Origin of the sequence: Heliomicrobium gestii (assembly GCF_009877435.1) — a bacterium.
GTDB lineage: Bacteria > Bacillota > Desulfitobacteriia > Heliobacteriales > Heliobacteriaceae > Heliomicrobium > Heliomicrobium gestii.
Window position 1 is genome coordinate 286,872 of the sequence record NZ_WXEX01000002.1, and the last position, 99,137, is coordinate 386,008.

At 59.3% G+C, this 99,137-nt stretch carries 109 protein-coding genes, 1 pseudogene and 1 other annotated feature (1 of these 111 only partly in view); of the genes and pseudogenes, 7 read left to right on the forward strand and 103 right to left on the reverse strand.

The genetic code is table 11. The annotated features are described in order from the left end of the window. The 9 genes from GTO89_RS03300 to GTO89_RS03340 all read right to left on the reverse strand — a co-directional run. Positions 1 to 570, reverse strand: partial view of a DMT family transporter gene (locus GTO89_RS03300; protein WP_161260642.1) — the 5' portion only. It extends 366 nt beyond the left edge of the window; the window shows 570 of its 936 coding nt (coding positions 1-570); it begins with the start codon at positions 568 to 570; the stop codon falls past the left edge of the window. 104 nt (positions 571 to 674) lie between these two features. Beyond that, the gene (amrS, locus tag GTO89_RS03305) at positions 675 to 1,532 is read right to left on the reverse strand and encodes an AmmeMemoRadiSam system radical SAM enzyme (protein ID WP_161260643.1); all 858 of its coding nucleotides are present in this window, start codon (positions 1,530 to 1,532) and stop codon (positions 675 to 677) included. A 156-nt stretch (positions 1,533 to 1,688) separates the two neighbouring features. Continuing rightward, the gene (gene amrA / locus GTO89_RS03310) at positions 1,689 to 3,101 is read right to left on the reverse strand and encodes an AmmeMemoRadiSam system protein A (RefSeq protein ID WP_161260644.1); all 1,413 of its coding nucleotides are present in this window, start codon (positions 3,099 to 3,101) and stop codon (positions 1,689 to 1,691) included. Positions 3,102 to 3,308: 207 nt separating this feature from the next. Further along, a complete protein-coding gene (locus tag GTO89_RS03315; protein ID WP_161260645.1) occupies positions 3,309 to 3,767 on the reverse strand; it encodes a nitrogen regulation protein NR(II) in 459 nt (152 codons plus the stop codon). A gap of 211 nt (positions 3,768 to 3,978) precedes the next feature. After that, positions 3,979 to 4,791: an N-acetylmuramoyl-L-alanine amidase family protein gene (locus tag GTO89_RS03320; RefSeq protein WP_161260646.1), complete on the reverse strand. Its 813-nt coding sequence runs from the start codon at positions 4,789 to 4,791 to the stop codon at positions 3,979 to 3,981. Positions 4,792 to 4,925: 134 nt separating this feature from the next. Next, positions 4,926 to 5,777 carry a hypothetical protein gene (locus GTO89_RS03325; RefSeq protein ID WP_161260647.1) on the reverse strand — a complete coding sequence of 284 codons (852 nt, stop codon included), beginning with the start codon at positions 5,775 to 5,777 and terminating at the stop codon, positions 4,926 to 4,928. 296 nt (positions 5,778 to 6,073) lie between these two features. Next, positions 6,074 to 7,711, reverse strand: coding sequence for a chaperonin GroEL (gene groL, locus GTO89_RS03330; RefSeq protein WP_161260648.1), 1,638 nt, complete (start codon positions 7,709 to 7,711; stop codon positions 6,074 to 6,076). Positions 7,712 to 7,874: 163 nt separating this feature from the next. After that, positions 7,875 to 8,159, reverse strand: a complete 285-nt coding sequence (gene groES / locus GTO89_RS03335; RefSeq protein ID WP_161260649.1) for a co-chaperone GroES — start codon at positions 8,157 to 8,159, stop codon at positions 7,875 to 7,877. A gap of 187 nt (positions 8,160 to 8,346) precedes the next feature. After that, positions 8,347 to 9,123 (reverse strand): class I SAM-dependent methyltransferase, encoded by a 777-nt coding sequence (locus tag GTO89_RS03340; RefSeq protein ID WP_161260650.1) that lies wholly within the window; start codon positions 9,121 to 9,123, stop codon positions 8,347 to 8,349. A gap of 172 nt (positions 9,124 to 9,295) precedes the next feature. On the opposite strand from GTO89_RS03340, the gene GTO89_RS03345 reads away from it, so the two are divergent. Next, positions 9,296 to 11,143 carry an SMODS domain-containing nucleotidyltransferase gene (locus GTO89_RS03345; protein WP_161260651.1) on the forward strand — a complete coding sequence of 616 codons (1,848 nt, stop codon included), beginning with the start codon at positions 9,296 to 9,298 and terminating at the stop codon, positions 11,141 to 11,143. A 24-nt stretch (positions 11,144 to 11,167) separates the two neighbouring features. On the opposite strand, the gene GTO89_RS03350 is transcribed toward GTO89_RS03345, so the two are convergent. The 87 genes and pseudogenes from GTO89_RS03350 to GTO89_RS03780 all read right to left on the reverse strand — a co-directional run bounded on the left by GTO89_RS03350 (position 11,168) and on the right by GTO89_RS03780 (position 84,262). Further along, on the reverse strand, positions 11,168 to 11,542 hold the full coding sequence (locus GTO89_RS03350) for a DUF192 domain-containing protein (protein ID WP_161260652.1): 375 nt from the start codon (positions 11,540 to 11,542) through the stop codon (positions 11,168 to 11,170). Between the two features lie 191 nt (positions 11,543 to 11,733). After that, positions 11,734 to 13,332 carry a methyl-accepting chemotaxis protein gene (locus GTO89_RS03355; protein WP_161260653.1) on the reverse strand — a complete coding sequence of 533 codons (1,599 nt, stop codon included), beginning with the start codon at positions 13,330 to 13,332 and terminating at the stop codon, positions 11,734 to 11,736. Positions 13,333 to 13,382: 50 nt separating this feature from the next. Continuing rightward, positions 13,383 to 13,751: an STAS domain-containing protein gene (locus GTO89_RS03360; RefSeq protein ID WP_161260654.1), complete on the reverse strand. Its 369-nt coding sequence runs from the start codon at positions 13,749 to 13,751 to the stop codon at positions 13,383 to 13,385. A 25-nt stretch (positions 13,752 to 13,776) separates the two neighbouring features. Beyond that, a complete protein-coding gene (locus tag GTO89_RS03365; RefSeq protein ID WP_161260655.1) occupies positions 13,777 to 15,840 on the reverse strand; it encodes a chemotaxis protein CheA in 2,064 nt (687 codons plus the stop codon). A 29-nt stretch (positions 15,841 to 15,869) separates the two neighbouring features. Further along, the gene (locus GTO89_RS03370) at positions 15,870 to 16,289 is read right to left on the reverse strand and encodes a chemotaxis protein CheW (RefSeq protein ID WP_161260656.1); all 420 of its coding nucleotides are present in this window, start codon (positions 16,287 to 16,289) and stop codon (positions 15,870 to 15,872) included. Positions 16,290 to 16,423: 134 nt separating this feature from the next. After that, entirely contained in the window at positions 16,424 to 16,882 is a 459-nt protein-coding gene (locus tag GTO89_RS03375) for a chemotaxis protein CheX (RefSeq protein ID WP_161260657.1), read from the reverse strand. Between the two features lies 1 nt (position 16,883). Further along, positions 16,884 to 17,360, reverse strand: coding sequence for a chemotaxis protein CheX (locus GTO89_RS03380; RefSeq protein WP_161260658.1), 477 nt, complete (start codon positions 17,358 to 17,360; stop codon positions 16,884 to 16,886). Positions 17,361 to 17,419: 59 nt separating this feature from the next. Beyond that, positions 17,420 to 17,800 (reverse strand): response regulator, encoded by a 381-nt coding sequence (locus GTO89_RS03385; RefSeq protein WP_161260659.1) that lies wholly within the window; start codon positions 17,798 to 17,800, stop codon positions 17,420 to 17,422. A gap of 69 nt (positions 17,801 to 17,869) precedes the next feature. Beyond that, positions 17,870 to 20,584 (reverse strand): chemotaxis protein CheA, encoded by a 2,715-nt coding sequence (locus GTO89_RS03390; protein WP_161260660.1) that lies wholly within the window; start codon positions 20,582 to 20,584, stop codon positions 17,870 to 17,872. A 5-nt stretch (positions 20,585 to 20,589) separates the two neighbouring features. Beyond that, the gene (locus GTO89_RS03395; protein ID WP_161260661.1) at positions 20,590 to 20,973 is read right to left on the reverse strand and encodes a response regulator; all 384 of its coding nucleotides are present in this window, start codon (positions 20,971 to 20,973) and stop codon (positions 20,590 to 20,592) included. An 11-nt stretch (positions 20,974 to 20,984) separates the two neighbouring features. After that, on the reverse strand, positions 20,985 to 21,812 hold the full coding sequence (locus GTO89_RS03400) for a CheR family methyltransferase (RefSeq protein ID WP_161260662.1): 828 nt from the start codon (positions 21,810 to 21,812) through the stop codon (positions 20,985 to 20,987). Then, positions 21,796 to 23,736 (reverse strand): HEAT repeat domain-containing protein, encoded by a 1,941-nt coding sequence (locus GTO89_RS03405; protein WP_161260663.1) that lies wholly within the window; start codon positions 23,734 to 23,736, stop codon positions 21,796 to 21,798. Before GTO89_RS03405 ends, GTO89_RS03400 begins: the two co-directional genes overlap by 17 nt. A 13-nt stretch (positions 23,737 to 23,749) precedes the next feature. Next, positions 23,750 to 24,160, reverse strand: a complete 411-nt coding sequence (locus GTO89_RS03410) for a response regulator (protein ID WP_161260664.1) — start codon at positions 24,158 to 24,160, stop codon at positions 23,750 to 23,752. After that, entirely contained in the window at positions 24,129 to 25,274 is a 1,146-nt protein-coding gene (locus tag GTO89_RS03415; protein WP_161260665.1) for an Hpt domain-containing protein, read from the reverse strand. Before GTO89_RS03415 ends, GTO89_RS03410 begins: the two co-directional genes overlap by 32 nt. A gap of 2 nt (positions 25,275 to 25,276) precedes the next feature. Further along, complete coding sequence (locus GTO89_RS03420) at positions 25,277 to 26,704, reverse strand: ATP-binding protein (protein WP_161260666.1); 1,428 nt, start codon at positions 26,702 to 26,704, stop codon at positions 25,277 to 25,279. Further along, complete coding sequence (locus GTO89_RS03425) at positions 26,701 to 26,919, reverse strand: hypothetical protein (RefSeq protein WP_161260667.1); 219 nt, start codon at positions 26,917 to 26,919, stop codon at positions 26,701 to 26,703. The genes GTO89_RS03420 and GTO89_RS03425 overlap by 4 nt, the downstream gene beginning before the upstream one ends. Positions 26,920 to 26,951: 32 nt before the next feature. Further along, positions 26,952 to 27,359: an anti-sigma regulatory factor gene (locus tag GTO89_RS03430; protein ID WP_161260668.1), complete on the reverse strand. Its 408-nt coding sequence runs from the start codon at positions 27,357 to 27,359 to the stop codon at positions 26,952 to 26,954. Then, the gene (locus GTO89_RS03435; RefSeq protein WP_161260669.1) at positions 27,356 to 27,736 is read right to left on the reverse strand and encodes an STAS domain-containing protein; all 381 of its coding nucleotides are present in this window, start codon (positions 27,734 to 27,736) and stop codon (positions 27,356 to 27,358) included. Before GTO89_RS03435 ends, GTO89_RS03430 begins: the two co-directional genes overlap by 4 nt. A 4-nt stretch (positions 27,737 to 27,740) precedes the next feature. Next, positions 27,741 to 28,541, reverse strand: coding sequence for an STAS domain-containing protein (locus tag GTO89_RS03440; RefSeq protein ID WP_161260670.1), 801 nt, complete (start codon positions 28,539 to 28,541; stop codon positions 27,741 to 27,743). Positions 28,542 to 28,575: 34 nt separating this feature from the next. After that, on the reverse strand, positions 28,576 to 29,667 hold the full coding sequence (locus tag GTO89_RS03445) for a protein-glutamate methylesterase/protein-glutamine glutaminase (RefSeq protein ID WP_161260671.1): 1,092 nt from the start codon (positions 29,665 to 29,667) through the stop codon (positions 28,576 to 28,578). Between the two features lie 3 nt (positions 29,668 to 29,670). Continuing rightward, complete coding sequence (locus GTO89_RS03450) at positions 29,671 to 31,143, reverse strand: chemotaxis protein CheW (RefSeq protein ID WP_161260672.1); 1,473 nt, start codon at positions 31,141 to 31,143, stop codon at positions 29,671 to 29,673. Positions 31,144 to 31,166: 23 nt separating this feature from the next. Continuing rightward, positions 31,167 to 33,140, reverse strand: coding sequence for a methyl-accepting chemotaxis protein (locus GTO89_RS03455; protein WP_328793849.1), 1,974 nt, complete (start codon positions 33,138 to 33,140; stop codon positions 31,167 to 31,169). 321 nt (positions 33,141 to 33,461) lie between these two features. Then, positions 33,462 to 34,943 (reverse strand): sigma-54-dependent transcriptional regulator, encoded by a 1,482-nt coding sequence (locus tag GTO89_RS03460; RefSeq protein WP_161260674.1) that lies wholly within the window; start codon positions 34,941 to 34,943, stop codon positions 33,462 to 33,464. Continuing rightward, entirely contained in the window at positions 34,921 to 35,835 is a 915-nt protein-coding gene (locus tag GTO89_RS03465; RefSeq protein ID WP_161260675.1) for a sensor histidine kinase, read from the reverse strand. The genes GTO89_RS03460 and GTO89_RS03465 overlap by 23 nt, the downstream gene beginning before the upstream one ends. Before the next feature lie 322 nt (positions 35,836 to 36,157). Continuing rightward, positions 36,158 to 36,550 (reverse strand): 30S ribosomal protein S9, encoded by a 393-nt coding sequence (gene rpsI, locus GTO89_RS03470; protein WP_161258810.1) that lies wholly within the window; start codon positions 36,548 to 36,550, stop codon positions 36,158 to 36,160. An 18-nt stretch (positions 36,551 to 36,568) separates the two neighbouring features. Beyond that, positions 36,569 to 37,003 carry a 50S ribosomal protein L13 gene (gene rplM, locus GTO89_RS03475; protein ID WP_161260676.1) on the reverse strand — a complete coding sequence of 145 codons (435 nt, stop codon included), beginning with the start codon at positions 37,001 to 37,003 and terminating at the stop codon, positions 36,569 to 36,571. 220 nt (positions 37,004 to 37,223) lie between these two features. Then, a complete protein-coding gene (gene truA / locus GTO89_RS03480; protein ID WP_161260677.1) occupies positions 37,224 to 38,003 on the reverse strand; it encodes a tRNA pseudouridine(38-40) synthase TruA in 780 nt (259 codons plus the stop codon). Beyond that, positions 38,000 to 38,800, reverse strand: coding sequence for an energy-coupling factor transporter transmembrane component T family protein (locus GTO89_RS03485; protein WP_161260678.1), 801 nt, complete (start codon positions 38,798 to 38,800; stop codon positions 38,000 to 38,002). The genes truA and GTO89_RS03485 overlap by 4 nt, the downstream gene beginning before the upstream one ends. Then, a complete protein-coding gene (locus tag GTO89_RS03490; protein WP_161260679.1) occupies positions 38,794 to 39,693 on the reverse strand; it encodes an energy-coupling factor transporter ATPase in 900 nt (299 codons plus the stop codon). Before GTO89_RS03490 ends, GTO89_RS03485 begins: the two co-directional genes overlap by 7 nt. Further along, complete coding sequence (locus tag GTO89_RS03495; RefSeq protein WP_161260680.1) at positions 39,684 to 40,508, reverse strand: energy-coupling factor transporter ATPase; 825 nt, start codon at positions 40,506 to 40,508, stop codon at positions 39,684 to 39,686. The genes GTO89_RS03490 and GTO89_RS03495 overlap by 10 nt, the downstream gene beginning before the upstream one ends. A 111-nt stretch (positions 40,509 to 40,619) precedes the next feature. Then, positions 40,620 to 40,958, reverse strand: a complete 339-nt coding sequence (gene rplQ, locus GTO89_RS03500; protein ID WP_161260681.1) for a 50S ribosomal protein L17 — start codon at positions 40,956 to 40,958, stop codon at positions 40,620 to 40,622. Positions 40,959 to 40,988: 30 nt separating this feature from the next. Further along, positions 40,989 to 41,936, reverse strand: a complete 948-nt coding sequence (locus GTO89_RS03505; protein ID WP_161260682.1) for a DNA-directed RNA polymerase subunit alpha — start codon at positions 41,934 to 41,936, stop codon at positions 40,989 to 40,991. A 45-nt stretch (positions 41,937 to 41,981) separates the two neighbouring features. Next, a complete protein-coding gene (gene rpsD / locus GTO89_RS03510; RefSeq protein WP_161260683.1) occupies positions 41,982 to 42,608 on the reverse strand; it encodes a 30S ribosomal protein S4 in 627 nt (208 codons plus the stop codon). A gap of 29 nt (positions 42,609 to 42,637) precedes the next feature. Next, entirely contained in the window at positions 42,638 to 43,033 is a 396-nt protein-coding gene (gene rpsK, locus GTO89_RS03515) for a 30S ribosomal protein S11 (protein ID WP_161260684.1), read from the reverse strand. Positions 43,034 to 43,051: 18 nt separating this feature from the next. Then, positions 43,052 to 43,423, reverse strand: a complete 372-nt coding sequence (gene rpsM, locus GTO89_RS03520; RefSeq protein ID WP_161260685.1) for a 30S ribosomal protein S13 — start codon at positions 43,421 to 43,423, stop codon at positions 43,052 to 43,054. 24 nt (positions 43,424 to 43,447) lie between these two features. Next, on the reverse strand, positions 43,448 to 43,561 hold the full coding sequence (rpmJ, locus tag GTO89_RS03525) for a 50S ribosomal protein L36 (RefSeq protein ID WP_012282496.1): 114 nt from the start codon (positions 43,559 to 43,561) through the stop codon (positions 43,448 to 43,450). Positions 43,562 to 43,621: 60 nt separating this feature from the next. Continuing rightward, positions 43,622 to 43,840 carry a translation initiation factor IF-1 gene (gene infA, locus GTO89_RS03530; RefSeq protein ID WP_012282495.1) on the reverse strand — a complete coding sequence of 73 codons (219 nt, stop codon included), beginning with the start codon at positions 43,838 to 43,840 and terminating at the stop codon, positions 43,622 to 43,624. 23 nt (positions 43,841 to 43,863) lie between these two features. After that, on the reverse strand, positions 43,864 to 44,079 hold the full coding sequence (locus GTO89_RS03535) for an RNA-binding protein (protein WP_328793850.1): 216 nt from the start codon (positions 44,077 to 44,079) through the stop codon (positions 43,864 to 43,866). 77 nt (positions 44,080 to 44,156) lie between these two features. After that, positions 44,157 to 44,912 (reverse strand): type I methionyl aminopeptidase, encoded by a 756-nt coding sequence (gene map / locus GTO89_RS03540; protein WP_161260686.1) that lies wholly within the window; start codon positions 44,910 to 44,912, stop codon positions 44,157 to 44,159. After that, positions 44,912 to 45,562, reverse strand: a complete 651-nt coding sequence (locus tag GTO89_RS03545; RefSeq protein ID WP_161260687.1) for an adenylate kinase — start codon at positions 45,560 to 45,562, stop codon at positions 44,912 to 44,914. The genes map and GTO89_RS03545 overlap by 1 nt, the downstream gene beginning before the upstream one ends. A gap of 130 nt (positions 45,563 to 45,692) precedes the next feature. Further along, entirely contained in the window at positions 45,693 to 46,952 is a 1,260-nt protein-coding gene (gene secY / locus GTO89_RS03550; RefSeq protein ID WP_161260752.1) for a preprotein translocase subunit SecY, read from the reverse strand. A 12-nt stretch (positions 46,953 to 46,964) separates the two neighbouring features. Then, positions 46,965 to 47,408 (reverse strand): 50S ribosomal protein L15, encoded by a 444-nt coding sequence (gene rplO / locus GTO89_RS03555; protein ID WP_161260688.1) that lies wholly within the window; start codon positions 47,406 to 47,408, stop codon positions 46,965 to 46,967. Between the two features lie 18 nt (positions 47,409 to 47,426). Further along, complete coding sequence (gene rpmD, locus GTO89_RS03560) at positions 47,427 to 47,615, reverse strand: 50S ribosomal protein L30 (RefSeq protein ID WP_161258795.1); 189 nt, start codon at positions 47,613 to 47,615, stop codon at positions 47,427 to 47,429. A gap of 11 nt (positions 47,616 to 47,626) precedes the next feature. Further along, the gene (rpsE, locus tag GTO89_RS03565; RefSeq protein WP_161260689.1) at positions 47,627 to 48,127 is read right to left on the reverse strand and encodes a 30S ribosomal protein S5; all 501 of its coding nucleotides are present in this window, start codon (positions 48,125 to 48,127) and stop codon (positions 47,627 to 47,629) included. Between the two features lie 26 nt (positions 48,128 to 48,153). Beyond that, positions 48,154 to 48,522, reverse strand: coding sequence for a 50S ribosomal protein L18 (gene rplR, locus GTO89_RS03570; protein WP_161260690.1), 369 nt, complete (start codon positions 48,520 to 48,522; stop codon positions 48,154 to 48,156). Between the two features lie 33 nt (positions 48,523 to 48,555). Further along, positions 48,556 to 49,107, reverse strand: a complete 552-nt coding sequence (gene rplF, locus GTO89_RS03575; protein WP_161260691.1) for a 50S ribosomal protein L6 — start codon at positions 49,105 to 49,107, stop codon at positions 48,556 to 48,558. Positions 49,108 to 49,153: 46 nt separating this feature from the next. Then, positions 49,154 to 49,552 (reverse strand): 30S ribosomal protein S8, encoded by a 399-nt coding sequence (rpsH, locus tag GTO89_RS03580; RefSeq protein WP_161260692.1) that lies wholly within the window; start codon positions 49,550 to 49,552, stop codon positions 49,154 to 49,156. A 27-nt stretch (positions 49,553 to 49,579) separates the two neighbouring features. Continuing rightward, entirely contained in the window at positions 49,580 to 49,765 is a 186-nt protein-coding gene (locus GTO89_RS03585; RefSeq protein ID WP_161258791.1) for a type Z 30S ribosomal protein S14, read from the reverse strand. Between the two features lie 21 nt (positions 49,766 to 49,786). Further along, on the reverse strand, positions 49,787 to 50,329 hold the full coding sequence (gene rplE / locus GTO89_RS03590; RefSeq protein ID WP_161260693.1) for a 50S ribosomal protein L5: 543 nt from the start codon (positions 50,327 to 50,329) through the stop codon (positions 49,787 to 49,789). A gap of 27 nt (positions 50,330 to 50,356) precedes the next feature. Next, on the reverse strand, positions 50,357 to 50,692 hold the full coding sequence (rplX, locus tag GTO89_RS03595) for a 50S ribosomal protein L24 (protein WP_161260694.1): 336 nt from the start codon (positions 50,690 to 50,692) through the stop codon (positions 50,357 to 50,359). 18 nt (positions 50,693 to 50,710) lie between these two features. Next, positions 50,711 to 51,079 (reverse strand): 50S ribosomal protein L14, encoded by a 369-nt coding sequence (gene rplN / locus GTO89_RS03600; protein WP_161260695.1) that lies wholly within the window; start codon positions 51,077 to 51,079, stop codon positions 50,711 to 50,713. 24 nt (positions 51,080 to 51,103) lie between these two features. Further along, entirely contained in the window at positions 51,104 to 51,367 is a 264-nt protein-coding gene (rpsQ, locus tag GTO89_RS03605; RefSeq protein ID WP_161260696.1) for a 30S ribosomal protein S17, read from the reverse strand. A 26-nt stretch (positions 51,368 to 51,393) separates the two neighbouring features. Next, on the reverse strand, positions 51,394 to 51,597 hold the full coding sequence (rpmC, locus tag GTO89_RS03610) for a 50S ribosomal protein L29 (RefSeq protein WP_161258786.1): 204 nt from the start codon (positions 51,595 to 51,597) through the stop codon (positions 51,394 to 51,396). Further along, positions 51,587 to 52,021: a 50S ribosomal protein L16 gene (gene rplP, locus GTO89_RS03615; protein WP_161258785.1), complete on the reverse strand. Its 435-nt coding sequence runs from the start codon at positions 52,019 to 52,021 to the stop codon at positions 51,587 to 51,589. The genes rpmC and rplP overlap by 11 nt, the downstream gene beginning before the upstream one ends. A 3-nt stretch (positions 52,022 to 52,024) precedes the next feature. After that, positions 52,025 to 52,780 carry a 30S ribosomal protein S3 gene (gene rpsC, locus GTO89_RS03620; RefSeq protein ID WP_161260697.1) on the reverse strand — a complete coding sequence of 252 codons (756 nt, stop codon included), beginning with the start codon at positions 52,778 to 52,780 and terminating at the stop codon, positions 52,025 to 52,027. A gap of 78 nt (positions 52,781 to 52,858) precedes the next feature. After that, positions 52,859 to 53,197: pseudogene (rplV, locus tag GTO89_RS03625) on the reverse strand (50S ribosomal protein L22); the annotation flags it as partial. 25 nt (positions 53,198 to 53,222) lie between these two features. Then, a complete protein-coding gene (gene rpsS, locus GTO89_RS03630; RefSeq protein WP_161260699.1) occupies positions 53,223 to 53,504 on the reverse strand; it encodes a 30S ribosomal protein S19 in 282 nt (93 codons plus the stop codon). Positions 53,505 to 53,570: 66 nt separating this feature from the next. Then, entirely contained in the window at positions 53,571 to 54,398 is an 828-nt protein-coding gene (gene rplB / locus GTO89_RS03635) for a 50S ribosomal protein L2 (protein ID WP_161260700.1), read from the reverse strand. Between the two features lie 29 nt (positions 54,399 to 54,427). After that, complete coding sequence (gene rplW, locus GTO89_RS03640) at positions 54,428 to 54,715, reverse strand: 50S ribosomal protein L23 (protein WP_161260701.1); 288 nt, start codon at positions 54,713 to 54,715, stop codon at positions 54,428 to 54,430. Continuing rightward, positions 54,715 to 55,338, reverse strand: coding sequence for a 50S ribosomal protein L4 (rplD, locus tag GTO89_RS03645; protein ID WP_161260702.1), 624 nt, complete (start codon positions 55,336 to 55,338; stop codon positions 54,715 to 54,717). The genes rplW and rplD overlap by 1 nt, the downstream gene beginning before the upstream one ends. A 28-nt stretch (positions 55,339 to 55,366) precedes the next feature. Next, entirely contained in the window at positions 55,367 to 55,999 is a 633-nt protein-coding gene (rplC, locus tag GTO89_RS03650; protein ID WP_161260703.1) for a 50S ribosomal protein L3, read from the reverse strand. A 30-nt stretch (positions 56,000 to 56,029) separates the two neighbouring features. Next, positions 56,030 to 56,338, reverse strand: coding sequence for a 30S ribosomal protein S10 (rpsJ, locus tag GTO89_RS03655; RefSeq protein ID WP_012282470.1), 309 nt, complete (start codon positions 56,336 to 56,338; stop codon positions 56,030 to 56,032). A 711-nt stretch (positions 56,339 to 57,049) separates the two neighbouring features. Then, positions 57,050 to 57,460 carry a GNAT family N-acetyltransferase gene (locus GTO89_RS03660; RefSeq protein WP_161260704.1) on the reverse strand — a complete coding sequence of 137 codons (411 nt, stop codon included), beginning with the start codon at positions 57,458 to 57,460 and terminating at the stop codon, positions 57,050 to 57,052. 215 nt (positions 57,461 to 57,675) lie between these two features. Continuing rightward, the gene (gene tuf / locus GTO89_RS03665; RefSeq protein WP_161260705.1) at positions 57,676 to 58,878 is read right to left on the reverse strand and encodes an elongation factor Tu; all 1,203 of its coding nucleotides are present in this window, start codon (positions 58,876 to 58,878) and stop codon (positions 57,676 to 57,678) included. A gap of 89 nt (positions 58,879 to 58,967) precedes the next feature. Then, the gene (gene fusA, locus GTO89_RS03670; protein ID WP_161260706.1) at positions 58,968 to 61,043 is read right to left on the reverse strand and encodes an elongation factor G; all 2,076 of its coding nucleotides are present in this window, start codon (positions 61,041 to 61,043) and stop codon (positions 58,968 to 58,970) included. A gap of 51 nt (positions 61,044 to 61,094) precedes the next feature. Further along, positions 61,095 to 61,565 (reverse strand): 30S ribosomal protein S7, encoded by a 471-nt coding sequence (rpsG, locus tag GTO89_RS03675; RefSeq protein WP_161260707.1) that lies wholly within the window; start codon positions 61,563 to 61,565, stop codon positions 61,095 to 61,097. An 18-nt stretch (positions 61,566 to 61,583) separates the two neighbouring features. Further along, the gene (rpsL, locus tag GTO89_RS03680; protein WP_161260708.1) at positions 61,584 to 61,988 is read right to left on the reverse strand and encodes a 30S ribosomal protein S12; all 405 of its coding nucleotides are present in this window, start codon (positions 61,986 to 61,988) and stop codon (positions 61,584 to 61,586) included. Between the two features lie 68 nt (positions 61,989 to 62,056). Then, positions 62,057 to 62,308, reverse strand: a complete 252-nt coding sequence (locus GTO89_RS03685; RefSeq protein WP_161258773.1) for a L7Ae/L30e/S12e/Gadd45 family ribosomal protein — start codon at positions 62,306 to 62,308, stop codon at positions 62,057 to 62,059. Between the two features lie 167 nt (positions 62,309 to 62,475). Next, a complete protein-coding gene (gene rpoC / locus GTO89_RS03690; RefSeq protein WP_161260709.1) occupies positions 62,476 to 66,021 on the reverse strand; it encodes a DNA-directed RNA polymerase subunit beta' in 3,546 nt (1,181 codons plus the stop codon). 38 nt (positions 66,022 to 66,059) lie between these two features. Further along, on the reverse strand, positions 66,060 to 69,524 hold the full coding sequence (gene rpoB, locus GTO89_RS03695; RefSeq protein ID WP_161260710.1) for a DNA-directed RNA polymerase subunit beta: 3,465 nt from the start codon (positions 69,522 to 69,524) through the stop codon (positions 66,060 to 66,062). Positions 69,525 to 69,891: 367 nt separating this feature from the next. Then, on the reverse strand, positions 69,892 to 70,269 hold the full coding sequence (rplL, locus tag GTO89_RS03700) for a 50S ribosomal protein L7/L12 (RefSeq protein WP_161260711.1): 378 nt from the start codon (positions 70,267 to 70,269) through the stop codon (positions 69,892 to 69,894). A gap of 32 nt (positions 70,270 to 70,301) precedes the next feature. Further along, positions 70,302 to 70,832 (reverse strand): 50S ribosomal protein L10, encoded by a 531-nt coding sequence (gene rplJ, locus GTO89_RS03705; RefSeq protein WP_161260712.1) that lies wholly within the window; start codon positions 70,830 to 70,832, stop codon positions 70,302 to 70,304. A gap of 25 nt (positions 70,833 to 70,857) precedes the next feature. After that, positions 70,858 to 71,036 (reverse strand) — a sequence feature (ribosomal protein L10 leader region). Between the two features lie 57 nt (positions 71,037 to 71,093). After that, entirely contained in the window at positions 71,094 to 71,804 is a 711-nt protein-coding gene (rplA, locus tag GTO89_RS03710; protein WP_161260713.1) for a 50S ribosomal protein L1, read from the reverse strand. A 55-nt stretch (positions 71,805 to 71,859) separates the two neighbouring features. Further along, positions 71,860 to 72,288: a 50S ribosomal protein L11 gene (gene rplK, locus GTO89_RS03715; RefSeq protein ID WP_161260714.1), complete on the reverse strand. Its 429-nt coding sequence runs from the start codon at positions 72,286 to 72,288 to the stop codon at positions 71,860 to 71,862. Between the two features lie 42 nt (positions 72,289 to 72,330). Next, complete coding sequence (nusG, locus tag GTO89_RS03720; RefSeq protein WP_161260753.1) at positions 72,331 to 72,855, reverse strand: transcription termination/antitermination protein NusG; 525 nt, start codon at positions 72,853 to 72,855, stop codon at positions 72,331 to 72,333. Positions 72,856 to 72,857: 2 nt separating this feature from the next. Continuing rightward, a complete protein-coding gene (gene secE / locus GTO89_RS17765; protein ID WP_328793851.1) occupies positions 72,858 to 73,175 on the reverse strand; it encodes a preprotein translocase subunit SecE in 318 nt (105 codons plus the stop codon). A gap of 99 nt (positions 73,176 to 73,274) precedes the next feature. Then, entirely contained in the window at positions 73,275 to 73,424 is a 150-nt protein-coding gene (rpmG, locus tag GTO89_RS03730) for a 50S ribosomal protein L33 (RefSeq protein ID WP_161260715.1), read from the reverse strand. 218 nt (positions 73,425 to 73,642) lie between these two features. Continuing rightward, positions 73,643 to 74,371: an RNA polymerase sporulation sigma factor SigH gene (sigH, locus tag GTO89_RS03735; protein WP_328793852.1), complete on the reverse strand. Its 729-nt coding sequence runs from the start codon at positions 74,369 to 74,371 to the stop codon at positions 73,643 to 73,645. Between the two features lie 152 nt (positions 74,372 to 74,523). Further along, the gene (locus GTO89_RS03740; protein ID WP_161260717.1) at positions 74,524 to 75,033 is read right to left on the reverse strand and encodes an NYN domain-containing protein; all 510 of its coding nucleotides are present in this window, start codon (positions 75,031 to 75,033) and stop codon (positions 74,524 to 74,526) included. A 9-nt stretch (positions 75,034 to 75,042) separates the two neighbouring features. Next, positions 75,043 to 76,227, reverse strand: a complete 1,185-nt coding sequence (gene rlmB / locus GTO89_RS03745; RefSeq protein ID WP_235920201.1) for a 23S rRNA (guanosine(2251)-2'-O)-methyltransferase RlmB — start codon at positions 76,225 to 76,227, stop codon at positions 75,043 to 75,045. Position 76,228: 1 nt separating this feature from the next. Next, on the reverse strand, positions 76,229 to 76,720 hold the full coding sequence (locus tag GTO89_RS03750) for a Mini-ribonuclease 3 (protein ID WP_328793853.1): 492 nt from the start codon (positions 76,718 to 76,720) through the stop codon (positions 76,229 to 76,231). Between the two features lie 2 nt (positions 76,721 to 76,722). Beyond that, on the reverse strand, positions 76,723 to 78,162 hold the full coding sequence (gene cysS, locus GTO89_RS03755) for a cysteine--tRNA ligase (RefSeq protein ID WP_170294367.1): 1,440 nt from the start codon (positions 78,160 to 78,162) through the stop codon (positions 76,723 to 76,725). Next, positions 78,110 to 78,820 carry a serine O-acetyltransferase gene (cysE, locus tag GTO89_RS03760; protein WP_161260719.1) on the reverse strand — a complete coding sequence of 237 codons (711 nt, stop codon included), beginning with the start codon at positions 78,818 to 78,820 and terminating at the stop codon, positions 78,110 to 78,112. The genes cysS and cysE overlap by 53 nt, the downstream gene beginning before the upstream one ends. 395 nt (positions 78,821 to 79,215) lie before the next feature. Further along, the gene (gene gltX / locus GTO89_RS03765) at positions 79,216 to 80,685 is read right to left on the reverse strand and encodes a glutamate--tRNA ligase (RefSeq protein WP_161260720.1); all 1,470 of its coding nucleotides are present in this window, start codon (positions 80,683 to 80,685) and stop codon (positions 79,216 to 79,218) included. A 515-nt stretch (positions 80,686 to 81,200) separates the two neighbouring features. Then, entirely contained in the window at positions 81,201 to 82,505 is a 1,305-nt protein-coding gene (gene ispD / locus GTO89_RS17770) for a 2-C-methyl-D-erythritol 4-phosphate cytidylyltransferase (protein WP_204758162.1), read from the reverse strand. Continuing rightward, positions 82,498 to 83,646 carry a PIN/TRAM domain-containing protein gene (locus GTO89_RS03775; RefSeq protein WP_161260721.1) on the reverse strand — a complete coding sequence of 383 codons (1,149 nt, stop codon included), beginning with the start codon at positions 83,644 to 83,646 and terminating at the stop codon, positions 82,498 to 82,500. Before GTO89_RS03775 ends, ispD begins: the two co-directional genes overlap by 8 nt. A gap of 139 nt (positions 83,647 to 83,785) precedes the next feature. Continuing rightward, positions 83,786 to 84,262, reverse strand: a complete 477-nt coding sequence (locus tag GTO89_RS03780; protein ID WP_161260722.1) for a CarD family transcriptional regulator — start codon at positions 84,260 to 84,262, stop codon at positions 83,786 to 83,788. 120 nt (positions 84,263 to 84,382) lie between these two features. Between GTO89_RS03780 and GTO89_RS03785 the strand changes: the two genes are divergently transcribed. The 3 genes from GTO89_RS03785 (at position 84,383) to GTO89_RS03790 (ending at position 86,306) form a co-directional block, all read left to right on the forward strand. Then, positions 84,383 to 84,778 (forward strand): nucleoside triphosphate pyrophosphohydrolase family protein, encoded by a 396-nt coding sequence (locus tag GTO89_RS03785; RefSeq protein ID WP_161260723.1) that lies wholly within the window; start codon positions 84,383 to 84,385, stop codon positions 84,776 to 84,778. 153 nt (positions 84,779 to 84,931) lie between these two features. Continuing rightward, complete coding sequence (locus tag GTO89_RS17060) at positions 84,932 to 85,723, forward strand: hypothetical protein (protein ID WP_170294336.1); 792 nt, start codon at positions 84,932 to 84,934, stop codon at positions 85,721 to 85,723. A 13-nt stretch (positions 85,724 to 85,736) separates the two neighbouring features. After that, positions 85,737 to 86,306 (forward strand): spore coat protein, encoded by a 570-nt coding sequence (locus GTO89_RS03790; protein WP_204758163.1) that lies wholly within the window; start codon positions 85,737 to 85,739, stop codon positions 86,304 to 86,306. Position 86,307: 1 nt separating this feature from the next. Here the strand turns inward: GTO89_RS03790 and disA are convergent, their stop codons facing one another. The 7 genes from disA to clpB all read right to left on the reverse strand — a co-directional run bounded on the left by disA (position 86,308) and on the right by clpB (position 96,307). Then, on the reverse strand, positions 86,308 to 87,369 hold the full coding sequence (gene disA / locus GTO89_RS03795) for a DNA integrity scanning diadenylate cyclase DisA (RefSeq protein WP_170294346.1): 1,062 nt from the start codon (positions 87,367 to 87,369) through the stop codon (positions 86,308 to 86,310). Positions 87,370 to 87,373: 4 nt separating this feature from the next. Continuing rightward, positions 87,374 to 88,750 carry a DNA repair protein RadA gene (gene radA / locus GTO89_RS03800; protein ID WP_161260724.1) on the reverse strand — a complete coding sequence of 459 codons (1,377 nt, stop codon included), beginning with the start codon at positions 88,748 to 88,750 and terminating at the stop codon, positions 87,374 to 87,376. A gap of 252 nt (positions 88,751 to 89,002) precedes the next feature. Next, the gene (locus GTO89_RS03805) at positions 89,003 to 91,453 is read right to left on the reverse strand and encodes an ATP-dependent Clp protease ATP-binding subunit (protein WP_161260725.1); all 2,451 of its coding nucleotides are present in this window, start codon (positions 91,451 to 91,453) and stop codon (positions 89,003 to 89,005) included. Between the two features lie 24 nt (positions 91,454 to 91,477). Continuing rightward, positions 91,478 to 92,542: a protein arginine kinase gene (locus GTO89_RS03810; RefSeq protein WP_161260726.1), complete on the reverse strand. Its 1,065-nt coding sequence runs from the start codon at positions 92,540 to 92,542 to the stop codon at positions 91,478 to 91,480. A 12-nt stretch (positions 92,543 to 92,554) separates the two neighbouring features. Next, complete coding sequence (locus GTO89_RS03815; protein ID WP_161260727.1) at positions 92,555 to 93,079, reverse strand: UvrB/UvrC motif-containing protein; 525 nt, start codon at positions 93,077 to 93,079, stop codon at positions 92,555 to 92,557. A gap of 28 nt (positions 93,080 to 93,107) precedes the next feature. Next, positions 93,108 to 93,599, reverse strand: coding sequence for a CtsR family transcriptional regulator (locus tag GTO89_RS03820; RefSeq protein WP_161260728.1), 492 nt, complete (start codon positions 93,597 to 93,599; stop codon positions 93,108 to 93,110). A gap of 71 nt (positions 93,600 to 93,670) precedes the next feature. Further along, positions 93,671 to 96,307, reverse strand: coding sequence for an ATP-dependent chaperone ClpB (gene clpB / locus GTO89_RS03825; protein ID WP_161260729.1), 2,637 nt, complete (start codon positions 96,305 to 96,307; stop codon positions 93,671 to 93,673). A 354-nt stretch (positions 96,308 to 96,661) separates the two neighbouring features. Here clpB and GTO89_RS03830 point away from each other — a divergent pair, with 354 nt between their 5' ends. The 3 genes from GTO89_RS03830 to GTO89_RS03840 are packed head-to-tail and all read left to right on the forward strand — an operon-like array spanning position 96,662 to position 99,029. Then, positions 96,662 to 97,165, forward strand: coding sequence for a helix-turn-helix transcriptional regulator (locus tag GTO89_RS03830; RefSeq protein WP_161260730.1), 504 nt, complete (start codon positions 96,662 to 96,664; stop codon positions 97,163 to 97,165). Beyond that, complete coding sequence (locus GTO89_RS03835) at positions 97,137 to 98,441, forward strand: DUF2157 domain-containing protein (RefSeq protein ID WP_161260731.1); 1,305 nt, start codon at positions 97,137 to 97,139, stop codon at positions 98,439 to 98,441. Before GTO89_RS03830 ends, GTO89_RS03835 begins: the two co-directional genes overlap by 29 nt. A gap of 3 nt (positions 98,442 to 98,444) precedes the next feature. Beyond that, on the forward strand, positions 98,445 to 99,029 hold the full coding sequence (locus GTO89_RS03840; RefSeq protein WP_161260732.1) for a GDYXXLXY domain-containing protein: 585 nt from the start codon (positions 98,445 to 98,447) through the stop codon (positions 99,027 to 99,029). Positions 99,030 to 99,137: the final 108 nt, after the last annotated feature.

Below are 99,137 nucleotides of genomic sequence, written 5' to 3' on the forward strand. Positions count from 1 at the left end.
GGCGAAGATCTGCATGATCGAGAGCAGCATCGGGTCGTGGCGGGATGTGAACTGGCCGGCGAAAAAGATATGTAGGCCAAAACAGAAGGCGCAGCCCAGGACGAGCAGGTCGCCGGGGTTCATCGTCAGGTCATCGGTGAGGGTGAGCAGACCCAGGCCGACGACGGCCAGGACGATGCCAGCGAGGACGCCGCTGCGGGGGGCCTGTTTGAGGATGAACCAACTGACGAGGGGCACCAGGACGACGGACAAGCCGGTGATAAAGCCGGCATGGGATGAGGTGGTGTACTGGAGGCCGATGGTCTGCAAGGCATAGCCGCCGAAGAGACAACTGCCGAGCAAGGCGCCGTGGCGGATGGTGGCGCCGGTCAGGCTGCGCCAGCGACGGCCGGCGACGACGGCCAGGAAGAGCCCGGCGATGAGGAAGCGGATGGCCAAAAAGGTATAGGGGGGCATGATGGCGATGGCGTTTTTGACAGCCACAAAGGTGCCCCCCCAGATGGCCGCCACGGAGAGCAGGATCAGGTCGGCCGTCAGGGGGGAGACGCGGGATGAACCTTGGTGATGCATTCTCTTGTGTCCTTTCTTGGCAACGTGCGGTATCTTTGTTGTTTGGTCTGCCGCCTGTGCGCCGCTTTCGGGGCATGGGCGTCGTTCATTGGTTGCTGTTGGCCTCAGAGGTTCCCGAGGAAGACCGAATCGAGGCGCTGACGGGCCAGTTCGGCCGCCCGCTCCATCGTCTCCCGCGGGGTGGGCTGCTCGGTGAAGCGGTACATGGGGTAGTAGCGGCTCAGGTGCAAGGGCGTATCCCGGCCCAACTCACCGGCGACCCAGTCAAAGAGCGCCCCCAGTTCCTCGTCGCTGTCGTTTTTTCCGGGCACGACGAGGGTGGTGATCTCCAGGTGGCAGGCGGCTTTGTACAGTTTGGCCGAACGGAGAACCGGTTCGAGGCGGCCTTTGCAGACACCGCTGTAGTAGTCTTCCGTGAAGCCCTTGATGTCCAGGTTGACGGCGTCGATATGGGGCAGCAGCGCCTTCAGGGGCGCTTCCTCGATATAGCCGTTGGTGACGAGGACGTTTTTCAGCCCTGCCGCCCGGACCAGGGGGGCCGTGTCGTAGATGTACTCGAACCAGACGCTCGGTTCCGAGTAGGTGTAGGCGATGCCGATGTTGCCGTCGGCTGCTGTCTCCCGGGCCAGGGCGACAGCCTCGTCAGGGGTGATCTCCCGGGAATCGGCGTCCCGCTGGGCGATGTGGTAGTTTTGGCAGAAGCCACAGTCGAAGTTGCAGCCCAGTGTGCCCAGGGAGAGGATCCGGCTGCCGGGATGAAAGCGACGGAGGGGCTTTTTCTCGATCGGATCGAGGCTGGCGCCGGTGACTTTGCCGTAGTTGAGGCTGTATAAAGTCCCTTTTTCGTTCATCCGTACCCGGCAGACGCCCACCTTCCCCTCGGGGATGTGGCAATGCCAGGGACAGAGGACACAGTGGACCTGAGGCGGGTCGGCTTCGTAGAACAGGGCTTCCCGCAGCACCGTGGTTCCCTCCTTTGTATGGCCGGCGAAGGGACGCTCTCCCCTTATACATACCCTTTTCAAAGCCAAGATGCAACGTTTCTCGACAAAAAAATGACCGGCCAGAGGTTGTCGAGCCGGTCCTGCTCTCTTTTTCCGCTGGTGAGCGATCCGCCGTCAGTGGTGGCGCACAACCTCAAAGCGCGACAAGTCGACCGCCTTCCCTTCCGGGATGCCGGCTTTCTGCCGAGCGATGCGCACCTGCTCCTCCACCGTATCGACGCCGTCCAGCATGGGCAGCAAGAGCCCCTGCTGGCGACCGGCGCGGACGATGACGCCGTAGCGCTGGGGATCGAGTTCGTCCGTCGACTGGATCGGTTCCTCAGGCATGAGGACGTCGACGGAGTAGACCAGTTCATCCAGTTCGTCTTCTTCGACAGGGAAAAAGCGCGGGTCGTTGGCGCCGGCGCTGATGGCGTTCTGGCGGATCTCCTCGCCCAGGCTCTCTCGCGTCGGCTCGATCGTGCCGATGCAGCCGCGCAGTTGGCCCTGCATTTTGATCGAAACGAAGACGCCGGCCGGCTCCGCCGTGGCCAGTTCCGCCGGGATCGGCGGCAGCGGTTCCTTGGCCACATGGGCCTCCAGGGTCTGGCGGGCAAAGCGGACGTAGATCGATTCGCCGGCGCGGGACCGTTCAATTTTATCGCGCCGCCCCTGAATGTAGCGGGCGAGGCGGCCTTCACCCATGGCAGATGCCTCTCCCGCCTCTCCCCCGTCGGTGACCGATCCGACGAGGTAGCCGACGCCAAAGGGGCCTTCATAGCTGTAGACACGGCTCTTCGCTCCCGGCCGGTCAAAGGCGCCAGCCAGCATGAGCAGCGGCCGGTAGCCGCATTCGCCGGCCTTCTCGCAAAGACTCTCTTCCATGGTCAACAGGTCGTCCAACTCCCAAACGCCAAAGGCCCGCTCAATCGCCTTGTCAAAGTCGTGCGCCTCCGGGTGATAGCCCGCCGGCGCGTCTTTCGTCAGGCGATGGGAGAGGTCGCTGGAGGCGATCAGGGCGACCCGGCGGGGAGTCGCATCGATGGCCTCGCGCAGGGCGATGCCAAAGCGGAAGAGCTCTTCCCGGGGCAGCAGGGCCATGGCGACAGGGACCACCTTGCCGCGAAAGCCCGCTTCCAGGAGAAAATAGAGCGGCACCATGGTGCCGTGATCGAGTTCGTTTTCAATGGAAAACCGCTCTGCCAGGCTGTCGTCGATCGCGGCGATGCTGACGCCGTGGCGCTTGGCCTGGTCGATGACGGCCGACAGGAGGGGCAGGTCGTTTTCCACTTCGGCCTTCACCTCGGGGGCGTTGAACCGGGCCAGATCGCCACGAAGGCGAGGAAAGGCGGTGACGGCGATGGCATCCTGAAAGACAGGGCCATGGGGGCTGATGATGATCACCGTGTCGGGATCCTGTTCCAGGCATTCCTTCGCCCAAGCCCGCATGGCGTCAAGGGTCTTCTGGACGCGGGGCAGTTCGCGGCCGCCCACGGCCGGCACGATGATCGGCGGATGGGGCGACACACCGCCAAAGACGACTGTCATGGGAACACCTCCCTAGGGGTTGCCCAGAAAGGGCATTGCTTTCCATTTCTATTGTACCGCAAGTCCAACCCAATGGTAGTGTTTTCTCCTGTCGCGCCTTTATACGATCGGATCAGCCGGCAATGGCCAGGCTGCGCCGCCTTTTCAGCAGAAGGGCATGAAAAAACCTGCCCTTCCCGAGGCGGGACCGGCAGGCGCTTGTCGCCGTTATTTACCCACATGCGTGATGATCACGCCGCCCTTTTCATCGTTCACCGGCGTAACGGTGATCTGGAATCGTTCATTCCCCCGCGGCGTGGCGCAGTCATAGTCGTAAGCAAAGGCCTTCACCTTTCCCTCTAAAACGGAAAGGATTCCCTCATAGATGGGGCGCACTTCGTCACAACCCTGATCGATGGCGGAACGGCAGATTTTCAAGTAGTTGATGCCGACGCCCGCCAGCGATGGATCGGCGATGTCGTTTTCGATGGCGTTGCGCTCCCACTCGTGATTGACAAAGGTGATGTAACCCTTCCCATCCAAAACCACCAGTTGCATGGGAAGGGAATTGAGGATCGTCATGTACCGGTTCTCATTTTCTTGGAGCACCTGGATAAAGCGTTTCAGTTGGGCTTCCCGTTCTTCGCACCTGCTGACAGCGGCACGGTGATCCTGTGCGTGTTCCATAAGAAGCCCCCCTTTCTCACTGCTAATATTAATAATTATTCTTTCTTCTCTTCTAAATCCCTGCATCCACCGTACGATCATTTTCGTAAACCTAGATTCTAATTTCCATATATTTTAATTTTTGGCCTTGCCAAAAACAAGGAGGCCCCCCTACCGAAAAGTTCGGTGACAGGGCCTCTCTCTTTCCCCGGTCTTGTTTTCCCCGGCGTCCTTACGAATCCAGTAACCCCGGCGACACCGCCCGGTCCACCTCGGGGATGAAGCCGCCCGGCGCCTGGTCGGTCGCGGCGCCCTTCGGCTCTTCCGCCGGTTCTCCGCCCAGGTAGCGGGCGATGCCGGTGGCGATGCCTTGAGCCAGCTTCTCCTGGTAATCGTCCCGGAGCAGCAGCGCCTCTTCGGCCGCGTTGGACAAAAAGCCCGTCTCCACCATCACGGCCGGACATTTGGTCATGCGCAGGACAAAGTAGTCTTCAGCCTTGGCCTGCCGCCCGTCTTTATTGCCGACGCGCTTGGTCATCTCCTTCTGGATATGCAAGGCCAATCGTTTCCCTTCCGCCGACCCCGGTTGATAGAAGGTCTGAGGTCCCTGACAGGCCGGCGCCATGGGGAAGCTATTGGCATGGATGGACACATAGACCAGCGCGTTGGCCCCTTGGGCCTTTTCCACACGTTTTGTCAGTTCGCTGCGCTGGCTCCAGGGACCGACGGAAACGTTGTCTTCATTCTCGCGGGTGAGAATCGCTTTGCCGCCGGCTTGATTCAACTGGTCGACCACCTTCTTTGCGATCAGCAGGTTGACGACTTTCTCCTGGGTTCCCCGGGTTCCCTTGGCGCCGCCGTCTTCACCGCCATGGCCGGGGTCGATGGCGACGACCTTGTCCTGGATCACCCCGGAGAAGGTCAGCACAGTCCGATCCTCCAACAACTGATTGACGCCCCCATAGAGGAGGATGGCCGATAGGGCCATGACGGCGGTCACCCACATCCGGGGATGTTTGCCCACGATCATGTACACCGAACGCACGGTACAACCCCCTTCCTGCAAAAAACATATGCCGTAAAAAATGCGGGAAGACCCCCCAATGCAAAAGAGGCGCCATCTTTATCAGACAGCGCCCCGGTTTTTGGTTGAACCCTAGGATATCGTTGAGCACCCTTTCAACGTTGCTTCGATTGGCCGGTGAGACGATCATACACCTTTTGCATTTTTTCTTCGCTAAAGGGCAAGCCGTACAAGGTTCCCAAGGTTACGCATTCTGTATATCTCTGGCCGGCCAAATTATATTGCAACAACGGTCGAGCGAAGAAAACATCGCTTTCTTCCTTACGCGCAACTTCAAGGGAAACAGACACCGTTTCTGCCGGCGCTAAGATGATCCCATTTATATGATCGTATTTGGTGTCACCTTTCGTGACCACGATTTTATCGGGGGAAATCTCGTTGGAAATAAAGGAGATGCCTTCCAACGTAACCTTGTCATTGGAATTATTCTTTAAATCAAAAGAGGTTCGAGACAGTGGAGAGACAGCCGTCTCCTGCGATCCGACGACGACATTTGAACTTGCCTTTTGAAGGACCTTGACAAACATTTTGTCCATTGGATATACCTGCTCTGTATCGTCTTTATACTTGATTTTTAAACCTTCTATCGGGCTTTCACCAATCCGATCTAAACGCAAGGTCAGCGTAATATTGTCAAGTTTATAGCCTTTGTACTCACTTCCCGGAAACACTTGCCAACTTTCCAGAGATACGTTTTCCGAATGCAGGAGTTGGACATCAGCAATCAGATCTTGGGCGCTCGTTCGCGTATCCACTAAGAAGACACAAGGAAACATGACTTTATCCCCCGGATATCCCGCTATGTAGCCACTCGACTTGACAAAGTGTATGGATCTGTCAACTTCGCGCGGAGAACCGACACCTACCGGCTTATAAAACATAAAGATCGCCGCTGCTACGATGACGGCCAACGCGGTAAGGAGGACCCCTCTTTTGTTTCCGTTCATTTTTCTTACCACCTTTTAAAAAGCCCCTACTTTCGTAGGGGCTTTTATTCCCATTAATAGTATACCACTTTTAGTGTGTCTGTTCCACTAATTGGATCGTAAACATGGTTATACGATGTTTGGGTTGCAGTCTTGTACGGCGGGGGAAGATACTCCGATTTCGTGTATAAATGCATTGATATTGTATATGCCGGGCGCACAAAAAAAGAGGGATGCCGACTTGCATCAGCATCCCTCTTGTCTTTCCTCTATCCTTGGGTATGGTCAGGAGAGGCGACCCAGCCTTGCGGCAGGTCTTACATCCCCATGTCCATACCGCCCATGCCGCCCATTCCGGGGGGCATCGCAGGGCCTTCTTTTTTCTCGGGCTTGTCGGCGACGATGGCTTCCGTCGTCAGCAGCATGGCGGCGATGGAAGCGGCGTTTTGCAGGGCCGAACGGGTGACTTTAGCGGGGTCGACGATGCCGGCGCCGATCATGTCTTCATACACCTCGGTGGCGGCGTTGAAGCCTTGGCCGATGGGCAGGGACTTGACCTTCTCGACAACGACGGAGCCTTCGTACCCGGCATTGTTGGCGATTTGACGGAGGGGTTCTTCCAGGGAGCGGCGGATGATAGCCACACCGGTCGCTTGGTCGCCGGCGGGAACTTCCACGCTGTCGAGGGCTTTCTGAATGCTGACCAGAGCGGTGCCGCCGCCAGGGACGATGCCCTCTTCAACGGCCGCGCGGGTGGCGTTCAGGGCGTCTTCGATGCGCAGCTTCTTGTCTTTCAGTTCCGTCTCGGTCGCGGCGCCGACTTGGATGACGGCAACGCCGCCAGCCAGTTTGGCCAGGCGCTCTTGCAGTTTTTCCTTGTCGAACTCGGAAGTGGACTCTTCATGTTGACGGCGGATCTGGGCGATGCGGGCTTTGATGTCGTCGGCGCTGCCGGCGCCGTCAACAAGGATGGTTTCTTCCTTGTTGATGCGGACCTGACGGGCGCGGCCCAGCATGTCGATGGTGGCGCTGTCCAGCTTGATGCCGACTTCTTCAGAAACAACGCGGCCGCCGGTGAGGATGGCGATGTCTTCCAGCATGGCTTTGCGGCGGTCGCCGAAGCCGGGGGCTTTGACGGCGACACAGGTGAAGGTGCCGCGCAGTTTGTTGACGACCAGGGTGGCCAGGGCTTCGCCTTCCACGTCTTCGGCGATGATCATCAGCTGCTTGCCGCTTTGAACGACACGTTCGAGGACGGGCAGGATCTCTTTGATGGAGGAGATCTTTTTATCGGTGATCAGGATGTAGGGCTCGTTGAGGACGGCCTCCATCTTGTCGGGGTCGGTGATCATGTAGGGGGAGATGTAGCCGCGGTCGAAGTTCATGCCTTCGACGACTTCCAGGTCGGTGGTGAAGCCTTTGGATTCTTCGACGGTGATGACGCCGTCTTTGCCGACTTTCTCCATGGCTTCGGCGATCAGGCTGCCGATGGTGGCGTCGCCGGCGGAGATGGCCGCAACCTGAGCGATGGCTTCTTTGCTTTCGACAGGCTTGGAGATGGCTTTGATTTCAGCGACAGCCTTCTCGACAGCCGTTTCGATGCCGCGCTTCAGCACCATGGGGTTGGCGCCGGCAGCGACGTTTTTCATGCCTTCGCGGATGATGGCTTGGGCCAGGATGGTGGCGGTGGTGGTGCCGTCACCGGCCACGTCGTTGGTCTTGGTGGCGACTTCTTTGACGAGCTGGGCGCCCATGTTTTCAATGGGGTTTTCCAGTTCGATTTCTTTGGCGATGGTGACACCGTCATTGGTGATCAGGGGAGAGCCGAATTTCTTCTCCAGAACGACGTTGCGGCCTTTGGGGCCAAGGGTGACACGAACGGCTTCCGCCAGGGTGTTAACCCCTTTTTCCAGAGAACGGCGGGCCTCTTCGTTAAAAACGATCATTTTCGCCATGGGGTTGTCTACCTCCTTAACAGTTCCAGCAGTCATGGTGGGACACGAGCCGTCCGCCGGCGTGAGATTCTGACATGCTCGGCTGTGTAACGCCGGCTGCGGCGACAGGGTCCCATCGGGTTTGCGCTTATAAGTAAAGGGAACGCCTTGAAGTGTGCGTGGATTACAGCTTGGCCAGGATGTCGCGTTCGTTAAGAATCAGGTACTCGGCGCCGTCCAGTTTGACTTCGGTGCCCGAGTATTTGCTGTAGATGACCCGGTCGCCGACAGCCACTTCCAGAGCGGCCCGCTCGCCGTTGTCGAGCAGACGGCCAATGCCCACAGCCACGACTTCGCCTTGCTGGGGTTTTTCTTTGGCGGTGTCCGGCACGATGATGCCGCTGGCGGTTTTTTCTTCCGCTTCGATGGGCTTCAATACAACCCGATCAGCCAAAGGTTTGATGTTCATACGAAACGGTACCCTCCTTCAGATGCTTAGCCTTGTTCTCGTTGTTAGCACTCACCTTGGTCGAGTGCTAACACCCAAGTACTATAATAGGGAGCCGCCCAAAGTGATGCAAACACCATGATCGGTCGTTTGGCTGATTTAGCTCCCGAAATTAAATATTTCCCACACCTTTTGCCAATATACACCTTCATCCTTCTTTTTTGGAGAAACTTCCTTTGCGCAGGCGGGCATAGAGGGACAGGCCGGCGGGAAAGGCGAAGCGCCGCAGCCAGCGGGCTTCGATGCGGTAGAACCGGTCGAGCCATGCCGATACCAGTGGGCTGCCGCCGCCTCGCCGGTCGCTCCCCCAACCCTTCGCGGCGGTCCGGAGCAGGACTGCCGCCGGGAAAATAAAAAAATTCGTGTAGGAGAACCGCTCCACATGCCCGTCCAACGAGGTCAGCAGTCGCCGGAGATCGGCGGCGCTGTAGCGCCGCCGATGGCCCAAGGCGCTGTCATGGCGGCTGAACAGCCAGGGATGAGCGGGCACGGTCAGCAGGAGCAGCCCCCCCGGGCGAAGCACCCGAAAGGCCTCCGCCAAGGCGGCGCCATCGTCGTCAAGATGTTCCAGGACGTCAAGCAGCAAGAGGGCGTCAAAGGTCTCATCGACAAAGGGGAGCCGCTCGGCGCTCCCCTGGTGAACGAAAAATCCGCGGCGGCGCCCTTGTTCGACAGCAGGCCGGCAGGGCTCCACCCCCTCGATGTGACCGAGATCGCCCAGTTCCGCCATCGTTCGCCCGCTGCCGCATCCGATGTCGAGGATGCGCGGCAGGCGGCGTTCCGCTTGAGCGCCCGTTCGGCAAAGCCGCTGGTCCTCTGTGGACAGGGCATCGATCAACTGGTCGCGGATCAGCATCCGTTTGCCGCGGTACCACCAGTGGTCTTCCTCCTCCGCCCACATGCGCCGCTGTTCCTGTTCGTCCATCTTCTGCGCGCCTCCTCACCGTTCTTATGAACCGGAATGGATTTTTCCGGCTGCTCGCCTTCCCGGCAGCAGGGATGGGACAATCAAAGGGAGAAGATCAACCAGATAAATCAACGGACAAAATTAGGATAGAAAAAGATAAATGCCGCATCTAAAATCGGGGGGCTTTCCGATGAACGATCGCCTGTTTCCACAATATAAACAACTGCAAGACTCTGTGGCCCTCTGCAACGTCTTTTTCGATCTTGTCGATTCCACACGGCTCAAGCAGCAGTTGGGGCCCGTTGAAGGCGTAGCCCTCTCCCTCCGCCATAACCAACTCTGCGCCGAGACGGCCGAAGCCTATCAGGGCCAGGTGGTGAAGCACATCGGCGACGCCATTTACGCCGTCTTCCCGAATCCGCTGCCGGCGCTGCTGGCGGCCCTCGATGTGAAATACACCATCCTCAAGGAAAATCTGCCCTTCCAGACGAAAATCGGCCTCTCCTTCGGCCTGGTGACGCCGGTGCGCACCCCTGACGCCGATTACCTGGGGGCCGCCGTCGACATGGCCGCCCGTCTGGCCTCCCAAAGCGCGCCCAATCAGGTGCTGCTCGACGAGTCCACCTTCCAGATCGTCAAATCCCTCTTAAAAAGCCTCGATACGATCATTTTCCGTTTTCTCGGAATCCAGGACCTAAAAGGTCTGTCTTTTACGCCTCTTTATGAACTGTCCCACAGCGACCTGGGCTTTGTCCAGGAACAGAGCGCCTCCTCGGCCCAGCCGTCCCGCTTCTTTACCCAGCCGGCGGCGGCGCAACCGGCGAGCGCTCAGGCCGCCCCCCCTTCCTCCGCCACACCCTCGCCGGGCAACATCGCCGGAAAACTGCTTGCAAAGTTGGCCGGGAATATCAACGCAACCCCGGCGGGCCCTTCCCCCACCGCTTCGACGGGAACCACCGGAGGCGGCTCCCCCACCGGAGCGGCGCGTCGCAGCGCCACGATCCATTCGGTCCCGACCGCCGGCAGTGCCGGTCCCGGCGCTACGGCCGCCTACGGCGCAAATCCTCTGGGGAACGGCGTCACCCCCGTCTCGGCAGCGACGGCCGCCGCTGTTTCTACCGCCACCGCCGGCCTTTCCCCGCTGGTGCAGACCTATCTCGAACCGGTTCCTGTGGCCGATGAGGCCTTCCGGCAGTTTCTGCGCCGAATCAGCTTGAATCGCGAGGATGTCGATCAGGTCTATACGATGCTGCAGAACATGCACTATGCCCTGAAGGATCAGCCTGCTTTGCCGGTGCGGCGGATCCGGCCGGGCGGATCCTTTATGCGCGGAACGATGATCCGCCCGAAAAAGAGCCTGGATCTGATCGTTGAAATCGCGCCGGTCGACGGCGCGACGCCCAATGTGACAGAGGTTCTCGGCCAGATTCGGGCGACCCTGTCGAAGATGGGGTGGAACCGCGATGTGGAAGAACAGGAAACCTGCCTTGTCCTGGGCCATGAGGACAGCTTCCGCATCTCGCCGGTGCTGGCTCTGGTGGAGGAGGAAAAAGAGGCCTATTACCTGCCCAACGGACCCGATACGTGGATTCCCCGCGATCCCCAGGCGCCGGAGCGGTGGATGGCCGAGGCCTTCCGACGGCACGGGCCGAGCTTCCTCGCCCTGATCCGCATCCTGCGGGCCTGGCAGCGCACCAACTGCCGCATCCTGCGGACGTTGCACCTGGAGATGCTCACCGATCTGCTCCTGCGCAAGGTCCGCCTCGAGCCGGGACCGGAAGGGCTATACAACTGGTTTCATTACATCCACCAGATCTTCAGCCAACAGAGAAAACCCTTCCTGGCCGATCCCTCCGACCCCGCCTACTTTGTCGACGGATACCTGATGACCAACGCGGCCGCCTTCAACCAGTTCGGGCGGCTGCTCTCCCACTCGCTCCAGTTGGCCACAGAGGCGGTCAACCTGGCGCAACAAAAGCAATACCTGCTGGTTCAGAACAAGTGGCGGGCGCTCTTGGGGCCCGGATTCGGGGTCTAGATCGGCCGGCAATCATTCGCGCCGCTACGCCGGAGTGAATCGGAGCCTGTGGCCCTTCTGGAGCGCCAACCGGCTCGCTGTGCCCGCCGCCAGTTCCAACGTCGACCATGCGCCTGAGCGACGTCGCCCCAACCGGCCAGGCGGCAACGCTTCGTCCATGTCGACGATCACGCCTTGCCCGTCCAGGTAGAGCGCGTCGATGGAAAATCCCATGCCGACGGTGTGAATCTGGTTGCAGGGGGTCAGCAGCAACCCCCGGTCCGGCGGCAAGACGGTCTCGTCGAGCAGCCCGCGCAGGCGGCGCCAGAAGCTGTCGGCCAGGTCGACCCAGACCGGCAGGAGAAGGCGCGCCGCCGCCCCATGCGGTTCGATCGCCAACTGGTACAGGGGTGTCAGCAAAAACGCTCCCGCCTTTCTTTCGGCCTTGCAAAATGCTCTCTTATCAGGTTATTTCCGGAACAGGCCCTGCGCGACGAGGAAGCGGCACTCCTCGGGCGCACATACAAAGGACCGCGATCGCGCCTCAGCCCTTCGGCTGCGCGCAATCGCGGTCCTTTCCGCTTGCCTATGTGCGGATCATTCCTGGCTTCTTACACCTTGTACTTCGCCGATCCCGTCTGCAGTTCTGTCGCCAGCGCGGACATGGCCTCGATGGCGCTGGCCGTTTCCTGGGCGCCGGCGGAAGACTCTTCGGCGATGGCCGCCACATTCTGGACCGCCCGCGACGCCTGCTCCGTCGTCGCCGCCTGCTCTTCGGCGGCGGCGGCGATTTCGCCCACCTCGGTGGCCGTCTGTTTGACCTGTTCCTTGATGTTCTGGAAGGACGCCCCCGCTTGTTGCGTCAACTCGCGGCCGCTCTCAGTCGCTTCGACGGCGCGCGCCGTCACCTGCTGGATCTGTTTGATCAGGCTGCCGATCTCTTTGGTGGCTGATCCAGACCGCTCAGCCAGCTTGCGCACCTCGTCGGCGACGACAGCGAATCCTTTGCCGGCGTCTCCGGCCCGGGCCGCCTCAATAGCGGCGTTGAGGGCCAAGAGGTTGGTCTGGGCGGCGATGTCGTCGATCATCTCGACGATCTCGCCGATCTTCTCAGAGTTCTGGCCGAGCACCATCACGTTTTCTGCGATCGCGTCCATGCCCCGGACGGTGTCGTCGATGATCTTGCCGCCCTCCATGGTGGCGCTCGTCGTCGCCTCCGAGGAAAGGGCCGCTTTTTGAGCCGATGTGGCGACCTGAGTGGCCGCCCCAGCCATGTCGTTCATCATCGACGAGAGGCTCTGGGCTTCCTGGGCCTGAGACTGGGCGCCGCTGGCCAACTGCTGGGACGAGGCGGAAATCTGCTCGCTCGACGCGGCCACCGACTGGGCGCCCGACTGCACATGCTTGACAAAATCGCGCAGGTTGTCAACCATCTGATGAATAGACCGGGACAGGGAAGAGATCTCGTCGCTGCCATCGGTGCTGTCCACGTTTTTCGTCAAATCGCCTCTGGCGATCGCGCCAGCCAGCTGCTCCAATTCACCGAGTGGTTTCGACAGGCTGCGAGCCAGCACAAACCCCAGGGTCAAAGAGAGAAGAAAAGCGGCGATGATAGCGACGACGGTGACCATCCGGGTCGTCCCATAGGCCTCATCGGATTTCTTTTTCGTTTGCTCCGACATATCGGCTTGATACTGGAGCAGTCTCTCCAGCTTGTCATCCAAATCGCCGGCGATCTTCCGTCCCTCCGTATGGGCGATCATGATGGCTTTGGCGTTTCCTTCCGCTGTCGCGAGCGAACTCGCCTGGACGACCCGTTGCGCCACTTCCCGATAGCTGTTCCAGGCGCTCTGGACGTCCGCCAACATGCGTTTTTCGTCGGCTGACTTTTCCGTGCCATCGTATTTTCGCAACTCCTGCTCAAAAACACTGGCATACTCTTTCGTCTTCGCTTCCCAATCGTTCAGGTCTTGCCGATCCGTAGAGATGATATGGTTGTACACAGCCACCCGGTATTGCTGCAGTTTCGCCTTGGCTTCGCCGAGGTAACGGATCGGCAGCAATGCGTTGCTGTACATGCTGTCCATTTCCGCTTTTTCGTTGCTCAAGCTGGATAACCCGTAAACACCTACGGAAGCCGCGATCAAACAGGAGATCAGGATCACCAGAAGAATCCGGGTGCCCACCTTCATGTGCGAAAGCATTCTCATTCACTAGCCCTCCTTTTAACTTCGGATCTCGTTTCTTTTGCGGTCCTCGCTTACATGTCTGACGGGGACTCCGATTCTTCACCGGGCCGTGAGAGTTTGGTCACCGCTTCCTCTTCGGACTCGACGATGGGAAGCAATTTATCCAGGCGGGTGATTTCGAGCACCTGGCGCACAGACTGGGAGATGTTGCAAATCGTCAAAAGGCCGCCTTTTTCCCGGTAGTGCTTGTATATAAATATCAGATTGCCGATCGCTTCACTGGTAAGGAAGCTGACGCCAAGGTTGACGACCAGGCGCTTGTTCTCCGGTGGAAGCTGGGAAAGGGATTCTTTGATCCGGTGAGCGTCTCCGACGCCGATGCTGCCATAAAAGCGAATGATGACCACGTCGCCCCGTTCTTTGATCTCATACTCCAACACTGCGGCTCACCCCTTTTTCTCAATTTTACCCCCGATCACCCACCCCCCGGCGGAAGATAGCGCCGATATTGAGGATGAGACTGACGCGCCCATCGCCCAGGATGGTGGCGCCGGCGAAATGCTCCAGATCAAGCCAGGGCGCTTTGATGGATTTGATGACGATCTCTTTCTTGCCGATCAGCGAGTCCACTTCCAATCCCATACGGCGCTCGGCCAGGCCGACCACCACCACGGAGCGGTACTTGCGGCGACTTTTTTCCAGATCCGGCGGGATTTGCAGCAATTCCTGCAGCCGGTACAGCGGAACGATCCTCCCGCGAACGGAGAATACCTCCCGACCGCCGACAGACTGCACATCCCCCTCCTGCAGTTGGAAGCTTTCCAATACGTTGTCGAGGGGGATGATCAGGCTTTCCTGTTCGACGCGGACTGTCAGTCCTTGTATGATGGCCAGGGTGATCGGCAGCTGCAGCTGGAAGGTGGTTCCTTGCCCCGGTTCGGATCGAGTCTCGATGATGCCGTGGAGGCTGCTGATGGCGCCCTTGACGACATCCATGCCCACGCCCCGTCCGGAGATGTCGGTGACCTTGTCAGCGGTGCTGAAACCCGGCGCAAAGATCAGGTCCAGGATCTCTTGCCGCGATGGGGTGTAGCCCTCGGCGACCAACCCCAATGCCCGCGCCTTGGCGAGCACCTTCTTTTCGTCGATGCCCCGACCGTCATCGCGGATCTCGATGATGATGCGGCTGCCTTCATGAATGGCTTTCAGCCGGATGGTTCCTTCCTCCGGCTTTCCGGCGCGGCGCCGTTCCTCGGGCCCTTCGATGCCATGGTCGATGCTGTTGCGGATCAGGTGCATGAGCGGATCGCCGATCTGGTCGACGACCGACTTGTCCAACTCCGTGTCCTGTCCTTCCATCAGCAGGTTGACTTTTTTCTCCTGCTTGCGGGCCAGGTCGCGGACGATGCGCGGGAATCGGCTGAAGACGCCGCCGATGGGGATCAGGCGGGCCTTCATCAACCCGTCTTGCAACTGCGTCGTGATCCGCGCCAATTGGTGCGTCTCTTCGGCCATTTCGACGGCCAAAGGGCTCTGCCCGTGCCGTTCCAGGTAATTTTCTTGGAGCCGGACAAAGCGGGCTTGGGTGATCAACATCTCGCCGATCAGGTTCATGAGCAGATCGAGACGCTTCGCTTCGATTTTGATGTACTCGGTCCCTCGGGTCGCGCCGCCGCCATCCATAATCACAACACGATCGCCAGCAGCCATTTCTACCGCTGTTCCCGCCGGCGTAGGGGGCGCCTCGGCGCAATCCGGCTTGGCGCTCCCCTGGAGCCCGCTCGGTTGCGCACCGGGCATGGGACACTGATCGATCAAGAGACGCTGCACATCGGCGATGTTGAGCGCCCGTTCCAGATCGGCGCAGTTTCCCTGCTGCCAATCGAGAAAAATCGTCGCCTCATCGTAAGCGCCCTCATCGGCCTCCATCTCTTCCCAGGTGGGCACAGCGCCGATCACTTCGCCGAATTCTTTCAGGTTGTTCAATATCAAGAAAAATCGGACCGAACGCATGGCGCTATCGGCGCTGAAGGTGACCAGAATCTCCGTCGTCCGGCTCATCTGACCGGCTTGTTTTCGCAGTTGAGCCAATCGTTCCGCCTGGTCTCTGGAGGCTTTTTTATCGGTCTTTGCCGTCGATGTCGACGGATTCTGTATGTCTTCCAGTTTGTGCGCCAACTCGGCTGTTTTTTCCGGATCGACCGCATCGGGATGAAAGAGACAGTTCTGTATATAATCGAGCGCCAAAAATACAACATCGACATCCTTGGCGCCAAAGGAATGCTTCCCTTCTCTCACCTTACCCAGCAGATCTTCAACTTTGTGGGTCATCTCCGCCACCGCCGGAAAACCGGCCATGGCGCTCGACCCCTTGAGGGTGTGGGCGGCGCGAAACATCTCATGGATCATGTCCTGACTCGAACCGCCTGATTCGATGGCCAGCAGATCGCGGGTCAGGATGTCCAACTGCTCCTTCGCCTCAGAATAAAAAAGATCCATGTACTGGTCCATAAAATTTCCGTCGTTCAATCTTGTCACCCCCTCCACTCGATCGATGCTCAATTGCGGAGCAATGCAGGGATGTTCAATAAGGCGATCAGCCGCTCTTCCGTCTTGACCACCTTGTCGATGAACTGCTCATCAAGGCTGAGCCCTTCCGGGTTGTCGGCCAGCATGTCCTCTCCGATGGCGGCTACGGCGGAGACGGCATCGACCCAGAGCCCGACGACAATGTCTTGTATGTGCACGACGATGATGCGGTTGTACTTTGCCTCTCCTTGCGGTTGCAAGAACAAGCGCTTTCGGAGGTCGATCACGGGGATCACATTGCCGCGCAGGTTGATCAATCCGAGCACATGGGGAGGCGCGTAGGGAATATAGGTGACGGCTGACGGTCGGATGATCTCCTGAACCTGTTCGATCGGTATGCCGTACGATTCAGGTCCCAGCGAAAATGTGACGATTTGAAAATTCTCCATGGATGTCCCCCCTTTCGTGCAGCCGATCTTCGGTCACAGCGAGGGATCGCGAGCGCTTGTTCTTTGTTCACACTATTAAGATACGTCAAAATCTTCAACCATTCAAGTAAAGCCTGCAGAATTCGATTGTTTATTTATGCTGTTTCTAGGCCAAGATGGATCTCCATCTTGCCGAGGGATGTCTCCATTTCCGTGAGCAAGATGGTCTCCTGGCCGGCCATGATGGCCAATTTTTGGCCGGTGATCAGTGTGGGCGGCGTGATATCGGCTGTCAGCGCAGGGGCCAGGGCTGTCACGGCCGTGCCGGCGGCCATGTTGGCAAACTCGCAGAGGGCGCTTTTGACCATATCGTCCAGTTCCGGCAGGACCATGCCCCCCATCATCTGGCCGGCCAAGGCCAAGGCGGTTCCGGTGGCCATGGTGATGACGACGGCGCCGCGCAGGTCCCGAGTCAGGCCGATGATGATGGCCAGTTCGTAGCGGCTGAAAAAGGAATCGGGTACGGCGCTGTCGTTCGGAAGGGTTGCCGATACGCCCATCATGGTCAGAACATCGGCCGTTCCCCGGGCAAAGGTCTGCAGCTGTGCCTTCATATCATCCGGCCCCCCTTTCCATGCTGAGGTGAATGAAGATCTCCCCATCGCTCCAGGTGACGCGGGCAGTCTCCAACTCGGCGTGGGCGTCGAAGACCTGCATCCCCTCGCCGACGAGGATGTTGGGCGGCGTGAGGCGGAGTCCGGGGCGATCCGGTCCGTTGTTGATTTTCGTCACCGCAGCGCCGCAAAAGATATTGCTCAGTTCGGAAAGGGCGTAAAAGATCATCTTGTCGAAGGGTGTCAGTTCCTCCTGGTTGAGTGCCTGTCCCAGGTGCTGGGCCGTGTCGATGCTCATTTCCATGACCACCCGGCCCTTACGGGCGCCGTTGAAACCCAAAAGGGAAACGACGGTGACGCCGGCGGTGACGGAGGGCAGCACCGGCGCCGCCTCCAGCGAAACGCTGTCGATGTCGATCATCTTTTTCAGCACCGAAGTCATGCTTTCAGTCAAACAGGTCAGGTATTCCCTGGCCATGGGGATCCCTCCTTACGTTGTTTGGAATATGGGGGCGGCAAGAGGAACAGCGCAGTCCGTCAGGAGGCGCTCAGTTGTTTCTCCACTGCTTCCAGCAGTTCGGGATTGGAAAAGGGCTTGGTCATAAACCCGCTCGCGCCGGCGGCGCGGGCTTCTTCCAGGATCTCTTCGTCCCCCATGGCGCTCAGCATCATGATCTTGGCGCCGGGGTGGCGGGCGCTGATCTCCCGCGCCGCTTCCACACCGTCCATGACCGGCATGGTGATGTCCATGATCAGCAGATCCGGCAGCAGGATGCTGTAATTCTCCACCGCGAGTTGGCCGTTGCGAAAGACGCCGCAGATCTCATACCCGGCCGGTTCGAGGGCTTTGCTCAGGGCCTTGTGGATGAAGGGGGAGTCGTCGACGAGCATGATCCGGTGTTTTTTCGGCTCTGTCATGGGGTTACCTCCTTATGAATGTGAGTGAACACACAATGATTTCCGCAGAGCGGCGTCGCGAAGGCGGGGTCAGCCCGATTGCCGCCCGCCGCCGGTCGCCATCTGAATGACTTCGACGGCGTTCATCACCAGGGCCACCCGTCCGTCGCCCATGATGGTGGCGCCGCCCATGCCTGGCAGCGATGCCAGGTAGTCGGGCAAGGCCTTGACGAGCACATCCTGCTCGTCGATCAAGCGGTCGACGACGACGCCGACCTTGAGATTGCCGTCGCTGAGGACAACGACGGGGGTTTGTCCGTCCGGCGGCAGTTCCGGCATCCCGAGGATGCCGGCCAGGGAGAGGACGCCGAGCACGCCGCCACGGTGCTGGAGCATCCGGCGGCCCCGGCGGAAGACAAAGCGATCGGCCGGGACCTTAATGGTTTCGATCACATTTTCCAGGGGCAGGATCAGCAGTTGGCCCGCCGCCTCGACAAGCAGGCCCCGGGAGACGACGAGCGTCAGGGGCAGTTGCATCGTCATTTTGGTGCCTTGCCCCAGGCGGCTGTGGACAGCGACGGTTCCGCGCAGGGCCGCGATGTTGTTGCGCACCACGTCCATCCCCACGCCCCGGCCGGAGATCTCCGATACGGCCCGAGCGGTGCTGAAGCCGGGGAGGAAGATCAGTTGGAACGCTTGGGCGTCGCTCATTTCCTCCGCCTGGGCCGCCGTGATGAAGCCTTTCTCGACGGCTTTCGCCTTCAGCTTCTGCGGGTCCATGCCGCGGCCATCGTCTTCGATCTCAATAAACACGTCTTTGCCGCGGCTGTAGGCGCGCAGCCAGACTCGTCCCTGGGGCGGCTTGCCGGCGGCGTTGCGGTCGGCTTCCGGCTCGATGCCGTGATCGGCGGCGTTGCGGACGAGGTGCATGAGGGGATCGCCAATCTGTTCGATGATCGTGCGGTCCAGTTCCGTCTCTTCCCCCTCCATGATCAGTTGGATCCGCTTCCCCGTTTGCAGGGCGATATCGCGGATGACGCGGGGGAACTTCTGAAAGACCATGCGGACTTCGGTCATGCGCATCGCCATGATGGCGTCTTCCAGTTCCGCCGAGATGCGCTCGACCCATTGGCCGGCTTCTTTCACTTCTCGGGAAATGACCGGCAGGTTGTACTCCATCATCAGTTTGCGGGCGATCTGGCTGAAGGCGTTTTTCGTGACGGCCAGTTCGCCGATGGCGTTCATCAAACGGGTCAGCTTCTCTTCGCTGACTCGGACCGAGTGGCCGTTGCCGTTTTCCTGGCCACTTCGTTTAGCGCCGTTTCCACCGCTTGCCCCATTGCCACGATTGGCGCCGTTTCCACTGTTTGCTCCGTTGTCTCCTGGTGCTCCCTTGCTGCCGTCTCCACCGTTCGAGCCGCTTGACCCTTTTGCGTCCTTTCCGTCGCTCCCCTGATGGTCCACTGGGCAACCGTCTGCCTGGCCGCCGCCCTCCTTCGGATCGCTCACCACTGGCGCCTCGTCCCGTTCCGCAGGAAGGGACGGTGTATCGGCCGAAGCGACCATTCCCGGTTGTCCCGCCCATTCCGCCGGCTCTGTCCCTTGCCCTTCGACGGCAGGAGACGGCTCGGCAGCGGCGTTGCTTGCATCGCCTTGTTCCAACCGGAGACGCCCGTCGTCCAGTTGCAGCAGCAGCGGCGGGTTGGCCGGGTCGGAATGGCCTTCACCGGAGCGGACCATCTGGACGAGGCGGCGCAACGCATCCATACAGGCAAAACAGAGGTCGATCGCCCAAGCGGGCATGGGCAGCCGAAGGGCGCGCACTCTTTCCAGCATCTCTTCCATCCTTTGGAACACTTCCATCGTTTCTTTTATCGGCAGCCAGAGCGAACCTTCCGGCGTGTTGAAACTGAGCAAGAGACCGAGGTTTCCCTTGAGGGTGTGAACACGCCGGAAGAGTTCCGCCATGGCCGATGTGTCGCCGGGATCGCCGTCAAGGGCGATCAGGAGCTGGTCACAGACAATCTCGCTGTGTTCTTCCGCTTCGATCAGGAAATTCTCCACAGCCGCCTTGCCGGCTTTGCCTTTGATCACAACGAGGAGTTCATCCTCTTGGGAAGTCGAAGCAGCAGCAGACGCCCCTTCGGGGCATACCGTTCCTGCCGTTCCCTTTGCGTCGCCTGGCGCTGGCGGCGCTTCTCCCGTTCCGGCGCCGACGGCGTCAGCGGCGCCGGCGCTTCCCGCCTTCGAATCGACCACAGGGTCGAACTGTCCACCGGAAACGACGCTTTCGTCCCCCTTGTCACTGTCGTCGCCCTCGCCTGCCGCAGCGGTTTCGCCCTGACCCGAGGCTGCCGCAGCCGCTTGCTTCGGCGGCAACGCTGCCTCCAATTGGCCGATCAACCCCTCCAGGTCGCGGTCGGTCAAAAAGGCCACCTGCACGCCGGCGCCAGGCGAGGACGCCTCACAAGCCGCGCGCAGTTGGCCCAGCAACTCCCCGAGGGCGTCGACGGCATCGAGCAGCAGGCCGATGCGCGCACCGTCCAGGTGGGCGCGACCGCTGCGCGCGCTGTCGAGGAGAAACTCCGCCTCATGGCTGAGGCGGGTGATCTCGGAAAAACCGAAAAAAGAGGCGAGCCCTTTGATGGTGTGAATATGGCGGAAGATGTCGTTGATCGAGCCGGGCTTTGCCTCTGACGCTTCCAGTTGCAAGAGTTCTTCCTCGACCCGCTGGAGGTACTCGCCCGCCTCATCGGTGAAGGCTTGCAGCATCTCCAGGTCATCGGGACCAAAACGATAGTGCAAGGGCTTCAGGCCTCCTCTCCGCCGGTCCCCGGAAGCAACCGCCGGACCCAGTGAACCAGCTTTTCCGGCTCCGTCGGCTTGACCACGTATACATTGGCCCCCAGTTCCAGTCCTCGCGCCGCGTCGACGGCGTGGTCCTGGGTGGTGACGATGATGATCGGAGTATGGCGGTGGGCCGGCATGTCGCGCACCTCTGCGATGAACCGGAAGCCGTCCATGCGCGGCATGTTGATATCGGTGATGATCAGGACATGATCGCCTTGCAGCAGCGTTTCCAGGGCCAGGACGCCGTCTTCCGACTCCTCCACGTCATAACCGAGGGAAGTCAGGATATAGGCATGGTATCGTCTCACCATGGCAGAATCGTCAACAACTAAGATGTGTGCCATATCGTCACCCCCTACGGCTTGTAGTACACGATGTTTCCGCCGACCCGCTTCATCTTGAAGGCTTCCGTGATCCGGCTGACCGACTCGGAATGGCCGAGGTAGATGAAACCGCCGCTTCGGATGGAACGATAAAAGTTCTCCAGGACTTTCAGGCGCGACTCCGGATTAAAGTAGATGAGCACATTGCGGCAAAATATAAAATCAAACCCCGACTGTTCCTGCATCCCCGTTTGGTCCATCAGGTTCAAGTGCCTGAACTGAACCATTTTTTTCACGTTCAGGTTGATCAGGTGCATGTCCAGCCGGCTGGTGAAATATCGCTCCAGGTATTCAAGCGGAACATCCTTGACCGAACGGGCGCTGTAGTACCCCTTGCGGGCCGCTTCCAGGACCTGTGTGTTGATGTCGGTGGCCACGATCTCGATCTCCCAGGACTTCGGATCCGGCAGCATCTCCAAGAGGATGATGGCGAGGGTGTACGGTTCCTCGCCGGTGGCGCATCCGGCGCTCCAGATCTTCAGCTTCCGTTCGCCGCTGCCATGCTTGGCCTGGACAACCTCCGGCAGCACCGCCTCGGCAAAACCAGCCAGTTGGGGAAAATCTCGAAAAAAATAGGTCTCATTGACGGTGAGCCGGTTGATCAATAACTCGAGTTCCGTCGTGTCGTTGGAAAATTTGATCAAGTGGTAGTATTCGCGGTAGTCGATGAGGTCCAGTTCTTCCATCCGTTCGCTGATGCGCTTTTCCACATAGTAGAGTTTGTGCGGCTCAAACCAGATGCCCGTCCGTTTGTAGATCAACTCGGTAAAGCGCTGGTAGAGGTCAGTCGCCAAGGCCATCCCGCCGACCTCCTATCCGTTTCAGTTCCTGACCCACCGCCTGAGCGATTTCCTCATCGGCCTCCGGCGCTGACGCCGACAGGGACTCCAGCAACGCTTCCAGGTATTCTTTCCCCTTGGCGCCCATGCGGGCCATCCCGCGCACGGCGGCCAGACGCAAGAGCGGATCGGTCTGCTCGATGTTGTCAGTGAGCCACTCGAAGGTTTCCGGGTGCCGGAAAATCTCGGGACAGGCGAGGATGTGGTACCGATGGTTTTGGCAGGGGTCGTTTTCGTAGAGATAGCGGAGCAATCGGTAGACGCCGTCGCCGCTGCGCGAAGCCAGGCTGGCAATGGCCACCCGCCGGACCTCCTGATCAGGGTCGTTGGCCAAAGATTCCATGACCGACAAGAAGACCTCGTCCGAGCGGATCAGCCGGCTGGCGCGAGCGACACGGGAACGGACATCGCGATCCGACGCCGCAGCGGCGCGCAGGAAGGCGCTGTGCAGATTGGCGCCGCCGAGCGCTGTCATCACCTCAAGCGCCTCCGGTCGCGCCGACTCAGGGCAGCGGTCAAAGAGCCGCTCCAGTTCCGGCTGCAACCCCGGCGGCGCTAGGATGGACAGGGTGTCCGCCGCCTGGCGGCGCACACGGCCGCTGGGGTGTTCCAGCGCTTTAAGGAGCGCCGGCACAGCTCCCTCGCCACAGATCAGCCCGAGGCCGGAAAGGGCGACAGCCGCCACATCCGGTTCCGGGTGAACAGTCATGGCCGTCAAAAAAGATTCGGCGCCGATTCCGCAGCGCCAGGCGAGCGACACCGCATGCCGCACGAGGGCGCTGTCGGCGCGTCCCGCCAGTTCCCGCAGGATCGTCAACGGAAGAATCACCATGGCCTGTTCCGCCGCGCCGAGAAGCAGGCGGGCCAGGCGGTCGTCGGCGTTTTCCAGAAGCCGGATGAACCGGTCCGGAGACGGGCCGGCCTGCAACAGCGCCGGGAGCAACTCCTCCAGCACGCTCTCGTCCTGGCCAAAGCGTCCGACAAGATAAGGGAGGTGTATGTACAGCAGCGTCGGGCAGCAGCGAGCGGCGAGATGGGCGGCGGCAACAGCCTCCCGGGAACCGCCGTCTTCAAGATGCCGGGCGATCAGGTCATCCAATTCAGGGAACGACGGTCCGGGATCGATTCCCCGGGCTTGCAGGCTGTGCAGCAAGCGCAACAGTTCCTTCGCCGTCAGGAGGTTCTCCCTGCGCAATTCCCAGGCTACGGAAACACATGCTGCATCGCCGAGCCGCCCGGCCGCGAAGGCCCAGATGGCCGCTACGGCCGTCCGCTCCCGTCTTCCCCCCTGGAAGGATGTCAAAAAGGCGTCAATGCCTGCCATGGACGCCGGATCACCGAGGCGCGCCAGGGCTTCGATGAGGCTAAAGGCCACCCAGACGTTTTCGGTCTTGGCCAGTTTCGCTTGCATCGGCGCCACGGCGCCTGGTTCCGCCCGGCCGCCCAAGGCCTCCGCGCTGGCGGCCGCCACATTCGGATCGGGATCATCCAAGCCCCTCAGCAGCATCCCGCCGGCCCGCTCGCCGGGAATGGCGGCCAGGGCATCGACAGCCAGTTTGCGCAGGTCCCGGGAGGGATCCAGCAACCGCTCTTCCAGCGCCGTCAACGCGACAGGTCCGAGGGCGCGCATCACCTCCAGGGCGGCGTTGCGAACAGACGCTTCGGCGGAGGCGAGCAGATGGGCGGCGACAGCGGCGGTGTGGTGGCTCCGCATCTCCCCCAAGGCCCGGATGATCTGGCGACGCACATAGGCGGATGGTTCCCGTTCCAACTGCCGGGCCAGCAGTTCTACGCCGCTCGGCGAGGCGGATCGGGAGAGGAGAGCCACCGCCTCGCTGCGGTCGCTTTCATGCTCGCTCTCCAGGAGCCCTTTTGCCTTATTCATTCGACAGACCCCCTCAGGCAAAATTTCCCCGCATGCTCTCCCACCAGCGGCGCAGTTTGGCCTCTGACAGCCGGACGGCTTCGATCACCTTGTCCAGGTCGGAAAAGGGTTTGAGCAGGTAGTCGTTGGCGCCCTTTTCGAGACAGCGCACCGTCTTGTCCATCGTGGAATAACCGGTCATCATAATCACTTGCGCCAGGGGGTCATAGGCCTTGATCGCCGCCAAGAGTTCAATGCCGTCCATCTCCGGCATGACGATGTCGGCCAGGATGATGTGATACTTGCGCGCCTTGACCATCTCCATCGCCTTGAGGGGCGACGTGGTGTATGCGGCCGCAAAACCCTCCAGTTGCAAGATCCGCTGCAAGCTGATGCAGAGTTCCTCTTCGTCGTCAATCAGCAGCACTTTCGTTTCCGGATACATCCCTTGTCCTCCTTTCCGGCCGGTCCTTGTCTTCCCAACGGCCGCAACCGGCATCGACATGGTCCGTGTAGACCGGCAGTTCTCCTGTCAAGAGGGCGGCCGCCTCCAGGATGTTCAGATGACGTCGCATAAAGGGGCCCTTCGAAATTAGCCCCAGTCTTGTTCCCTTGCGTGCCAGGGCGGAACGGGCCTCGCTCAGTCGCCGGAGATCGGCCGCCTCCAGGATTTCCCTATGGCTGATATCGATCAACGCCACCCGCACCGGGCCAACGCCTGCCGCCGCCACCAGTTGGTCAACACCGCTGAAGAGGCCCTCGTTCACCGGTCTCAGGGCCACCTCGGCCACATCGCCGACATCACAAAGCCGACGGATCGCTTCGTCCGATTGTTCGGTTGAAACAACCAAAAAGAGCGGATGATCGGATCCTTCGCCACATCGGCAATCGAGAATCCGGCACGCCGGCTTCAGGCGCTCCTGAATCAGTACGTGGCGTACCTCCGGCATGGGCGCATCGGCGACCAGGCCGATCCGCAGGCAGAGCACCCGGTCGCCCGGCAGGCTTACCGGCGCGACTGCCGCCGCAGGGGGTTCCCGGTCCTCGGCATTCGTCTTCGCGATCACCGCGGTGACACTCTCTTCCATGCTCGGATTCGCGATCTCTCCTCGGCTGGTCGGTCCTCCTTTGTCACCCCCCGGTTGCGCCGAAGCCTTTTCAACAACCCTGTCGCCGGTTGCTTCCAGGGTTTTCAGATACCGCCGCTGTTCCTCGGCCCACCCGGTGTCCAGATCACCGGCGCGCAAACCGGTCAATCCCATTTCCATCCGGTCCATCGTCTCCAGCAGGATATTCACCATGGCCGTCCCCGCCGCTTTTCCCCGGCGGAAGGGATCGAGCCAGTCTTCCATCCGGTGGGCGAAGCGAGCGAGATCGTCAAAATCCAGGCTCTGGGCGCCGCCTTTGATGCTGTGAAAGGCGCGGAACACCTCCGGAACGGCCTGGGACGGTTCTCCCGACTCTTCCGCCGCCAGCAGCGCCGCGCTGGCGGCGGCCAGCATCTCCAGGGACTCATCAAAGAAAAGGGCATGAAAGTCGTATGGGCTGTTCGGTTGCATGGTCATTCCTCCTCCGGCGGCATGGCCGGCAGCCGGATGGTGAAAACGGCGCCCGCCCCGGGTTCGCTGGTCACGGTGACAGTGCCGCCGTGTTCGGTCACGATGCCCTGGACAATCGACAATCCGAGGCCGGTTCCCTTGCCGTCGTTGGTATAAAAAGGCTCAAACACCTTGGGCAGTTCCTCCGGGTCGATGCCACATCCGTTGTCGCGGATGTGGATGATCGCCTGTCGTGCCGAATCGACGGTGTCAGACTCCACCGACAGCAGTCCTGGTTTGCGACCGGAACGCTGAATCGCCTTCAGGGCGTTATGCATCAGATTGATCAACACCTGCTCCAACTGCTGGGCGTTCCCCCGCACGACCAGATCGGCAGGGACCTGCCAGGCAACCTGGACGTGCCGCGAGAGGTCACTCTCGCTCGATACGAGCATCCAGGCGTCTTCCAGGCACTGGCGCAATCGGACGGCGCCCTTCTCTCCCCGCTCCTGCCGTGAAAAGTATTTGAGACCGCTGACAATGGCGGCGATGCGTTCCACGCCTCGGAAGATGGCCTGATTGGCCCGCTTCGCCTCCGTCTCGATCGCCTTTTTTTCGGTGGCCCCATCGAGGGCAGCGCCAGCCATGGGATTCGCGGCATCGCCGGCGGCAGCATTGGCGGCGCGCCCGTGACAGAACAGCGTTCCCCGCTCAAGGTACCGTGACAGCAGTTCCGCATTCACCTTGATGAAGGTGAGGGGGTTGTTGATCTCATGGGCCACACCGGCGACGAGGCGGCCGATCGTGGCCAGGCGGTCTGCCTGTTGGAGCGCTTTTTCTTTTTCCTGAAGCCGCTGAACCAGAGCCCGGTTGGCTCGCACCCGCTCCTCCAATAAACCGGAAGGCGCGGCGTCGCCGCCTTTTTCCGCCCAGATCTGCATCTCTTCGACAAGCGCCACCACGCCCTGGCTGGTCAGCATCAGTTCTTCCGTCAGGCTGCGCACCTCGCTCCGGAGTTGGTTGAACTGGTTCAGCAAGGCGCCCAGGAACTCGGCCACCGGGCGCCACGCCCCTCCGGCGGATTGTTCCTTGCTTTGAACGCAGGCCCTATGGGGGTGGCTGTCGCGGATCTGCAGTTCCCACCACTGCCCGCCCGAGGAGGCGGTAATCGCGTTGGGAAAGCAGGCGTCAAAGACAGGCGCCGATTGGGGCAGAATCATCCCCGCCGGAATGGCCAGGCGGCTGGTGATGAGGACACCCTCCTTATCCTGCGACAGGCGACCTTGCCACTCGCCGGCCCCCTCGCCGGCAGTGGTCAACTGCCAGAAAATCAACACAATCCCGCGCAAAAAGGTCTCCGGCCTGGCGCCTGTTTCTGCCAAGAGGTAGGCGAAGGCCGGCAAGACGTCTTCGGCCTGCCCACGGCACTGGACCTCCATCGTGTCTTTCATGATCGAATCCGGGCCAACAGCACCGTCGCGTCGTCGTCGCGTTTTCCCCATGCCTGCACCCACTGACGACACATATCCCCCAGATTCCCCCCCTTCAGATCGGCGGCAGCCATCGATTGCCAGCCAAGGGCAACGCCCTTGGTGGCCGCCGCCAGCACCGCCCCTGTCGTCATGGCCAAGCGGCGCAAGGTCAACGCCGGCAGGAAAGCCCCCACCTTCCCCGGCTGGCTCCTGATCACTTGCCACTCTATTCGGTCAACCACTTGGTGATCCGAACGACCGTCCCTTGGCCGACACGAGAATCGATCGAAAATTCATCCATCAGACGGCGAGCGCCGCTCAGGCCGAGCCCCAGACCGCTGCCGCTGGTAAAACCGACGGTCATGGCCAGTTCCACATCGGCGATGCCCGGTCCCTGATCGTGAAAGATAAATTGCAAGCCCTTGCGTTTGCCTTTTCCCTCACCTGCCACCTCCCAGCACTCCATCGTCCCCCGTCCGGCGTAGAGGAAGGTGTTGCGGGCCAGTTCGCTGACGGCGGTGGTGATGCGGGTCTGGTCGATCAGGGAAAAACCAAGTCCGATTGCCGCCTTGCGGGCAAGTTGGCGGGCGAGGACGATATCCGGCTCGGTGGTGATCTCCACCCGGCCGATCATTGGCCGTTCCCCCTTCGGATATTTCCGACATTCCCGTTGAATCGGGCCAGGGCGTCTTCCAGGTTGCGGGCGGTTCGGGTCTCTTCAATGACGAGACCCATCTCCACCATGGTGATCGCCACCGTCGGTTGCAATCCCACCAACACCGTAACCGCGCCCATGAGGCGGATCATCCGAGCGGTGTCGGAGAGCAGGCGGGCCATGTAGGAATCGATCAGATCCAGTTGCGACACCTCGATGATCACGCCGCGCAGGCCGGGCTGAGCCACTGCTTCGAGCACCTTGTGCTGCATGCTCATGGCCGCCTGGTCGTTCATGTCGCTTTGGAGGGTGACCAACAGGAGATCCTGTAGTTTGACGATTGTCGCCTTTTCCATGGCCTTAACCGGCTTCCCTTTCGGAACCGAATCGCTTCTGCAGCATCTCCAGGGACAGGGCGATCCCGTCGGCCATCACGGACCGGGTGATGACCGGGCCAAGATCGACGCCCATGTGGACCATCGTCTGGGCAATGACGGGGCTGATCCCGGTGATGATCAGGGTTGCGCCGAGGAGACGGACGGCAGCGGCCGTCTTGAGGATATGGTTGGCCACGAGCGTATCGACGGTGGGAACGCCGGTGATGTCGAGGATCGTCACCCGGGCGTTGGTCTCAACGATACTGTTCAGCAGCTTTTCCATCACCTGCTGGGCCCGTTTGCTGTCCATCGTTCCAATCAGAGGCACGGCGAGAATGCCCTCCCAGATGCGGATGACCGGTGTGGACAGTTCAAGCAGATCCTGTCGCTGGTTCAGGATCTCCTCTTCTCGGGCTTTCAGGTAGACCTCAAAGATAAAGAGCCCCACCTGATCGAGGACGGTCATCAATGTATTTCCGTCGATATGGGGCAACAGTTCTTCCAGGTAGGGGCGCAGGGAGAAGACGAAAAGCGCCGTATCGGAGGGATTTAAACCGTTCGCCACCGCCATTTCCGTGATCTCCCGCAGCGTCTTCCGCAAAAACTCGGGCAACTCTCCCGTTGTCGCGGTGAAGGAAATCCCGTCGATCAACTGTTGCCCCAGTCGTTCCGTCTCCTGGTGGTGGATAGCCCCCAGGGCGATCCAGGCACTCTTTTGGACTGCGGAAAGCCAATTGGCATGGGCTTTTGGGTTCTCCTTTTCCGTCAGATGCTTCTCCATCATGGCCTTTCCTTTCTCCCTTCAAGATAAGCGGCCGTTACCAGCGGTTGACGGCCTTCACGATCTCTCGGGCGATCTGGTGCGAGGGCGCCACGATCTCGGCGCCGCCCCGCTCGATCGCTTCCCGGGGCATGCCGAAGACGACAGCCGTCGAGGCGTCCTCGGCGATGGTCACTCCGCCGGCCTGGCGGATGGCCACCATGCCGTCCGCCCCGTCTGCGCCCATCCCGGTGAGCAGCACGCCGACCGTCTTCTTGCCAAAGAACTCCACGACAGAATGCATGGTCACATCGACTGAGGGAATAAACAGGGCGTTGGCCGGCTGTGAGGTCAGGCGGATGAGCACATCGTCGCGCATGGCGTTTTTTTTCACCACCAAGTGGTGCCCGCCGGGGGCGACAACGCCTTGGCCTCGCGCCAACCGGTCACCCGCTTTGGCTTCGGAAAAACGCAGTTGGCAGTAGTCGTCGAGGCGTTTGGCGAAGCTGGTCGTAAAGGTCGGCGGCATGTGCTGTACGACGATGACGGCGGCGTCGAGATCAGCCGGCAGGTGGGGCAGGATCTCCATGAGTGTGCTCGGTCCACCTGTGGATACACCGATGACGACGACCTTGCGGTACCCATGGTCGGGGACGATGAGGGACCGTTCCCTTCGCGCCGGCCGTTCCATGGCGGCAGCGGAACGCCCCGCGCTGTGTTGGGTGGAGCTGGGAACGGAGCGGCGGCGCCGGCGTTTCGCTGCGGCTTTTACTTTGGCGATCAACTCCCGTCCAACGATGTGCATGTTGGCGGAGACGGTGCCGGACGGTTTGGCCACATAGTCAAAAGCGCCCAGTTCCATGGCCTCAAAAGTGGTGATGGCGCCTTCCTGGGTTAAGGAACTGACCATCACCACCTGCACCTTCGGGTTTTGGTCGAAGAGGAGGGACAGGCAGGTGAGCCCGTCCATCACAGGCATGTTGATGTCCAGGGTGATCACATCGGGCGAAAGCTCTTGATCCTTCTTCAAGGCGTCTTCGCCGTCGCGGGCCGTGGCCACCACTTCAATGTCCAGGTCGGTTTCGAGGATTTGACGGATCGCTTTGCGCATCATGGCCGAGTCGTCGACCACCAATACTCGAATGCTCATCGGTTATCCCTCGATTTTTAAGATCCGCTCGGAGTCCAGAATCATGACCATGCGTTTGCCCTCGCCCAGCTTGGCCACGCCACTGATGTATTCCCGTTCGATCGTCTCGGAGAGCAGCCGCGGCGTCTCTTCCACGAGGCTGCGTTCGAAGCGGAGCACCTCGGTGACAGCGTCGACGATGATGCCCGTTTTGCGTTGGCCCACATCGACGATGATGATCCGGGTGGCGTCATCGTGGTCACGCTCGGCCATGCCGAAGCGACGGCGGAGGTTGAGTGCTGGGATGATGTTGCCCCGCAGGTTGACGAGCCCCTCGACGTAGCTCGGCGCGCCCGGCATCTGTGTCACCTGAGTCATGCGGTTGATCTCCTGCACATCGGTGATCTGGATGGCAAACTCCTCTTTCCCCAGCCGGAAGGCGACCAGTTGCTCCTCTTCAATGGCGCCGGCGTTGCTCCGCACTTCCCCGCCGCCGCTGTTCTCGCCCCCCTCCAGCAGTTCGCTGACCAGGTCGGCGTCGAGCAGGTTGGCGGCATTCAGACACATGAAGAGCCGTTTGCCTTCATTCAGTTTGGCGACGCCACGGATCTGCTCCAACTCCCCGTTGGTGAAGATGGGCGGCGGCGGCTCGATGACGCTCTTGGGAACGCGGATGACCTCCATCACGCGGTCAACGCGAAACCCCGCCGTCATATGGCCCAAGTCGACGATGATGATCCGCGACTGATCGGTCACCGGCACGTTGGCCATGCCGAAGTACAGGCGCATGTTGACGATGGGAAGCAAGTGGTTGCGGATCGAGACGACCCCTTCCAGGTAGTGAAGCACATTGGGCACCGCCGTGATCTCGGGGACCCGGATGATCTCCTTCACATGCATGATGTCAAAAGCGTACTCTTCCTGACCGAGCAGGAAAGTGACCAATTGGTCTTCTTCCAGTTCGGCCCGCTGGCCGGCGCCTTCATGGACGGTCGCCGCAGCGGCGCTTTGCAGGTCAAAATCGCGCCCCTCCGATTCAACGGTGAGGGCCTGTTCGAGGTTCAAGGCCATGATCAGGCGCTTGCCCCCATTGAGTTTGACGACGCCATCGAGGTAGCGGACCGATTCGCTGCGGATCACCACCGGCGGCGGTTCAATATCGGCGCTGGCGACGCGCAGGACCTCTGATACGCGGTCGACGACGATCCCGGTCACCTGGCCGCTCACGTCGACGACGAGGACGCGCGTGTTCTCATCATGGAGTCCTTTGGCCATGCCAAAGCGCGTTCTGCCATCGATGATCGGGAGTATGCTCCCGCGCAGGTTGCAGACACCTTCCACATAATCTGGCGCTTGGGGGATCTTCGTCACTTCGGCGAAGCGGATGATCTCCCGCACATTCATGATGTCGGCGCCAAACTCTTCGTTGCCGAGGTGGAAGGTGACCAGTTGCCGTTCCGTCAGGCCGATGGACCTTGCAGTTTCGGCTGCTGTCATTCCGGTTGCTCCTTCCCCTCCGCTTACATTGTTTGCAGTTCGTCAGCCAATCCGGAGATCTCTTCGATCGCTTCGGCCAGTTCCTGCATGCCTTTGGATTGTTCCTGCGCCGCCATGCTCGCTTCCCCGGCCGCCTTTTCAGCTTCCTGGGCGGCAGCGGCGATCTGGTCGACGCCTTTGCGGGCCTGCTCCAGGGCGATGAGCGACTCTTCGGCCCCCTTGAGCACCTCTTTGACGCCGTTCAGGATGACCAGCATGGCGTCTTCAATCTCATTCAGGTTGTGGGTCGACTTCTTCGCCTTTTCCACTTCCTGAACGGCCTTCTTGGCCGACAGTTCGATGTCTTCGGTGACCTTCTTGATCTGGCTTTGAATGTTGCGGACCAAATCCTTGATCTTGTCGGCGTTCTCGGCCGATTCGTTGGCCAGGGTGCGGATGTCGCCGGCGACGACAGAGAAACCGCGACCATACTCGCCGGCCCGGGCCGCTTCGATGGAACCGTTGACAGCCAACATGTTTGTCTGGATGGTCACATTCACAATCGCATCGACGATCTTGTCGATCTTGCGGGTCGTCTCTTCGAGGATCTTGATGTTGCGCGCCGACACGATGCTGGCTTCGGAGGCGGTTGAGATGCCGACAATCAGCCCGTCGACGCCTTTTTTGTTGACATCCAGCAGGGTGCGCAGTTCAGCCACTTTCTCTTCCGACATGGAGGAGAGGTTGCGCATCTGGTTGGCTGCGGTGACGAGCCGCTCTGACAGGGCCGCGCCTTTTTGGGTCAGTTCGCCCTGCAGCTTCGCCCCTTGGGACAACTGCCCCATGGCCGTCATGATCTGGCGGGAGGCGCTGTTGGCTTCTTCGACGTTGGCCGACAATTCTTCGGCGGCAGAGGCCAGTTCCTCTGACGACTTTTGGGCGTCCGTGGACACCTTCAGCGTTTCGGCCAGTTGGGCCAGTTCGTTGGCGGCCGATCCCATTTCGGAAAAGGCCTTGTTCTGCTCTGAGACAGCCTGGTTCACCTCTTCAGCGGCGTTGCTCTGCTCCTCAGCCGCTGCAGCGACCTGCTCCGCCACAGAGAGAAACTCAATCGCTCCTTTGTTGGCGTCGACGGCGCTCTGAGATACTTCTATCACAGCGCTCTGGACCGCCCCCATCTCTTTGCCTATCTTGCTCAGGTCGTCGGTGATCCGCTTGGCCTTTTCCACTTCGGCGCTGGCGGCGACGCCGGCCTCTTCCACATCCTTGACGACGATTTTGACGTTCTCCTGGATGTTGGAAACCAGGTTGCGGATATCGCGGGCCGATTTTTCGGAGATCTCGGCCAGGTTGCGCACCTCATCGGCGACGACAGCGAATCCGCGGCCATGTTCCCCGGCGCGAGCCGCCTCAATAGCGGCGTTCAGCGCCAGCAGGTTGGTCTGGTCGGCGATGCGGACGACAGCCTCGACGATGTTGCCGATCTCAGCCGATTGCTTTTCCAGATCATTGACCAGTTTGGTCGATTCTATGTTCGTATCGGCCGATTCTTTGATACCGTCAATCAGTTGTTCGATGTCAGCAGAAGTGGACAGGACGAGCGGTTGGGCGATGTTGACCTTCTCCAGGGACTCTTTGGCGCGACTGTTGGCAACGACAGAGGCTTTGTCGATCTGGTTGATGGCCGCCCGGGATTGCTCAGCGGCGGAGGCCGCTTCGTCGGCGCCGGTGGCGATCTGGGCCATCGTGGAACCCAGTTCAATCGCCGCGTTGCTCGCCTGTTCGATGCCGGAGGCCAGCTGCTCTGTCGCGGTGGCGATGCGCTCGGCCAACTGCTGCTGCTTGGCCAACGTGCGGGCGCGCACCTTTTCCATCGCTTTTCGTTTCGCAAGGTCCCGTTTCTGGGCGATCTCCTCCGCCGTCCCTGCCTGATCATGGCGCGCGAGTTTGTTATTTGCCGCGGTTGAACTCGGACCGCTCACCGATCCGGCAGCCGGTCTGGCTAATTTTTTCTCCACGCTGACATCCTCCTTCTGCATTTCGATGACCCCTATGACTCGGGTCCTATCATTCATTAATGCAAAAAGCATGCCAACGGAACTCGCCCTGGAACCTTTTGAGGGAGAAAGCCCTGTCTATTCTATTAATTTTTTTTATTTTATTGTCTCGCCAGGACAGGGGGGACGCTCTTGCTCTTCCCGTGAACAACCCCTGTACGGATCGGTACACCGATCGGTGCGTTTGAACGGATTTGCACATTCTCGAAATGAATGAAAAAAGAACCGCTGCTCCGGTTTGCTCAACCTGCGGCGATTCTTTATCTGCGGCGGTTCCCCTGGTCAGTCCCAACAATCGGCCGAGGAAATGCCCTTAAACCGGCTCTGCATTCGTTCCAGACGGCAGTAGAGAGACCGGCGGGAAATCCCCAGATAGCGGGCCGTTTCCGTCTTGTTGCCCCGGTGCATCTGCAAGGCCTCGCTCACGATCCGATCGACAAAATCCTCCAACTCAAACCCTTTTTCAGGCAAGCTGAACTGATAGGGATCGAGACTGGGGCATGCCGGGTCGCCCGATTGCAGGGATTGGGGCCGAGAGGCCTGCAACAGGGTCAGATGAACGGGCAACAGTTCCTCCTCGTCAAACATGAAGACGACCCATTCCATGGTATTGCGCAACTCGCGCACATTCCCCGGCCAGGGGTAGTCGAGCAGGATCATGGCGGCTTCCGTGCTGATCCGCTTGAATCGTTTTTGTTTCTGTTTGGCCGCTGCGCGCAGGAACATGCCGGCCAACGGGACGATGTCATCGGGACGCCGCCGCAACGGCGGCAGTTGCACGTGCCCGACGCGGAGGCGATAAAAGAGATCCTTGCGAAAGCGGCCTTCGGCAACGCTTTTTTCCAGATCCTGATTGGTGGCGCAGATGATGCGCACGTTGGTCGATACTTTTTTTAACCCGCCGACGCGGTAGTACTCCTTTTCCTGGATCACCCGCAAGAGCTTTCCTTGCAATTCAAGGGCCAGTTCCCCCACCTCGTCGAGGAAGAGCGTACCTCCCTGGGCGAGGTCCAGTTTGCCGCGCTGTCCTTTGGTCAAACCGCCGGTGAAGGCGCCGGCTTCATATCCGAAGAGTTCGCTCTCAAACAACGTGGGTGTGAGGGCGGCGCAGTTGATATCGATGAAGGGCGCTGTTTCCTCAATGCTGCCAAAATGGATCAGCTTGGCGATGACCTCTTTGCCGGTCCCCGTTTCTCCTTCGATCAGCACAGGGATCGTCCGGTCGGTGTGAAACTTCAGGGCCGACTGGACGATGGACCGCATACTATCGGAGAAGATGCCGATCCCGCTCAAGCTGGTTGAGTGGACGACGACGCGGGTTCGGCCAGGTTCGGTCACGATGGCCTCTTTCACCTCCACCGGCGGGATCGCGCTGATCCGCCGGGGCTGGGACGTCCACAGTTGACGGGCGGCGATCCGCTCAGTGATCGTCGCCAGTTGGTCCACGTTGATCGGTTTGAGCAGGTAGTCGCTGGCGCCTGCCCGCAGCGCCGAAACCGCCGAATCGACGTCGCCGTGGCCCGTAAAAAGAACAACGGCCGTATCCTGCCCGTATGGTTGAGCCATGATGGTCTGCAACAGTTCGAGGCCCGACAGAAGAGGCATGCGGATATCGGAGAGAACCATGGCATAGTTCCCCTGATAATAGCGGTTCAACGCTTCTCGACCATCATCGCATTCATCGACAGCATGCCCCAGTTCACGCAGAAAATCGCCGATACAGGCGCGACTGTCCAAGTCATCATCGACTAAGAGGATGTTCATCGCTGGCCTCCTCCTCTGCATGTCTTTCATAAACGGGCAAGGTGACGCGAAAGGTGGCGCCACAATCAGGATTGGCAGTGGTGTCGACGCGCCCCTGAAAGGCGGTAACCACCGAATGAACGATGGAAAGGCCCAGCCCCATTCCCTCGATGGGTTTCGTCGTAAAGAAGGGCTCAAAAATCCGACCGCGCAACTCTTCCTCTATGCCGCAGCCGTTGTCTTCCACTTCCAGGATGACACGGGCGCCCGCCTGGCGGGTCGATAGGCGAATCTGCTTCTCCACGCGCTCCACACTGTCCAATGCATGCATGGCGTTGACGAGCAGATTGATGACCACCTCTTCGAGCCGGTTGCTCACGGCCAATACCGGAGGCAGCGACGGTTCCAGGCAGGTTCTAACAATGATTCCGTGAGAGGAAAGCTGGCTGCCCATGAGCGCCAGGGCGCCTTCGACAGCCCGGTTGAACTGACAGGGTTGGGGAACCGTAGGGGTCTGGTTGCGAACAAAGGTGCGGATATGTTGAATGATGTCATTGATCCGATCGGCCTGGGTGGAGATACGTCGCACGTTGTCCATGATCTTGTCGATGTCGGCGGGCTTTCCTTTTTTATGCCAGTAGAGCATGCTGTCGGCGATGACCTTCAGCGAGTTCAAGGGTTGGTTGATCTCATGGGCGATCCCGGCGGCGATCCTCCCCAGCGACGCCATCCGTTCCGCCTGGAAGTCCCATTCGGGAACCTCCCTCTCTCGCCCCAGGGGACAGTGTTCCTGTTCAGGAGGTGCGGCTATGGGCCCGGCCGTGTGTGCGGACGGGTTATCGAAGGGGTTATCGAAGGGGTTATCGAATGATTTATCAGATATTTTACCGGAACTGTCGCGCCTGCTGTCCATGTCGCTGTCCCTCTCCTCACGCTCGTTCCTATCTATCGTGTTCATTACCATCACTAGCAGTCTTTTGTGAACGAAGGGATAAGCACTTTTTAATGCATTGCTTTCCATCATGAAAGGATACATCGATACCCCATATGTGTTGCCATCGCACTTATTTCTACGTTATCATCGTCAAACCCTCTTCATTGGAATCATAAAGAGCATGGCAAAAGGCGGAATAAAAAAGCGAACCTGCACACATTCGCACAGGTTCGCTTTTTTGAGATTGTCCAGGGCCATTTCGAGGCATATTCGCCTCGGCGCCCCGCTTGGAGAAAGAAAATTAGCGTTTCGAGAACTGGGGAGCGCGACGAGCCGCTTTGAGGCCGTACTTTTTCCGTTCCTTCGCGCGAGGGTCGCGGGTGAGGAATCCGGCGCGCTTGAGCACGGGACGCAGTCCGATGTCCGCTTTCAACAGCGCCCGGGCGATGCCGAGGCGGATGGCGCCGGCTTGTCCGGTGGTGCCGCCGCCGTGGACGTTGCAAAGGACGTCGAAACGGCCTTCGCTCTTCGTCAGATCCAGGGGCTGACGGACGATCATCTCCAGGGTTTTCTTCCCGAAGTACTCCATCAACGAACGGTTATTGACCAGGAACTTGCCTTCGCCGGGAACGAGACGCACACGGGCGACCGATTTCTTCCGGCGGCCGGTTCCTAAAAATTGCACTTGAGCCACAGGTCACTACCTCCTTCCCTAATCCCGAATGGTCCAGGCTTCCGGTTTTTGGGCCTGATGGGGATGCTCCCCGCCTTGGTAGACATTCAGCTTGCGATACATTTGCGCGCCCAGGCGGTTCTTGGGCAGCATGCCCTTGATCGCCTTTTCCACGGCGCGCTCCGGCTTGGTCTTCAGCAGGGTGCCGTAGTTGATCAGGGTCATCCCACCCGGATAGCGGGAATGATGGTAGTACATCTTTTGGGTCAGTTTCTTGCCGGTCAGCGCCACTTTCTCGGCGTTGATGATGATGACATGGTCACCGGTGTCCACGTGGGGGGTGAAAATGGGTTTATGCTTTCCGCGCAGCAAACGGGCAGCCTCGGAAGCAACCCGACCCAGGGGCTTGCCTGCGGCGTCGATGACGTACCACTTGCGTTCGACGTCTTCGGCTTTGGCCATGAAGGTGCTCATCGCGTTCCCTCCTCAAAGGTATCGTCCTGTTTTATCCTATCGGGGCGGCCCTGCGATTTGTTTGGCCGGTCGTCGCCGCCCGCAACGCCGGGACCTGCCCACCCACTCCGCCTGGCGTGTCACTACTTGAGGGAACGCCTCCGGTGGTTTTTCAGCAGAGGGCCTCTCTCCTGACCTCTGGGGCTAGTAGAAGTTTCGGAGAAAAACTCACTATAACATTTTATTTTACGTTGAAAGGAAAGTCAAGGGGATCATGCCAGACCTTCATCAGGCAAAGTCCCTGAGGCGGCGCCGTCGTCCCGGCTCGCGTGCGGTCTCTGGCGGCAATGATCGCCGGGATCTCTTCGGGATCAATTTTCCCTTTGCCCACATCGATCAGGGTGCCGGCAATGATGCGGATCATGTTGTACAAAAAACCGTTCCCCATCACATCCAGGATCAGCCGGTGCTCCTCCTGCCGGGTCAGCTCACACCGCCAGACGGTGCGGACAAAATCTTTGACCGGGCTGCCGGTGGCGCAGAAGCCGCGAAAGTCGTGGGCGCCTGTGAAGTGCTGCGCCGCCGCCGCCATGGCGTCAAAACGCAGAGGCGGGAAGACCTGGTGGGAGTAGCGCCGGTGAAAGGGCGACGGGATGCGGTGATTGTAGATGGTGTAGCGGTAGTGCTTGCCGAGGGCGCCAAACCGGGAATGAAAGGCGGCAGGAACCGTCTGGGCCGCCACGACGGCGATGTCCGGCGGCAGGAGCGAGTTCATGGCCAGGGGAAAGCGATCGTCGGGAATCCGCGAGGCGGTGGCGAAGTCGACGACCTGCCCTCGCGCATGGACACCGGCGTCGGTGCGCCCGGCGCAGTTTAGCTTGGCCGTCTCCCCGGTCAGACCGTGGATCGCCCGGACCAACTCGTCCTGAATGGTGGGCAGAGCCGGGTCTTCCTGGGTTTGAAAGCCGTGATATCCCGTTCCGTCATAGGCGACAGTCAGTTTTAGGCGGCGTTCGTTCATGGGGCATATCTCCAGAGACAAAGCATAACGAAGGCGCCAGCGACAGCGCCGGTGATGGCGTAGTCGCTTCCGTTCATGGCGAGGGGCCGCATGCGGGTCCGCCCTTCGCCCCCCCGGTAGCAGCGGGCTTCCATGGCCATGGCCAGCTCGTCGGCGCGCCGGAAGGCCGAGAGCAGCAGCGGCACCATCAAGGGGACAAGGCTCTTCACTCGCGCAACCAGGCTGCCGCTGTCAAAGTCGGCGCCCCGCGAGGACTGAGCCTTCATGATCTTTTCCGTCTCCTCGATCAGCGTCGGGATGAACCGCAAGGCGATTGAGGTCATCATGGCAAACTCGTGGGCTGGCAACCCGATCTTCTTCCCCGGGGAAAGGAGGAGTTCCAACCCGTCGGTGAGGGCGATGGGCGATGTGGTCAAGGTCAGCAGCGATGTGGCGGCGTACAGCCAAATCAGACGAAGGCTCACCATCAGCCCCTGCTCCATCCCTTCCCTGGTGATTTCGAAGGGTCCCCACTGGGCTACGGTCTCCCCCGGCGTGCCCAACAGATGCACGCCCAAGGTGAAGACGATGAAGATCCAGAGCGGTTTGATCCCTCGCAGGATGTAGTGGATCGGCAACCGGGAGGCAATGACGGCGAGCGCGATGGGCAGACCGGCCAGTGCAACCGATGGCAGGGTCGGCAATAGGAAGAGGTCGATGCTGAAAAGCAGTGTCGTCATCAGCTTGGTCCGTGGATCGAGACGATGAACGGGAGATGGGAGGGGCACATATTGACCGAGGGTGATGTCGTTTAACATGGCCCATCTCCCTTCAGCACGCGCAAAATCTCCCCGGCAGCGCCTTCCATGTCGATCACGCCTGTCGACAGGGCCAATCCCTCTCGGCGCAACCGGTGGAGCAAGCGGGCAGCAAAAGGAAGCTCCAGCCCGAGGTCGGCGATTCTGTCTGCTGCCGCGAAGACCTCTTTGGGCGTCCCTTGCAACACAACCTGACCCTGGTCCATGATCAGCAGCCGATCAGCCAATTGGGCCACTTCTTCCATGTGATGGCTGACCATGATGACGGTCATGCCCCGGTGATGATGAAGGTCGTCGATCAACGCCAGCAGCTTTCGCCGCCCCTGCGGATCGAGACCGGCTGTCGGTTCATCGAGGATCAGCTTCTGAGGACCCATGGCCAACACACCCGCCAAGGCCACCCGGCGCTTTTGCCCGCCGCTCAGTTGCAAGGGGGAACGCTTCGCCACCGCCTCGGCGTCCAAGCCGACCAAGGCCATGGCCTCCTGCACGCGGCGCTCCACTTCCGCCCCATCGAGGCCGAGGTTGCGCGGACCAAAGGCAATATCGTCATAGACGGTCTCGTCAAAGAGTTGGTGCTCCGGGTATTGAAAGACGATGCCGACCCGTTGACGCAACTGGCGCAGGGCGCTTTTGCCAGCAAAACCTTTGCCGCTTGCCCCCTTGCCCTCGTTTCCGCCAACGGTGATCTCGTCGACGACGACGGTGCCGGAGGTGGGCAGCAAGAGCCCGTTGAAATGCTGGATCAGTGTCGATTTTCCCGATCCCGTGCGGCCGACAATCCCCACGAGTTCACCGTCGCGGACGGACAGATCGACATCACAAAGCGCCCTAACCGCCAGCGGCGTCCCCGCTTTGTAGACGTGACTTATATGTCGAATTTCTATCGGCACAGGGCGTTCACCAGCTTTTCCATCGTGACTGCGTCTAAGGGGACGTTCAGACCCCGTTCCCGCAAGCGACGGGCAATTTCGACGGACGGCGGCGGTTCCAATCCCGCCGCTTCGAGCAGCCCTTCTTCGCAAAAGAGCGCTTCCGGAATCCCGTCAAAAACGACCGTTCCCTTTGCCATGACAACGACCCGTTCCGCCTCGGCTGCCTCTTCCATGTCATGGGTGATCGTGATCACCGTCATGGCCAGTTCCTTATGTAAGCGGCGAACCGTCTGCAGCACCTCGCGGCGGCTCTGCGGATCAAGCATCGATGTGGCTTCGTCAAAGACGAGATACTCCGGCCGGAGCGCCAACGCGCCGGCGATGGCGACCCGCTGCTTCTGTCCCCCTGACAGGTCGTGGGGCGGCCGCTCCCGGAGGGACTGCAAGCCCACTACGTCCAAGGCCTCATCGACACGCCGCCGGATCTCCTCGGAGGGCAGACCCAGATTCTCGGGCCCGAAGGCCACATCCTCTTCCACCGTCGTCGCCACCAACTGGTTGTCGGGGTTCTGGAAGACCATCCCCACCTGCCGCCGGATGTCATAACACTGCCGGAGGTCCTGCGTGTCCAGCCCGTTTACCCGCACCCGGCCTCCGGCAGGCGTCAAAAGCGCATTCAAATGCTTCGCCAACGTCGACTTCCCTGACCCATTCGCACCCAGCACCGCCACCCACTCGCCGGGTCGGATCGTGAGGGACACATTCGAAAGAGCCTGGATGGCGTCTCCGTCAGGATTCCGGTACTGAAAGCTGACGTTTTCAATGCTGATCAAGACATGTCCCCCTAAAAGGAAAGCCAGGAACCCCTGATCCAGCGGATCAACGGCCCTGACCTCGTAAACAGAACAACACACGCCAATAGCCCGCAAAAGCGGGCTAGCGGATTAGACGAGCTCGACGACGCACATGGGGGCGGCGTCGCCACGGCGGAACCCGGACTTCATGACGCGGGTGTAACCGCCTTGCCGCGTGGCGTATTTGGGGGCGATTTCCGTAAACAGTTGGGTGACGACCGATTCTTCCTGGATGAACGCCAGGGCTTGCCGGCGAGCGTGCAGGTCGCCTTGTTTACCCAGGGTGATCATCTTGTCGGCGATCCGGCGCAGTTCTTTGGCCTTCGGCTCGGTGGTCACGATCTTCCCGTGCTTGAGCAGGGAGGTGGTGATATTGCGCAGCAACGCCCGGCGATGGTTGGTCGGACGGCTGAATTTACGGTAGGGCACTCGATTCCCTCCTTTGCGACGGGGCTAGATTTAGTCTTCTGATTTACGCAACGACAGACCAAGGGCAGCCAGCTTGGCGTCCACTTCTTCGAGGGACTTGCGGCCAAGGTTGCGCACCTTGATCATATCTTCTTCCGTCTTATTGGTCAGGTCCTTCACGGTGTTGATCCCGGCCCGTTTGAGGCAGTTGTAGGAGCGAACGGACAGATCGAGTTCCTCAATGGTCATCTCGAGGATCTTGTCCTGGGGCCGTTCTTCCTTCTCAACCATGATCTCCACGTTCTCTGTGTTCTCCGTCAAGCCGACGAAGAGCTTGAGATAGTCGTTCATGATCTTGGCCGACCAACTGATCGCCTCTTCCGGCGTCAGGCTGCCATTCGTCCAAACCTCCAGGATCAGGCGATCATAGTTGGTGATCTGACCGACGCGGGTATCCTCGACACGGTAGTTGACCTTGCGGACCGGCGAGAAGTTGGCGTCGATGGGGATCACGCCGATGACGTGCTCTGATTTGCGATGTTTGGTCGCCGTGATGTAGCCGCGGCTTTTCTCCACGGTGATCTCCATGAAGAGCCGGCCGCCTTTATCGACGGTGGCGATGACCTGATCGGGGTTGAGGATCTCCACATCGGCATCGGCGATGATGTCCTCTGCGGTGACGATCCCTTCCCCCTCGAACTCAATCCGGACAACCCGCGGTTCCTCGGTATGCATCTTGATGGCAAGCTGCTTGAGGTTCAGAATGATATCCGTCGTGTCTTCGACAACGCCGGGTATCGTAGAGAACTCGTGAAGAACACCTTCGATCTTCACCGAAGTAACGGCGGCCCCGAACAGGGAGGTAAGGAGAATGCGACGAAGGGAGTTGCCCAGGGTCACCCCGTAACCTCGCTCCAGAGGCTCGACCACAAACTTGCCGTAGGTGGCGTCGTCACTCCGGGCGACACACTCGATCTTCGGTTTTTCGATTTCCAGCATGTACTGCTGAACCCTCCCTTGGCTTGAATCGGAAAACCCCTAATACTAGCGGGAGTACAATTCGACGATCAGGTGTTCTTGCAGGTTCGTGTCGATGTCTTCCCGTTTGGGCAGCGCAACGACGCGACCTGTCAGATTGTTGACATCGAGTTCCAACCATGCCGGAGGCGTCTTTTGACCAAGGCCTTCGACAATTTCTTTGAAGAGAGGGGTATCCTTGCTCTTCTCTTTCAGTTGGATCACATCGCCCACCCGGATTTGAATGGAGGGGATGTTTACTTTCTTCCCGTTGAGGGTAAAGTGGTTGTGCAGCACAAATTGACGGGCCTCGTTCCGGGAACGAGCAAAGCCGAGCCGGAAGACGATGTTGTCCATACGGGTTTCCAGAAGGCGGAGCAGGTTTTCGCCGGTGACGCCTTGCTGGCGATCAGCCTCTGCGAAATAGGTGCGGAATTGGCCTTCCAGAATGCCGTACACCCGGCGGGCTTTTTGTTTTTCCCGCAATTGCAGGCCGTATTCGGAGACTTTCTTGCGGCCTTGGCCGTGCTGGCCGGGCGCGTAGGTGCGACGATCAACGGCGCACTTGCCCGTGTAGCAGCGATCCCCTTTGAGGTATAATTTGGCCCCCTCCCGCCGGCAAAGGCGGCAGACCGGACCGGTATAACGTGCCATTCTGCGGATGCACCTCCTAGGTCTTCAGATTAGACGCGGCGACGCTTCGGCGGCCGGCATCCGTTGTGGGGGATGGGGGTTACGTCTTTGATCATGTTGACTTCCAGGCCAGCGGCTTGCAGGGAGCGGATGGCCGCTTCCCGACCGGCGCCAGGGCCTTTGACCAGGCATTCGACTTCCCGAAGGCCATGCTCCATGGCTTCCTTGGCAGCCGATTCGGCGGCCATCTGAGCGGCGAAGGGAGTCGATTTTCTCGAACCCTTGAAGCCGAGGACGCCGGCGGAAGCCCAGGAGAGGGTGTTGCCGTTGGGGTCGGTGATGGTGACGATGGTGTTGTTGAAGGTGGATTTGATGTGGGCCACACCACGGTCCACATGCTTGCGTTCTTTCCGCTTGGTGCGGGTTACGCGACGTGCTGCTGCCATATCCGGTGCTGACCCCCTTTACTTCTTCTTCTTGCCAGCGACGGTCCGGGCGGGACCTTTGCGCGTGCGGGCGTTCGTCTTGGTGCGCTGGCCGCGGACAGGGAGGCCGCGACGATGGCGAAGGCCGCGGTAGCAGCCGATCTCCATGAGGCGCTTGATGTTCAGGGAAACTTCCCGGCGAAGATCCCCTTCGACTTCCACGTTCTTATCGATGTACTCCCGCAGGCGGGCCACTTCTTCATCGGTCAGATCGCGGGTCCGCGTGTCGGGGTTGATGCCGGTTTCAGCCAGGATCTTGACGGCGGTGGGACGACCGATCCCAAAAATGTAGGTCAGCGCGATTTCAATCCGCTTGTCCCTGGGCAGGTCGATGCCGGCAATACGTGCCATAGTGGTGAATGCACCTCCCGTTAATTAACCTTGTTTTTGCTTGTGCTTCGGGTTTTCGCAAATGACCATGACTTTGCCTTTGCGTTTGATGATCTTGCATTTGTCACAGATCGTCTTTACTGAAGGCCGCACTTTCATCTTCGTTCCTCCTCGGGGGATCGACGGCTTGTATGATGACCGTTCAAGTATACTACGACCTTACTTGAAACGGTAGGTGATCCGTCCGCGGGTGAGATCATAGGGCGACAATTCGACCGTCACCCGGTCGCCGGGCAGAATCCGAATAAAATTCATCCGGATTTTTCCCGACACATGGGCGAGGACCTTGTGGCCGTTCTCCAACTCCACGGTGAACATCGCGTTCGGCAAGGGCTCGACAACGCGACCCTCGACTTCAATAACGTCCGTTTTGGACATAAGGAATTCCAGCCTCCTTGATTTTACGAACCGGTCTCCAAGGTCTCCAGCAATCGGCGGAGCGCACCGGAGACCTGGGCGTTTGCAGGAGTTTTGCCCTGTTGAAGCATGTCGCCGATTTCCGTTGCCACCAAGCCGGCGCACCGGAGATGCTTGATCTTCTTCTTCTTGGGGTTTTCCACTTTGCGATAGTGTCCGTCCGCAATCAGAAGGTAATCGGGATCGAGAATTTTCAGCACCAGAAAATGCTTATCCTCGTCCCTTCCGGCTAGAGAACGCACCAGCTCGCCTGGCCTGATACACCGTACCGTCACTGTCACTTGCTGTGTACACGAGTGAGGACCTCCGGTCCATCATCGGTAATGGCGATGGTATGCTCAAAATGGGCGGACGGCTTATGGTCTTTCGTGACCACCGTCCACTGGTCTTCCTTGGTTTCGACTTCCCAGGTTCCCGCGTTGACCATCGGTTCAATGGCCAGCGTCATGCCCGATTGAAGCCGCGGTCCCCGTCCAGCCGGCCCGAAATTGGGCACCTGCGGTTCTTCATGCATCTTTTTGCCGATGCCGTGACCCACAAATTGGCGGACAACGGAAAACCCGTTTCCTTCAACATAGTTCTGAATGGAGTGGGATATATCAAAGAGACGGTTGCCTACTTTCGCTTCTTCGATGCCGATCTCCAGGGAACGGCGCGTCACGTCCAGCAGGCGTTGAAGCGATTCGTCAATTTCCCCGACAGGCAGCGTCACCGCAGCGTCGCCATGGTAATCATTGACATATGCTCCGACGTCAATACTGATAATATCCCCCGTTTGCAACTGCCGTAAACCTGGAATGCCATGAACGACTTGTTCGTTGATGGAGGCGCAGATGGAAGCGGGGAAGCCCTGGTAGCCTTTGAAGGAGGGCTTGGCGCCCTTCGAGCAGATGAAATCCTCCGCCTTCTGGTCCAGTTCTGCCGTGGTCACTCCCGGCGCCACCGCTTTTTCCATCTCTCGCAGGGTCTCGGCCACAATCCGACCGGCATCCCGCATGTAATCGAGTTCCCGGGCGGCTTTCAAGACGATCATCAGGCGTCTCTCCCCAGGGCGGCGCAGATGTCCGCAAACACCGCCGCCATATCCTGTTCCCCGTTGATTCGCTTGTAGCGTCCTTTGGCCTCATAGTATTCAATGAGCGGTTGAGTCTGCCGGGTATATACATCCAAACGGTTCTCCGCCGTTTCGCGGGAGTCGTCGCTGCGCTGGTACAGTTCGCCGCCACACTTGCCGCATACCCTCTCCGAGGGAGGCGGGTTGAAGACGACATGGTAGGTAGCGCCGCACTGGCGGCAGATACGACGACCAGTCAACCGTTCGATCAGGTTTTCCCGGGGGACATGGATGTCGACGACGGCATCCAGTTCCAAGGCCAGTTCCTTCAAGGTTGCTTCCAACGCATCCGCTTGGGGCACGGTGCGGGGGAACCCGTCCAGGAGGAAGCCTTTTCGGCAGTCGTCCTGGGCCAAACGTTCCCGCACGATCCCGATGGTTACTTCATCAGGAACGAGTTGACCGGCATCCATGAAGGATTTGGCCTTCCGACCCAGTTCCGTACCGTTTTTAATGGCGGCGCGAAACATGTCGCCAGTGGAAATGTGGGGAATGGCAAACTGGCTCACCAGCTTTTCGGCTTGAGTCCCTTTGCCGGCGCCCGGCGGACCCATCAGCAATACGTTCACGGTATATCCCTCCGTAAATCCCCCGTCCATACTGACAGGGATGGTTGCTGTGGGCAGGTCCGGGATGTTTCCTTGCCGCTCCGTAGACAGATTTCCTCCGTCCAGGGACATGCCCACTCTTTATATACTTCTATTTCATGAATCCTTGGTAATGCCGCATCAACATGTTGGATTCCAGTTGCTTCATCGTATCCAAGGCCACACCGACGCAAATCAGAAGCGCCGTGCCGCCGAAGTAGATGTTGGTGATCCCGGTCAACATGATGACGAAGGTCGGCAACAGGGAGATGACCGCCAGGAACAACGCGCCAACCAGCGTGATGCGAGACATCACCCTGGTGATGTAGTCGGCTGTCGGTTTTCCGGGCCGGAGCCCGGGGATGAAGCCGCCATGCTTCTTCATGTTGTCGGCCACATCGACAGGGTTGAAGGTGATGGCGGTGTAGAAGTAGGTGAAGAAGAGGATCAGCAGGGCATAGAAGGCGCTATGCAGGAAGGAGCCGAAGTTGAAGTACTGCTGAAACCACTGTCCCACCGGAGAACCGGGGAAGAAGGCGGCAATCGTCGTCGGCAGGGCCAGGATGGAGGAGGCGAAGATAACGGGGATGACGCCAGCCTGGTTGACCCGCAGGGGAATGTGGGTGCTGTGCCCGCCGTAGACGCGCCGTCCGACGACCCGTTTGGCGTAGTTGACCGGGATGCGCCGCTGCCCTTCATTGATGTAGATGATCCCCGCGATGGTGGCGGCGGCGATCAGCACGAAGAGCAGGACGTTCAGCACGTTCGTCGTGCCGACTCGGACGTACTCATAGAGCTGTCCGATGCCGGAAGGGAGTCGGGAGACGATACCGGCGAAGATGATCAGCGAAATGCCGTTGCCGATCCCTTTCTCGGTGATTCGCTCGCCGATCCACATCAGAAAGACCGTGCCGGCCGTCAGGGTTACAGCGACAAGCAGGTAACTCCCGACGGTAGGGTTAGCGACGGCGCCTTTCAGACCATAGGAGAGTCCGATGGCCTGAATAAAAGCCAGGATGATGGTGAAGTAGCGGGTGTACTCGGTGATTTTTCTCCGACCCTCTTCGCCCTCTTTGGCCAGTTGTTCCAACGAGGGGATAACGACGGTGAGGAGTTGCATGATGATCGATGCGTTGATGTAGGGGGTAATGCTCATGGCGAAGACGGAGAATTTCCGGAAAGAGCCACCTGAAATCACGTCAAAGAAGCCGAAGAGGGCCCCCGAGTTCAACAGTTGATCGATCACTTCGCGGTTAATGCCTGGCACAGGAATGTGAGCGCCGATGCGGAAGACAAGGAACATCATCAGCGTGAAGACGATCTTGCTCCGCAGATCGGGCAGTTTCCAGGCATTTTGCAGAGTGCCCACCAGAGTGGACATGTCTTACATCACCTCTACTTGGCCGCCAGCAGCTTTGATCTTCTCCGCCGCAGCCTCACTCACCCCATGGAGTTTTACCGTCAACGCTTTTTCGATGTTGCCTTCAGCCAGGAGCTTGACGCCGTCTTTCAGCTTCTTGATCATTTTCCGTTCCAGAAGCAGTTCCGGCGTCACCACCGTGCCAGCCTCGAAGACATCGAGGTCGCCCACGTTGATGATGGCGAATTCCTTTTTAAAGGGGGCATTGGAAAAGCCCCGCTTGGGAATCCGGCGCTGGAGCGGTTGTTGACCGCCTTCAAAGCCGGGACGGACACCGCCGCCGGAGCGAGCTTTTTGACCTTTATGACCACGGCCGGCCGTTTTGCCCAGGCCGGAACCGGTGCCTTGCCCTTTCCGGGTCGGTTTTTGCCGCGACCCCGGAGCCGGTTTCAGATCATGGAGTTGCAATGGGTACACCTCCTCGCGTTAGGCTTCCACTTCTTCCACGGTCACCAGGTGGTTGACCGTGCGAATCATGCCCCGGATGGCGGGGGTATCATCGTGGAGGACCGATTGATGGAGCTTTTTGAGACCCAGGGTGGCCACGGTGAGCTTTTGGTTCTTGGAGTAACCGATGGCGCTTTTCACCCAGGTGATCTTAAGTTTGTTAGCCACGGTTGACCCTCCTAACCAATAATCTCTTCGACCGTTTTGCCGCGCAGTTTGGCGACCTCTTCGGCGCGCTTCAGGCTGCGCAGGCCTTCCATGGTGGCGCGCACCATGTTGTTGGCGTTGTTGGATCCCAGGGACTTGGTGAGGATATCGTGAATCCCAGCCAGTTCGAGGACGGCGCAGACAGGGCCGCCAGCGATGACGCCGGTACCTTTGGAGGCCGGCTTCAGCAACACACGGCCAGCGCCGAACACGCCGAGGGCGGGATGGGGGATGGTTGTGCCAACCATGGGGACGACGATCAGGTTCTTTTTCGCGTCTTCAACGCCTTTGCGGATCGCTTCAGGCACTTCGCCGGCCTTGCCGAGGCCGAAGCCTACGTGGCCTTTGCCGTCACCGACAACAACCAGGGCGCTGAAGGAGAAACGGCGACCGCCTTTGACGACTTTCGCCACGCGGTTGATGTAGACGACTTTTTCCTGAAGATCCAGACCGCTCGCGTCTATTCTTGCCATTCTTTTCCCTCCTTTATGCGGGACGCTTAGAATTGAAGCCCCGCTTCCCGGGCTGCTTCGGCCAGAGCTGCGATCCGGCCATGGTAGATATAACCGCCGCGGTCAAAGACCACTTTTTCGATGCCTTGTTCCAGGGCTTTCTTGGCGACGAGTTCGCCGACCTTTTTGGCCCCTTCGATGTTCCCGCCGGATACGTTGGCTGCCTTGAAATCGCCGTCGAGGCTGGAGGCGGCCACCAGGGTCCGGCCGGTGACATCATTGACCACTTGGGCGTAGATATGATTGAGACTGCGGAAGACGCACAGGCGGGGACGCTCTTCAGTGCCCTGCACCCGTTTGCGAATCCGCATGTGTTTCTTCAGACGTGCGGCATCGCGGTCAAGTTTTTTGATCACTCGGGCTCACTCCCTTCGACCTCGGGTTAGGGCTTATTTTTTGCCTTTTTTACCGCCGGTCTTACCGACTTTGCGGCGGATGACTTCGGTATCATACTTGATGCCCTTGCCCTTATAGGGTTCAGGCTCCCGTACGGCGCGGATGTTGGCCGCCAGCGCGCCCACTTTTTCCTTGTCGATCCCTTTGACGATGACCTTCGTCGGAACAGGGACTTCCACTTCCAGCCCTTCACCGGGGTCGATCTCGACCGGGTGGCTGTAGCCGACGGTGAGGACAAGCTTTTTGCCTTGCTTGGCCGCCCGGTAGCCGACGCCGACCAGTTCCAGGTTTTTGCTGAAGCCCGTGGACACACCGTCAACCATGTTGGCGACGAGGGTGCGGCTCAGGCCGTGAAGGGAGCGATGGAATTTATCGTCGCTGGGGCGCGTAACCTGGACGGTGTTGCCTTCCACCGTGACGATGATGTCTTTATGGAGTTCCCGGCTGAGTTCGCCTTTCGGCCCTTTCACCGTAACGACATTGCCTTCAATCGTTACGTTGACGCCGGCCGGGATCGCCACGGGTTTCTTGCCGATCCGTGACATGGTCACACCTCCTGCTGTGTGCGATTCGGTTCAAAGAATAGGTCTGTTACCAGATGTAGCAGAGAACTTCTCCGCCGAGGCCGGCTTTCCGAGCAGCTTTGTCGCTCATGATGCCCTGCGAGGTCGAAAGAACGGCGACACCCAGTCCGCCGAGGACCTTGGGAATCTCTTCTTTGCGGGCGTAGACGCGCAGGCCCGGCTTGGAGATCCGTTTGACGCCGGTGATGACTTTCTCACGGTTGGGGCCGAACTTCAGGTAGATGCGGAGCAGGCCTTGCTTGTTGTCTTCGACGTACTCGACGTCTTTGACATAACCTTCGCTCTTGAAGATCTCTGCGATGGCCCGCTTGACTTTGGAAGCCGGAACTTCCACTTTGTCATGGTAAACCATATTGGCATTGCGGATCCGTGTCAGGAAATCCGCGATTGGATCGGTCATGACCATTGGGCTGGTACCCCCCTCCGTGTATCTTTACCAACTGGCCTTGGTCACGCCGGGGATTTCCCCTTTGTAGGCCAGGTTGCGGAAGCAAATCCGGCACATCCCAAATTTCCGCATGTAAGCGTGGGGGCGTCCGCAGATCTTGCAGCGATTGTGCGCGCGGACGCGAAATTTGGGGGAACGGCTTTGTTTCACGATCATGGATGTTTTTGCCACGAGATTCCCTCCTGTAATGCCTTATTCGGCGCGGAACGGCATTCCGATCAGCCGAAGGAGTTCACGGGCTTCTTCGTCGGTCTTGGCCGTCGTCACAAACGTGACGTCCATCCCGCGCATACGGTCGATCTTATCGTACTCAATTTCCGGGAAAATCAGTTGTTCCTTCAGGCCGAGGGTGTAGTTGCCGCGACCGTCGAAGGATTTGGGGCTCACGCCGCGGAAGTCGCGGACGCGGGGCAAGGACAGGGTGACAAGTTTGTCGACGAAGTCGTACATCTTGTCGCCGCGCAGGGTCACCTTGCAGCCGATCTTCATGCCTTCCCGCAGTTTAAAGCCGGCGATGGATTTCTTCGCCGTCGTGATGACCGGTTTCTGGCCGGTGATGCGGGTCAGGTCGCCTACCGCCGCGTCAAGACCTTTGGGGTTCGAAATCGCTTCCCCGAGGCCCATGTTGACGACGACTTTTTCCAGGCGGGGGATTTGCATGACGTTCTTATATCCGAACCGCTGCATCATGGCAGCGTTGACATCGGTTTGAATCTTTTCTTTCAGACGGGCCAATCTGCTGACCTCCTCTCGGACGAGGCTTTACTTGTCTTTGTCAAGCACGTCGCCGCATTTGCGGCAGATGCGAGCCTTGTCGCCGTTTTCCAAGAACATATGACCGCTGCGCACCGGCCGGTCGCATTTGGGGCAGAAAATCATCACGTTGGAGGCATCGATGGGCGCCTCTTTCTCGATGATGCCGCCTTGGGGATTGGCTTTGCTGGGCTTCGAGTGCCGTTTGACGACGTTAACCTTCTCAACGACAACCCGGTTTTTGGCGGGAATCACTTCAATGATTTTGCCTTTTTTCCCAGCGTCCTTGCCGGTGATGACCTGTACCAGATCGCCTTTTCTTACATGGACTTTCGGGTTGGCCATGGTGCTTTCACCTCCACCCTACAGTACTTCGGGGGCCAACGAAATGATCTTCATGAAATCGCGGTCGCGGAGTTCGCGGGCCACGGGCCCGAAGATACGGGTCCCCTTCGGGTTTTTTTGATCATTGATGATAACAGCGGCGTTTTCGCTGAAGCGGATGTAGGAACCGTCTTGCCGTTTGATCGGTTTCCGAGTCCGGACAACCACGGCTTTGACGACGTCTCCCTTTTTAACCACGCCGCCGGGCGTTGCCTCTTTAACAGATGCGACGATGATATCGCCGACCGAGGCATACCTCCGGTAGGAGCCGCCCAACACACGGATGCACAACAACTCTTTGGCTCCGGTGTTGTCACCGACCCGGAGTCGAGTTTCTTGCTGGATCACGACGGTAACCTCCTATGCCGTGGTTTATACGATGACGGCCTTTTCAACGATGCGGACTACCCGCCAGCGCTTTTCCTTGGAAAGGGGACGGGTTTCCATGATTTCAACGATATCGCCGATTTGGCAGGCGTTTTCTTCATCATGGGCCTTGAACTTCTTCGTCTGTTTGACGGTACGGCCGTACAGGGGGTGCTGGATGCGGCTTTCAACGGCGACAACGACGGTCTTTTCCATTTTGTCGCTCGTGACTTTACCGATGCGAGTCTTGCGTTCGGCACGTTCGGACACTGCTTCTTACCTCCTTACCCGCTGCACTAAGCCTTTTGGGCTTCCAGTTCTCGTTGACGGAGGACTGTTTGCGTCCGGGCGATGTTTTTGCGCACGTCCCGGATCCGCATGGGGTTCTCCAACTGTTGGGTAGCAAGTTGAAAGCGGAGGCGGAAGAGCTCGTCTTTGAAGTTGGTGAGCTGTTTCTGCAGTTCTTCCGTGCTCAGGTCATGCAGTTCTTTAGCTTTCATTCGCTTCACCACCCACTTCTTCCCGTTTTACAAACTTGCACTTGATGGGCAGCTTGTGCATGGCCAAGCGCATGGCTTCCTTGGCGATATCCTCAGGAACGCCGGCCAGCTCAAACATGATCCGGCCCGGTTTGACAACGGCAACCCAGTATTCGGGGGAGCCTTTACCGGAACCCATCCGGGTTTCAGCCGGTTTGGCTGTGACAGGCTTATCGGGGAAAATCTTGATCCAGACTTTACCGCCCCGCTTGATGTAACGGGTCATGGCGATACGAGCGGCTTCGATCTGGCGGCTGGTGATCCAGGCGGCTTCAAGGGCTTGCAGGCCGTATTCACCAAATGCGACACTGTTGCCGCCTTTGGACTTGCCTTTCAGACGGCCCCGTTGCACCCGACGCCATTTAACGCGTTTCGGCAGCAACATGGGTTATTTCCCTCCTTCCGCGGCGGCAGGCGCCCGGCGGTCACCACGGGGGCGACGATCGCGACGGTCAGAACGTTCGGGACGCTCAGCGCGCTCGGCAGGTTCACGGGTTTCACCGGTGCGGTTTTTGGCGCCCGGCAGAATTTCACCCTTGTAGATCCAAACCTTGACGCCGATGATGCCGTAGGTGGTGTGCGCTTCGGCAAAACCGTAGTCGATATCGGCGCGCAGGGTGTGAAGGGGAACCTTGCCTTCGTTGTACCATTCGGTCCGGGCGATTTCAGCGCCGCCAAGACGACCGGAGACCATGATCTTGATGCCTTCGGCGCCAAGGCGCATGGTGCGACCGACAGACTGCTTCATCGCACGACGGAAGGAGGTCCGCTTCTCGAGCTGGGCCGCCACGTTCTCGGCAACGAGTTGGGCGTCCAGTTCGGGTTTTTTCACTTCGGCGATATTGATGTTGACGGCGCGACCCGTCAGTTTTTCCAGCTCTTTGCGCAGGTTTTCCACTTCAGCGCCGCCGCGGCCGATGACGATGCCCGGCTTGGCGGTGTGGATGGTCACCTTAACGCGGTTGGCGGCCCGTTCAATCTCAATACGGGGGATGCCGGCGGCGTAGAGTTTCTTTTTGACAAACTTACGGATTTTCAGGTCTTCATGCAGCAGTTCGGCGTAGTTTTTGCCAGCGAACCACCGAGCCTCCCAATCCTTGATGACACCAATCCGGAACCCTTTCGGATTGACTTTTTGACCCACGACTTATCCCTCCTTCGTCCCGGCGTTGGCGTCGGCCTTCGCAGCAGCGGTTTTCTTGACGGCTGCGGGCTTGGCGGGCTTTTCGGCGACAATAACGGTGATGTGGCTCATGCGCTTCTTGATGACGTCGGCGCGGCCTTGCGCGCGGGGGCTGATCCGTTTCATGCTGGGACCTTGGTCGACGAAGCAGGTCTTCACATAAAGATCAGCCGTGTTCATCTCATAGTTGTGCTCGGCGTTGGCGACAGCCGATTTGAGGACTTTCGCCACGTCGGCAGCGCTTTTCACGGGGGTAAATTTCAAAATGGCAAAGGCGTCGGCTACCGATTTGCCCCGAATGAGGTCAATGACTTGACGTACCTTCCGGGGAGAGGTGCGGACGTACTTGGCCACCGCTTGGGCGGTTTTGGCTTCCATTGGCCTTCCTCCTCTTCTCCCTGGCCTAGCGCAGACGGCTGGATTTCTCCGAACCGGCATGGCCTTTGAAGGTCCGGGTCGGGGCGAATTCGCCCAGCTTGTGTCCGACCATGTCTTCGGTCACGTAGACGGGGATGTGTTTCCGCCCGTCATGGACAGCAAAGGTGTGACCGACAAATTGCGGAAAAATGGTCGAGCGCCGGGACCAGGTCTTGATGACCCGTTTCTCGTTCTTTTGATTCAGATCCTCAACCTTTTTCAACAGGCTGGTTTCAACATAAGGTCCTTTTTTCAGAGAACGGCCCATGCACGATCCTCCCTTCTGGTGTCGGGGTGGCGAGTGGTCTTACCCGCTCCGTATGGCCGGACCATCTTACTTGGTGCGGCGCTTGATGATCAGCTTATCCGAAGACTTCTTCCGACGGGTCTTGCCGCCGATGGCCACTTTACCCCAGGGCGTAACAGGCGCTTTGCGTCCGATGGGGGAACGGCCTTCACCACCGCCATGGGGGTGATCGACGGGGTTCATGACAACACCGCGGACGGTGGGTCGGATGCCCATCCAACGTTTCCGACCGGCTTTGCCGATGGTCACGTTTTCATGTTCCAGGTTGCCCATCTGACCGATGGTGGCGCGGCACTCGGCCAGCACCTTGCGCATCTCGCCGGAGGGCAGGCGCAGGGTGGCGTGGTCGCCTTCCTTGGCCATGAGCTGGGCGGCGACGCCAGCGGAGCGGACGAGTTGGCCGCCTTTGCCGGGGCGCATTTCAATGCAGTGGATCAGGGTGCCGACGGGGATGTTCTTCAGGGGCAGGCAGTTGCCGGTCTTGATGTCGGCGTCAGGACCAGAGACGACGGTGTCGCCCACGTTCAGACCGTTAGGGGCGATGATGTAGCGCTTATCGCCGTCAGCGTAGCTGATCAGGGCGATGCGCGAGGTCCGGTTCGGATCGTACTCGATGGAAGCGACCTTGGCGGGAATGCCGTCCTTGGTGCGCTTGAAGTCGATGACCCGGTACATGCGCTTATGGCCGCCGCCTTGGTGCCGAACAGTCAGTTTGCCCTGGTTGTTGCGCCCGGCGTTCTTTTTCAGGGGCTCAAGCAGGGACTTTTCCGGTTCGGTCTTGGTGATCTCTTGAAAGCTGGCCACCGTCATCTGGCGGATACCAGGCGAGGTGGGCTTAAATTTTTTCACAGCCACGCGGTTTCCCTCCTTTGGTCCGGCCAGACTTAGACGCCTTCGAAGATTTCGATCTTGTCGCCATCTTTCAGGGTGACGATGGCTTTCTTCTTGTCGGCGGTCCGTCCGGCATACTTGCCCATCCGCTTGGGCTTGCCTTTGACGTTCATGGTGTGAACATCAAGGACCTTGACGTTGAAGAGTTGTTCAACAGCATGTTTGATCTCGATTTTGTTGGCTTTCGGCTCCACCACGAAGGTGTATTTGTTCTCCTGAGCCAAGTCCATCGACCGTTCAGTGATGACGGGTTTTTTCAGAACGTCATAGGGGCTGCGCATCAGGCGAACACCTCCTCAACCTTGGCCACGGCATTTTTGGTGATGACCAGTTTGTCGTGGTTCAGGATGTCATAGACGTTGATGCCAACAGCTTCAACAGGGGATACGCCGGGGATGTTGCGGGCCGATTTAAAGACGGTTTCGTCGATGTCGGCGGTCACCAACAGGGCCTTGCGTTCCACGTTGAGCTTGTTCATGATTCCGGCGATGGCTTTCGTCTTCGGGGCGTCCATTTCCAGGGCGTCGACGACGATCAGGTTGCCGGAGCGGACTTTGTCCGACAGGGCCGATTTCAGGGCCAGACGACGGGCCTTCTTCGGCATAGCGACTTTATAGCTGCGGGGCTGGGGCCCGAAGATGATTGCGCCGCCGCGCCAGAGGGGCGAACGGCTGGTGCCGGCGCGAGCGCGACCGGTGCCTTTTTGTCTCCAGGGCTTTTTGCCGCCCCCGGAGACTTCGCCACGGGACTTGACCTTGTGGGTACCGCTCCGCCAGGCGGCCAGCTGGGTAACCACGGCCTGGTGCATGACGGCCTCGTTGGGCTCAATGCCAAAGATCTCATCGCTCAGTTCGATTTCACCAACCTGAGCGCCTTCGATGTTGTAAACGGCTACTTTCGGCATGTCGTGTCCTCCTTTCTCCGGGGGTTGATTACTTAACCTTTACGGAGTTTTTGATCAGCAGCAGACCGCGTTTGGGACCGGGCACCGCGCCTTTGATCAGGAGCAGGTTGCGCTCGGCGTCGACACGGAAGACTTGCAGCTTTTGTACGGTAACGCGTTCGTTGCCCAGGCGACCAGGCATCTTGCGACCCTTGAAGATGCGGGCCGGGCCTTTGGCGCCGGCAGAACCGGGGCGACGATGGTACTTGGAGCCGTGTTTCATCGGTCCGCGTTTGAAGTTGTGGCGTTTGATGCCGCCGGCAAAACCTTTGCCTTTGGATGTGCCGACCACATCGACATACTCACCGGCAGTGAAGACATCGGCTTTCAGTTCTTGGCCAACCTTATACTCGTCCATGCTGTCCACCTTGATCTCGCGCAGAACGCGCACCAGGCGAACGCCGGCGTTTTTCAGGTGACCTTTTTTCGGCTTGTTCAGCAGTTTTTCACGGACATCGCCGAAACCGATTTGCACGGCTTCGTACCCGTCCTTCTCCATGGTTTTCTTTTGAACGACAACACAGGGGCCGGCCTGGACAACCGTCACGGGCACAGCAACACCGTTGTCGGCAAATACCTGCGTCATACCGATTTTTCGTCCGAGAAGACCTTTCTTAGCCACCAATGACACCTCCCATCTCTAGCAAAAGGATTACAGCTTGATTTCGATATCCACGCCCGCCGGCAGGTCCAGACGCATGAGCGCATCGACAGTCTTCGGATTGGGTTCGAGGATGTCGATGAGGCGCTTGTGGGTGCGCATCTCGAACTGCTCACGGGAGTCTTTGTTGACGTGGGGAGAGCGCAAGATGGTGTAGATGCTCTTCTCCGTCGGCAGCGGAATCGGACCGGATACCGCCGCGCCGGTCCGCTTGGCCGTCTCAACGATCTTTTCGGAAGACTGATCGAGAATCCGATGATCGAAAGCCTTCAGGCGGATCCGAATTTTTTGTTTACCCATGTAGGTAAGTCCCTCCTTTTGTTCGCCCGATTGATTACGGACCTTCTCCGCGAAAATTACCCCAACAACGCTCTCGGGCGTGTCGTAAGTAAAAAGACACAAAGAGAGCTGCGCCCACCAATCCCGAGCCATTGTTGGGCAACCTTTCGCTTCATCGCAAAGCCAACCCACAATATGAAATTTTAGCACCAAGTGTTCGGAAATGCAAGCGGTTTTTGCTCTGTATTAGAATATTTCTCGGAAAATCTGCGGGAATCGGGCGGTTGGCGTGCCGATACTGATCAAGTGCCTATGGTTACCGCGCGGGTCGTCTTGTGATGCCGGTGAAGATGCGCGATTTAATTCGCACTTTAATCGCGGGGGCTGGCGGCGGCCTTCGCTAAGAGCTCCGCGGCGGCTCGCTTGTCGGCTACGCTGGGGCGCCAAAACTTTAGGGTTGTATGCATGTCGATGGCGCCCTTTAACGCTTCGCCTCTGCGCTCGCTCTTCGCCGCTCCGCTCAAATCGCTCAGGCCACCGCCAGCCCTCTGCTATTTCAATGATCTCCCCTAGGTAAGTGAAGATACTAAGTTAGGAAACTCCACACAGTATTTCATGGCTTTTCTGTTAGAAATACAACCTATATCAAATCAAAGATAAACTAGATGTATTCAAATTTTTCCATTTTTGCCTCAGTACGGATACTATAGTCGGCGATCAAAAATGCCATTGCTAGCTCGGTCTTTTTACCATAAATCTATTTACGTTTTTTTCGAATCCATATTGTTCATATAGTCCGTGCGCGTCGAGTGTTCCTAATATACCGTTCAGACCTTTCAATTCTTCGCTAGCAACTATTGTCTCTACAAGTTTTTTCCCAATACCTCTGCCTCGATACTCTTCATCGATGATGACATCTGCTAACCAGTACATTGTTGCAAAATCTGTGACGACCCGAGCAAATCCGATTTGTCTGTTTCCGAGATATACGCCATAACAAAGCGACGTCTCAATGGATTTGTTTATGGCTTCAGTAGGTCTTTTATTTGCCCAATAGGACGAAGCCAAGAACCTATAAATCGTCTCATGGTCTAAAAGCGACTTGTCCGTGCTGATTAAATAATCTTTGCAATTGAGCTCCATAAAATCCCCTCTACTTATGAGTCGACTACAATATGGCGCGATGAAGTCCTGTGGCACCGGGTGCGCCCGTTGGCGCACCCGCGCCACCTTCGCATCTCAATGGACTCGGAAATCCGAATTTTGCAAGGACACTAAAAGACGGCTATATAAGGAAGCGACCGGGTCGCCTGAAATAATTCAGGGACCCGGTCGCTTATAAGCCGCTTGGCGATCGATTACTCGATGATACCGGTGACAACACCGGCGCCGACGGTCCGGCCGCCTTCGCGGATAGCGAAGCGGAGGCCTTCTTCGATGGCGATGGTTTTGCCGAGTTCGATGGTCATCTTGATGTTGTCGCCAGGCATGCACATTTCAACGCCTTCGGGCAGTTCGATGAAGCCAGTGACGTCAGTCGTGCGGAAGTAGAACTGGGGCCGGTAGCCGTTGAAGAACGGGGTGTGGCGGCCGCCTTCTTCCTTGGACAGGACGTAGACTTCGGAGGTGAACTTGGTGTGGGGTTTGATGGAACCGGGCTTAGCCAGAACTTGGCCGCGCTCGATGTCTTTCCGTTCAACACCGCGCAGCAGAGCGCCGATGTTGTCGCCGGCTTGGGCGAAGTCGAGGAGTTTGCGGAACATTTCAACGCCGGTGACGACGGTCTTGCGGGTGGCTTCAGCCAGACCGACCAGTTCGATTTCTTCGCCGACTTTGATCTGACCACGCTCGACACGGCCGGTGGCGACGGTGCCGCGACCGGTGATGGTGAAGACGTCTTCAACGGGCATCAGGAAGGGCTTGTCGGTGGCGCGCTCGGGGGTGGGGATGTACTTGTCGACTTCGTCCATGAGCGCCCAGACTTTGCCGCACCATTCGCATTCGCGCTTGCCGCAGCCGCACTCGAGGGCTTTCAGGCCGGAACCGGCAACGATGGGAATGTCGTCGCCAGGGAACTCGTAGGAGGAGAGGAGTTCGCGAACTTCCATCTCAACCAGTTCCATCAGTTCGGCGTCATCAACCATGTCGGCTTTGTTCAGCCAGACAACGATGTAGGGAACGCCAACCTGACGGGCGAGGAGGATGTGCTCACGGGTCTGGGGCATGGGGCCGTCAGCAGCAGACACAACCAGGATGGCGCCGTCCATCTGGGCAGCACCGGTGATCATGTTCTTGATGTAGTCGGCGTGACCGGGGCAGTCCACGTGGGCGTAGTGACGGTTGTCGGTTTCGTACTCGACGTGAGCGGTGTTGATGGTGATACCGCGTTCACGCTCTTCGGGAGCGGCGTCGATTTCGTCGTACTTTTTGAAGGAAGCTCCACCAACTTTGGAGAGAACCAGGGTGATGGCAGCGGTGGTGGTGGTTTTACCGTGGTCAACGTGACCGATGGTGCCGATGTTCACGTGCGGCTTGGTGCGCTCGAATTTGGCTTTTGCCATTTCGTACTCATCCTTCCTTTTCAGGCTTAAGGAATTTTAATGAGGGCGGCTTGGCCACCCTCTATCCGGCGAAAATCGCCTGTGGCGATTTAGCCTTTCCGTTTCGCGATGATGCCTTCAGCGATGTTGCGGGGCACTTCTTCGTTGTGGCTGTACATCATGACGTACTGGCCGCGACCTTGGGTGCGCGAACGCAGGTCGGTGGCGTAGCCAAACATCTCGGACAGGGGAACAAAGCCGCGCACCACTTGGGTGTTGCCGCGAGCTTCCATGCCTTCGATGCGGCCCCGGCGAGAGTTGATGTCGCCGATGACGTCGCCCATGTATTCCTCAGGAACGGTGACTTCGACTTTCATGACCGGCTCAAGGATGACCGGCTGCGCCTTCGCAGCGCCTTCCTTGAAGGCCATGGAGCCGGCAATCTTAAAGGCCATTTCCGAGGAGTCCACATCGTGGTAGGAACCGAAGACCAGGGTCACGCGGAAGTCAACAGTGGGATAACCGGCGAGGACGCCTGTTTCGGCGGCTTCACGGATCCCGTTATCGATGGGTTGGATGTATTCGCGGGGAACCACACCACCAACGATCTTGTTGACAAATTCGTACCCTTCACCAGGTTGACGCGGTTCGATTTCGATGACGGCATGGCCGTACTGACCGCGACCACCAGACTGGCGGACGAACTTGCCTTCCGCCTTGGCCTTGGTGCGAATGGTTTCCTTGTACGCGACCTGGGGACGTCCGACGTTGGCTTCGACCTTAAATTCCCGCATCATCCGGTCCACGATGATCTCCAAGTGAAGCTCACCCATGCCGGAGATGATCGTCTGACCTGTTTCATGGTCAGTGGACATGCGGAAGGTCGGGTCTTCTTCGGACAAACGCTGAAGGGCGATGCCCATCTTGTCTTGGTCAGCCTTCGTCTTCGGTTCAATGGCAACGTGGATAACCGGATCAGGGAACTGCATCGACTCAAGGATGATGGGCTGTTTCTCATCACAGAGGGTGTCGCCCGTCGTGGTATCCTTCAGACCGACAGCAGCAGCGATATCGCCGGTGTAGACCTCGGCGATCTCTTCCCGGTGGTTGGCGTGCATCTGGAGGATGCGGCCGATCCGTTCCTTTTTGCCTTTGGTCGAGTTGTAGACGTAGGAACCAGAGCTCAGTTTACCGGAATAAACACGGAAGAAGGCCAACTTGCCCACATAGGGGTCAGCCATGATCTTAAAGGCCAACGCAGAGAAGGGCTCTTCGTCGGAAACCTCACGAACATCTTCCTCACCGGAATCGGGGTTGACACCCTTGACGGCAGGGATGTCGACCGGGGCGGGCAGGAACTCGACGACAGCGTCGAGCAACGGCTGCACGCCCTTGTTCTTGAAGGAGGAGCCGCAGAGAACAGGAATCATCTTGACGGCCAAGGTGCACTTGCGAACGCCGTCACGGACTTCTTGCTCAGTCAGTTCTTCCCCTTCGAGGTACTTCATCATCAGTTCCTCATCGGACTCAGCAACCGCTTCAAGGAGCTTTTCCCGGTATTCGGCGGCGACTTCGGCGAGGTCCTCGGGGATCTCGGAGACGTCGCTCGTCTTGCCCAGGTCGTCGACATAGATGATGGCTTTCATGGTGATCAGGTCGACGATACCCTTGAATTGGTCTTCGGAGCCGATGGGGATCTGGATGGGCACAGGGTTGGCGCCCAAGCGTTCCCGGATCATGTCGACGCCACGGAAAAAGTCAGCGCCGATGCGGTCCATCTTATTGATGTAAGCGATCCGGGGAACACCGTACTTGTCGGCTTGGCGCCATACGGTTTCCGATTGCGGTTCGACACCGCCAACGGAACAGAAGACGGCGACGGCCCCGTCCAATACCCGCAGGGAACGTTCGACTTCAACGGTAAAGTCCACGTGGCCGGGCGTATCGATGATGTTAATCCGATGCCCGCGCCATTGGCACGTTGTTGCGGCAGAGGTGATGGTGATACCGCGTTCTTGTTCCTGAACCATCCAGTCCATGGTGGCAGCGCCATCATGAACCTCACCGATTTTGTGCACCCGTCCGGTGTAGAACAGGATGCGTTCGGTGGTGGTCGTCTTGCCGGCATCAATGTGGGCCATAATGCCGATGTTCCGTGTCTTATCTAACGGAAACTGTCTAGGCACGCTCGTTCCCCCTTTCTGTCGGATCTCAGGTCCTAGCGGGACTCTGTTGGCTTACCAGCGATAATGGGCGAAGGCCTTGTTGGCTTCGGCCATCTTATGAGTGTCTTCTTTTTTCTTGACGGCGCCGCCGGTGCTGTTGGCGGCATCCATGATTTCACCAGCCAGCTTGTCAATCATGGTCTTGCCGGAGCGCTCGCGGGAGTACTTGATGAGCCAACGCAGGCCCAGGGTCTGGCGGCGTTCAGGACGAACTTCAATCGGAACCTGGTAGTTGGCGCCACCGACGCGGCGAGCCTTGACTTCCAGGAGGGGCATGACGTTCTTGAGGGCAGCCTCCAGAACTTCCATGGGGTTCTTGTTGGTCTTTTCCTTGATTTGGTCAAGGGCGCCGTATAGAATGGCCTCGGCAGTGCTCTTTTTCCCATCCAACATGATTTGGTTTGCCAGTTTCGTGACAACCTTGGAGTTGTAAATCGGATCGGGGAGCACTTCACGCCGGGCGACTGATCCTCTTCTCGGCATCGGATTCTCCTCCCCTCGTTACTTCTTCCCTTTGGCAGCCGTGGCGGCGCCTTTTTTGGGGCGTTTCGTTCCATATTTCGAACGGCCCTGGTTACGGTTCTGGGTACCGGCGGTATCCAGAGCGCCACGAACGATGTGGTAGCGCACACCGGGGAGGTCTTTCACCCGGCCTCCGCGAACCAGAACGACGGAGTGCTCTTGAAGGTTGTGCCCGATGCCGGGAATGTAGGCGGTCACTTCCACCCCATTGGTCAAACGCACCCGGGCCACTTTGCGCAGAGCCGAGTTCGGCTTATTGGGAGTGGTCGTGTAAACACGGGTGCAAACCCCACGTTTTTGCGGACACTCTTTCAATGCCGGAGCGGTCGATTTCTCCGTGAGAACTTCGCGGCCTTTGCGGATCAACTGGCTAATCGTTGGCATGAACATCCACCTCCTTCCCGGAATTCTTCTTACAACTCACCCATGCGTATCGTCAGTGAAGAAATTATCTACTCAGCCACAATGGCCGCCGACGCCGAGCCAACCTTGATATTGCAAGCCAGGCCAAGCGCCTCCATCGAATCCACGTTGACAACGGGAATCGCTTTTTCTTCACACAGCTTCATTAAAGGATTCACCAGATGAGGGTCGGCGTCTCCGGCAATGTACACCAGCTTGACCTGCCCCTTCTCCACCGCCTTCAGGGTCTGCTTGGTGCCAACCGTCTTCTGGCGGGCTTGTTTCAAGCGCTCCAAAGGCATAGTAATCCTCCTTTAACGAATCACACACTTGATTATAGTATCACTTCCAAAGATGCGTGTCAACAAAAATGCTGTTAATACCGTCATCTCTGTCGGTAGAAGGAAAAGGGCCGGTCAGGCGGCGCCTGTATCCGGCCCGTCCCTCTTCCCTTTGTCGTTGTATCGGCTCAGGCCATTCCGTCTTCCATAAACTCGTCGGGCAGTTCTTCGTCGCCGGCGAGAAGCTGGATGTTGCGGTAACGGGACATGCCGGTGCCCGCCGGAATCAGCTTGCCGATGATGACGTTCTCTTTGAGGCCCAGCAGCGGATCCACCTTGCCTTTGATGGCGGCCTCGGTGAGCACCCGGGTGGTCTCCTGGAAGGAAGCCGCCGAGAGGAAGGAATCCGTGGCCAGCGAGGCCTTGGTGATGCCCAGCAGGATCGGACGGGCCGTAGCCGGTTCCAGACCTGCTTCAATGGCCTTCATGTTCTCCGCCTCAAAGTCAGCGATGTCGATGAGACCGCCGGGGAGCAGATCCGTATCGCCCGGTTCCTCGACCTTCACTTTGCGCATCATCTGCCGCACCATGACCTCGATGTGCTTGTCGTTGATGTCGACGCCCTGCAGGCGGTACACCCGCTGCACCTCGCGAAGCAGATAGGTCTGAACGCCCTGAATGCCCTTGACACGCAGCATGTCATGGGGGTTAACAGAGCCCTCTGTCAGTTCAGCGCCGGCTTCCACCCGCAATCCGTCTTCTACCTTCAAGCGAGAGTTATAGGGAATGGCGTAGTGGTGCTGTTCGCCGTCATCGGTGACAATCTCGATGTCCTTGCGGCCTTTGTTTTCGACAATCCGGATGATGCCGTCTTGTTCGGCGATGATCGCCAGACCTTTCGGTTTGCGGGCTTCGAAAAGTTCCTCAACCCGCGGCAGACCTTGGGTGATGTCGTCGCCGGCGACGCCGCCGGTGTGGAAGGTCCGCATCGTCAACTGGGTGCCCGGTTCGCCGATGGACTGGGCGGCGATGATGCCGACGGCCTCGCCGATCTCGACGGAGCGGCCGGTGGCCAGGTTGCGCCCATAGCAGCGGCGACAGACGCCGTAACGGGTGCGGCAGGTCAAGACGTTGCGGATGTAGACGGAATTCTGATCCAGCTTGCCCTGTTTGATCAACTGTTCGATCCGTTCCGCCGCGTCGGCCTGGATCTCCTCGTTGTACTCGGCCAGCTTCTCGCCGGTCTCGGGGTCGATGATCTCTTCCAGTGCGTAGCGACCGGTCAGACGGTCGGTGAGTTTTTCAATGACCTGCTTGCCGTCGACAATGGCTTCGACAGAGATGCCTTCGTGGGTGCCGCAGTCGATCTCCCGGACGATGACGTCCTGAGAGACGTCGACGAGACGGCGGGTCAGGTATCCGGAGTCGGCGGTCCGCAGCGCTGTGTCGGCGAGGCCTTTCCGAGCGCCATGGGTGGAGATGAAGTATTCCAAAACAGTGAGGCCTTCACGGAAGTTGGCTTTGATCGGCAGGTCGATGATGCGTCCTGACGGGTCGGCCATCAAACCGCGCATCCCGGCGAGCTGGCGGATCTGTTGGATGTTACCGCGGGCGCCGGAGTTGGCCATCATGTACACGGGGTTGAATTTGTCCAACGTCTGCATCAAGGCTTGGGTGACGCCGTCGGTGGTCTTATTCCAGATGTCGATGACCTTCTGATAGCGTTCTTCTTCGGTAATCAGGCCGCGACGGTACTGCTGTTCGACCTTTTCGACGCCGCCATCGGCCTCGCCGATGAGCCGTTTCTTCTCTTCCGGGACTTCCACGTCGGTGATCCCAACGGTGATGCCGGCGCGGGTCGAGAAGGTGTACCCCAGTTTCTTGATGCCGTCGAGCATGGCGGCGGTTTCGCTGATCCCCAACTTGTCGTAACAACGGGCGACGATGTTCCCCAGCTGTTTCTTGCCGACCACTTCGTTGACGTAGCCGACCTTGGGGGGAATCACGCTGTTAAAGATCAGTCGACCCACTGTCGTTTCGAAACGTCCCTGCTGATAGAGGGCGCGTGTTTCCGGTTTGGCGTACTCGATCGCTTCCACCACTCGCGCCGTCGGCCGGACGCGAATCCGGGCCTGCAGGTGGACGCTCCTCGCGTCGTAGGCAGCGATGGCCTCATCGGGGCTGGAAAAGATCATGCCTTCGCCCTTGGCGCCTTCCCGCTCGATGGTCAGGTAGTAAGAACCGATAACCATGTCCTGGGTCGGCGTGGCGACAGGCCGTCCATCCTTCGGGTTGAGGATGTTGTGGGCGGACAGCATCAAGTTGCGCGCCTCAGCTTGGGCTTCGGCGGAAAGAGGCACGTGCACGGCCATCTGGTCGCCGTCAAAGTCGGCGTTGTAGGCGGTGCAGACCAGCGGGTGGATCTGCAGCGCGCGGCCCTCGACAAGCACTGGCTCAAAGGCCTGGATGCCCAGACGGTGCAGGGTTGGCGCACGGTTCAGCAGGACGGGGTGCTCGGCGATGACATCCTCCAAGACATCCCATACCTCGTTTTTGACGCGCTCCACCATCCGTTTGGCGCTCTTGATGTTGTGGGCATGGCCGTCTTCGACCAGCTTCTTCATGACGAAGGGTTTGAACAGTTCCAGCGCCATCTCTTTGGGCAGGCCGCACTGGTGCAGTTTCAATTCCGGACCGACGACGATGACGGAACGGCCCGAATAGTCGACCCGTTTGCCGAGCAGGTTCTGGCGGAAACGGCCCTGCTTGCCCTTGAGCATGTCGGAAAGGGACTTAAGGGGGCGGTTGCCCGGTCCGGTGACGGGCCGGCCGCGGCGGCCGTTGTCGATGAGGGCGTCCACGGCTTCCTGGAGCATCCGTTTTTCGTTGCGCACGATGATGTCAGGGGCGCCCAGGTCAAGGAGCCGCTTCAGCCGGTTGTTCCGGTTGATCACGCGCCGGTAGAGGTCGTTCAGGTCTGACGTGGCAAAACGACCGCCATCGAGTTGCACCATGGGACGCAGTTCCGGCGGGATGACAGGGACGACGTCCATGATCATCCAGTCTGGACAGTTGCCGGAGTTTTTGAAGGCTTCGACGACCTCCAAACGGCGGATAGCCCGCACCTTCCGTTGGCCTGTCACTTCTTTCAGTTCCTGGCGCAGTTCGAGGCAGAGCTGATCCAGGTCCATCTCGACGAGCAACTCTTTGATCGCCTCGGCGCCCATGCCGGCGCGGAAGCGGCTGCCGTATTTCTCGCGGTGTTCGCGGTACTCCGTCTCGGTGAGGAGTTGCTTTTTCATCAGCGGCGTGTCGCCCTGCTCAATCACGATATAGGCGACGAAATAGAGGACCTTCTCCAGGGAACGGGGCGACATGTCGAGCAAAAGCCCCATCCGGCTGGGGATGCCTTTGAAGTACCAAATATGGGAGACAGGCGCTGCCAGTTCGATATGGCCGAGGCGTTCCCGGCGCACCTTGGAACGGGTGACCTCAACGCCGCAGCGGTCACAGACGATGCCCTTGTAGCGGACCCGTTTGTACTTGCCGCAGTGACACTCCCAGTCGCGGGTGGGGCCGAAGATCCGTTCACAGAACAAGCCATCCCGTTCCGGCTTGAGGGTCCGGTAGTTGATGGTTTCGGGCTTCTTCACTTCCCCGCTCGACCATTGCCGGATCAGATCCGGTGAAGCCAGGCCGATGCGCATGCGGTCGAAATTATTGACATCGAGCAACGGATTCTCTCCCTTCCGGGTTGTCACCTTTGGGCGGATCAGTCTTCTTCCAGTTCTTCCAAGGCGTCCTGCAAGAAGCCGGCGGCAAAATCGATCTCCTCTTCATCATCCGTCTCATCGGGTGATGGGGCTTCACCGCCCACTTCCGGCTTTTCTTCGCCCTGGATGTCGATGCCGAGTTCCTTGGCCGTTTCGGCCACGTCTTCCTCGACTTCCTTGATCTCAATCTCTCGCTCGTCTTCCGAGAGGATTTTGACATCCAGGCCCAGGCTTTGCAGTTCTTTGATCAAAACCTTGAAGGATTCGGGAACACCCGGTTCGGGGATGTTCTCGCCCTTGACGATGGCTTCGTATGTTTTCACACGACCAACCACGTCGTCCGATTTGACGGTGAGGATCTCCTGCAGGGTGTAGGCGGCCCCGTAGGCCTCCAGCGCCCAGACCTCCATCTCGCCGAAACGCTGGCCGCCGAACTGGGCCTTGCCGCCCAGGGGCTGCTGCGTCACCAGCGAATAGGGACCGGTCGAACGAGCGTGGATCTTGTCGTCAACGAGGTGAGCCAGCTTCAGCATATACATGTAGCCGACGGTGATCGGGTTGTCAAAGGGCTCGCCGGTTCGTCCGTCATAGAGGATCGATTTGCCGAGGGGGACAGCATCCATGCTCTCACGCAAGCCATCGGTCCGGGTGTCGGTCAAGGCCGTTTCGTTCGCCTTCGGCAAACCCGCCTTGGTGAGGAATTCGAAGATGTCGTCTTCGGTGGCGCCGTCAAAGACCGGTGTCGCCACGCGAATTCCTCTCTCTCCGCTCGGTGTGCCGTCAGCGAGGAACCCGCGGTCCATGTGTTTGGATGCCCAACCGAGGTGGGTCTCCAAGATCTGGCCGATGTTCATCCGTGAGGGAACGCCCAGAGGGTTGAGCACGATCTCCACCGGCGTGCCATCCGCCAGGTAGGGCATGTCGGCCTCCGGCATGATACGGGAGATAACCCCCTTGTTGCCGTGGCGGCCGGCCATCTTGTCGCCCTCGGAGATCTTCCGTTTCTGGGCGATGTAGACGCGCACCAGTTGGTTGACGCCCGGCGCCAGTTCGTCGCCGTTCTCCCGCGAGAAGACTTTTACGTCGACGATCTTGCCGGCTTCCCCGTGGGGGACACGCAGGGAGGTATCGCGCACTTCCCGCGCTTTTTCGCCGAAGATGGCGCGCAACAGGCGCTCCTCTGCCGTCAGTTCCGTCTCCCCTTTGGGGGTGACCTTGCCGACGAGGATATCGCCGGGTCGCACCTCGGCGCCGACGCGGATGATGCCGCGATCATCGAGGTCTTTCAAGACCTCGTCGCCCACGTTGGGGATGTCCCGGGTGATCTCTTCCGGCCCCAGCTTGGTGTCGCTGGAATCGCACTCATATTCTTCAATATGAATAGAGGTGAAGTAATCCTCTTTGACCAGCTTTTCATTGACCAGGATGGCGTCTTCGTAATTGTAGCCTTCCCAGGTCATGAAGGCGACGAGCACGTTGCGACCGAGGGCCAGTTCGCCTTGATCGGTCGAAGGGCCGTCGGCGATGGTTTGACCGGCCTCAACACGCTGTCCTTTGTAACAAATCGGTTTCTGGTTGATGCAGGTTCCCTGGTTGGAGCGGAGGAATTTGAGCAGTTTATGATGCTCCAGCGTGCCGTCGTCACAACGGATGAAGATCTCGTCGCCGGTGACCCGCTCCACATAGCCGGCTTTGCGGGAGATGGCGCAGACACCTGAGTCGTAAGCGGCCTTGAACTCCATCCCTGTGCCCACATAGGGCGCGTCGGTGCGCAACAGGGGCACCGCCTGACGCTGCATGTTGGCGCCCATCAGGGCGCGGTTGGCGTCGTCATGCTCCAAGAAGGGGATCAGAGCGGTGGCGATAGAGACGACCTGTTTGGGCGAAACGTCCATATAGTCGACCTTCTCGACGGGGACGACGAGGATGTCGTGGCCATGGCGGGCGTTGACCCGCTTTTCTTTGAAGCGACCTTCCTCATCCAGAGGAGCGTTGGCCTGGGCCACGATATACTTGTCTTCCTCATCGGCGGTCAGGTAATCGATCTGGTCGGTGACAACGCCGCGTTCTTTGTCAACCTTGCGGTAAGGCGTCTCAATGAAGCCAAATTCATTGATCCGCGCAAAGGTGGACAACGAACCGATCAGGCCGATGTTGGGACCTTCCGGCGTCTCGATGGGGCACATGCGTCCATAGTGGGAGTGGTGAACGTCGCGGACCTCAAAACCGGCCCGCTCCCGTGAAAGACCGCCAGGGCCGAGGGCGGAGAGACGACGCTTGTGCGTCAGTTCGGCGAGAGGGTTCGTCTGGTCCATGAACTGGGAGAGCTGTGAAGAACCGAAGAACTCCTTGATGGCCGCCACTACGGGCCGGATGTTGATCAGGACCTGCGGGGTGATGACCTCCACGTCCTGGATCGTCATCCGCTCGCGGACAACCCGTTCCATCCGCGAAAGACCGATGCGGAACTGGTTCTGCAAGAGCTCGCCGACAGAACGAAGGCGGCGATTGCCCAGGTGGTCGATATCGTCGGCCCGGCCTTCGCCCTGCATCAACTTGAGCAGTTCTCGCACAGCGGCGATGATATCGTCCCGGGTCAGATGGCGGATCTCACGCTCCACGCTGACGCCGAGGCGTTTGTTGATCTTATAGCGGCCCACCTTGGCCAGGTCGTAACGCTTCGGATCGAAAAAGAGGGTCTCCAGCAGACTCCGCGCACTGTCCACAGTGGGCGGCTCGCCGGGACGGAGGCGTTTATAGATCTCGACGAGCGCTTCTTCCGTATTCTCCGTGTTGTCCCGTTCCAGGGTGATCCGGATCCGCTCGTCACCGTCAAAGAGCTCATGGACCTGGGCATTGTTGGAGTAACCCAACGCCCGGATGAGCACTGTCGCCGGGAGTTTGCGGGTGCGGTCGATGCGCACGAAAACGTTGTCGTTGATATCGGTTTCAAATTCCAGCCAGGCGCCGCGATTGGGGATCATGGTGGCGCCGAAGAGTTTCTTGCCGCTTGGCGGGTCGATGGCTTCATTGTAATAGACGCCTGGCGAACGAACGAGTTGGCTGACGATGACCCGTTCAGCGCCGTTGATGATGAAGGTGCCTTTGTCCGTCATCAGCGGGAAGTCGCCCATAAAGACTTCCTGCTCCTTGACCTCGCCCGTTTCTTTGTTGATCAGGCGAACTTTGACGCGCAAAGGGGCCGCAAAGGTGACATCGCGTTCCTTGCATTCTTCCACGCTATACTTGGGGTCGCCAAGGGCATAGTCGATGAACTCCAGGATCAGGTTTCCGGTGAAGTCCTGAATGGGCGAGATATCGCGGAACATCTCGCGCAAGCCCTCTTCGAGAAACCAGCGATAGGAGTTCTGCTGGATTTCTATCAGATTGGGCATGTCCATGACTTCCTGGATGCGGGCAAAAGTCCATCGCTCGCGAGGCCCACATTGCACAGGATATACCATCCGATTCACCTCTTGTATCGTGATAGCAAAACAAAAGAAACACCAGTTCGAGGGTCTGTATTCACCTACCCTCTACCACCGGGTTTCTTTTCTACGGTTGCGGCAATAGACTCCCTCCTCGGCGAGTCCACCCTGGTTCCCCCTCATATCCGGGTATTCTACCCTGTCGACACCGAATTTATTCCCGGTAAAATGCACCCGCACAGGAGCAAAGGCACCAAAAACGAGCACGATCGCAAGATATAATATTAGCATAAGAGGTGCGAACTGTCAATCATTGCGGTTCCTTGCCAGAAAAAATTATGGATTGAAAAAAGCAGGACGGTAGGACCGCCCTGCTTTTTTTCTAGCTGTTCGCGAAGCAAAATTACTTAACTTCGACGGAAGCGCCGGCTTCTTCAAGTTTCTTCTTGACGGCTTCGGCTTCTTCTTTGGCGATTTTCTCTTTAACGGCTTTGGGAGCGCCGTCAACGAGGTCTTTCGCTTCTTTCAGGCCCAGGCCGGTGATTTCGCGGACGACTTTGATGACGTTGACTTTCTTGTCGCCAGCGGCTTTCAGGATGACGTCGAATTCAGTTTGCTCTTCAGCGGGAGCAGCAGCAGCGGCGGCCACGGGCATGGCGGCCATGGCGACGGGAGCGGCAGCGCTGACGCCGAATTCTTCTTCGAAGGCTTTGACCAGTTCGGCCAGTTCGAGAACGGTCAGGCCTTTGACCGCTTCGATGATTTCATTGATCTTGCTCATGGTATTGAATTCCTCCATTTAATAATTTAAGCTTAGGCGCTTTCCTTTTGCTTGCGCAGATCTTCCAGGACGTAGCCCAGTTTGCGGATGGGACCTTGCAGGACGTTGACCAGACCGACGAGGGGACCTTGAATGCCGGCCAGAACCTGAGCCAGCAGGACTTCGCGCGACGGCAGGTCGGCCAAGGCCTTGACGCCGTCGGCAGTGATGACCTTGCCTTCGACAACGCCGGCTTTGATGGCGAAGTTCTTGTTCTTGGTCGTCTTGGCGAATTCCGTCAACACCTTAGCGGGAGCGACGGGATCCTCAATGCCAAAGGCGATCGCAGTCGGACCTTCGAGGTAGGGGTCCAGGCCTTGGATGCCGAGTTCGTTGGCGACGATGCGGGTCAGGGTGTTTTTGCAGACCTTGAACTCCACGCCGGCCTTCCGGAACTGGTTCCGCAGGTCGGTGGCTTCCTTGACGGTCATGCCCCGGAAGTCAGCCAGCACGCAGGACTTGGCTTTGCCCATGGTTTCTCTGATTTCCGAGAGTTGTACAGCTTTTTGTTCTTTAGTGGCCATGCGGGTTGTTTCACCCCCTTTGCGGTGAGAAAGCGGAAAAGCCTCCGCTGCAGACAGCGGAGGCTTGGCAACAAAATTCTTCCCGATGAAAGACCCTCAAGGGGCGTTTCACTGGTTATCTTGACCAATCACCTCGGCAGGTGTTTTCACATTATGCCGCATCACTGCGGCGCCTGCTGTCTACAGCGAGTCTTTTCAATTTTCAATGTCAGTTGACTGTATCTATCCTAATCATCAGCTTTCCGGTTGTCAAGCCGAAAATTACTGTTGGACCTGAACGGCATGAGGCTTCAGCGGGTTGATGCGAACGCCAGGGCTCATCGTAGACGACAAGGTGATGCTCTTGATGTACTGGCCTTTGGCCGCCGCCGGCTTCGCCTTCAGCAGGGTGTCCAGCAGGGTCTGATAGTTCTCCAGCAGTTTCTGGGCATCGAAAGAAGCCTTGCCGATCGGGGCATGGATGATCCCCGTTTTGTCAACGCGGTATTCGATCTTACCAGCTTTGATCTCTTGGATCGCCCGGGCCACGTCAAAGGTGACGGTGCCAGTCTTCGGGTTGGGCATCAAGCCCTTGGGACCGAGCAAACGGCCCAGTTTACCGACGAGACCCATCACGTCGGGCGTGGCGACAGCCACGTCAAAGTCCAGCCAGCCGCCCTGGATCTTTTCGACGAGATCCTCAGCGCCAACGGCATCAGCGCCAGCAGCTTCCGCTTCTTTGGCCTTGTCGCCTTTGGCGAAAACGGCCACTTTCCGCGATTTGCCGGTGCCATGGGGCAGTACAACAGCGCCCCGAATCATCTGGTCAGCATGGCGGGGGTCGACGCCGAGCCGGAAGGCGGCTTCTACCGTCTCATCGAACTTGGCGGTTGCCATTTTTTTAACCATATCCATGGCCTCTTGGGCTTCCAGGACTTGATCCCGGTCGACCAGTTTGGCATGATCTTGATACTTTTTCCCGTGTTTCGGCATGTTTTATCCTCCTCGTGGTGTTGGCGGGCTCTTGCCCTCCCACTGGGTCAACGCGTTAGGCTTCGACGATCTCGATGCCCATGCTGCGGGCGGTGCCCTCGATCATGCGCATGGCCGACTCGACGCTTGCCGCGTTGAGATCTTTCATCTTCAGTTCGGCGATTTCCTGCACTTTCGCGCGAGGAACCTTGCCGACTTTTTTCTTGTTGGGCGTGCCGGAGGCCGTCTCGATACCGGCTGCTTTTTTCAGCAGTACGGCAGCAGGGGGCGTCTTGGTCACAAAGGTGAAGGAACGGTCTTCATATACCGTAATTTCCACCGGAATGATCAGGCCGGCTTGGGCCGCTGTAGCTTCGTTGTACTGCTTGCAAAAGGCCATGATGTTCACACCATGCTGACCCAGCGCAGGACCGACCGGGGGGGCGGGGTTCGCTTTACCGGCAGGGCATTGCAGTTTGACGACTGCGACTACTTTCTTTGCCATTGGTTGGTGCCACCTCCTTCTATTGGTCTGTCGGGTATCGGGTTATACTTTTTCTACTTGCGAAAAATCAAGCTCGACGGGCGTCTCTCTGCCAAACATAGAAACGAGCACCTTCAGCTTGCCTTTTTCCGGCTGAATGTCTTCGATGATGCCGATAAAGTCCTGGAACGGCCCTGATGTGACCCGAACATTCTGTTTGAGTTCATAGTCGTGACGCGTCCGCGCTTCGTCGAGGCCCATCGATTTCAGGATATGAGCCGCTTCGCCAGGCTGCAAGGGAATCGGTTTCGTCCCCGGACCGACAAAGCCGGTCACACCGGGCGTATTGCGAACCACATACCAGGAGTCGTCGGTCATGATCATCTCGACAAGGACATAGCCAGGGAAGACCTTGCGCTTGGTCACCTTGCGCTTGCCGTTTTTGATCTCGACTTCATCTTCCATGGGGACGAGGATCCGGAAGATCTTGTCCTCCATATTCATCGATTCGACACGGCGCTCCAGATTGGCTTTTACCTTGTTCTCATAGCCGGAGTAAGTATGAATCACGTACCACTGCTTATCCATGGTCACCTGATCAACTGCTTCAGCGCGAGGCTGAGCGCTTCATCGACGACGAAAATCAATGCCGACACGAAGACAACGGCAGTGAGGACGACACCGGTGTAGGTGATGACTTCTTGCCGGGTCGGCCAATGAACCTTCTTCATCTCACTAGCTACGCCGCGGGCGAAGTTCTGGGAGCGCTCCATTGTCGAAGAACGTGTAACAGCGGGTTTTTTCGCCGGCTCCCCTTTTTTGGCAGCATCCTTGACCGGGGTTGCTTTGGTCGTGTTTTCTGTTTTCTCGACCTTTTCAGGCTTATCCGTTGGTTTTATCTCGCCCACTGGAACTTCCCTTCCTCAAACACCGATTCGCCGCAAGCCATGGCGCACCCACGTCCGGCGGATTAGGGACAGCGACAGCACTTTTCCGTGAACGCAGACTTACTTGGTCTCTTTATGGACCGTTTGCGTCTTGCACCACTTGCAGTACTTCTTCAATTCGACACGATCGGGATCGTTCTTCTTGTTCTTGTTCGTCATGTAATTCCGGCGCTTGCACTCCGTGCAGGCCAGGGTAACACCGACACGCATTGCGACACCTCCCCCGTTGCATTGACAAAACCACCCGTACCGGGTGGTCCGAATTTGCCCATTACTCACATTACTTTAGCACAAGCAAAAACGGAAGTCAACAACATTCCCGGGCGGTTCCCGCAGTCTCCAGGCGTAGAAAAAGAGGGCATTCTCTAGGAGTATGCCCTCAAATAAATGGCTTTATCCGGTGAAAAATCCACCCTTTATCAGGTGGATCATTTCGTATCGTCGACGATCTCTTTGGTCAGAAAGCGAACTTCGCGACCTGGACAGCGGTCCCGCAAGGCGCCGGCCAACCGCTCTTCATCGCGGTTTTCCAGATACTTTTCCAGCTTGCGCTTGACCCGCTGCAAGGCGTTGTCGATGGACTTGACATGCCGCTTGAGGTCCACGGCGATCTCCTGATAGGACTTGCCCTCCAGGTAGGACATGAGAACCTTCCACTCCAGGGAACTCAGGATCTCGCCCATCTTCTCCTCGATATCGTCAAATTCCTCGCGGCTGATGATCAACTCTTCGGGATCGGTGATCTTGGTGCCTGAGATCACGTCCAGGAGCGTCCGGTCCGAGTCTTCGTCATAGATCGGCTTGTTCAAGGAGACATAGGAGTTCAACGGGATATGCTTCTGACGGGTGGCCGTCTTGATGGCCGTAATGATCTGGCGGGTGATGCAGAGTTCGGCAAAGGCGCGAAAGGAGGAAAGCTTATCGCAACGGAAGTCGCGGATGGCTTTGTAGAGACCGATCATCCCTTCCTGGATGATGTCCTCCCGATCCGCCCCGATCAAAAAGTAGGACCGCGCTTTGGCTCGAACGAAGTTCTTGTATTTATTGATCAGATACTCAAGGGCTTCTTCATCGCCCTCTTTGGCCATTTCTACGACTTCTTCGTCCACCAGTTGCTCAAAGTCGTCCAACAGTTCTCTCTGGGCATTCACACTCACGCCTATCGCCCCCACTATTGAGTTTCCCTTCGAATCGCCCGATTCGTGTGAAGCCCTGTTCCGCATGAAGGCGGGTTGTCCTTTGGGAACAACCTCATTATACCCGAAGGTCTTTTTGACCGTCAAGGACTCGCCCCCAATCATCGGCAGTTTTACGTGGTCAGGCCGCGGCGCATCTGTTCCAGTCTTCGGCGGATCCCTTCGTCGAGGCGGCTGTCCAGGCGGTCTTCGTCGACTCTCGCCTGCAAGCGCTGTTTTTTTTCGCGAGTCGACGCGACGACCTGGGCGTGAAGTTCTCGCACCGGGAGCCGGCAGGCGCCTCGCCCCAGTGCGATGGCCTGCTCGACAGCGTCTCCTGTGGCCACCCAAACGTTGCCGCGAATCTGCCGCCCCAGCAGGCGCTCGATATAGCGATCCGCCGTCTCCTCTTCACGGGTGTAGACGATGCGGGCGCCGGCCCGCTCCTCTACCCGTTCCTTCCCGCCCTTGACGTGGTAGGCGTCGAAAACAACGATCAGCCGGAGCCCCTGCAGGGCGGCATATTCGACGAGGATGTCGATCAGTTTATCTCGGGCGTGATCGAAGCTGCGAGCGCGCAGTGCATGCAGTTCGGGCCAGGCGTTCAAGGCGTTGTACCCGTCGACGATCAGGGTGTCTTTCATTCCGCAAGACTATTGCGGCGTCGATGGGCCGGCCTGGACCTGGCGAACCCGCTCATACATGAGCAACGCGCCGGCGACAGAGGCGTTGAGGGATTCCACCTTGCCTCCCATGGGGATCGAGACCAGATGATCACAGTGTTCCCGGAGCAATGGACTGATCCCTTTGCCCTCGCTGCCGACGATGAGTCCCACCGGTCCCGTGAAATCTTGGCGGTAATAGGGCTGGGGCGCGTCCATGGCGCTGCCGATGATCCACAGGCCCGCCTTTTTCAACATTCCCACCGTCTGGACCAGGTTGGTCACCCGGGCGATGGGCACATATTCGACTGCGCCGGCCGAGGCTTTGGCGACGGTGCTGGTGATGGCGCCGCCGCGCCGTTTGGGGATGACGACGCCATGGGCGCCGGCGCCGTCGGCGGTGCGCAGCAAAGCGCCGATGTTATGAGGATCCTCCAAACCGTCCAGGAGCAGGACGAAGGGGGGCTCGCCTTTGGCCTTCGCTTTTTCGAGGATCGCCTCGACCTCCACGTAGGCGACCGGCGCCACATGGGCGATGATGCCCTGGTGGTGGCGCGCCTCCTGGTCGAGGACGACCCGTTCCAGTTCGATGATAGGGATGCCTTTGTCGCGGGCCATACCGAGGATCTCCCGGATAGAACCCTCCCGCGCCCCTTTGGCGACGATGATCTTGTTGATGGCGCGACCGGCCTTGAGCGCCTCCAGCACGGGATGGCGTCCCGCCAGCAGGTCTTCACGCTCCTCCGGTTCCGGTCTTTCCACTGCCGCCGGCCGCAGGCGGGGTTTTGCCGAATCGCGGCTTTGACGGTCCTCTCTTTTTACGAAGGGTTTGTCGAATTCACGACGGTCTCTCGACTCACCGGTCGCCGGGTCTTTGCGAAAATCCCGGCGCTCTCCCGGTTCCCCGGCGGCCGGACCCTTGCGAAAATCGCGCCGGTCGCCGGAACCGCCGGTCGCGGGACCTCTGCGAAAGTCGCGGCTGTCGCCGGAGCCAACCGATGCCGGGCCTTTGCGGAAGTCGCGCCGGTCGCCCGGTTCGCCAGCCCCCGGACCTTTGCGAAAATCCCGGCGGTCTCTCTGTTCCCCGGACACCGGGCCCTTGCGCGTTCCCTGATTGTCTCTCGGCCCTTTTCCAAAGGACTTCTCGCGGGAAGGAAGTTGTCTTTCCCTCTTCATACTACTTCGGCTCCATTTCCTTCATGCTCGGAAGTGTGTCACTTCCGCAGCCTCTTTCGTTTCCTCGCTTGTCCAGCCAGAGCGCGAGTTGCTCTCGGAGGAAAGGCAATCGTTCCGGACGGACGAGCGACCAGTATCCCACCAGGCATTCAAAGCCAGTCGATGCGCGGTAGGTGGTCACATCGGTCGATTTGGGACAGCGGCCTGAGTCGGCGTTGCGGCCACGGCGCACCCATTCCCGCTCTTCCTCATCCAGGTGGGGTTCGATGCAGCGCAACAGGGCAACCTGGGAGGTGGCTCGGACGAGGTCGACGGCCTGCTTATGCAGCTGGGCCACCTTGACGACGCCCGCTTCAATCAGCGTCCGGCGCACCCACAGTTCAAAGACGGCGTCGCCCAGGTAGGCCAGCGCCAGGGGCGACGGCAGTTCGGCCGGGACCCGTCCTCGCCAATCCTTCCAGCCGCCGCCCATCGGTTCACAGCCATGTTCCACGGTCAGCTCTTCTTCCAGCGAGCGCCCTGGGGCGTATCTTCGATGACGATGCCCAGTTCTTTCAGGCCGTCGCGGATCCGGTCGGCCATGGCCCAGTCTTTTTTCTTGCGCGCCTCGGCGCGGATGCCGATCAATAGATTCATCAGGCCGTCGACGGCGCCGTCATCGGCCGCCGCCGCGCCTTCCGCCAGGTCGACGCCGAGCACACCGGCCAGTTCGTCAAAACCTTCGCCCACCTGCTGCAGCAGTGTCCGGTCTTCTGGTGTCAGGCCGTAGGCGCCGTGCAGGAAGGTGTTGACCTCCCGCGCCAGGTCAAAGAGCATGGACAGGGCCAGGGCGGTGTTGAAGTCGTCATCCATGGCCTCGCGGAAGCCGTTTTTCAGGGCCAGCCATTGTTCCGCCAGTTTTTCCCGCAGTTCAGGGGGGCGCGCTGTGTCCGCTTTTCCGCCATCGCCCAGCGTCTCGGCCAGGAGGCGGCGACTGGTGCGCAAGCGCTGCAATCCTTTTTGGGCCGCTTCCAGCTTGCCGTCGTCAAAGTCGATGGGGCTGCGGTAGTGGGTGGACAGGAGGTAGAAGCGGATCACATCGCCGGGGAATTTTTTCAGGATCTCCCGGAGGGTGAAGAAATTGCCCAGCGATTTGGACATCTTCTCCTGGTTGACGGTGATAAAGCCGTTGTGCAGCCAATAGCGGGCCATGGGGGCGACGCCGGTGCAGGCTTCCGATTGGGCCACCTCGTTCTCGTGGTGCGGGAAGATCAGGTCCTGGCCGCCGCCGTGGATGTCAAAGGTGTCGCCCAGGTACTTGCGGGACATGGCGGAGCACTCGATGTGCCAACCCGGACGACCCTGACCCCAGGGGCTTCCCCAGGAAGGTTCGCCGGGCTTCGCCCCTTTCCAAAGGGCGAAGTCCATGGGGTGGCGCTTCCGTTCGTTCACATCGACGCGGGCGCCGGCTTGCAGATCCTCCAAGGAACGGCCCGAAAGCTTGCCATAGTCCTTGAAGCTGGGGATGGAGAAATAGACATCGCCGTCCATGGCATAGGCGTGGCCCTTCTCCTCCAGTCCGCGGATCATGGCGATGATCTCGGCCATGTGGTTGCTCACTTTGGGGTGCACCGTCGCCGGGCGCACATTGAGCGCCTTGGCGTCTCGGTGGTATTCCTCGACAAAACGGGCAGCCATGGCAATGGGGTCTTCGCCGATCTCCTTGGCGCGGTTGATGATCTTGTCATCGATGTCGGTGAAGTTCTGCACATAGGCGACTTCATAGCCCACATACTCCAGGTAGCGACGGACCGTATCGAAGACGACGAGCGGCCGGGCATTCCCTAGATGGATATAGTCATATGTTGTCGGGCCGCAGACATACATGCCGACGCGGCCGGCCTTATGCGGAACAAACGTCTCCTTTTCCCGGCTGAGGGTGTTGTAGAGTCGCAGACTCACTGTGGTTCTCCTCCAGTTGCGCGATCCGTTCTTCCAGATGGCTGATCTTGCGCTGCAGGCAGAAGATCATTTCAGCCACCGGATCGGGCAGTTTGTTGTGTTCCAGATCAACGAGTTGGCGGTCGCGCACATTGACGCCGTCACGGACGACGATGCGTCCGGGAACGCCCACAACGGTGCAGTTGGGCGGCACCGGTTTTAAGACCACCGATCCAGCGCCGATCTTGACGTCGTCGCCGATGGTGATCGAACCGAGGACCCGGGCGCCTGATGAGACGACGACGTTGTTGCCGATGGTCGGGTGGCGCTTCCCTTTTTCCTTGCCCGTCCCGCCGAGGGTGACGCCCTGGTAGATGGTCACGTTGTCGCCGACCTCGGCCGTCTCCCCGATGACGACGCCCATGCCATGGTCGATGAAAAGGCCCTCGCCGATCTTGGCGCCCGGGTGGATCTCGATGCCCGTCAGAAAACGCACCACTTGAGACAGGAAACGAGCCAACACCACCCAGCCCTTTTTATAGAGCCAGTGGTTTAACCGGTGCAACAGGATGGCGTGAAAGCCCGGGTAACAGAGGACGACCTCCCAAACCGACTTTGCAGCGGGATCCCGTTCGAAAATCACCTGGATGTCTTTGCGGATGCGAGCCAGCATTGTCAGTCTTCCCCCTCTGTCATAAAAAGTGAAGCAAATAGAAAAACCCTCCCCTCTGTCAAAGGACAGAGGCGAAGGGCGGTTCGCGGTTCCACTCTGTTTGGCCCCGGAGGACCATCTCAGGCCGGCGCCATGGCGGCGACGCGGCAGGCCGGTAACGGGGCCAAGCCGTCCAGACCTACTCTCCTTCGGTCCGGCGATTCCCGGGCGCACGACCACCGCAAAGCGTCCCCGGTCGCTTCCAGCCAAGGCGACCTTCTCTGGTGGGGATTTGAGGTGGAACCTCCCGTTCCTCATCGTTGTAACGGATTCACTTCTGCCGCCTGTGAGAGCGGATCCGAGATTATACCCTATTATAGGTGTCGTCGTGACCCAGTGTCAACGCGACGCGCCGTTTACAGGGTGATTCCCGCCAGTTCGGCCGTGCGGCGCAACCGTGTGACGGCGCTCTCGCGGCCCAGAGCGGCGATAAGAGCGTTGAGGTCGGGCCCATGCTGCTGGCCTGTCAAGGCGACCCGGATGGGCATGAAGACATTGCGGCCCTTTTGCTTCGTCTCCTTGGTCACCTCTTTGAGCATGGCCTTGATGTTGTCGGGCGTCAAATCGCGACCTTCCGAGAGCTTGCGCAAGAACGCCTTGAGGACTTCCGGCACCTGTTCCTCCACCATGACGGCCTTGGCTTCGTCGCTCTCGAAGGTGACGTCATCGCCGAAAAAGAGGGGGATGAAGTCGGTAATCTGGGCCATGTAGCTGATCTTCTCCTGGATGGCCTGCACCATGTAGCGGACCTTGCGCGCCGCCGTTTCGTCCAGGGGTTCCTGAACGACGCCGGCCTCGATCAGGTGGGGCATGGCCAGGGCGACAAGGCGGTCCAGGTCGGCCTTGCGCAGGTAGACGCCGTTGATCCAGTTCAGTTTCTCAAAATCAAAGACGGCGGGACTCTTGGCGACGCGATCGAGAGAAAACTGGGCGATCAGGTCGTCGAGGCTGAAGATCTCCTCTTCGCCTCCCGGCGACCAGCCGAGCAGGACAAGGAAGTTGACGAGCGCTTCCGGCAGGTAGCCCTGGCGCTGGTAGGCGACGACAGAGGTCGAGCCGTGGCGTTTGCTCATCTTGGAGCGGTCTTTGCCGAGGATGAGCGACACGTGGGCAAATTGGGGTGGCGTCAGGCCGAGGGCCTGGTAGATGAGCAACTGGCGCGGCGTGTTGGAGAGGTGCTCTTCGCCGCGGATGACATGGGTGATCGCCATCAGGCTGTCATCGAGGACGACGGCAAAGTTGTAGGTGGGGATGCCGTCCGATTTGACGATGATGAAGTCGCCGATGCCGGCGCATTCAAAGCTGACATGGCCGCGCACGAGGTCATCGATGGCGACGGCGCCCTCGTCGGGAACGCGGAAACGAATGACCGGCTTCCGGCCTTCTGCCAGGAAACGGGCCTCTTCGTCGGCGCTGAGGCAGCGGCAGCGACCGCCGTAGCGGGGGAGTTCGCCTTTTTCGGCGAAAGCCTGGCGCTCGGCTTCCAGTTCCTCTTCGGAGCAGTAGCAGCGGTAGGCTTTGCCTTCGGCCAGGAGTTTGTCGGCTGCCTCCCGGTAGGTCTGCAGGCGCTCTGTTTGCCGGTACGGGGCGTGGGGTCCGTCGACGCGAATGCCCTCGTCCCAGGTGATGCCGAGCCACTCCAATGCATCGAGGATGTTGTCTTCGCTCTCCCGGCTGGACCGTTCGAGATCGGTGTCCTCGACACGGACGATGAATTGACCGCCGAAGCGGCGGGCCAGGAGGAAGTTAAAGAGGGCCGAACGGGCGCCGCCGATATGCAGGGGGCCTGTCGGACTGGGGGCGAAGCGAACGCGTACGTTTTCCATGGCGCTGATACGGCTCCTTTGCCTGCAAGCGAGGGGATCGCCTCGCTTGGTAAATTTGATCATCAATCGGAAAAATAATCGGGGGGATAAAAGCGGTGAATCGGGGTGCGACAGCGGCCTTCGCTAAGAGTTCCGCGGCGGCTCACTCGTCGGCTACGCTCGGGCGCCAAACCGCTGGGCTTTTCTGCATGTCATGGCGCCCTGACCGCTTCGCCTCCTCGCTCGCTTTTCGCCGCTCCGCTCAAACCGCTCACGCCGCTGCCGCACCCGATTTGTCGCCGGGGGATACCTTGGGTTTTGTTTTTTGTTGTTACGATTTTATGTATCTATCGTTTACATATTTATCGATATTTGTTCTATATCGTTTCGGTCGCGTCATCGATAGATACTTGTCTCCTATCTTCTCGTTTCCACCCTCGAAAGATACTCAGCCTATCTTCTCGACTATGCCCTCAATGACTGCCCAGAATGCCCGTGCCAATTACCTCGCAAGCGCCTTGACGAATCGCCGGCGCTTACCTTCGAATCGTCGCCACGGCGTAGGTGGCGATGCCCTCGCCGGTTCCGGCAAAGCCGAGGCCTTCCGTGGTGGTGGCTTTGACATTGATCCGGTCGGCGGTGATGCCGAGGGTGCGGGCGATGTTTTCTTGCATCTTGGCGATGTGGGGCGCCAGTTTGGGACGCTGGGCCACGACGGTGGCGTCGATGTGGGCCACCGACCAGTCCTGGGCGGCCAGTTTTTCGCCGACGTATTTCAGCAGCAGCAGGCTGGAGATGCCTTTGTAGGCGCTGTCGGTATCGGGAAAATGGCGGCCGATGTCGCCCAGTCCGGCGGCGCCAAGCAAGGCGTCTTTGATGGCATGGAGCAGCACATCGGCGTCAGAATGGCCGAGGAGCCCCTTTTCGTAGGGGATGTCGACGCCGCCGAGGATCAAGGCCCGGCCTTCGACGAGGCGGTGCACGTCATAGCCCATGCCGGTGCGAATGTCCGGAGTGCACGGAGCCGCCGGACTGGCATCAGATGTACTCGACGTCGGGGCGCCGGCGGTTGCCGCCGCTTCCCGGCAGGATAGGCTGTTGCTGTTACCCGAAGCGACGGGCGCTTTCGTCTCGCGCCGCATCAGGATTGCCTCAGCCAACACCAAATCGTCCGGTGTCGTCAACTTCAGGTTCTCATAGTCGCCGTCGACGAGATAGACGGCGTGCCCCGCCTGTTCCATCACCATGGCGTCGTCGGTGGGCAAGGGACCGCCTTGGCGCGCCCCGGACTCGTAGCAGGCGGCATAGGCCTTGACGAGGTCCTCATAGGCGAAGACTTGCGGGGTCTGAACGGCGTACAAGCCGGATCGTTCCGGCGTGGCGACGATTTTGCCGTCGTCGGCGGCTTGTTTGATCGTGTCCTTCACCGGCACGGCAGCGACGGCAGAGCCATACTGCCGCGCCTTTTGGATGCATCTGGAAAGCAAGGCGGGCGTGAAAAGGGGCCGTGCCCCATCGTGCACGGCCACCCATCGGCAATCTTCCAAGGCCAACGCCTGCAATCCGTTCCATACGGAATCGATGCGCTCCTCGCCGCCTTCCACCAGACGAACGCGGTCCGTCCAGCAGCGCCGTTCGAGCAGTTCTCCCATCTCTCCGGCGTCGTCGCGGTGAATGACCAGGACGCAAGGTCCGAAGTCGGGATGCTCCAACAGCCCTTGCAGGGTCCACGCCAGAACCGGCTGGCCTGCCAGGGGAAGGAGCACCTTGTTCCCTCCGGCGCCCATTCGCTTGCCTCGGCCGGCGGCGACTATCACGACAGCGCAGGTGTCCTTAGACAATCGCGTTCACCTCATTGAGCGCCGGTGCCGGCGATACTTTTTTTCCTTCGCCGGGCTTCGGTTTGGCGAAGATCATTCGCCCGGCCGATGTTTGCAACACCGATGTGACGAGCACGGTGAGCGTCTGACCGATAAAGCGCTTGCCGCCGTCGACGACGATCATGGTGCCGTCGTCAAGGTAGGCGACGCCCTGGCCGAGTTCTTTGCCGTCCTTGATCACCTGAACGATCATCTCTTCCCCGGGCAACACGACCGGCTTGACCGCATTGGCCAGTTCATTGATGTTGAGGACCTTCACGCCTTGCAACTCAGCCACCTTGTTCAGGTTGTAGTCGTTGGTGACGATGCTGCCGCTGATTTCCCGGCACAGACGAACCAGCTTGGAGTCCACCTCGGCCAGGTCGTCATAGTCGCGCTGATCGATCTGGACAGGCACGTCCAGTTCTTTGCGGATCTTGTTCAACACGTCGAGGCCGCGGCGTCCGCGGTTGCGCTTGAGCAGATCCGAGGAATCGGCGATATGCTGCAATTCCTCCAGCACAAAGGCGGGAATGATCAGGGTGCCGTCGACAAAACCGCTTTTGCAGATGTCGGCGATGCGGCCGTCGATGATGACGCTGGTGTCGAGCACCTTCAAGCAGGCGCCTTTCACCTCGGCGGCTTTTTCCTCCGCCTTGTCCTTGGCGTGTTTTTCCTTCCAGCGGGGATAAATAAAGGCAAGGATCTCTTCCCGCTTTTTGACGCCGACACGCATCCCGACGTAACCCATGATGGCCGAAAGCCCTACCGAAAGATACCGTCCCAATCCCGGGATTCCCGAAACAGAGACTTCTAACAAGTTGGCAATGATTAAACCAACAATAAGACCGACCGCCCCGCCCGCAAGATCTTGAATGGGTGTGCGCTGCAGCTTATTTTCTAGCCAGCCAGTCATCACGACAACCCATCGGATCAACTGTGGGGCGATAAGAAAGCCGAACGCGCCGGGAATCGATGTGATAATCGCCAAAAAGGAATGCTTTGCCGGATAGGAAGAAAGATCAAAGACCGGGTTCGATCCAGACAGCAACGACATGCCTACGGAAAAACCGACGGCAGCAAAGGCTGCTGCAATAGCGCCGCGCATGAAATTGCGAATCACCAAATCACCTCCTTTACTATTATTTTAACAAAGTAACATTAACATTATACGGGAAAAACACATTTCCGGCAAGGATATGGGCATTTTTTGAATACTATTGATGATTTTTCCTAAAAAAACAAAAAGCCCCCGCCAGCCGTCAGGCCAGTAGCCGGGATAGCATCGCTTCAATCTGCTCGGGCGGGCTGTTGTAGACGAGAACAAGTTCGCTGACCAGGATCTGTTTGGCGTTATCGAGCATCCGCCGTTCCCCTGTGGAAAGACCCTTCTCCTGGTTGCGGTGAATCAGGTTGCGCACCACCTCGGCCACCGCGTAAATATCGCCGCTCTTCATCTTGTCCAGGTTGGCCCGGTAGCGGCGGTGCCAGTTGTTCGACATGGTCGATTTCGTCGATTGCAACAGGGTCATCACCTGATCGGCCTCGATGGCGTCGATGACCTGTCGCAAGCCGATACCGGCGATCTGTCCGCTGGGAACGAGGATGCGCATATCGCCCAAGGACAGGCGGAGCACGTAGTACTGCCGCGTTTCCCCCAAGACCTCCCGTTCCTCGACGGCTTCGATCACGCCCGCGCCATGCATGGGATAGACCACCTTGTCTCCAATGGCGAACACAGGGTCCCTCCTTCCCTCACTCCTGCTCGCCGCCGCTTGCCCCCTTCATTGACAATCCTTGACTGTCGCCGCTATAATAAGTGCAAACATCCGGTTGGGAAAGGACGGGAGCATTGGAGCATGAAAGACTTGGCGTGCCAGCAGTTTCAGGATACGGTAGCGGAATTTTTAATTCGCCACCAGAGCATCCTGGACATTCTCTCCAAGTCTCAGGAATCCAATGCCCGGGTAAACCGGGCGGTGGTGAAGGCTGTGACGAACTGCGGCTGTGTCAAAATCAGAGCTGAAAAGTCATCCATCCCGCCAGAAGCGACCCTCGCAGATTTGAAAAACCTGCTCGACAGTCATCTTGACGGTGAGCTGTGCCCCAACTGCCGCGAAATCATTGAGAGTGAGATGGGAAAGTCCATCTTTTACCTGACGGCGCTTTGTCACAGCCTGGGTCTCAATCTGGCCGATGTGCTCCAACGGGAACACGAAAAGGTCTCCACGCTAAGAATATTCAACTTCACCTGATTCCATGACCTGAGGGTTCTTCGTGCAAGGATTGCTGCGCACGACTCTGGGCGGCCGCTGATGCGGTCGCTTTTTTATTTGCCCATCGCATAAGTTGCGCCCACAGGCGCAAACTTTTCATTGAATACAGGCCGATCAGAAAGGGGAGCGACCGTGCAGGCCGACCAGAACAACAGCCATCCACAAACCGGCATCCCCGTTCCGACCGCATCGGTAGTCATTTATCCGCCCGTTCACTGGCCGGGACAAACAACGCCGCCGACGGGATTCCGCAGCGTCACCGGGCAACCGGAGCCGCATCAGCCAGCCAATCAGAGCGACAATCAACAGGGCGGCGACGGTTCACAGCAGCAGCAGGGAGCCAGTCAAGGTCAAAGCCAGGGGCAGGAACAGGGGCAGAATCAGCGGCAAGGGCAAGGTAAAGGACAAGGACAACGCACCGGTCAAAGTCAGGGTCGGGGGCAGGCGCAAAAAAACAACCCAGGGCCGCTCCAAGGGAAAAGCCCCACCTATCCGCCAGGTCAGGACACCCCCTACACCGGCTTTCCGGCTCCCTTCACCGGCGGGTTCCCCGCGCTGGGCAGCGACTCCTCCATGATGGTCGGCGTTCCTGCCGGATTTGGCGCTCAGCCGCCGGCCGGCTATGCTTTCGGGACGCCGGCGTACGGATACTCCCTCCCCGCCGCCCAGCCCATGTACGCCCCTGCTGCGCCGATGTTGTCTGCCGGGATGAACGCCCTGACCGACAAAGACCTGCTGCTGCTCATGGATTTGATGGCCCAGGAGATGAACGCGGCGCGCAAATGCCGGCACTTTGCCCGGTCTGTCGGCGACGAGGCCGTCGCCGCGGCGTTGCACCGGGCGGGCCAGATGCACCAGCGTCATCTGAAAGTGATGATTCAGCACTGCCAGGTCGGCGGCATACCGGCAAGCTTATGGTCGTAAGGGAGGACAGGAGATGGCCGGCGCGTTGAAAATGCGAAAAACGTCCCGCCAGTCGCCGAAGGGGCAAGGCAACGGCCAGGGGGATGGGCAACAAACCGATCCAAGCCATGGCCTGGGAAGCAATCCGTCCTACGCCCAGGCGACAGGAACAGCGACCGGGGGCGGCCCTCAAGGCTCCGATGAGCTGACCGCGCAGGAGATGTTTTGGGACGTCTTGGGCACGGAGAAACAACTGGCTCAGTTGTGCAATCGGGCGGCCTTAGAGGCGGGACAGCCGGGGCTCTACCAGGATCTGATGGCCATCCTCAACGAAACGCAGGCCTGCCACCGGGAACTGTTTCATGTGATGCTGCAGCGCGGATGGTACCACCTGCACCCGGCCGATCTGATGCAGACCCAGCAGGTTTTCCACGATTTTCACTCGATGGCGCAGTCCTTGAACAACCAAAACCAGGGCAATCAAGGCGAACCGGGCCAGTCAACACAGAGCGGCGGAAACGGCGCCGCTTCTGGGGGAAGCGCTTCCGGCGGTTCCGGCAACACTTCCGGCGGGTCTTCCAGCGGGGGAAGCGGCGGGAATTGAATCAGTTCTCTCCCAGCAACACCTGTTCGCGCAGGCGGCGCACCCCTTCCTTGATCGCTCGCGCCCGGACCTCGCCGATGCCTTCCACCTCATCCAGTTCCTCTGTGGAGGCGCGGCAGATGTTCTGGAGCCCGCCAAAGGCGCCGACCAGGTTTTCCACCACCGCATAGGGAAGGCGCGGGATTTTGGCCAGGATACGATACCCTCGAGGCGAGACGGACATATCCAGCACCCCCAGTCCCGACCCATAGCCGAGCGCGCGGGCGATGGGGAGCAGATCGGGAATGTCATTGGAGTGATGGCGGATCTCTTCGCGGATCTGTGTAACGGAACGGTTCTCCGTCGTCCGGTAGTCCTCGATGATCGACTGGCCCTGCTCCTCGATGTTGTCTACCAGTTCGGCCAACTGCATGCGCACGAGGCGTCCTTCGTTGCCCAATTCACAGATATACTGTTGCATCTCTTGAAACATGCGCGAAAACATCTCGATGCGCTGGAGGACACGGGCCACATCAAAGACGGTGACCAGGTCTTGAAACTCCATGATGGTCAGGCTGTGAAGGGCCTTGGTGATCACAGACCTATACTTTTCCAGGGTCTGCAAGCCTTGATTGGCCTTCGTCAGGATGGTCGGAATGTCGCGCAGGGTATAGCGGAGCGTCCCCTGGTAGAGGGTGATGATCCCGCGGCGCTGGGAGATGGAGACCACCATTTCGCCGGTCTGGCGGGCCACCCGCTCGGCCGTCCGGTGGCGAATGCCCGTTTCCCCGGAAGGGATGCCGGGATCGGGCACGAGCTGTGTGTTGGCATAGAGAATGCGGCTGGCGTCGCTGTTCAGGACGATGGCGCCGTCCATCTTGCCCAGTTCGTACATCGCCGCCGGCGAGTAGGGGCAGTTGATCAGGAAGCCGCCCTCGACCGCATCGAGCACCTGCCGGCTATCGCCAATGACGATCAGCGCGCCGGTCTTCGCCCGCAGGATGTTTTCCAACCCCTCTCGCAATGAGGTGCCGGGAGCGAGGACGCGCAGGGCCCTCAAAAATTTCTCATCGGGTTCTCTCATGATGCTACCCTCCCAAAAGTGCAGCGAGCGCTTCTTCCACCGTTTCCACAGCGATCAGTTCCAACCCGGTATCTTCCTTCAAGTATTTCCGGTTTTGTTTTGGGCAAACACAACGGGAGAATCCCAGTTTCAGCGCCTCATGCATGCGTTTTTCCAGGTGCCCCACAGCGCGCACCTCGCCCGTCAACCCCACCTCGCCGATGACGACCGCCGCCGGGTCAGCCGTCTGGTTGCGCCAACTGGAGGCAATGGCCGTCACGACAGCCAAATCGGCGGCCGGCTCGGCGATCTTCAGCCCCCCCGCCACATTGACATAGATGTCCTGTTGTCCCAACTGCAGCCCGAGGCGCTTGTCCAGGACCGCCGCCAGCAGCACCGTCCGGTTATAGTCGAGGCCTGTGGCCATGCGGCGGGGCTGGCCGAAACTGGTCGGCGCCACGAGCGCCTGAACCTCCACCAGAACCGGACGGGTGCCCTCCATGCAAGGGACGACAACAGACCCCGCCACCCCCTGGGTGCGCTCGGCCAGGAAAAAGGCCGACGGGTTGGGGACTTCCACCATGCCCTGGCCGATCATCTCAAAAATGCCCAATTCATTGGTCGAGCCAAACCGGTTTTTCACCCCGCGCAAGACCCGGTAGGGGTAATGGCGCTCCCCTTCCAGGTAGAGGACCGCATCCACCATATGTTCCAACACGCGGGGGCCTGCGATGGCTCCTTCTTTCGTCACATGGCCGACGAGCGTGACCGCCACGGAGAGGTCCTTGGCGATACGCAACAGTTGGGCGGCGCACTCGCGAACCTGAGCCACATTGCCCGGCGCCGAGCCCAATTCGTCCCAGTACATGGTCTGAATGGAATCGATGACAACCCAGCCGGGTTTTTGCCGTCGAATCATCTCGATGACGGCGGCGATGTCCGTTTCCGCCAACAGATACAGGTCGACCCCCTCGACACCGAGCCGGTGGGCCCGCATCTTGATCTGTTGAACCGACTCCTCGCCGGAGACATATAAGACCGGTCCCGACGACGCCGCGATGTGCCGGGCCGCCTGGATCAGCAGGGTCGATTTGCCGATGCCCGGATCGCCGGCCAGCAGGGTGAGCGAACCGACGACCAACCCGCCGCCCAGCACGCGATCCAGTTCGGCGATGCCGGTGGAGAGACGGCTGTTCCCTTGCACCTCCGCCTGATCGATATGAATAGGGCCGCTTGACAGGGTCGCCCCGAAACGGTTGGCAAGGGACTTTTCCCCGCCTCCTTTGGCGACCTGTTCCTCGACAAAGGTGTTCCAGGCGCCGCAGCCGGGACAACGGCCCAACCACTTGAGCGATTCCTGGCCGCACTCTGAACAGAAAAAGCGGCTCTTTGCCTTTGCCATGCCTGCCTCCTGGTAAAATCGGGGTCTGTCTCCGCCGGTTGCGGCCATCGCCCGAGGCTTTTTTCTCTGTGTTACTCTTTCGGGAGATGCGGAAAAACCCCTGCCTGCCGGGCGAGAGAAAAAATGAACCCTCCGCGCCAAAAAGCACGGAGGGTTCTGATATGGGCCGTCACCTCTGGGGTACCGCCTCATCTCTCGTGAAAGCGTTTCAAAGCGACCCCAGCGTTGTCGTCGCAATGAAGGACGTTCCCGTCAGGCATTCTTTTTATCAAACCGGAGTTTGCCGTCGGCCACATCGACGGTGAACCGGTCGCCGGCTTGGAACTCACCCTTCAGCAGCGCCTCGGATACCTCGTCTTCGACGAGTCGCAGGATGGCCCGGCGCAGGGGACGGGCGCCGAAGGTCTCGTCAAAGCCGACCTTGGCCAGGTGATCCTGGGCCGCCTCGGTCACTTCCATCGATAAGCCGGTCTCGGCCAAGCGGCGGTTGACCTCGCCGAGCATCAGGTTGACGATCCGGCGGATGTCCTCGGCAGCCAGCGTATGGAAGACGATCGTCTCATCGATGCGGTTGAGGAACTCGGGCCGGAAGCTGCGCTTCAATTCCTCCATGACCCGTTTTTTCATGCCTTCATACTGGACTTCCCGCTCCTTGGCGCCCTGTTCCGTCGGCTTGAAGCCCATCACGCCGGAACGCTTGATCGTCTGGGCGCCCACGTTGGAGGTCATGATGATGACTGTGTTGCGAAAATCGACGGTCCGTCCCTTGCTGTCCGTGAGCCGCCCGTCTTCCAGCACCTGGAGCAGGATGTTGAAAACCTCGGGGTTGGCTTTTTCGATCTCGTCGAGGAGGATGACGCTGTAGGGGCGGCGGCGAACCGCCTCGGTCAATTGGCCGCCCTCGTCATGGCCGATGTAGCCGGGCGGCGCGCCGACGAGCCGCGATACGGAGTGCTTTTCCATGTACTCGGACATGTCGATGCGGACCATGGCGTCTTCCTGCCCGAAAAGGGCTTCGGCCAGCGCGCGGGCCAGTTCCGTTTTGCCGACGCCGGTGGGGCCGAGGAAGACAAAGGAACCGATGGGTCGCTTGGGATCTTTCAGGCCCGCCCGGGCGCGGCGCACGGCCCGGGAGACGGCGGCCACCGCTTCATCCTGGCCGATGACGCGACGATGGAGCTCCTCTTCCAGCTTCAAGAGGCGTGCGCTCTCCGTCTCGGCCAACCGGGTGACAGGAACGCCGGTCCAACTGGAGACGATCTGGGCGATGTCTTCCTCACGAACGACCGTGTTGGCGCTGCCCCGGGTGTGCTCCCAATCGGTCTTCTGCTTTTCCAGTTCACCGCGCATCTGCATCTCCTGGTCGCGCAACTGGGCGGCTTTTTCAAACTCCTGGGCGAGGACGGCGGCTTCCTTCTCCTTGCGCAGCCCCTCCAGGCGCGCCTCCAGTTCTTTCATATCGGGCGGCGCTGTAAAGGTCTGCAGGCGCACCCGGGAAGCGGCCTCATCAATCAGGTCGATGGCCTTGTCAGGGAGGAAGCGATCCGAGATGTAGCGGTCTGACAGTCGCACGGCGGCGTCGATGGCTTCGTCGGTGATCTTCACCCGGTGGTGGGCTTCATAGCGGTCGCGCAAGCCTTTAAGGATGGCGACCGCCTCTTCCCGCTTCGGCTCGCCAACGGTGATCGGCTGGAAGCGGCGCTCCAGGGCGGGGTCGCGCTCGATGTGCTTGCGGTACTCGTCCAGGGTGGTGGCGCCGATGCACTGCAACTCCCCCCGGGCCAGGGCCGGTTTGAGGATGTTGGCGGCGTCGATGGCGCCTTCGGCGGCGCCGGCGCCGATCAGGGTGTGCAGTTCGTCGATGAAGAGGATCACGTTGCCCGCCTGGCGGATCTCATCCATCACTTTTTTTAGCCGTTCCTCGAATTCGCCGCGGTATTTGGAGCCGGCGACGACAGAAGAGAGGTCGAGGGTGACGACCCGTTTGCCCGTCAGCGTCTCGGGCACCTTGCCGTCAACGATACGCTGGGCCAGCCCTTCGGCGACGGCCGTTTTGCCGACGCCGGGCTCACCGATGAGTACGGGGTTGTTCTTCGTGCGCCGCGAGAGGATCTGGACGACCCGCTCGATCTCGCTCTCCCGGCCGATGACGGGATCGAGTTTACCCTCCCGGGCCGACTGGGTCAGATCGCGGCCGAACTCGTTCAAGGTCGGCGTCTTGCGGTCCTGTTCCGTGGCGGCGGCGGCGCCGTTCCCGTTTGGCGTCGCCTGGGGTCCGCCCAACAGGGCGATCACCTGAGCGCGCACCTTATCCAGGGTGAGCCCCAGTTCGGCGAGGACCCGGGCGGCCACACCCTCGCCTTCGCGGATGAGACCGAGCAGGATATGCTCGGTGCCCACATAGTTGACGCCCTGGCGGCGGCCCTCTTCGTTGGCCAGTTCCAAGGCCCGCTTCGCCCGCGGCGTCAGCCCAATCTCTGTCGGTTCGCCGGCGCCTTCGCCGACCAATTGGATCACCTGGCGGCGAACCTGGTCCAGGTCCAGGTGCATGCTGAGCAGCGCCTTCGCCCCAATGCCCTCGCCTTCCCGGATCAGGCCGAGCAGCAGGTGTTCTGATCCGACAGCCGGGTGTTTCAGTGCCATCGCTTCTTCTTTGGCTAAGAGGAGCACCTTTTGCGCTCGCTCTGTAAATCGTCCCATCATGGGGAACACTCCTCCTTCCTTTGCCTACCCGTCGAGGCTGAACCGCTCCCGGATCAGGGAGGCCCGCTGCACGTCCCGCTCAAAGGGGCTCAATTCCCTCCCGGCCAGCTTTTGCAAAAAGGCGGGGCGGGTCAGGACGAGCATCTCGTTGAGCACCCGCGGCGAAACACCCTGGATGATCCCCAGGTCGATGCCGAGGCGCACGTTGGACAAGAGCGTCATGGCCTCCTGGGAGTTGATGATGCGGGCGCTGGTCAAGGCGCCGTAAGCGCGGCAAACGCGATCCTCCAGTTGGGGGTTCGTCTCTTTGAGCAGCACCTGGCGGGCCATCCGCTCATGGTCGATGAGTTGGGTCGCGACGACGACCAGGTTGGCGATGATCTCCTCTTCAGAACGGCCCAGGGTGACCTGGTTGGAGATCTGAAAGAGATTGCCCGTGGCATCGGTGCCCTCACCATAGAGGCCGCGCACGGTCATCCCAATCTGGGAGAGCGAGGCGAGCACGCGGGAGGCCTGGTTGGTGAGCACGAGCGCCGGCAGGTGCATCATCACCGAGGCGCGCAGGCCGGTGCCCACATTGGTGGGGCAGGCGGTCAGGTAGCCCAGCTTTTCGTCAAAGGCAAAATCCAGCTTCGACTCGAGGAGGTCGTCGATCCGGCTGGCCAGTTCCCAGGCTTCTTCGAGCTGCAACCCCGGGAAGAGACACTGGATCCGCAGGTGATCCTCTTCATTGATCAGCACCGATACAGCTTCATCGGCGCGCAGGATGAGTCCCTTACCGGACGCCTCTTCGGCATGCTGGGGGCTGATCAGGTGCTTGTCGACGAGCACCGCCCGATCAAGGGGCTCCAACGCCTCCAGATTGACAAAGATCAGATCGCCGGCGGTCTCTTCGATTTCGGCGTCCTTAATCGCCGCCTCCACCTGACCGACGATGGCCTGGGCCTGGGCCTTCGAAGCGACGTTGGGGAAGGGAATGTTGCAAAGGTTGCGGGCCAAGCGCACCCGTGAACTGATGACGATCTCCGACTCTTTCCCCGTTCCTTCCATCCACTTGGTCAAGGCCTGATTGACAAAACGATCGCGCATCGTCATCCCCCTCTACTCTGCCATTCCTTTTTCCAACTCGCGAATCTGGTCGCGGAGCCGGGCCGCCTGTTCAAACTCTTCGTTGTTCACATGCTGCTGCAACTTGGCGCGCAGGCTCTGGATCTCCCGCTGCAAGCGGATGCTGCCGCCGCTGCGCTTGGGCACTTTGCCTGTATGGCGGTTCGACCCTTGCACCCGGCGCAGGAGCGGCTCCACCTTGTCCTGGAACCGGTCGTAACACTGGTGACAGCCTAGGCGGCCCGACTGACTGATCTGGTTGTAATTGGCGCCGCAGTGTTCGCATTTTCCCGGCGCATGCAGGTTTAAGCTGACAGAACCGGTCGCTTTCCCGGCGTCAAAGCCGAGCAGACCGGCCAGGAATTTGTTGATGGGAAAATTATCGTCGTAGGCCATGCTCCATTCTTTGTGGTGAGCGCGGGCACACTCCTCGCAGAGATTGACCTCCGATTTTTGCCCGTTGATGATCTTGGTCACATGGACCGTGGCCGGACGTTTTTTGCATTCATCACAATACATTGCCGAACCCCCCTCTACCATTTCAACCCTATTCCTTCCCTTGCCGCTCATCCGCCTCAGGGGCCTGATACCGGCTGAGATTGGAGAGCATGGCCTTGAGCAACCGGGCCCGCAACAGGTCCCGCTGGGGAAAGCCGATCTGCAGCACATCGCGCTGGACGGCGGCCTGCATGATCAGCCCCTCCCGGATGGTCAGGATCTGCTCTTCCATCAGCCGTTCGATGATCCGCCGCGCCTGGTCTTCTGACAGCAGATCGCCCAACTGGGTCGCCAGGATCTCCCACAGGTCCTCTTCCATGTCCAGCTTGACGATGCGGACGAACCCGCCGCCGCCGCGCCGGCTTTCCACCACATAGCCCTGTTCAGCGGCAAAGCGCGTCGTCAGGACGTAGTTGATCTGGGAGGGCACGCAGCCGAAGAGCGCGGCCAACTGCTGGCGCTGGATCTCGATCATCCGTTCCCGGCTTTTTTCCAACTGTTCTTTAATGTAGCGTTCGATCTGGTCGGCCAAATTGGCCATGCCCCATCACCACCGTTCGTTGATGAAAAGGAACGCCGATGTCGTCAGTCCACACTGGTCCCTGTCGACGGTCATCCCTTCGCCGCGTCGGCCAAGCCATCGCTCTCGACGAAAAGCTGCCCTTGGCGCTCATCGACGACCAGCTTCCCTCCGTCGCCGACAGCGCCGGCGATCAGCGCCCGCGCCACCGGTGTTTCCACATGGCGTTGGAGGTAGCGTTTCAAGGGACGGGCGCCGTAGACGGGGTCAAAGCCTTCCCGGGCGACGTGAGATTTGGCCGCTTCGGTCAGGGTGAGGCTGATCCGGCGCTGCTGCAACCGCGCTTGCAGGTCCCGCGTCAAGATATCGATGATTTTCGTGATCTCTTGCAGCGTGAGCGGTTTAAACAGCACCATGTCATCGACACGGTTGAGAAACTCAGGCCGGAAGTGAGCCCGCAGGCTGGCCATGACCTGTTCGCGCGCCTGGGGGCGGATCTCGCCGTTCTCGGCGGCGCCCTCCAAGAGAAATGGGGAGCCGATGTTGGAGGTCATGATGATCACCGTGTTTTTGAAATCGACAGTGCGCCCCTGGCTGTCGGTGACACGGCCGTCATCGAGGATTTGAAGCAACACGTTGAAGACGTCGGGATGCGCTTTTTCGATCTCGTCAAAGAGGATCACCGAATAGGGCTTGCGCCGCACCGCCTCGGTCAACTGGCCGCCCTCCTCATAGCCCACATAGCCGGGAGGCGCGCCGATCAGGCGAGAGACGGCGTGTTTTTCCATGTACTCGGACATATCGATGCGGATCAGGTTCTCTTCACTGTCAAAGAGCGATTGGGCCAGGGTCTTGGCCAACTCGGTCTTGCCGACGCCTGTCGGCCCCAAGAAGATGAAGGCGCCGATGGGGCGACGGGGATCCTTGATGCCCGAACGGGCGCGCAGCACGGCGTCGGTCACCAACTGGACGGCCTCCTCCTGGCCGATCACCCGTTCGTGGAGGATCTCGCTCAGCCGGAGCAGTTTTTCCCGCTCTCCTTCGACCAACCGGGTCACCGGGATGCCGGTCCAGCGGGAGACGATATCGGCGATCTCCTCCTCCGTCACCTCTTCGCGTAGCAACCGGTTTTCGCCGGACTTGCGGGCCAGTTCGGCCTCTTCCTGGGCGAGTTGCTGATCCAACTGGGGCAACCGGCCATATTTCAATTCAGCCAAACGGTTGAGATCATAGTTGTATCCTCGCTCAGCGTCATCCACCTCGCGACGGATCTTTTCCATCTCTTCACGCAGGGATTGGACCTTGCGGATCGCCTCTTTTTCCAAATCCCAGCGCGCCCGCATCTGATCTTCCTTTTCCTTGAGGTCGGCCAGTTCCCGGCGAAGGGTCTCCAACCGGTCCTGGCTGGCCCGGTCTTTTTCCCGGGCCAAGGCCGCCTCCTCCACCTCCAACTGCACGCGCCGCCGGCTCACTTCATCCAGCTCTGTCGGCAAGGAATCGATCTCTGTGCGGATGAGGGCGCAGGCTTCGTCGACAAGGTCGATCGCCTTGTCCGGCAGGAAACGGTCGCTGATGTAGCGGTTGGAAAGGGTTGCCGCCGCCACCAGGGCGTTGTCATGGATCTTGACGCCATGGTGCACCTCGAAGCGCTCTTTGAGACCCCGCAGGATGGAGATGGTGTCTTCCACATCAGGGGCGTCCACGAGGACCGGCTGGAAGCGCCGCTCCAAGGCGGCATCCTTTTCGATGTATTTGCGGTATTCATCCAGTGTGGTGGCGCCGATGCAGTGCAGTTCGCCGCGGGCGAGCATGGGCTTCAGCATGTTGCCGGCGTCCATGGCCCCTTCGGCCTTGCCGGCGCCGACGATGGTGTGCAGTTCGTCGATGAAGAGGAGGATGCGCCCTTCGCTCTTTTTGATCTCCTGCAACACCGCCTTCAGCCGTTCCTCAAACTCGCCCCGGTATTTGGCGCCGGCCACCAAAGCGCCCAGATCCAGCGCAAAAATAGCCTTATCCTTCAGCCCCTCGGGCACATCGCCCCGCACGATGCGCAAGGCCAATCCCTCGACGATGGCCGTCTTGCCCACACCGGGTTCGCCGATGAGGACGGGGTTGTTCTTCGTCTTGCGGGAGAGGATGCGGATCACCCGCCGGATCTCGGCGTCGCGGCCGATGACCGGGTCGATCTTTCCCCGCCGGGCTTCCTGGACCAACTCACGGCCGTACTTTTCCAGCACCTCATAGGTGACCTCGGGATTGGCGCTGGTGACACGCTGGTGGCCACGGATCGCCGTCAACGCCTTCAGCAGTTCTTCTCGGGTGACGTTACAGTCAGTGAAAAGACGCTTCACCGGTCCATCGACGGCAGGATCCAAAAAGGCCAGCAGCAGGTGCTCGACGGAAACGTATTCGTCTTTCAGGCTGCGCGCCTCTTCCTCCGCTTTGACCAGAAGGCGCTGCAACCGTGGCGTAATGTACACCCGGCCCGGTTCGACACCCGGTCCGGACAGGCGAGGTTTTCGCTCCATCTCGCGCCGGATCTGGCTGCGAAAGCGTTCACTGTCTATCCCCATCTTGTCCAGGAGTCGCCCCGTTAACCCTTCTTCCTGCTCCATCAGCGCCGTCAGAAGGTGCTCCAGATCCACCTCCGGATTCCCCTGCTGGACCGCCAGGGATTGGGCCGCCGTAATGGCTTCCTGGCTTTTTTGGGTCAGTTTGTTGAAATCCATAATCCCACCTCCATGATCGAAGAGACCGGTGAACGATTCCGGGTCTCCCTCACAACTCAGAACACACAACTCACAACGACTCGCTATGATTTTCCTCTGTCATTGACTAACTTTGACCTTTTGACTATATTTTATCGCCGATTACCGGCATTTATTCAAGGCCCGCCAAAGGAAGAAATCTCGCGATTATCGGTTTGAATAAAGATTATCGCCATTTATCTGAGAAAACCTCCCCATTTTAAGATCTTTGCGCGACTGCCGCACCACATTGACAGCGCCGTGATTCGGTGTAAAATTACACTCAGAAGTGTAATTTTACATACGCGCAGAAAGGAGGCGATTCTCATCAATATTGTGGATACGGGCATTCTCACACAGGACGCCTTTGACCAATTGGTCTCCGAGAAACTCCGGGAGATCCGCACCGAGGCAAATCTCACCCAGGACAAGATGGCCGAGCGCATCGGCATATCGAAAAAAACACTGGTCGATGTGGAAAAGGGGCGCAAAACCTTGGGTTTTACGGCGGCGGCACTGGCGGCGCTGCTGCACCGCCGGAGTGAAACAGTGCAATCCCTCTTTGGGGACATGACCATCGACGTGATCGAGTTCGTTTCGACGCGCGCGACGTCACAGGCCTGGTACAAGACCCTCGGCGGGCGTGTCTGGTGGACGGAAGAGAGCCGCCTGGGGCGTTTTATCGTCCAAAAACACCTCTTTACCCCCTATTACCGGATCATCGACGATACCCATTACCTTCATTATTACAGTCTAAACCGGGAGGAGACCTTCAAACGACTGACAGAGCTAAAGGAGGGCGAGCCCTGTGATGTCTCGGTACCCGTGGTTGCGCCGTGAGATCGCCCAGTGGCATGTGGAAGGGCTGATCACGGCAGAGCAAAAAGAGCGTCTTCTGGCGCGCTACACCCCTTCGGAGTGGCGATCATCCCAAATCATCCTCTGGTTGGCCGGCTTGCTCGTCGGTCTGGGGATTATCCTGCTTGTGGCTCACAACTGGGACGATATCCCGCGCCTTGTCCGGTTGGGTCTGATCTGCGGCGTCATCACGGTAACCTATTCGGCGGGCTATCTGCTCGCATACGGCAGCGCCCCTGCATCGCGCGCCGGCAACTACCCCCGGATCGGTTCCGCCTTGCTCCTGCTCGGGTTGCTCTCCTACGGCGCCGGCATCTGGCTCGTGGGACAGATGTACCATATTCCCTCCTATGACGCCACCGGTCTGGGCTTGTGGTTTCTGGGCGCCATCGCCGTCGCCTACCTGACGGGCCATCCCCTCTTTTTTCTTTCGGCCCTGGCGCTCCTCACTGCCGCCAATATCAGCGACGCCACCGACTATGCCGTATCCCTTGTCACGGGCCCCTGGTTTTTCGCCGCCTTTGCCTTTCTCGTCTTGCCCTTTCTCTGGCGGCGCAACCAGCCCCTTCACCGCTATGGCGCGACCATCGCCTTCTTTGTCTCAACGCTCGTTCAACTGCTGACCGCCGAGCAGAGCCTGATTTGGTTGTCCCTGTTTCCACTCTTCAACCGGCTCTACGAGCAGGTTAGGGAGCATCGCCACGTCCGCTTCCCCTCGCTGCTGTCTACGCCACTGCTGCTTTGGGGCGCATTTTTAGCCGAAATGGCCGCGTTGTCCAATCATCCGCCTATCGCCCCCTACAGCTTGTGGCTGGTCACGCTCTGGCTTATCCTGGCCTGTTTCGTCCTGTGGATCGGATTTCGAGGAAAACGGCTTGTCGAAGGGCTGGCCTTGTTCGCTTTGTCATCGCCGCTGCCCTTTGCTTCCAGATTTCTCGAAGCCAAGACCCAGTTGACTTACTTTGGCCATTCCATCGCTTCCTTGAGCGCCTACGGGGAGGCAACGACCCTGATCATTCTTTTCATCGGCGCCATTCTGCTGATCCAGAGCGGCAGTCGACTGAAAGAAGAATGGCAAATCAACAGCGGAACACTCTTTTTCCTGTTCTGCGTCCTTTACGCCTATGGTCGCTACGCCTGGGGTCTCCTTGATAAATCGCTCTTTTTTATCGGCGGCGGCCTCATCCTCTTTGCGCTCGGCTACATGTTGGAACGGAACCGCCGTCAACTCTTACATACCGCAGGCAAGGAGGGATAGGAGATGCGTCGCAAGGTTTTTATCGCCGTTGTGGCCCTCCAGGTGCTCGTCCTGCTTCTCCTGGCGGGCAGCCGGGCGCTCATTGTTTCCGCCGGTCAAGAGATCCTCTTGAAAGCGTCGCCTGTCGATCCCCGTCATCCCTTCATGGGCGATTATGTTCAATTGCGCTACAACATTTCGGAAATCGACACGCGGGTTGTCCCCAACGATATCACGGAAGAGGACATTCGTCGCCACAACAAGGTCTTTGTCATCCTCGAAGAGCAACAGGGCCTGTACCAGGCGACGGGCATCTATCAAACCACTCCTGTCGCCAAACCGGGACAGGTCGTGCTCACCGGTCGTTTTCAGGGCCTTGGGTTTCCCTCTCCTCTCGATGACGGCTCAGGTAAAGTTACTGCGGTGGAGCGAGGGGTGGAGCGAACACCCTACATCGCTCGGGTTGACTATGGCTTAGAGCGGTATTACCTCTCGGAGGGAAAGGGCGCCGCAATCGAGCTAGCCCTTCGGGAGCAAAAGAACGTCTACGCTCACATCCGCGTATGGCGAGGGGACAGCGTCTTAACAGACCTTTTTCAAGATCAGTAGAGGGTTAATACCCGGAAGGCGCCGTCGCCGGGCGCCTTCCTTCCTTCATGTCGACTGATAGACGACAAAAAAGCCTCAGACGCAATTGTCTGAGGCTTTACTTACAAT

Coding starts and splice junctions, on each gene's coding strand:
- amrA (WP_161260644.1), bottom strand. CDS start 3,101: ATGACAGTCGTCTTTGGCGGTGTGTCGCCCCATCCGCCGATCATCGTG.
- GTO89_RS03315 (WP_161260645.1), bottom strand. CDS start 3,767: ATGGAACACGCACAGGATCACCGTGCCGCTGTCAGCAGGTGCGAAGAA.
- GTO89_RS03325 (WP_161260647.1), bottom strand. CDS start 5,777: ATGAACGGAAACAAAAGAGGGGTCCTCCTTACCGCGTTGGCCGTCATC.
- groL (WP_161260648.1), bottom strand. CDS start 7,711: ATGGCGAAAATGATCGTTTTTAACGAAGAGGCCCGCCGTTCTCTGGAA.
- groES (WP_161260649.1), bottom strand. CDS start 8,159: ATGAACATCAAACCTTTGGCTGATCGGGTTGTATTGAAGCCCATCGAA.
- GTO89_RS03340 (WP_161260650.1), bottom strand. CDS start 9,123: ATGGACGAACAGGAACAGCGGCGCATGTGGGCGGAGGAGGAAGACCAC.
- GTO89_RS03345 (WP_161260651.1), top strand. CDS start 9,296: ATGAACGATCGCCTGTTTCCACAATATAAACAACTGCAAGACTCTGTG.
- GTO89_RS03355 (WP_161260653.1), bottom strand. CDS start 13,332: ATGAGAATGCTTTCGCACATGAAGGTGGGCACCCGGATTCTTCTGGTG.
- GTO89_RS03370 (WP_161260656.1), bottom strand. CDS start 16,289: ATGGAGAATTTTCAAATCGTCACATTTTCGCTGGGACCTGAATCGTAC.
- GTO89_RS03375 (WP_161260657.1), bottom strand. CDS start 16,882: ATGAAGGCACAGCTGCAGACCTTTGCCCGGGGAACGGCCGATGTTCTG.
- GTO89_RS03380 (WP_161260658.1), bottom strand. CDS start 17,360: ATGGCCAGGGAATACCTGACCTGTTTGACTGAAAGCATGACTTCGGTG.
- GTO89_RS03385 (WP_161260659.1), bottom strand. CDS start 17,800: ATGACAGAGCCGAAAAAACACCGGATCATGCTCGTCGACGACTCCCCC.
- GTO89_RS03395 (WP_161260661.1), bottom strand. CDS start 20,973: ATGGCACACATCTTAGTTGTTGACGATTCTGCCATGGTGAGACGATAC.
- GTO89_RS03400 (WP_161260662.1), bottom strand. CDS start 21,812: ATGGCCTTGGCGACTGACCTCTACCAGCGCTTTACCGAGTTGATCTAC.
- GTO89_RS03405 (WP_161260663.1), bottom strand. CDS start 23,736: ATGAATAAGGCAAAAGGGCTCCTGGAGAGCGAGCATGAAAGCGACCGC.
- GTO89_RS03410 (WP_161260664.1), bottom strand. CDS start 24,160: ATGTATCCGGAAACGAAAGTGCTGCTGATTGACGACGAAGAGGAACTC.
- GTO89_RS03415 (WP_161260665.1), bottom strand. CDS start 25,274: ATGCAACCGAACAGCCCATACGACTTTCATGCCCTTTTCTTTGATGAG.
- GTO89_RS03420 (WP_161260666.1), bottom strand. CDS start 26,704: ATGAAAGACACGATGGAGGTCCAGTGCCGTGGGCAGGCCGAAGACGTC.
- GTO89_RS03430 (WP_161260668.1), bottom strand. CDS start 27,359: ATGATCGGCCGGGTGGAGATCACCACCGAGCCGGATATCGTCCTCGCC.
- GTO89_RS03435 (WP_161260669.1), bottom strand. CDS start 27,736: ATGGAAAAGGCGACAATCGTCAAACTACAGGATCTCCTGTTGGTCACC.
- GTO89_RS03440 (WP_161260670.1), bottom strand. CDS start 28,541: ATGATGGAGAAGCATCTGACGGAAAAGGAGAACCCAAAAGCCCATGCC.
- GTO89_RS03445 (WP_161260671.1), bottom strand. CDS start 29,667: ATGAGCATTCGAGTATTGGTGGTCGACGACTCGGCCATGATGCGCAAA.
- GTO89_RS03450 (WP_161260672.1), bottom strand. CDS start 31,143: ATGACAGCAGCCGAAACTGCAAGGTCCATCGGCCTGACGGAACGGCAA.
- GTO89_RS03460 (WP_161260674.1), bottom strand. CDS start 34,943: ATGAACATCCTCTTAGTCGATGATGACTTGGACAGTCGCGCCTGTATC.
- GTO89_RS03465 (WP_161260675.1), bottom strand. CDS start 35,835: ATGGACAGCAGGCGCGACAGTTCCGGTAAAATATCTGATAAATCATTC.
- rplM (WP_161260676.1), bottom strand. CDS start 37,003: ATGAGCACCTTCATGGCCAAAGCCGAAGACGTCGAACGCAAGTGGTAC.
- truA (WP_161260677.1), bottom strand. CDS start 38,003: ATGAACGAACGCCGCCTAAAACTGACTGTCGCCTATGACGGAACGGGA.
- GTO89_RS03485 (WP_161260678.1), bottom strand. CDS start 38,800: ATGTTAAACGACATCACCCTCGGTCAATATGTGCCCCTCCCATCTCCC.
- GTO89_RS03505 (WP_161260682.1), bottom strand. CDS start 41,936: ATGCTGGAAATCGAAAAACCGAAGATCGAGTGTGTCGCCCGGAGTGAC.
- rpsD (WP_161260683.1), bottom strand. CDS start 42,608: ATGGCACGTTATACCGGTCCGGTCTGCCGCCTTTGCCGGCGGGAGGGG.
- rpsK (WP_161260684.1), bottom strand. CDS start 43,033: ATGGCAGCAGCACGTCGCGTAACCCGCACCAAGCGGAAAGAACGCAAG.
- rpsM (WP_161260685.1), bottom strand. CDS start 43,423: ATGGCACGTATTGCCGGCATCGACCTGCCCAGGGACAAGCGGATTGAA.
- rpmJ (WP_012282496.1), bottom strand. CDS start 43,561: ATGAAAGTGCGGCCTTCAGTAAAGACGATCTGTGACAAATGCAAGATC.
- infA (WP_012282495.1), bottom strand. CDS start 43,840: ATGTCCAAAACGGACGTTATTGAAGTCGAGGGTCGCGTTGTCGAGCCC.
- map (WP_161260686.1), bottom strand. CDS start 44,912: ATGATCGTCTTGAAAGCCGCCCGGGAACTCGATTACATGCGGGATGCC.
- rpsE (WP_161260689.1), bottom strand. CDS start 48,127: ATGGCAAGAATAGACGCGAGCGGTCTGGATCTTCAGGAAAAAGTCGTC.
- rplF (WP_161260691.1), bottom strand. CDS start 49,107: ATGTCACGGATCGGCAAGAAACCCGTGGCGATCCCGGCCGGCGTCAAC.
- rpsH (WP_161260692.1), bottom strand. CDS start 49,552: ATGGTCATGACCGATCCAATCGCGGATTTCCTGACACGGATCCGCAAT.
- rplX (WP_161260694.1), bottom strand. CDS start 50,692: ATGGCCAACCCGAAAGTCCATGTAAGAAAAGGCGATCTGGTACAGGTC.
- rpmC (WP_161258786.1), bottom strand. CDS start 51,597: ATGAAAGCTAAAGAACTGCATGACCTGAGCACGGAAGAACTGCAGAAA.
- rplP (WP_161258785.1), bottom strand. CDS start 52,021: ATGTTGCTGCCGAAACGCGTTAAATGGCGTCGGGTGCAACGGGGCCGT.
- rpsS (WP_161260699.1), bottom strand. CDS start 53,504: ATGGGCCGTTCTCTGAAAAAAGGACCTTATGTTGAAACCAGCCTGTTG.
- rplW (WP_161260701.1), bottom strand. CDS start 54,715: ATGCGCAGCCCCTATGACGTTCTGAAAAAACCCGTCATCACTGAACGG.
- rplD (WP_161260702.1), bottom strand. CDS start 55,338: ATGCCGAAAGTAGCCGTTTACAACATCGAAGGCGCTCAGGTTGGTGAA.
- rpsJ (WP_012282470.1), bottom strand. CDS start 56,338: ATGGGTAAACAAAAAATTCGGATCCGCCTGAAGGCTTTCGATCATCGG.
- GTO89_RS03660 (WP_161260704.1), bottom strand. CDS start 57,460: ATGGAGCTCAATTGCAAAGATTATTTAATCAGCACGGACAAGTCGCTT.
- tuf (WP_161260705.1), bottom strand. CDS start 58,878: ATGGCAAAAGCCAAATTCGAGCGCACCAAGCCGCACGTGAACATCGGC.
- rpsG (WP_161260707.1), bottom strand. CDS start 61,565: ATGCCGAGAAGAGGATCAGTCGCCCGGCGTGAAGTGCTCCCCGATCCG.
- rpsL (WP_161260708.1), bottom strand. CDS start 61,988: ATGCCAACGATTAGCCAGTTGATCCGCAAAGGCCGCGAAGTTCTCACG.
- GTO89_RS03685 (WP_161258773.1), bottom strand. CDS start 62,308: ATGCCTTTGGAGCGCTTGAAACAAGCCCGCCAGAAGACGGTTGGCACC.
- rpoB (WP_161260710.1), bottom strand. CDS start 69,524: ATGGTATATCCTGTGCAATGTGGGCCTCGCGAGCGATGGACTTTTGCC.
- rplL (WP_161260711.1), bottom strand. CDS start 70,269: ATGAGCAAGATCAATGAAATCATCGAAGCGGTCAAAGGCCTGACCGTT.
- rplJ (WP_161260712.1), bottom strand. CDS start 70,832: ATGGCCACTAAAGAACAAAAAGCTGTACAACTCTCGGAAATCAGAGAA.
- rplA (WP_161260713.1), bottom strand. CDS start 71,804: ATGCCGAAACACGGGAAAAAGTATCAAGATCATGCCAAACTGGTCGAC.
- rplK (WP_161260714.1), bottom strand. CDS start 72,288: ATGGCAAAGAAAGTAGTCGCAGTCGTCAAACTGCAATGCCCTGCCGGT.
- nusG (WP_161260753.1), bottom strand. CDS start 72,855: ATGGATAAGCAGTGGTACGTGATTCATACTTACTCCGGCTATGAGAAC.
- rpmG (WP_161260715.1), bottom strand. CDS start 73,424: ATGCGTGTCGGTGTTACCCTGGCCTGCACGGAGTGCAAGCGCCGGAAT.
- GTO89_RS03740 (WP_161260717.1), bottom strand. CDS start 75,033: ATGAAAGACACCCTGATCGTCGACGGGTACAACGCCTTGAACGCCTGG.
- rlmB (WP_235920201.1), bottom strand. CDS start 76,227: ATGAAGAGGGAAAGACAACTTCCTTCCCGCGAGAAGTCCTTTGGAAAA.
- cysE (WP_161260719.1), bottom strand. CDS start 78,820: ATGCTGGCTCGCATCCGCAAAGACATCCAGGTGATTTTCGAACGGGAT.
- gltX (WP_161260720.1), bottom strand. CDS start 80,685: ATGGAAAACGTACGCGTTCGCTTCGCCCCCAGTCCGACAGGCCCCCTG.
- GTO89_RS03785 (WP_161260723.1), top strand. CDS start 84,383: ATGAAAGACTTGGCGTGCCAGCAGTTTCAGGATACGGTAGCGGAATTT.
- GTO89_RS03790 (WP_204758163.1), top strand. CDS start 85,737: ATGGCCGGCGCGTTGAAAATGCGAAAAACGTCCCGCCAGTCGCCGAAG.
- disA (WP_170294346.1), bottom strand. CDS start 87,369: ATGAGAGAACCCGATGAGAAATTTTTGAGGGCCCTGCGCGTCCTCGCT.
- radA (WP_161260724.1), bottom strand. CDS start 88,750: ATGGCAAAGGCAAAGAGCCGCTTTTTCTGTTCAGAGTGCGGCCAGGAA.
- GTO89_RS03805 (WP_161260725.1), bottom strand. CDS start 91,453: ATGATGGGACGATTTACAGAGCGAGCGCAAAAGGTGCTCCTCTTAGCC.
- GTO89_RS03810 (WP_161260726.1), bottom strand. CDS start 92,542: ATGCGCGATCGTTTTGTCAATCAGGCCTTGACCAAGTGGATGGAAGGA.
- GTO89_RS03815 (WP_161260727.1), bottom strand. CDS start 93,079: ATGTATTGTGATGAATGCAAAAAACGTCCGGCCACGGTCCATGTGACC.
- GTO89_RS03820 (WP_161260728.1), bottom strand. CDS start 93,599: ATGGCCAATTTGGCCGACCAGATCGAACGCTACATTAAAGAACAGTTG.
- clpB (WP_161260729.1), bottom strand. CDS start 96,307: ATGGATTTCAACAAACTGACCCAAAAAAGCCAGGAAGCCATTACGGCG.
- GTO89_RS03835 (WP_161260731.1), top strand. CDS start 97,137: ATGTCTCGGTACCCGTGGTTGCGCCGTGAGATCGCCCAGTGGCATGTG.
- GTO89_RS03840 (WP_161260732.1), top strand. CDS start 98,445: ATGCGTCGCAAGGTTTTTATCGCCGTTGTGGCCCTCCAGGTGCTCGTC.